The 115,343-nt window shown below is 38.2% G+C and carries 98 protein-coding genes (2 of these 98 running past the window's edge); 58 read left to right on the top strand and 40 right to left on the bottom strand.

Going from position 1 to position 115,343, the window contains the following annotated elements; genetic code table 11:
* From CHU_RS02270 to rplU, 3 genes are all read right to left on the bottom strand, one after another.
* Window positions 1-1,332, bottom strand: the 5' portion of a protein-coding gene (locus tag CHU_RS02270) for a right-handed parallel beta-helix repeat-containing protein (RefSeq protein WP_143143954.1). 282 nt of this gene lie to the left of the window's left edge; the window shows 1,332 of its 1,614 coding nt (coding positions 1-1,332); it begins with the start codon at window positions 1,330-1,332; the stop codon falls past the left edge of the window.
* A 234-nt stretch (window positions 1,333-1,566) separates the two neighbouring features.
* Window positions 1,567-1,836: a 50S ribosomal protein L27 gene (rpmA, locus tag CHU_RS02265; protein WP_011583859.1), complete on the bottom strand. Its 270-nt coding sequence runs from the start codon at window positions 1,834-1,836 to the stop codon at window positions 1,567-1,569.
* A 27-nt stretch (window positions 1,837-1,863) separates the two neighbouring features.
* Window positions 1,864-2,172, bottom strand: coding sequence for a 50S ribosomal protein L21 (gene rplU, locus CHU_RS02260; RefSeq protein WP_011583858.1), 309 nt, complete (start codon window positions 2,170-2,172; stop codon window positions 1,864-1,866).
* Between the two features lie 499 nt (window positions 2,173-2,671).
* Between rplU and CHU_RS02255 the strand changes: the two genes are divergently transcribed.
* Window positions 2,672-3,646 carry a ribonucleoside-diphosphate reductase small subunit gene (locus CHU_RS02255; RefSeq protein WP_011583857.1) on the top strand — a complete coding sequence of 325 codons (975 nt, stop codon included), beginning with the start codon at window positions 2,672-2,674 and terminating at the stop codon, window positions 3,644-3,646.
* A 59-nt stretch (window positions 3,647-3,705) separates the two neighbouring features.
* Window positions 3,706-6,090, top strand: coding sequence for a ribonucleoside-diphosphate reductase subunit alpha (locus tag CHU_RS02250; protein WP_011583856.1), 2,385 nt, complete (start codon window positions 3,706-3,708; stop codon window positions 6,088-6,090).
* 555 nt (window positions 6,091-6,645) lie between these two features.
* On the opposite strand, the gene CHU_RS02245 is transcribed toward CHU_RS02250, so the two are convergent.
* From CHU_RS02245 to CHU_RS02230, 4 genes are all read right to left on the bottom strand, one after another.
* On the bottom strand, window positions 6,646-7,131 hold the full coding sequence (locus CHU_RS02245; RefSeq protein ID WP_238379385.1) for an REP-associated tyrosine transposase: 486 nt from the start codon (window positions 7,129-7,131) through the stop codon (window positions 6,646-6,648).
* Window positions 7,132-7,663: 532 nt separating this feature from the next.
* Window positions 7,664-7,981 (bottom strand): hypothetical protein, encoded by a 318-nt coding sequence (locus tag CHU_RS02240; RefSeq protein WP_011583853.1) that lies wholly within the window; start codon window positions 7,979-7,981, stop codon window positions 7,664-7,666.
* Window positions 7,982-8,026: 45 nt separating this feature from the next.
* Window positions 8,027-8,839, bottom strand: a complete 813-nt coding sequence (locus tag CHU_RS02235) for an alpha/beta fold hydrolase (protein WP_238379329.1) — start codon at window positions 8,837-8,839, stop codon at window positions 8,027-8,029.
* Between the two features lie 602 nt (window positions 8,840-9,441).
* Window positions 9,442-9,870 carry a hypothetical protein gene (locus CHU_RS02230; protein ID WP_011583850.1) on the bottom strand — a complete coding sequence of 143 codons (429 nt, stop codon included), beginning with the start codon at window positions 9,868-9,870 and terminating at the stop codon, window positions 9,442-9,444.
* A 245-nt stretch (window positions 9,871-10,115) separates the two neighbouring features.
* Here CHU_RS02230 and CHU_RS02225 point away from each other — a divergent pair, with 245 nt between their 5' ends.
* Entirely contained in the window at window positions 10,116-14,300 is a 4,185-nt protein-coding gene (locus CHU_RS02225; protein ID WP_011583849.1) for a DUF7619 domain-containing protein, read from the top strand.
* A 198-nt stretch (window positions 14,301-14,498) separates the two neighbouring features.
* Here CHU_RS02225 and CHU_RS02220 read toward each other — a convergent pair whose 3' ends face one another.
* The gene (locus CHU_RS02220) at window positions 14,499-14,912 is read right to left on the bottom strand and encodes a hypothetical protein (RefSeq protein ID WP_011583848.1); all 414 of its coding nucleotides are present in this window, start codon (window positions 14,910-14,912) and stop codon (window positions 14,499-14,501) included.
* A gap of 451 nt (window positions 14,913-15,363) precedes the next feature.
* On the opposite strand from CHU_RS02220, the gene CHU_RS02215 reads away from it, so the two are divergent.
* Window positions 15,364-15,615: a hypothetical protein gene (locus CHU_RS02215; RefSeq protein ID WP_081428644.1), complete on the top strand. Its 252-nt coding sequence runs from the start codon at window positions 15,364-15,366 to the stop codon at window positions 15,613-15,615.
* A 105-nt stretch (window positions 15,616-15,720) separates the two neighbouring features.
* Here the strand turns inward: CHU_RS02215 and CHU_RS02210 are convergent, their stop codons facing one another.
* Entirely contained in the window at window positions 15,721-16,068 is a 348-nt protein-coding gene (locus CHU_RS02210) for a hypothetical protein (RefSeq protein ID WP_011583846.1), read from the bottom strand.
* 180 nt (window positions 16,069-16,248) lie between these two features.
* Between CHU_RS02210 and CHU_RS02205 the strand changes: the two genes are divergently transcribed.
* The 5 genes from CHU_RS02205 (at window position 16,249) to CHU_RS02180 (ending at window position 19,797) form a co-directional block, all read left to right on the top strand.
* Window positions 16,249-16,602, top strand: a complete 354-nt coding sequence (locus CHU_RS02205) for a nuclear transport factor 2 family protein (protein ID WP_011583845.1) — start codon at window positions 16,249-16,251, stop codon at window positions 16,600-16,602.
* A gap of 250 nt (window positions 16,603-16,852) precedes the next feature.
* The gene (locus CHU_RS02200; RefSeq protein WP_041932139.1) at window positions 16,853-17,536 is read left to right on the top strand and encodes a hypothetical protein; all 684 of its coding nucleotides are present in this window, start codon (window positions 16,853-16,855) and stop codon (window positions 17,534-17,536) included.
* A gap of 219 nt (window positions 17,537-17,755) precedes the next feature.
* The gene (locus tag CHU_RS02195; protein ID WP_041932138.1) at window positions 17,756-18,679 is read left to right on the top strand and encodes a hypothetical protein; all 924 of its coding nucleotides are present in this window, start codon (window positions 17,756-17,758) and stop codon (window positions 18,677-18,679) included.
* A gap of 98 nt (window positions 18,680-18,777) precedes the next feature.
* Window positions 18,778-19,131: a hypothetical protein gene (locus CHU_RS02190; protein ID WP_011583841.1), complete on the top strand. Its 354-nt coding sequence runs from the start codon at window positions 18,778-18,780 to the stop codon at window positions 19,129-19,131.
* Between the two features lie 291 nt (window positions 19,132-19,422).
* The gene (locus CHU_RS02180; protein ID WP_011583839.1) at window positions 19,423-19,797 is read left to right on the top strand and encodes a DoxX family protein; all 375 of its coding nucleotides are present in this window, start codon (window positions 19,423-19,425) and stop codon (window positions 19,795-19,797) included.
* Window positions 19,798-19,898: 101 nt separating this feature from the next.
* On the opposite strand, the gene CHU_RS18735 is transcribed toward CHU_RS02180, so the two are convergent.
* From CHU_RS18735 to CHU_RS02150, 5 genes are all read right to left on the bottom strand, one after another.
* Window positions 19,899-21,605, bottom strand: a complete 1,707-nt coding sequence (locus CHU_RS18735; RefSeq protein WP_011583838.1) for an ELWxxDGT repeat protein — start codon at window positions 21,603-21,605, stop codon at window positions 19,899-19,901.
* A 294-nt stretch (window positions 21,606-21,899) separates the two neighbouring features.
* A complete protein-coding gene (locus CHU_RS02170; protein ID WP_011583837.1) occupies window positions 21,900-22,304 on the bottom strand; it encodes a hypothetical protein in 405 nt (134 codons plus the stop codon).
* Between the two features lie 260 nt (window positions 22,305-22,564).
* Window positions 22,565-24,964, bottom strand: coding sequence for a T9SS type A sorting domain-containing protein (locus tag CHU_RS02160; protein WP_041932137.1), 2,400 nt, complete (start codon window positions 24,962-24,964; stop codon window positions 22,565-22,567).
* Between the two features lie 112 nt (window positions 24,965-25,076).
* Window positions 25,077-26,654 carry a hypothetical protein gene (locus CHU_RS02155; protein ID WP_011583834.1) on the bottom strand — a complete coding sequence of 526 codons (1,578 nt, stop codon included), beginning with the start codon at window positions 26,652-26,654 and terminating at the stop codon, window positions 25,077-25,079.
* 97 nt (window positions 26,655-26,751) lie between these two features.
* On the bottom strand, window positions 26,752-27,783 hold the full coding sequence (locus CHU_RS02150; protein ID WP_011583833.1) for an LLM class flavin-dependent oxidoreductase: 1,032 nt from the start codon (window positions 27,781-27,783) through the stop codon (window positions 26,752-26,754).
* A gap of 372 nt (window positions 27,784-28,155) precedes the next feature.
* Between CHU_RS02150 and CHU_RS02145 the strand changes: the two genes are divergently transcribed.
* Both CHU_RS02145 and CHU_RS02140 read left to right on the top strand, forming a co-directional pair.
* A complete protein-coding gene (locus CHU_RS02145; protein WP_011583832.1) occupies window positions 28,156-35,487 on the top strand; it encodes a T9SS type A sorting domain-containing protein in 7,332 nt (2,443 codons plus the stop codon).
* A gap of 117 nt (window positions 35,488-35,604) precedes the next feature.
* On the top strand, window positions 35,605-36,081 hold the full coding sequence (locus CHU_RS02140) for a hypothetical protein (RefSeq protein WP_011583831.1): 477 nt from the start codon (window positions 35,605-35,607) through the stop codon (window positions 36,079-36,081).
* 83 nt (window positions 36,082-36,164) lie between these two features.
* Here CHU_RS02140 and CHU_RS02135 read toward each other — a convergent pair whose 3' ends face one another.
* Entirely contained in the window at window positions 36,165-36,536 is a 372-nt protein-coding gene (locus CHU_RS02135) for a hypothetical protein (RefSeq protein ID WP_011583830.1), read from the bottom strand.
* Between the two features lie 332 nt (window positions 36,537-36,868).
* On the opposite strand from CHU_RS02135, the gene CHU_RS02130 reads away from it, so the two are divergent.
* Window positions 36,869-40,075, top strand: coding sequence for a 6-bladed beta-propeller (locus CHU_RS02130; RefSeq protein ID WP_011583828.1), 3,207 nt, complete (start codon window positions 36,869-36,871; stop codon window positions 40,073-40,075).
* Between the two features lie 140 nt (window positions 40,076-40,215).
* Window positions 40,216-41,604 carry a glycine-rich domain-containing protein gene (locus CHU_RS18730; protein ID WP_011583827.1) on the top strand — a complete coding sequence of 463 codons (1,389 nt, stop codon included), beginning with the start codon at window positions 40,216-40,218 and terminating at the stop codon, window positions 41,602-41,604.
* Between the two features lie 128 nt (window positions 41,605-41,732).
* Here CHU_RS18730 and CHU_RS02120 read toward each other — a convergent pair whose 3' ends face one another.
* The gene (locus CHU_RS02120; protein ID WP_011583826.1) at window positions 41,733-43,481 is read right to left on the bottom strand and encodes a T9SS type A sorting domain-containing protein; all 1,749 of its coding nucleotides are present in this window, start codon (window positions 43,479-43,481) and stop codon (window positions 41,733-41,735) included.
* A gap of 244 nt (window positions 43,482-43,725) precedes the next feature.
* On the opposite strand from CHU_RS02120, the gene CHU_RS02115 reads away from it, so the two are divergent.
* From CHU_RS02115 to CHU_RS02105, 3 genes are all read left to right on the top strand, one after another.
* Window positions 43,726-44,157: an energy transducer TonB gene (locus CHU_RS02115; RefSeq protein ID WP_011583825.1), complete on the top strand. Its 432-nt coding sequence runs from the start codon at window positions 43,726-43,728 to the stop codon at window positions 44,155-44,157.
* Window positions 44,158-44,350: 193 nt separating this feature from the next.
* A complete protein-coding gene (locus CHU_RS02110; RefSeq protein WP_187148216.1) occupies window positions 44,351-45,121 on the top strand; it encodes a hypothetical protein in 771 nt (256 codons plus the stop codon).
* A 294-nt stretch (window positions 45,122-45,415) separates the two neighbouring features.
* Window positions 45,416-45,910 (top strand): hypothetical protein, encoded by a 495-nt coding sequence (locus CHU_RS02105; RefSeq protein WP_011583823.1) that lies wholly within the window; start codon window positions 45,416-45,418, stop codon window positions 45,908-45,910.
* 22 nt (window positions 45,911-45,932) lie between these two features.
* Here the strand turns inward: CHU_RS02105 and CHU_RS02100 are convergent, their stop codons facing one another.
* The 4 genes from CHU_RS02100 to CHU_RS02085 all read right to left on the bottom strand — a co-directional run bounded on the left by CHU_RS02100 (window position 45,933) and on the right by CHU_RS02085 (window position 52,435).
* Window positions 45,933-49,868: a choice-of-anchor D domain-containing protein gene (locus tag CHU_RS02100; protein WP_041932136.1), complete on the bottom strand. Its 3,936-nt coding sequence runs from the start codon at window positions 49,866-49,868 to the stop codon at window positions 45,933-45,935.
* A gap of 106 nt (window positions 49,869-49,974) precedes the next feature.
* Window positions 49,975-51,090 carry a mechanosensitive ion channel family protein gene (locus tag CHU_RS02095; protein WP_011583821.1) on the bottom strand — a complete coding sequence of 372 codons (1,116 nt, stop codon included), beginning with the start codon at window positions 51,088-51,090 and terminating at the stop codon, window positions 49,975-49,977.
* A gap of 39 nt (window positions 51,091-51,129) precedes the next feature.
* Window positions 51,130-51,669 carry a lipocalin family protein gene (locus CHU_RS02090; RefSeq protein WP_011583820.1) on the bottom strand — a complete coding sequence of 180 codons (540 nt, stop codon included), beginning with the start codon at window positions 51,667-51,669 and terminating at the stop codon, window positions 51,130-51,132.
* A gap of 70 nt (window positions 51,670-51,739) precedes the next feature.
* The gene (locus CHU_RS02085; protein ID WP_011583819.1) at window positions 51,740-52,435 is read right to left on the bottom strand and encodes a YgaP-like transmembrane domain; all 696 of its coding nucleotides are present in this window, start codon (window positions 52,433-52,435) and stop codon (window positions 51,740-51,742) included.
* A 164-nt stretch (window positions 52,436-52,599) separates the two neighbouring features.
* Here CHU_RS02085 and CHU_RS02080 point away from each other — a divergent pair, with 164 nt between their 5' ends.
* Complete coding sequence (locus CHU_RS02080) at window positions 52,600-52,845, top strand: hypothetical protein (RefSeq protein ID WP_143143953.1); 246 nt, start codon at window positions 52,600-52,602, stop codon at window positions 52,843-52,845.
* Between the two features lie 76 nt (window positions 52,846-52,921).
* On the opposite strand, the gene CHU_RS02075 is transcribed toward CHU_RS02080, so the two are convergent.
* Together CHU_RS02075 and CHU_RS02070 are read right to left on the bottom strand one after the other, a co-directional pair.
* Window positions 52,922-53,122, bottom strand: a complete 201-nt coding sequence (locus CHU_RS02075) for a putative signal transducing protein (protein WP_041932135.1) — start codon at window positions 53,120-53,122, stop codon at window positions 52,922-52,924.
* Between the two features lie 171 nt (window positions 53,123-53,293).
* A complete protein-coding gene (locus CHU_RS02070; protein ID WP_011583816.1) occupies window positions 53,294-53,728 on the bottom strand; it encodes a hypothetical protein in 435 nt (144 codons plus the stop codon).
* 285 nt (window positions 53,729-54,013) lie between these two features.
* On the opposite strand from CHU_RS02070, the gene CHU_RS02065 reads away from it, so the two are divergent.
* The 8 genes from CHU_RS02065 (at window position 54,014) to CHU_RS02025 (ending at window position 61,329) form a co-directional block, all read left to right on the top strand.
* Window positions 54,014-56,569, top strand: a complete 2,556-nt coding sequence (locus CHU_RS02065; protein WP_011583815.1) for a CHAT domain-containing protein — start codon at window positions 54,014-54,016, stop codon at window positions 56,567-56,569.
* An 84-nt stretch (window positions 56,570-56,653) separates the two neighbouring features.
* Complete coding sequence (locus CHU_RS02060; protein ID WP_011583814.1) at window positions 56,654-57,103, top strand: c-type cytochrome; 450 nt, start codon at window positions 56,654-56,656, stop codon at window positions 57,101-57,103.
* 23 nt (window positions 57,104-57,126) lie between these two features.
* The gene (locus tag CHU_RS02055; protein WP_011583813.1) at window positions 57,127-57,618 is read left to right on the top strand and encodes a hypothetical protein; all 492 of its coding nucleotides are present in this window, start codon (window positions 57,127-57,129) and stop codon (window positions 57,616-57,618) included.
* Between the two features lie 492 nt (window positions 57,619-58,110).
* Window positions 58,111-58,827, top strand: a complete 717-nt coding sequence (locus CHU_RS02045) for a metallophosphoesterase (protein ID WP_011583811.1) — start codon at window positions 58,111-58,113, stop codon at window positions 58,825-58,827.
* Window positions 58,824-59,786 (top strand): hypothetical protein, encoded by a 963-nt coding sequence (locus tag CHU_RS02040; RefSeq protein WP_011583810.1) that lies wholly within the window; start codon window positions 58,824-58,826, stop codon window positions 59,784-59,786. The genes CHU_RS02045 and CHU_RS02040 overlap by 4 nt, the downstream gene beginning before the upstream one ends.
* A 13-nt stretch (window positions 59,787-59,799) precedes the next feature.
* Window positions 59,800-60,405 (top strand): hypothetical protein, encoded by a 606-nt coding sequence (locus tag CHU_RS02035; RefSeq protein ID WP_041932132.1) that lies wholly within the window; start codon window positions 59,800-59,802, stop codon window positions 60,403-60,405.
* 20 nt (window positions 60,406-60,425) lie between these two features.
* On the top strand, window positions 60,426-60,983 hold the full coding sequence (locus CHU_RS02030) for a dihydrofolate reductase family protein (RefSeq protein WP_011583808.1): 558 nt from the start codon (window positions 60,426-60,428) through the stop codon (window positions 60,981-60,983).
* A 25-nt stretch (window positions 60,984-61,008) separates the two neighbouring features.
* Window positions 61,009-61,329: a hypothetical protein gene (locus CHU_RS02025; protein ID WP_011583807.1), complete on the top strand. Its 321-nt coding sequence runs from the start codon at window positions 61,009-61,011 to the stop codon at window positions 61,327-61,329.
* A gap of 57 nt (window positions 61,330-61,386) precedes the next feature.
* On the opposite strand, the gene CHU_RS02020 is transcribed toward CHU_RS02025, so the two are convergent.
* Both CHU_RS02020 and CHU_RS02015 read right to left on the bottom strand, forming a co-directional pair.
* Window positions 61,387-63,588, bottom strand: a complete 2,202-nt coding sequence (locus CHU_RS02020) for a bifunctional alpha,alpha-trehalose-phosphate synthase (UDP-forming)/trehalose-phosphatase (protein ID WP_011583806.1) — start codon at window positions 63,586-63,588, stop codon at window positions 61,387-61,389.
* Between the two features lie 18 nt (window positions 63,589-63,606).
* Window positions 63,607-65,388 (bottom strand): glycoside hydrolase family 15 protein, encoded by a 1,782-nt coding sequence (locus tag CHU_RS02015; RefSeq protein WP_011583805.1) that lies wholly within the window; start codon window positions 65,386-65,388, stop codon window positions 63,607-63,609.
* Between the two features lie 418 nt (window positions 65,389-65,806).
* Here CHU_RS02015 and CHU_RS02010 point away from each other — a divergent pair, with 418 nt between their 5' ends.
* The 3 genes from CHU_RS02010 to CHU_RS02000 all read left to right on the top strand — a co-directional run bounded on the left by CHU_RS02010 (window position 65,807) and on the right by CHU_RS02000 (window position 67,393).
* Window positions 65,807-66,187 (top strand): hypothetical protein, encoded by a 381-nt coding sequence (locus tag CHU_RS02010; protein WP_011583804.1) that lies wholly within the window; start codon window positions 65,807-65,809, stop codon window positions 66,185-66,187.
* A complete protein-coding gene (locus tag CHU_RS02005; RefSeq protein WP_011583803.1) occupies window positions 66,184-66,741 on the top strand; it encodes a Crp/Fnr family transcriptional regulator in 558 nt (185 codons plus the stop codon). Before CHU_RS02010 ends, CHU_RS02005 begins: the two co-directional genes overlap by 4 nt.
* Before the next feature lie 73 nt (window positions 66,742-66,814).
* The gene (locus tag CHU_RS02000; RefSeq protein ID WP_011583802.1) at window positions 66,815-67,393 is read left to right on the top strand and encodes an NAD(P)H-dependent oxidoreductase; all 579 of its coding nucleotides are present in this window, start codon (window positions 66,815-66,817) and stop codon (window positions 67,391-67,393) included.
* Between the two features lie 27 nt (window positions 67,394-67,420).
* On the opposite strand, the gene CHU_RS01995 is transcribed toward CHU_RS02000, so the two are convergent.
* A complete protein-coding gene (locus tag CHU_RS01995; RefSeq protein ID WP_143143952.1) occupies window positions 67,421-68,746 on the bottom strand; it encodes an MFS transporter in 1,326 nt (441 codons plus the stop codon).
* Window positions 68,747-68,839: 93 nt separating this feature from the next.
* The gene (locus CHU_RS01990) at window positions 68,840-69,526 is read right to left on the bottom strand and encodes a hypothetical protein (protein WP_011583800.1); all 687 of its coding nucleotides are present in this window, start codon (window positions 69,524-69,526) and stop codon (window positions 68,840-68,842) included.
* 161 nt (window positions 69,527-69,687) lie between these two features.
* On the opposite strand from CHU_RS01990, the gene CHU_RS01985 reads away from it, so the two are divergent.
* The 11 genes from CHU_RS01985 (at window position 69,688) to CHU_RS01935 (ending at window position 79,584) form a co-directional block, all read left to right on the top strand.
* Window positions 69,688-70,917 (top strand): hypothetical protein, encoded by a 1,230-nt coding sequence (locus tag CHU_RS01985; RefSeq protein ID WP_011583799.1) that lies wholly within the window; start codon window positions 69,688-69,690, stop codon window positions 70,915-70,917.
* A gap of 131 nt (window positions 70,918-71,048) precedes the next feature.
* Entirely contained in the window at window positions 71,049-71,537 is a 489-nt protein-coding gene (locus CHU_RS01980; RefSeq protein WP_011583798.1) for a hypothetical protein, read from the top strand.
* Window positions 71,538-71,546: 9 nt separating this feature from the next.
* Window positions 71,547-72,446, top strand: a complete 900-nt coding sequence (locus CHU_RS01975; protein WP_011583797.1) for a hypothetical protein — start codon at window positions 71,547-71,549, stop codon at window positions 72,444-72,446.
* A gap of 5 nt (window positions 72,447-72,451) precedes the next feature.
* Window positions 72,452-73,597 (top strand): beta-ketoacyl-ACP synthase III, encoded by a 1,146-nt coding sequence (locus CHU_RS01970; RefSeq protein WP_011583796.1) that lies wholly within the window; start codon window positions 72,452-72,454, stop codon window positions 73,595-73,597.
* 39 nt (window positions 73,598-73,636) lie between these two features.
* Window positions 73,637-74,041: a hypothetical protein gene (locus CHU_RS01965; RefSeq protein ID WP_011583795.1), complete on the top strand. Its 405-nt coding sequence runs from the start codon at window positions 73,637-73,639 to the stop codon at window positions 74,039-74,041.
* Window positions 74,034-75,053 carry a BtrH N-terminal domain-containing protein gene (locus tag CHU_RS01960; protein WP_041932130.1) on the top strand — a complete coding sequence of 340 codons (1,020 nt, stop codon included), beginning with the start codon at window positions 74,034-74,036 and terminating at the stop codon, window positions 75,051-75,053. The genes CHU_RS01965 and CHU_RS01960 overlap by 8 nt, the downstream gene beginning before the upstream one ends.
* Window positions 75,041-75,790 carry an ABC transporter ATP-binding protein gene (locus tag CHU_RS01955; protein WP_011583793.1) on the top strand — a complete coding sequence of 250 codons (750 nt, stop codon included), beginning with the start codon at window positions 75,041-75,043 and terminating at the stop codon, window positions 75,788-75,790. Before CHU_RS01960 ends, CHU_RS01955 begins: the two co-directional genes overlap by 13 nt.
* 1 nt (window position 75,791) lies before the next feature.
* Window positions 75,792-77,078, top strand: coding sequence for an ABC transporter permease (locus CHU_RS01950; RefSeq protein ID WP_011583792.1), 1,287 nt, complete (start codon window positions 75,792-75,794; stop codon window positions 77,076-77,078).
* Window positions 77,079-77,091: 13 nt separating this feature from the next.
* Complete coding sequence (locus CHU_RS01945; protein WP_011583791.1) at window positions 77,092-77,355, top strand: phosphopantetheine-binding protein; 264 nt, start codon at window positions 77,092-77,094, stop codon at window positions 77,353-77,355.
* A 3-nt stretch (window positions 77,356-77,358) separates the two neighbouring features.
* Entirely contained in the window at window positions 77,359-78,546 is a 1,188-nt protein-coding gene (locus CHU_RS01940; protein WP_011583790.1) for a beta-ketoacyl-[acyl-carrier-protein] synthase family protein, read from the top strand.
* A gap of 3 nt (window positions 78,547-78,549) precedes the next feature.
* Window positions 78,550-79,584, top strand: a complete 1,035-nt coding sequence (locus CHU_RS01935) for a beta-ketoacyl synthase chain length factor (RefSeq protein ID WP_011583789.1) — start codon at window positions 78,550-78,552, stop codon at window positions 79,582-79,584.
* Here the strand turns inward: CHU_RS01935 and CHU_RS01930 are convergent, their stop codons facing one another.
* Complete coding sequence (locus CHU_RS01930) at window positions 79,585-80,127, bottom strand: YceI family protein (protein WP_011583788.1); 543 nt, start codon at window positions 80,125-80,127, stop codon at window positions 79,585-79,587.
* Between the two features lie 235 nt (window positions 80,128-80,362).
* On the opposite strand from CHU_RS01930, the gene CHU_RS01925 reads away from it, so the two are divergent.
* The 5 genes from CHU_RS01925 (at window position 80,363) to CHU_RS01905 (ending at window position 84,977) form a co-directional block, all read left to right on the top strand.
* Complete coding sequence (locus CHU_RS01925) at window positions 80,363-80,767, top strand: hypothetical protein (RefSeq protein WP_041932129.1); 405 nt, start codon at window positions 80,363-80,365, stop codon at window positions 80,765-80,767.
* 117 nt (window positions 80,768-80,884) lie between these two features.
* A complete protein-coding gene (locus tag CHU_RS01920) occupies window positions 80,885-81,340 on the top strand; it encodes a hypothetical protein (RefSeq protein WP_011583786.1) in 456 nt (151 codons plus the stop codon).
* 1,056 nt (window positions 81,341-82,396) lie between these two features.
* On the top strand, window positions 82,397-82,834 hold the full coding sequence (gene tnpA, locus CHU_RS01915; protein WP_011583785.1) for an IS200/IS605 family transposase: 438 nt from the start codon (window positions 82,397-82,399) through the stop codon (window positions 82,832-82,834).
* Window positions 82,835-83,749: 915 nt separating this feature from the next.
* Window positions 83,750-84,469, top strand: coding sequence for a YqjF family protein (locus tag CHU_RS01910; RefSeq protein WP_011583784.1), 720 nt, complete (start codon window positions 83,750-83,752; stop codon window positions 84,467-84,469).
* A 247-nt stretch (window positions 84,470-84,716) separates the two neighbouring features.
* Complete coding sequence (locus CHU_RS01905) at window positions 84,717-84,977, top strand: hypothetical protein (protein WP_011583782.1); 261 nt, start codon at window positions 84,717-84,719, stop codon at window positions 84,975-84,977.
* Window positions 84,978-84,986: 9 nt separating this feature from the next.
* On the opposite strand, the gene CHU_RS01900 is transcribed toward CHU_RS01905, so the two are convergent.
* Together CHU_RS01900 and CHU_RS01895 are read right to left on the bottom strand one after the other, a co-directional pair.
* On the bottom strand, window positions 84,987-85,724 hold the full coding sequence (locus tag CHU_RS01900) for a ZIP family metal transporter (RefSeq protein WP_011583781.1): 738 nt from the start codon (window positions 85,722-85,724) through the stop codon (window positions 84,987-84,989).
* A 5-nt stretch (window positions 85,725-85,729) separates the two neighbouring features.
* A complete protein-coding gene (locus CHU_RS01895) occupies window positions 85,730-86,467 on the bottom strand; it encodes a class I SAM-dependent methyltransferase (protein ID WP_011583780.1) in 738 nt (245 codons plus the stop codon).
* Between the two features lie 201 nt (window positions 86,468-86,668).
* Between CHU_RS01895 and ruvB the strand changes: the two genes are divergently transcribed.
* Both ruvB and queG read left to right on the top strand, forming a co-directional pair.
* A complete protein-coding gene (ruvB, locus tag CHU_RS01890; protein WP_011583779.1) occupies window positions 86,669-87,697 on the top strand; it encodes a Holliday junction branch migration DNA helicase RuvB in 1,029 nt (342 codons plus the stop codon).
* Window positions 87,698-87,700: 3 nt separating this feature from the next.
* The gene (queG, locus tag CHU_RS01885; RefSeq protein ID WP_011583778.1) at window positions 87,701-88,645 is read left to right on the top strand and encodes a tRNA epoxyqueuosine(34) reductase QueG; all 945 of its coding nucleotides are present in this window, start codon (window positions 87,701-87,703) and stop codon (window positions 88,643-88,645) included.
* Here queG and CHU_RS01880 read toward each other — a convergent pair.
* Entirely contained in the window at window positions 88,642-88,821 is a 180-nt protein-coding gene (locus CHU_RS01880) for a hypothetical protein (RefSeq protein ID WP_011583777.1), read from the bottom strand. The two genes, queG and CHU_RS01880, sit on opposite strands and share 4 nt — an antisense overlap.
* Window positions 88,822-89,164: 343 nt before the next feature.
* Here CHU_RS01880 and CHU_RS01875 point away from each other — a divergent pair, with 343 nt between their 5' ends.
* From CHU_RS01875 to CHU_RS01865, 3 genes are read left to right on the top strand one after another with little or no spacing between them, the layout of a single operon-like run.
* Window positions 89,165-90,373, top strand: a complete 1,209-nt coding sequence (locus tag CHU_RS01875) for a hypothetical protein (RefSeq protein WP_238379328.1) — start codon at window positions 89,165-89,167, stop codon at window positions 90,371-90,373.
* Entirely contained in the window at window positions 90,370-91,452 is a 1,083-nt protein-coding gene (gene aroC, locus CHU_RS01870; protein WP_011583775.1) for a chorismate synthase, read from the top strand. The genes CHU_RS01875 and aroC overlap by 4 nt, the downstream gene beginning before the upstream one ends.
* The gene (locus CHU_RS01865; RefSeq protein ID WP_011583774.1) at window positions 91,445-92,722 is read left to right on the top strand and encodes a dicarboxylate/amino acid:cation symporter; all 1,278 of its coding nucleotides are present in this window, start codon (window positions 91,445-91,447) and stop codon (window positions 92,720-92,722) included. Before aroC ends, CHU_RS01865 begins: the two co-directional genes overlap by 8 nt.
* Window positions 92,723-92,894: 172 nt before the next feature.
* On the opposite strand, the gene CHU_RS01860 is transcribed toward CHU_RS01865, so the two are convergent.
* Window positions 92,895-94,133, bottom strand: coding sequence for an MFS transporter (locus CHU_RS01860; protein ID WP_011583773.1), 1,239 nt, complete (start codon window positions 94,131-94,133; stop codon window positions 92,895-92,897).
* Between the two features lie 59 nt (window positions 94,134-94,192).
* Complete coding sequence (locus CHU_RS01855; protein WP_011583772.1) at window positions 94,193-94,861, bottom strand: FadR/GntR family transcriptional regulator; 669 nt, start codon at window positions 94,859-94,861, stop codon at window positions 94,193-94,195.
* 179 nt (window positions 94,862-95,040) lie between these two features.
* Between CHU_RS01855 and CHU_RS01850 the strand changes: the two genes are divergently transcribed.
* On the top strand, window positions 95,041-95,616 hold the full coding sequence (locus tag CHU_RS01850) for a NifU family protein (protein WP_011583771.1): 576 nt from the start codon (window positions 95,041-95,043) through the stop codon (window positions 95,614-95,616).
* A gap of 129 nt (window positions 95,617-95,745) precedes the next feature.
* On the opposite strand, the gene CHU_RS01845 is transcribed toward CHU_RS01850, so the two are convergent.
* Entirely contained in the window at window positions 95,746-96,318 is a 573-nt protein-coding gene (locus tag CHU_RS01845; RefSeq protein ID WP_041932128.1) for a hypothetical protein, read from the bottom strand.
* 206 nt (window positions 96,319-96,524) lie between these two features.
* Here CHU_RS01845 and CHU_RS01840 point away from each other — a divergent pair, with 206 nt between their 5' ends.
* A complete protein-coding gene (locus CHU_RS01840) occupies window positions 96,525-98,945 on the top strand; it encodes an ATP-binding protein (RefSeq protein ID WP_011583769.1) in 2,421 nt (806 codons plus the stop codon).
* Here CHU_RS01840 and CHU_RS01835 read toward each other — a convergent pair.
* The 3 genes from CHU_RS01835 to dusB form a co-directional block, all read right to left on the bottom strand.
* Window positions 98,933-100,243 carry a sigma-54-dependent transcriptional regulator gene (locus CHU_RS01835; RefSeq protein WP_011583768.1) on the bottom strand — a complete coding sequence of 437 codons (1,311 nt, stop codon included), beginning with the start codon at window positions 100,241-100,243 and terminating at the stop codon, window positions 98,933-98,935. The genes CHU_RS01840 and CHU_RS01835 overlap by 13 nt on opposite strands.
* 149 nt (window positions 100,244-100,392) lie before the next feature.
* The gene (locus tag CHU_RS01830) at window positions 100,393-102,966 is read right to left on the bottom strand and encodes a T9SS type A sorting domain-containing protein (RefSeq protein WP_011583767.1); all 2,574 of its coding nucleotides are present in this window, start codon (window positions 102,964-102,966) and stop codon (window positions 100,393-100,395) included.
* 41 nt (window positions 102,967-103,007) lie between these two features.
* Window positions 103,008-103,997, bottom strand: a complete 990-nt coding sequence (dusB, locus tag CHU_RS01825; RefSeq protein WP_011583766.1) for a tRNA dihydrouridine synthase DusB — start codon at window positions 103,995-103,997, stop codon at window positions 103,008-103,010.
* 68 nt (window positions 103,998-104,065) lie between these two features.
* Here dusB and CHU_RS01820 point away from each other — a divergent pair, with 68 nt between their 5' ends.
* The 6 genes from CHU_RS01820 (at window position 104,066) to CHU_RS01795 (ending at window position 109,286) form a co-directional block, all read left to right on the top strand.
* Window positions 104,066-104,986, top strand: a complete 921-nt coding sequence (locus CHU_RS01820; RefSeq protein WP_011583765.1) for a CPBP family intramembrane glutamic endopeptidase — start codon at window positions 104,066-104,068, stop codon at window positions 104,984-104,986.
* Window positions 104,979-105,827 carry a phosphatidate cytidylyltransferase gene (locus CHU_RS01815; protein WP_011583764.1) on the top strand — a complete coding sequence of 283 codons (849 nt, stop codon included), beginning with the start codon at window positions 104,979-104,981 and terminating at the stop codon, window positions 105,825-105,827. Before CHU_RS01820 ends, CHU_RS01815 begins: the two co-directional genes overlap by 8 nt.
* Window positions 105,828-105,924: 97 nt before the next feature.
* On the top strand, window positions 105,925-106,587 hold the full coding sequence (locus CHU_RS01810) for a phosphatidylserine decarboxylase family protein (RefSeq protein ID WP_011583763.1): 663 nt from the start codon (window positions 105,925-105,927) through the stop codon (window positions 106,585-106,587).
* Window positions 106,588-106,695: 108 nt separating this feature from the next.
* Window positions 106,696-107,052, top strand: a complete 357-nt coding sequence (locus CHU_RS19505; protein WP_011583762.1) for a hypothetical protein — start codon at window positions 106,696-106,698, stop codon at window positions 107,050-107,052.
* Window positions 107,053-107,162: 110 nt separating this feature from the next.
* Window positions 107,163-107,738 (top strand): D-sedoheptulose 7-phosphate isomerase, encoded by a 576-nt coding sequence (lpcA, locus tag CHU_RS01800; protein WP_011583761.1) that lies wholly within the window; start codon window positions 107,163-107,165, stop codon window positions 107,736-107,738.
* 9 nt (window positions 107,739-107,747) lie between these two features.
* The gene (locus CHU_RS01795; RefSeq protein WP_011583760.1) at window positions 107,748-109,286 is read left to right on the top strand and encodes a YifB family Mg chelatase-like AAA ATPase; all 1,539 of its coding nucleotides are present in this window, start codon (window positions 107,748-107,750) and stop codon (window positions 109,284-109,286) included.
* Between the two features lie 152 nt (window positions 109,287-109,438).
* On the opposite strand, the gene CHU_RS18725 is transcribed toward CHU_RS01795, so the two are convergent.
* Window positions 109,439-111,886 (bottom strand): glycosyl hydrolase, encoded by a 2,448-nt coding sequence (locus CHU_RS18725; protein ID WP_011583759.1) that lies wholly within the window; start codon window positions 111,884-111,886, stop codon window positions 109,439-109,441.
* A gap of 231 nt (window positions 111,887-112,117) precedes the next feature.
* Here CHU_RS18725 and CHU_RS01785 point away from each other — a divergent pair, with 231 nt between their 5' ends.
* Window positions 112,118-112,447: a T9SS type A sorting domain-containing protein gene (locus CHU_RS01785; RefSeq protein WP_011583758.1), complete on the top strand. Its 330-nt coding sequence runs from the start codon at window positions 112,118-112,120 to the stop codon at window positions 112,445-112,447.
* An 81-nt stretch (window positions 112,448-112,528) separates the two neighbouring features.
* Here the strand turns inward: CHU_RS01785 and CHU_RS01780 are convergent, their stop codons facing one another.
* From CHU_RS01780 to CHU_RS01770, 3 genes are all read right to left on the bottom strand, one after another.
* The gene (locus CHU_RS01780) at window positions 112,529-114,286 is read right to left on the bottom strand and encodes a hypothetical protein (protein ID WP_011583757.1); all 1,758 of its coding nucleotides are present in this window, start codon (window positions 114,284-114,286) and stop codon (window positions 112,529-112,531) included.
* Between the two features lie 131 nt (window positions 114,287-114,417).
* Window positions 114,418-115,323 carry a DUF5777 family beta-barrel protein gene (locus CHU_RS01775; protein WP_072355950.1) on the bottom strand — a complete coding sequence of 302 codons (906 nt, stop codon included), beginning with the start codon at window positions 115,321-115,323 and terminating at the stop codon, window positions 114,418-114,420.
* Window positions 115,310-115,343: the end of a YceI family protein gene (locus tag CHU_RS01770; protein WP_011583755.1), read on the bottom strand. The gene runs 524 nt beyond the window's last position; only the last 34 of its 558 coding nucleotides appear in the window; the start codon falls outside the window, past its right edge; the stop codon is at window positions 115,310-115,312. The genes CHU_RS01775 and CHU_RS01770 overlap by 14 nt, the downstream gene beginning before the upstream one ends.

The raw sequence follows: 115,343 nt of genomic DNA, 5'->3' as shown, positions 1-115,343 counted from the left end.
ATATGCCCCGATATCTGCAACATTTTCAGCCGGCCGCTGGTAATAATTAAAATCAAATGAAGGTGCATTGGTATTTATCCCGTGGTTGATCGCAGCACTTTCAGACGTCACATTCAGATCATCGTCTGCATTCCCCGAAATATTATCTGCGCCATTTACATCTCTAAACAGCGGATTACTTTCCACAGCATTTGTACCTTTTACTTCATTGGTCCAGTTATGGCCGCGGTAGCCATAGATAAGATTATTGGTTACAGATACTGTTGCCCGGCCTGATTTATCGGAGATCTGCATGGCATCGTTTTCCGAAACAATGTTATTAAAGACTGCCACATCAGACACATTCGCTGTCAGAATAATAATGCCGCCACCCCATCCGGTATTCGCATCACCAAAGCCATTATTATAAATTGTATTATTCATAATAGAGATATTTTTGCGCGGACCGTTCAGCACATAATCAGCAACAGTAATTCCGAAATGTGCGTTGCTGTACAGAATATTATTGAATACACGTACATCACTAACGGTACCGCCATCTTCAGAAGAAATTACGATCCCTTCTTTACATTGAAACACTTTATTGTTATAAATGTCAATATCATGCAGCGTCTTGTTCCAGCAATCAATGTAGATTCCCAAACGAATCAGATCGTGTACCATGTTGTTATATATTTTTCCGTTGGCACAATCTTCCTTCGCATCAATCCCTTCGCCACCGTTTGTTGAACCTCCGCTTTCATAGATTTCATTGTGATGGATTTCAAAATCCGACACACCGGAAAAAGTAATGCATTCCTGCGAACCCGTTGAAAGGCTCTGATAACAGGCTTTACGCACCGTATTGTGCGCGGCATATACATGCGATGAATGCCAGACACTGATGCCCGATGCACCTGTATTGTAGGTAGAATTATTTTCTACATAAATATGATCGCTGGATTCCACATAAATGCCAAACCAGTAAGCATTCTGAATGTTGAAATGCTGAATGCGGATATAGCTTTTATTAGTAACAGTAAACGTACCCGACCATACGGTTGTGTTTGCAGGCTCCTGTACCACTACAGAACCGACCCCAATAAATGTGATCAACGCGTCTTCGGTGCCGGAATGATTAAATGCTACTTTTTCAGCATACGTACCTGTCTGTACATATACTGTATCACCTGCCTGTGCGGTGGATGCCGCCTTTTGAATGGTTGCCCAGGGGGAGCCGATCAGGCCCGAATTACTGTTGGAGCCGCCATTGTTGGGATCGACGTAGTAAATAAAAGCTTTTGTGTAAAAACAGGTAGCGCAATATAGTAGCACAAGAAAGCGTGTTCTCATAGATGGTAACCGGACCGTATTAGTATTGAAACGAAAAATGTACCCGACCGTTTTAACAAACCAACATAATCTGTTCATTTCTTTTCAAAGCTGAAATGATCCCTCCGTATACGATGAGGCAAGAAGCCTTTAGCTTTCCGCATTTGTCTTTAAACTTGATATCAACAAAAAGAACTCCAATCCACAGATGTGGACAGGAGTTCTTTTTTTATACGTTTTAGTAAGAAACCTTACTTAAGCTTTTGCTTCAGCTACAGGAAGAACAGAAACGAATGAACGGTCCTGACGACCTTTTCTGAACGTTACTACACCGTCCGTTAAAGCGAATAATGTATGATCTTTTCCGATACCTACATTTTCACCCGGATGATGCTGTGTTCCGCGTTGTCTTACAATGATGTTACCGGCGATAGCTGCCTGTCCACCAAATAATTTTACACCTAGACGTTTGCTATGTGATTCACGACCGTTTCTTGAACTACCGACCCCTTTTTTGTGTGCCATGGTATTTAAATATTAAGCTTACTGAAATTAGTTAAGCGATGTGATCAAAACTTTAGTTAATGACTGACGGAAACCGACAGTTTTTCTAAATCCTTTTCTACGTTTCTTTTTGAAAGCCGTAACTTTGTCATCTTTAAGATGCTCAAGGATTTTTCCTGATACTGAAGCGCCTGCTACGCTTGGCGCACCTACCTGGTACTGGTTATTGTCGGCGAGTAAAAGAACGTTATCGAACGTTACAGCAGAGCCTTCAGCGCCTTCTAATCTGTAAACGTAGATAAAATGATCTTTTTCTACTTTGTACTGCTTGCCTCCAATTTCTACAATTGCGTACATGATCTTATTGGTTTATTTTTAATAAATAGGATTGCAAATGTACAGTTTCTCCGGCAAACAACCAACCATTATTCCGAATTAATTCAAAGTTGCACAGTGTGGAAAAGTTTCATTTATTTAAAAACGGTCAAAATAAGCTAAAAAAGGCCTGACAAATATTCACTTTTTTGTATTGAACTGTTTAACAGATGTTATCCATTTTGAGGCATTTTCTTACAAATCGAAATGTGGAAAACAGTATTCGGACCGACTTTGGTTTTGACTGCCAATTTTATCATTTTTGTATAGTGCCGATTGGGCTAGTCAAGTAATTCTTTTTTGATCTGTTCACATTACGAATGTTACAGCAATACCTAGCAAACACGCGCCGTGTCGCTATACTCTGTGATTTGTAAGTCTTGATTCAAATACGAAACTATTTACATAGAATACAGCAGTATAAGGGCTGTTATCTTTATACGCATTAATAATTGTTTGCACTGCAAAACGTACGCTACATATGAGTCTATTAGAAGAACCATTACTAAAAGAGAATAAGAACAGATTTGTTCTATTCCCTATTAAGCATGATGATATTTGGGCAATGTATAAGCAGGAAGAAGCGAGCTTCTGGACGGCTGAAGAAATTGACCTTTCTCAGGATCTTATTGACTGGGCTAATCTGAATGACGGTGAGCGTCACTTTATTTCGCATGTGCTTGCGTTTTTTGCTGCCAGTGATGGTATCGTAAACGAAAACCTGGCCGTTAATTTTCTTGAAAAGGTGCAGATCCCGGAAGCGAAGTGCTTCTACGGGTTCCAGATCATGATGGAAAACATCCACTCTGAGACCTATTCGCTGTTAATTGACACCTATATTAAAGATCCGAAAGAAAAAGACCGTTTATTCAACGCGATTGATACGGTTCCTTGTGTGAAGAAAAAGGCTGACTGGGCGCTTCGTTTCATCGACAATGGTTCTTTCATTGAAAATATTATCGCATTTGCAGCCGTTGAAGGTATTTTCTTCTCCGGTTCGTTCTGTTCGGTATTCTGGTTGAAAAAACGCGGTTTAATGCCAGGTTTGAGCTTTTCGAACGAACTAATCTCCAGAGACGAAGGTTTACATTGTGACTTCGCGTGTCTGTTGTATACGAAATACATCAACAATAAGCTTCCGGCGGAACGTGTGATCCAGATCATCCTGGAAGCCGTGGAGATCGAAAAAGAGTTCGTTACGGATTCCTTACCGGTTGACCTTATTGGTATGAACGCACGTCTGATGCAGCAATACATCGAATTTGTTGCAGACCGTTTACTGGTTGCGTTAGGTGTGCCGAAACAATTCAACGCAACCAACCCGTTTGACTTCATGGAGATGATCTCTCTGCAGGGAAAAACAAACTTCTTTGAAAAGAGAGTTTCTGAGTATCAGAAATCTGGTGTAATGGCAGAAAAAGATTCACAAAAATTCAGTCTGGACGAAGATTTTTAACCGTAAAATTCATTATATTTAATTATAAGATAACATTAAATCCTTTTTAGCTTTTGCTTATGTTAGTACTTAAACGAGACGGCAGACGAGAGTCTGTAAAATTCGACAAAATCACATCCCGCATCGAAAGACTTTGCTACGGGCTGGACATGAACTACGTTGACCCTACATCCGTTGCGAAACGAGTGATTGATGGGTTGTATGATGGTGTAACCACAGAGGAACTGGATCATTTAGCTGCAGAGACTGCTGCTTCTATGACTACCAAGCATCCCGATTACGCTACATTAGCTGCTCGTATTGCTGTTTCTAACCTGCATAAGAAAACAAGTAAATCGTTTGCAAACACGATGAAGCGCTTGTATACCTATGTAGATCCAAAGACGGGTGAAAACGCGTCTATGATCTCTAACGAGGTGTATGAATTCATCCGTAAGAATGCGGCGATCCTTGACTCTGCTATTATTTATGACCGCGATTACGGTTATGATTACTTCGGTTTCAAAACACTTGAAAAATCATACCTGCTGAAAGTGGATGGTAAAATCGTTGAGCGCCCGCAGCACATGCTGATGCGTGTATCCTGCGGTATTCACTCCGGTGATATCGACGCAGCGATTGAAACATACAACTTAATGTCTGAACGCTGGTTCACACATGCTACGCCTACCTTATTTAACTCAGGTACGCCAAAACCACAATTATCTTCTTGTTTCTTACTAACAACGCAGGATGATTCCATTGATGGTATTTACGAAACATTAAAACAATGTGCAAAGATCTCCCAGTCTGCGGGCGGAATCGGTCTTAGCATTCACAATATCCGCGCAACCGGTTCTTACATTAAAGGTACCAACGGTACGTCTAACGGTATTATCCCGATGCTGCGTGTATTTAACGATACAGCACGTTATGTAGATCAGGGCGGCGGAAAGCGTAAAGGGGCTTTTGCTATTTACCTTGAGCCATGGCATGCAGATGTATTTGAATTCCTTGACTTAAGAAAGAACCACGGTAAAGAAGAAATGCGCGCGCGTGATTTGTTCTACGCCATGTGGATCTCAGATTTATTCATGAAGCGTGTGGAAGAAAACGGCGACTGGTCCTTATTCTGTCCGCACGAAGCGCCAGGTTTGGCTGATTGCTATGGCAAAGACTTCGAAGCTTTGTATGAGAAATACGAAAAAGAAGGACGTGCACGTAAAACAATCAAAGCACAGGAACTTTGGTTTGCGATCTTAGAAGCACAGGTTGAAACAGGTACTCCGTACATGTTATACAAAGATGCTGCGAACCGTAAATCAAACCAGAAAAACTTAGGTACAATCAAGTCTTCGAACTTGTGTACAGAAATCATGGAATTTACATCGCCGGAAGAAGTTGCCGTTTGTAACCTGGCTTCTCTTGCCTTGCCTAAGTTCGTGATCAACGGAAAATTTGACCACCAGAAGTTATATGATGTAACGTATGTTGCTACGAAGAACTTAAATAAGATCATCGATGTAAACTACTACCCGGTACCGGAAGCAGAACGTTCCAACAAACGTCACCGTCCGATCGGTTTGGGTGTACAGGGCTTAGCAGATGCGTTCATTTTACTTCGTATGCCATTCGAATCCGATGAAGCAAAACAGCTGAACATCGATATTCACGAAACGATCTATTATGCTGCTATGACGGCTTCTAAAGATCTGGCTGAAAAACTTGGACCATACGAAACATTTAAAGGTTCTCCGGTATCAAAAGGAATCTTCCAGTTTGATATGTGGGGTGTAACACCTGCATCCGGCCGTTATGACTGGGAAGCGCTTAAACGTGAGGTGAAGAAACACGGTGTACGCAACTCATTATTAGTTGCGCCGATGCCTACTGCTTCTACGTCTCAGATCCTGGGTAACAACGAATGTTTCGAACCATATACATCCAACATTTACACACGCCGTGTATTATCGGGTGAATTTGTAGTGGTGAACAAACACTTATTAAAAGACCTGATTAAATTGAATCTTTGGGATGACAAGATGAAAAACAGACTGATCGAAATGAACGGTTCTGTACAAAACATCAACAACATTCCGCAGAACATAAAAGATCTGTACAAAACAGCGTGGGAGATCAAAGGTAAAACATTGATTGACATGTCTGCAGACCGCGGCGCGTATATCTGCCAGAGCCAGAGCTTAAACATCTTCATGCCGGAAGCAAACTTCGGTAAGCTTACATCGATGCACTTCTATGCATGGAACAAAGGCTTAAAAACAGGTATGTACTACTTAAGAACGAAATCTGCGGCAAACGCGATCCAGTTCACGGTAGAGAAACAGGCGGAAGTACAGTTAGCGCCTGGTACAACAGACCAGTCTATTGTAGACGCTGAGAAGAAAGCAAAAGACATGGCGTGTTCACTGGACAATCCGGAAGGCTGCGAAAGCTGCAGCGGATAGTTTCTTAGGAACAACGTATGAAATAATTAATAGGAACCCTGGCTTGAAAGAGCCGGGGTTTGTTTTTGGGAGGAGGGATTTAATTTTTAAATGATTGGACAATTATGGCATTAATACGAGCATCCTCTCTGGCGCCAGTCTTTAGCGCAGCGCGACTGGTGTCATTCATTCTGTAGTCTTTGACTACATTTCAATAACATTTTCTACAATATAAGATGTAGTCAAAGACTGCGAAATTATAGGCACTAGTGCCGCTTCGCTAAACACTAGCGCCAGGTTACTCCGGTACTTATTATAAATATTACTTGCAGCCTGCAATCTATGCATCACCTAGCGCCAGTCTTTAGCGCAGCGCGACTGGTGTCATTCATTCTGTAGTCTTTGACTACATTTCAATAACATTGACTGGTGTCTATTATTCCCCAGTCTTTGACTGCATTTCTATATATTACAAAATATAACGTAGTCAAAGACTACTAAATGGTCGGCACTAGTGACGCTGCGCTAAACACTAGCGCCAGGAGAAACACTGGCGGCAGGTTACTTCGGCACTTATTATAAAAACGTTACTTCCATCATACAATCTATCCCACCCGCATAATTACGCGCACTGCTGTATTTGTATTCTTCGGCAGATAATACAAAGCCTGCACGAACCGGATTATTGTGAATATATTCCAGGCGTTGTTCAACTAAAGCTACATTACTAAGTTCAACCGGATGATAGCCATTCTGCCAAAACTGGCACCTTTCGTTACTCGCATTTTTACTGCCTGCTCGTTCAAACATCCAGAGCATCCATTCTTTTTTACTTTCAAACGGATTATGCCGAATCGTATCCAGTAACTTATAGGATGTAAATTTTTTAATGTCACGAACAATAAAAGCAAGATTTACATGTGCATCTATTGCACTAATAATCAGATGCACGTGATTTGTCATAATGCAATATGCATGTACAATCAATCCTTTATGTTGCACGCAATAATTTAAACTATCGATAATAATGGAACGATATTCATCGCGCGTAAATACATCAATCCAGTTAACAACAGTAAATGTAACGAAATGCGCATATTGCCCATCTCCTATTATATTTTGAACTCATAACTGCTAATAGCTTGAAAAATAAAAAGTATTTTTCAAACTTAATAATAACATACATACAGTAGTGATTACAAAAGATAAATAAAATGATATAATGCAGTAAAAATTATCGAATCACAGATATAATCCTGAATCTGGCGTCAGTCTTTAGCGAAGCGTAACTGGTGTAATTTATTTGTAGTCTTGACTACTTTCCAATTATATATATTAAGAATGCAGTCAATCCGCCGCGGCGGACTGCGGAAATAAGGCACTAGTGCTGCTGCACTAAACACTAGCGCTAGAGAGGAAATAAAAAGTGATTTTTCGAAATTAATAATACAATAAACGCAGTCAAAGACTGTGGAATGCTAGACACCAGTCCCGCTTCGCTAAAGACTGGCGCCAGAATCCGTCAATCTGCCGCGGCGGACTGGCAAATCATAAACACCAGTGATGCTTCGCTAAACACTTCCACCAGCAGCATTCAGGTCGTTGTATTCTTGTCAGTAATACTAATACTTGCTCCTGAACAACACGCATTAAATATGGCAAGGGCTTTGATTGTTTTACAGCTTTTTTCATGGGCTATATCAATCAAAGACATTAAAGGGCTTCGCAGCGGAAAAGTCTCATTATTTGTATACGCGGATAAAAAAACCTTCTCCAATATTTTTTCTGCAATCTGGTCTTTATGAACAATACGTAAGACTTTGCTGTAAACCACCGGCGCATAAAAATCATAGAGCTCAGGCGTTAGTTTGCACTTATTTTTTTTGTTTTCTTGATTTTCAGCTGGTGACATACTATTTCAAATTAACATGTATAATTAAGATACAAAATATTCCGTTTAAACAACTTGTACGGGCTTACTGCAAAAACGCATAATAGCCTTAGCGGTTTCCGTTGGATGGCTCATATGAGGACAATGCCCATATGCTTCCAATACCACTAATGTATTATCAGGGGTATTTGCATGGATGTATTCCCCCACAGCCAATGGCGCGATCATATCGTCTGAACATTGTATGGTCAGGCTTTCAACAGGAATTAAGGGAAGGTCTTTTCTATTATCGGACAAAAAAGTAACCCTTGCAAATTGCTTTGCTATAATGGGATCAATCGAGCAAAAACTATCTGATAATTCACGTGTACGTTCATTCCCATTTTTTGAATCCATGATGGATGGTGCAATTGATCTGGCCCAGCTGATATAATCTTCTTCCATAACCTCGAATAGTGCGTCAATTGTTTCTTTGTCAAATCCTCCTATGTAATCTCCTATACTTATATAACATGGAGATGGACCTATGAAAACAAGTTTTTCAAAAATATCAGGTCTTTTTATTGAAGCTAAAGCTCCGATCATACAGCTAACGGAATGTCCGATAAATATTGCGTTGCTTAATTTTAATGCATCACATATTTCCATGATATCGGTTACATAGCCATCTAATGAGGCGTATTTTTCGGGATCATAGGATGATAAATCAGATTTTCCTGCTCCAACAAAATCAAGTAAAACAAGCTTGTAATTTTCGGTGAAAAAATTCTGGATGTATTTCCAGGCGTTCTGATCGCATCCAAATCCGTGAGCAAACAATAGTACTTTCTCTCCTTCACCTAAGATGGTTACATTGTTTCGTTTCAAGACATTCATCATATATGCATAAGCGTTTATTTTTATTACTTACATGTACAAAATCCTTTTATTAAAATGCTTTACTTCCACCCTGGTTCCAGTGTTTAGCAAAGAAGGGCTGGTGTATACATAGTGGGCCGCGGCGAATGACAATTACTCGCATTTTTACTTGCTGTTCGCTCAAACATCCAAATCATCCATGCTCTTTTGATTCAAACGGATTATGTCTGATCGTATCCAGTAATTTATACGATGTAAATTACTTTATGTCCCGAACACTAAAAACAAGGTTTACATCCTTGTCTGCTGTACGGACAATCAAATGTACATGATTGGTCATCCCGATAGCTTTCGGGAAAGGCATGTACAATCAATCCTTTATGCTTTATACAACAGTTTAAACTGTTGGTATAATTGTTCGGTATTCATCTCTTGTAAACACATCAATCCAGTTTACGCCAGTAAATGTACCGAAATGTGCATAGCACCTATCTCCTGTTTTACATTTGGAACTCATAGCATTCTCCGGTGGAAATGAAAAATAAAAAGTGATTTTCAAAATTAATAATAAAATACCTAAAATACTGATTACAAAAGATAAAAAATATATAATGCAGTAAAGATTATCGAATTACAGATATAATTTTGCATTTGGCGCCAGTCTTTCGATTACGCTTCCCCATTTTAAAAAAGATATACGGAGCCAATGTAAGCCAGACAGGAACCAGCAACCACAAATGTCCTCTAAACATATTATAATCATCCAGCAATTGAATCCAGGTATTTCCTCTGTAAAGACCAAATCCAAATTCAAAATCCAACGTTAAAAGCATCCAGAACAGGCCGAGCAGCAACGCTTTTGTAGATGATGCAGGCGGATATTTTTTAATAACAAAAAATATATACATGCCTATAAGTATAAGCAAGGTGAACGTAGAGAGCTGACGTGCTGCTATCTCGGAGAGATATTTTTTATATCCCAGATCCCTTGCTGTACCGTTAAGAATCGCGATAAAAAACATGGGAAACCAAAGTAAGAAGTATTTTATCATAGTAGTAATTGTTAAAGATGAGATCTATTCTAAAAAAACATAGCCTTTGTCTCAAACTTGAACATATTACGTTTAATAAATACTGATATATATCAATACTAAACATGCTGCTCGTCATTATTATAGCTGCCTGCGCCAGAAGGATAAAATCTCCATTCTGAATAGGTGCAGCGAGTTTGTCAATTTAAATTATATTGCTTTTTTTCATTATATTTATACAATTTAAATTTTAGCTTACTGTATATATGCTACGTTCTTTTCGCCTTTCCATTGCTGCTTTCGTATTCCTGTTATGTTCAAATTCGATCCATGCCCAGGTAGGTGCATTACAAACAGATTTTGGAAAGGATGGTTATCTGGACATCAATTTAGTTGATACCATATATACAGGTATTTTTTTCGATTCAAAAATTATCAGCGACAGCAAAGGGAACACCTATGTTTCGGGTATGTTCGATCAAACAAAACGGCTGATACTTAAATTAAACCCGGCAGGCAAACCGGATCTGTCGTTCGGAAACAAAGGCTATCTAACAATTCTTACTGCACTGCAGCAGACCAGCTTCGGAGATGTACTTTTCCTGCAGGTAGATTCAGACGAAAATATTTACTTGCTTGGTTCTATTGATAATGCGCTGTATGCCTTTAAATACAACCGCTATGGCCAGGCTGATCTTTCTTTCGGCGTTAAGGGCAAACTTGCTTTGCCGGTACCAAATGCCTATGCATTTTCAATTGACAAAAATAATAACCTGTATTTTTCCGGAGGCACGCAGGGGTATCCCTATGTTGTTAAGTTCAACCGGAATGGAATCCTGGACAATACATTCGGAGCCAACGGCATCTCAAACATTACGTTTCCTTCTCCTGCTATTGGCAATCCTACAGTGACGGATATACTGATTGATTCGGATGGCTATTTATATATGTCTGCTCAGTATTTTAATTCTGCCTCACTGGTCAAACTAAACCCCGCCGGTGCGTTTGTAAATGCTTTTGGAACGAATGGCATCGTAACACTTCCATATTTATGGTTATCCAGAAAAATTGCATTTGACAGCGAGGAAAGAATCTACATTTTACACAGCAATACAGACAGCAATACAAATGAGGTCTACAGATACTTTACTTCCGGACAGCCTGACCTTACCTTTGCACAGAACGGTATTTTTACGATCTCTTCAGCTGCACATACAAACATTACGTTGAACAATATGTGTGTAGATACGAACGACAACATCGTGCTTTCGGGAATTGCTACCGTAGCTCCTTTTTCATATGAATGCATACTTGTTAAAATCAATACAACAGCGATGAATTATGATCCATCATTTAACTCCGATGGAATTATGAGTTTTGTCTATAAAAACAACATTGTAGGTATTGGCAATCTGGCAGTGAATACCAGCGGACTGATTTTTGCGGTGGGCTCTCCGAACAGCAATGATGGTAATTCGTATGCTGAAACCATTATCATTGATGCGACAGGAACCATTAAAGGTTCAATTTCAAATCAAAAACAAAACCCCAACTCATCGGATAATATTGGCCGTATTCTTTTGCATGGTAGCAACCTATATGTATCCGGCGCTGTCTGGAAAAATTCCGCCAGTTATCCGGCTTTACTATCCGTTACTCCAAACGGTGCATTGAATGCAGGCTTTGGAAATAATGGCAAAAAAATATTTTCCCCTAATATAAATGAATACTATATAGCAATTGAAAATAGCGGAGCCATATACAGTGCAGGTGTAACTTATAACGATGACCCGGCGTTGTCACGAAGTTCGTTATCTAAAACAGATATTTCCGGAAACCGCATCAGTAGCTTTGGTACAAACGGCACGTTCACCTATCCATCCAATGGCAGCATTACGATTCCCTTTGATATTCTTTTTGATCAGGATTCTTCCCTGTTGGTTTTTTCAAATTATACGGATGGCACTTCTATGCTTATAACAAAAATTACCCGTTCCGGTGTCATAGATGTATCTTATGGTAATCAGGGCACACTGCTGATTACGACATCTGTCGCTCTTACAGGACAAAAAGCTGTTATAGACAACAATGGCGCTATTTATATTTCCGGTAAAGCAGGTACAAGTGATGTATTTACTACAAAAATTACAAATCAGTCCATCGATCCGCTTTTTGGCATCGATGGTTTTTTTATTAATACACTGCCTGTTTTTTACCCAACGTTTCCAACATGCTCTGCTGTTTCTTTTGATTCGAATAACAATCTTGTGCTGGCATGTTATTATGGAAGCGGACTTAATGGTCCATTTTCTGTGCTATACAAACTTACGTCCACAGGCGCATTTGTTCCTGAGTTTGGTGCCAGCGGACGCGTTAATCTGCCGTACAACAACTTTGCTGTACAGGATCTGATCGTAGATAAAAATGATAACATATTCTTATTTGGTACAACTGCACCTGATGCCATCACATATGCAGTTGTAAGGACAAATGCTTTGGGTACGGTAGATGCTTCTTACGGGAATAACGGACTTGCTATCATCGCTTCAGGAGGATTTGCGGACGTAGTATACGATAAAGAAAAAGGTGTAGCCTATATATGTGGCAATAATAAAGGTAATATTGGCTCCGTCAGGTTTGCGGATATCCGGATCATTTGTCTTCAAATTGAAAAAGCAAACTTCAATACCATTACCGGAACTGTTTTCACCGATGCAAATGCCTCTTGTACTAAGCAGCAAACAGAACCTGGTATTCAAACGATGAACATTGTTGCTCAACCGGGAAATAATTACAGCATCACCGATGCAAGTGGTGCTTATACAATCAATGTAGATACAGGTGCATACCAATATGCTGTTAAGCAATTGCTCAATCCGATCCAGCAACAGCGCTATGTAAATACATGTACGGATACATACAATATATCACTTACCGGATCAGAAAAAATAGTGGCGGATGTTGACTTTGCAGATAAATTAAATCCTGTTAGCTGTCCATTGTTATATGTTGACGTGCAGAATACTGTCAGAAGAAGATGTTATGGCGGATTAACAAAAATTAAATATGCGAATTACGGAACAGCAAGTGAATCCAATGTAACAGTTGTCGTTACCTATTCCGAACATAACATACCAAAAACCAGCATGCCGGTATGGCAATCAAAATCGAATAATACCTTAACCTATAACATAGGTGCATTGAATCCGGGACAGGAAGGATTTATCACGATTGGCGATTCTGTTTCTTGTTTAAGCGAATCGATACTGGGACTTACGCAATGTATTAAGGTTGAAATAACTCCTGTTAGAAACTGTATTGTACCACCGATGTGGGATCATTCAGAAATAAAAATTGAACAGTTGTGCCGTACGGATTCATCTGTCTTTTTTATAAAAAATATTGGCGCAGGTGATATGGATGCACCAAGAAATTTCAATGTTTTCGTAAACGATACCATTATTTATTCTTCTTCATTCTTACTGGAATCGAATACCGGTTTATCCATTTCCTATCCGGCAAACGGCAAATCAGTCAGAGTGTCTGCGGAGCAACACGCTGACTTCCCTTTCCCGAGCAATCCAAGCCTTGCAACGCAAAGCTGCAATGCTACTGCCACTGTAAATCCTGTACGTACAGCACTTACAAACCTTCCATTGGATGACCGGTCTTTTCATATTGCTTATTCGTGCCTGCCCATTATAGGAAGTTTTGATCCGAACCATAAATCTGTAATGCCTTCCGGCTATGGCACAGAAAACTATATCAATAAAAAAGAAAAACTTACCTACACAATCCAATTCCAGAATGTTGGTACCGATACAGCCTTTAAAGTAGTGATCATTGACACCTTAGATAACGATTTAAATATGGAAACCTTATTGGTAGAATCTTCCAGCCATCCGTTTACATACACGTTATCCGGAAGAGGAAATCCCGTTCTTACATTTTCTTTCGACCCGATTGTGTTAACCGATTCCACATCGAATCTGTTGAAAAGCCAGGGATTTGTATCGTATTCCATTTATCCGAAAGAAGATTTATCCGAAGGTACTACACTTTCAAACAAGGCTTATATCTTCTTTGACTATAACAGTCCGGTGCTTACCAATGAAACACTACTTACAATTAAAGATGCATACCTTCAGGATTTTTCAAAGGGTAATACAGTATCTGTGCGTACAAAAATTGTTACAGCAAACAAAACTACTGCAGCTAAAACGATTACCGTTTATCCAAATCCTGCAACAGATCAGCTTCATGTAAAGAGCGCATATTTAAATTTGAAAAGTATTCAATTTATCAGCATTACGGGATCAATTGTGTTTACTGAAAAATTATCGGGAAATGAATCCATAATAAAAATAAATACACTATCACCGGGTATTTATTTTTATACCATTACAGATGAATCCGGAAACAGCACGCAAGGAAAAGTTGTTGTTGAATAAATGCCTGCATACCTCCTCTTATACTCTCTGTCACCATCCCTGGCGGTCCGCCGCGGATGGTGACAGATAAATTGTCTGAACATTTATTTATTTGATTGTGCTGATTTTCTATGATAAGACGGCAAATCATTAATGCGCATTTATTCAGCTTTCATTTTTTTATGATATAAATCACCAGAATCTCCGCTCAGAAAATACTTAATCCCAAAATATTGTATAAACATTTTTTGATCTGTCATATTCTCCGGCATTAACCGGTTCACCATACATCCAGCCTTCATAAATATCGTCGGCATGTAACTGTTTAATATATTCTTTCAGCTGCTGTATAGTTAAGTCTCCGATTACATATACGGTATCCGTGAAGATCCATTCCTCGGGATCTTCTATATCAACAATTCTGATCCATACATTATCGGCAACTCCTTCCTTCAGCATCTTTTCAAAGGTGCCTCTGAATTCAACTACCGGTGGTTTATAAGGAACATTTACTGCAATAGATGTTTCATATGTATTACCTTCAAAGAATTCTTCAAAAGTAAGTATCAGCTCATTTTGAGGAAAACCAAGTACCTGAAGTTTCTGTATCAATTCGATTTTATTAAATGCCATATTTAACTAATCAGCAGGAATATGTGTACGCACCGCGACATGGGACGACGATGCATGAGAACAATATAAAATTTACATGTTAAAACAGAAAATAAGTGAACACCTTGGCGCCATCTTTAGCGCATCAGCAAGAGCCAGCAAATTGTCTGAATTAGAATTTTCAAGATTTATGGACAAAAAGGATGCTGTATGAATAATCCTTTCATCTAACAAATCCAATAAATCCTAATTCAGACAAAGGGAATGTTAATAATCAATTTCTTAAAATAAATAGATATCTATTCTTTCCTTGTCGAAGTTCCCAATACCAATGAGAATAAAAAGGAGCGAATAATAGTTGTCTTGGGTCTCTAACAACAAGCTTGCCACAACTCTTAGACATTTGTACTGTCAATGCCAGAAAAATCCGCCGGAACGAAATGTATTCTGTTTCCTATTCGTAACTTACAGCATGACCGATACCATGAGCACCTGGCCACATATCCGCACCTTAACAGACGGTGATTGGTTTGAACTTAACGGACTCAATATCTGGGACCATGACTGGATGAATACCGCAGAAAAAATACAGATCAAAGATCCCCTATACGCACAGGATTATACCTTTACGGTTTATGAAATAACGAACGGGCCGGTAGCCGTTGCATTTGCAGCAGGCGAATTTTCAAATGGTGTCTGGGGAATTTATTTAAAAAAGAATTGAAAAATAATTGCTGGCTGATCCCATTTAGCAGCCTTTATCTGAGTGTATAAAAAGCAACCCCTGACCAGTATAACTGGCCAGGGGTTACTTTTTATGTTTTTCTAATTATTTAGTCGTCGGCGACGTCGGGCTTGTGGTTGGTTGTGTCGCGTTGGATTTTTTGTTCGCTGGCGATGTAGTGTTGTTTGCCTTGTTCGGATCTGATTTAGAACCTGTGTTTGGATCCAGGCTGTTATGCGTATTGCCAGGAGTCTTGGTATTCGGCGTCGCTGTGTTATCGATTACGCCGCCGTTACTATTTGTACCGGTATTGTTTGGTGTACCCGTATTATTGGGTTCAATGGTTGTTGAAGGATTTTGTCCCGGTGCTGTTCCTGTTCCGGTATTGCTGTTTTGTGCATAGGCACCGGTAATGCCGGCAGACAGGAATAATGTAAGAATAAGTGCTTTCATACTTGTATGGATTTAGCTGGTTAAATGATTTGATACAGTAAAGATCTTTAGTTTACTTGTATGGTAATTTCAGAAAATCCGCAATGGCACCTGTTACATAATTTTGAATTAATGTTTAGTAATTTCACTATCTTGATTGCTGCAATACTTGATCAGAACCTGAAATTTACTCATTAAACAATGTCAACTCCATCCGAAGACCTGATTAAAAAAGCGTACACTGCTTTCAACGAAAGAGCTATTGAAACCGCACTCTCAACCATGCAGCCGGATGTGCAGTGGTCTAAAGCGTGGGAAGGCGGCTACATAATCGGACATGCTGAAATAAACGCATACTGGACCAGACAATGGAAAGAAATAAATCCCACTGTTGAACCTGTTGGCTTTACGGAAAGGCCAAACGGAAAGCTGGAAGTTCAGGTACTCCAAAAAGTAAAAGACCTGCAGGGTAATTCTATGTTTGATGGAATGGTGAAGCATGTTTATACGTTTGAAAATGGCTTGATAAAAACAATGGATATTGAACGCATGTAGTTATGCTGTTTTTAGCGTCATGTTCATCATGTTACACGTTTGAATTTGATCTGGAAGAAAGCCGGGAAAAGAAAAAAGAAAATAGCATCTGACTTTTTTCATCTGGCACCAGTGCCGCTTGCTAAAGACTTTGCTGGGCCAGAAGTATGCCTGCGCTTTCACCTACAGTGAAGCTGATAGTATGCTTGAACATGAATACTATCAGCTTTCTTTTTCCGTTATGAGGAGGCATTTCAGCTATACCCTTACTATGCGTTCATTCTATGTTCTGCTTTTAAGCTATGTCCTTTTTATGCATTACCAGTACAGCCACGCACAAAGCACTGCTTGCAGCATCGGTATAAAAGGCAGCGTTGGCGTTTCCGTGCCAGGCCCGCACAGCACGCTGGATATAGGTGCACAATCGTATGCGCTCCGTACGCATGCCTCCTATGCGGGAGGTATTCTGGGTCAATATGTTTTAGGCGGTGTTGTTGGTATAGAAACAGGCATACTGAACACCTATATATCTTATTCAAGAAAAGATCTGAGCGGCTCTTACCTGCTTCAATCGCTCGGTTGGGACGCCAACATCGGCATCAACAGCTATCTGGTTCCCATACAGCTTATGTATGTATTACGGCCGGGTATAAATCCTGACCTGCAGATAAAACTTACAGGCGGAATTGCGCTGGACTGGCTTACGCAAGGCTTTTTAAAGCGTCAGGAAAATCCCCTGTTTCTCTCCGGCATACTTTGCGGCGCCCGTATCAAAACCCGGGCTGGAAAATACGGGCGCATAGAATACGGGCTCGAATACCAGTATTCGCTGCAAGGCACATATACATTCGAAATACAGGCAGGTAAGGACATGGCTGTATTACATTCGCGCTATTCGGTACTTTCTTTCAATCTGTATTATTTCTTTTTTAACAAAGAGCACTACAAAGACTAAATGTATTTCAAGAAATTGATGTTGTGATCAGGAGGAAAACGTTCTTTAGTACAAAATCCAATATTATTTGTAAAAATACAGATACTGCCTATAGTCAATTTTGATTTAGAAACACATGGTTCACTTAGAGCAGCAGCACCAGCGTTTGCCTGAAATATCCATGTAGTTATTTCGTTACAGATACATCCAGAACTTAAATTCTTATTTTTGCATTACCTCATGTACATCGTCCGAGTAAAATATTTAAGCACATTTCTTCTGGCAGTATCTGCCGTATTTTTCACACATGGCCAGGGATGCAGCGATGCAGGTTTTTGTACCCTGAATGGTTTCAAGCCAGATGCAGCAGACTCAACATCCAGCACGTATAAAAATTCTATCGCTTCAGGTATATCGCACGGTGAAGCCGATCATGGTATTGCTATATGGAGTTATTATATAGAATACCACAGGCAATTATCAACGCGGGCGGGGCTGGATGTTAAAATCGGCGGCATAAATCAGACAGACGAGAATATTTCCGCAACAGGCTTTTCAGATCTTTACATCAACGCCAGTTATGGGTTTATAAAAAATACAACCGTTTTAGGAGGCATTAAAATTCCGCTGCAGAATGGTAACAGACAAAGCGATGAAGGTTTGTCTCTACCGATGGATTATCAATCCAGTCTCGGCACTATTGACCTGATTCTGGGACTGAAGTATGAAATTAAAAAATTCACGTTTACTACAGGCTTTCAGCAGCCTGTAGTTCAGAATAACAACGGGTATCTTTCCGAGTTGTATCCGGCAGATTCACCTTTCAGGAATTTCCAATCAACAAACAAGTACATCCGAAGCGGTGATGTATTGCTCCGTCTTACTTATGCTTTAAAGATTACAAAACGGCTAACGATATCACCCAGCGCCTTATCTATCTACCACTTAAAGGCAGACCGGTTTTCGGATATAACCGGCAGCCGCCAAGTGATTACAGGATCTCAGGGATTAACGTTCAACGGCGTTATGTATTTTGATTATGCACTCAGTAAAAAAAGCAGTATCAATGTAACTATCGGCAAGCCTTTTATAACCCGCAAGGTACGGCCGGATGGCTTAACCCGGGAATATATTATTACGTTTGAATATAAATTTAAATTTTAAACATACAGGTATTTTCGGCGCTTAAGAAATGTCCATTCATGTTGGGTTTCTTATCTCTGATCAATATCTTCATTTTCTAACCACATCAAATTACTTTTATGAAAAAAACAATCATGTTCAGCATCGTATCTTTACTGTTTTTAACAATCAGTACAACTGCATTGATGTCATTTAAATCTGTATCAAATGAGAATGTCTTTATTGTTGTCAGAACTCTGGAAGCTGTAAATCTAATTATACAATCTAAAATTACTGTATCTGATGGCACAACAATTTTAAAAACAATTCCTCTTAATCCAATGCGTTCTAAAAATGAAAATGAAAATATAATTAAAATTGTTATCGGGTTAAATGAATTAAAAAATAAAGGTTATACACTCGTATCTTCTAATGGCGGCGGCGGAAATAGTGATGGATTTGTAATAATGAATTATATTTTTGAGAAAAAATAAACAGGTTGTTTCACTGTCTCATTTCTATTTGGCATACAGCATCTAAAAATAAATAGGATAGTTACAAATACCTGGCACTACCTATAAAGGCGCGCACTTGCAACTCAACGGGTTTGATATCCTGGATGGTGACTGTACCAGACCAGACGATACGTTACGTTATGTATTAATGATCCGTTATACGGACAGACTTATATATTCCCTGTTTACGAGATATCAAACGAGCACGCAGCAGCTGTATTTGCTTCGGGGAATTTCAAATACTATCTGGGACATTTATTTTAAAAATACATGAAAACAATCACGCGCGTATTAACCTATCTCTTTGCCGGCATGATGATCCTTGCCGGCATCATGCATATCATTAAACCGTATGCATACGATGCTTTTATTCCGGATTTCATGCCGGAGGTATTGGTGAATTACGTTACCGGTATCCTGGAAATGTTGATTGGTATCGGCACGATAACAAAAAGATTCCGCCCGCGGGCTACATTTCTGTTATTCATATTGATGATTGCCTTCCTGCCTTTACATACACTTGATCTATTCAAAGAACAACCTGCGATTGGCTCACCCACGCTCGCGCTGATACGTTTCCCGCTTCAGTTTATATTGATTGCATGGGCATGGTTCATACACAGCAAAAGCAGGCAGGCGGTTTGATAATGTAAACGGTAGTCAACGTTTTCCGGCACAATATTAAATCATCAAATATTACATGCATGAAAAACTCAATCCCTATAATTTAAAAAAGATTGTACTGGCTATTTAACCAGTACAATCTTTTTTGTTAGTGTTTTTTCATCTGTATTTGTTTTGATTATATACATTCCGGCAGGCAATGCAGATACATCAAATGTGGCTGGGCCTAAGCGTGGCACTGCAATTTCACTGCCGGCTGCCGTTATAACCTTAATTTCTGAAATCTTATACGGCGTTAGTATCTCCAATTGAGCATCTTTTATGATATAATAATTTTCTTCTTCTTCCTTTTCTGAATGTGTAATTGCTGTAGTAATACCTTTACTCATCTCCCAAAAACTATACGTACGGTTTGTTGAACCGGCATTGAAATAGAATGTGTTATTAAAGCAAACACCGGCGTTAGCCGCATGTAAATATTTATCCTGGCTTGTTTTGTTCGTAACCGTATCTAAAACTGCCCCGTCATATTTCATTAAAATACTGCTGGCATTATATGCGTAATTGAAATATACTAAATCATTACAAACTCTTAAGGGATATGCGAAAGCGGGCGGAGAGCTCGATGTTACCTGAGTCGTTCCCGCACTTGTCCCATCCGATTCCCAAACCTGATATCCGGCAGCTTTCGCACCGGAAACTTCTTCCAGGCTATACGATGAACTATATGCATAAAAGTAGAATTTGTCTTTATAAATAGTCGGATAACAAGGTTTCCCGTGGCTCACGTTTTGATACTGAGCACTCTCAATACTCAGATCCTTTACCATCACGGTACCATTTTCTGTCCCATCTGTTTTCCATAATTCGATCCCATGCACACCATCGTTTGCTGCAAAATAAACTTCGCCTTTATATAAAATATATTGATTGTAGTGACTGTCTGACTCTGCCGGATTAGAGCTTCCGGCACCGGAATTAATATCTTTTACTAATACTGTACCTGCAGTTGTACCATCCGTTTTCCATAATTCTGTACCATGAATGCCATCATTGGCAGTAAACAAAATGATATTCCCGTAAGAGAAAAAATATTTTGGAAAAGAAGGTTGATTGGATGTTGAATTTTCAAACGGCACCGTATTAATATCTTTAATCAAAACTGTACCCGACTCTGTGCCATCTGTTTTATATAATTCTTCCGTAAACTTATTGTTGCTGCTGCGTCCACAAAAATAGATGGTATTCCCATGTGCATGTAAATCCCTGGTATTTGTTAAGCCTCCGTTAGAACCTTCATCCATATCTATGATAGGATATGTTCCGTTCGTTGTGCCATCTGTTCTCCACAGCTCCTGGCCATATTCAAAGCTGTAAGCAACAAAATAAACGATTCCATTCATCTCTGTTAAATAAGACGGGTAGCTTCCGCGGGAGCCTGAAGCAATTTCGCGGATCTTTTTTGTTCCTGCTTCTGTTGCATCCGTCATCCACAATTCCGCATTGTCCTGTCCGTCATCTTTAGCGGTAAAATAAAGCTTATTGCCAACAGGCAAAAAATTGCCGATATCTGCGCCCCAGCCTGCTCCCGTTGCATTTATCTGTTTTACCAATCGCAGTGGTTCTGTACCATCACTAACGTACAACTCAAAACCAGAGGAGTTGCAGCCCATGGCAACGTAGATATGTGTTGTTGTTTTTACAAACCCACTGCTGATACCGCAATTAGCCACCGAACTTATTAATGAATAATAATCCTGGGATTGCGCATAATTATTAAAAAAGAAAAAAGAGATCAAAAACAGATAATACGTTGTTATTTTTTTCATAAAATATATAATATACTCCCAAGTAGCGGAATTTATTTTATATAACAAAAATCACAGGTATAATGTCTGTAAAAATCTATCGTTTACTATGACTATTTATATAAACTGCTTTACCCACCCTTCTGTTTATCTTCAACAGTCGTTAAAAAATTACTGAAAGATTGAGGCTTATTTTGCTCTTCATGTATAAAAATAAATGGATAAAGCGATGCTTTTGTAAGCGTTGCTTTATCCATTATCTATTTGTACAGATTTCAAGAATCTGTTAGAAATTCTATACCTAACTATCTGCTGTTATTTTGTTGCAGGTTTGGTATTGTTGGGTTTAGCAGGCGTAGAACCCGGTTTTGCAGACTTATTATTATTCGGCGTTGTTGTCTTTTCCGGTGTTGTTGTTTTACCTGTTGGATCTGGCCGGTTTGGCGATTCATTTTCATTTCTCGGATCTGTCTGATATTCCGGATTGGTAACAGGATTTTTGCTTTGGGAACTATCGTAGGTATTTTTATTCTGCGAACCATTTTTAATTACGCCATCGTTGGCTGTTCCTCTATTATCCGGATTTGTAGGTGTGCCATTGTTCTCTGGCTTCATTGTCGGTGAGGAATTCTGGTTTGGGGTAGTTCCTGTATTATTTGTTTGTGCATATGCGCCTGCAATTCCGGCAGATAAGAAGCATGCAAGGATAATTGTTTTCATACGTGATTTGTTTTTAGCCTGGTTAAATAGTTTACTTGTTCAATACATCAGGATGTTAATTTCTAATGTACCAACAAGTTGTTAAAACATTCCCTGCTTTTGTTACACGATTTTGTTTTTATGTTTAATTTTTCCACTTGTATGTTGCACATTTCTGATAAATAAACACCAGCCTTTGCATAGCAAAGGCTGGTGTTTGATGCTTTTCATTCACATGTTTACCGGAAGCAGGATATCTCAATTGTATTTGTGCAGGTAAGTTATTGATGAACAATAAATGTTTGCCTGCTGCTATTTCCAGCTTCATCAACTACTATAATATAATAGATTCCTTGTATGAGGTCTATTTGAATCTGTTCTTTTAGATCAGACATAGTTGTGAATTTTTCAAGATGTCCTTCAATGTTGTAAATATATACATCTGAGTTTTTACTTCCTGATATAGTAAATGATCCATTATTGGGATTAGGATATACCATATACTTTTGTTCCGTTGCCTGTGTTGTTTTATCATTAGTAGAAGTTATTACAGGGTCCGTATCTTCTGCTATGATACATTCAATTTTCACAGGACCGTTGCTTCTATAATTCTGAGAACCTAACTGTGTGTATTCATTATCACCAACTGTATAAAGCGTACCATCGCCATGTATCGCGAAAGAATTATAAGGACCTGTTGCAATATGTTTCCAGTTTTGTTCAAGTAAGTTTCCATATAAATCGTATCCCAATCCAAGTTTGTTGTATGTATAACTTCCCCAACCGTTGATTGACCCATCGGTTTTAATTGCAAGTGTATGATATGGGCCGGCGACAACCGTTTTCCAATCTGTTGCTGTTCCAATCTGAGTGAGCGTATATATATCGGTAGTATTGCCGTTACCAAGCTGCCCATAATTATTTTGTCCGCAGGCCCATAACGTGCCGTCTGTTTTTATGGCCATTGTTGTAGACTCACCTACCGATACAAATTGCCAGCCGGTATCATTACCCATCTGTATTAGTGTGGGACTACCTGCAACAGCAATACCTGTTCCCATGGCGCCATACAGGGCACTTCCCCATATCCATAAAGATCCATCGTCACGTATGGCTGCTGCTGTTGTTGTAGAAGCAGATATGGATTGCCATTGCGTACCTGGATTTATTTCTTTAAGTAGAGGAATTACACCACCGGATGGTTCAGTATTATTGGTATAATTATCAATATCCCATCCCCATAAACTTCCATCTGTTTTTATTGCATACCCACGACTGCTGCTTGCTGCAACAGCTTTCCAGTCTTTAGAAGAACTAAGCAAAACAGGTACATTTCTTCCTCCTGATTGCCACAAGGTACCATCATCTTTTATTGCAAGTAATGCTCCTCCAGACGCATACGCTCTCCATTTATATGTACCAATGCGAGCAAAACCAGGATCATTCCGGGCATAGATATCAAGAGAATTTTCATTGCCCCATCCCCATTTCCAAAGTGTACTATCTGTACGCAAACCAAAGGAAGTGGATTGTACAATACTTGCTGCCTGCCAGCAAGAAGACGTAAGAACTTCCGGACAACTAACCATGTATGGTATATTTGTATTCCCGTATAACCCAAGGCCCAATTGCCCACGCGCGTTGCTTCCCCATGTCCAAAGCGAACCATCTGTTTTAAAAGCAACAGATTGCTGTTCACTAGGGTATATCATGCTCCAATCCGTATCACGACCAAACTGTGTTGGAATATTTTTACGTATATAGCTGCTATTATAATAGCCGTAACCTGAACCCCAGGTCCACAATGATCCGTTTGTTTTTATGGCAATGCTCCAATCCTGTATAGCATGACATGTTCCCCAATCAGTATCACTGCCTACCTGAACAGGCTCTGTTTGATAACTGTTTATTTCTCCATTTCCAATTTGTCCCTCTTTATTACTACCCCAGATCCATAAAGATCCATTTGTACGAATAGCCATCACGTGATCATCTCCACATGAAACACTTTTCCAATCGGTTTCACTACCTATCTGTGTAGGACTTAAAACATCAACAGTAGGCGTATAACCTATTTGGTTGTAATAATTATTACCCCAGCCCCAAAGTGTTCCATCTGTTTTTATTGCCAGTATATTAGACGATCCTATAGAAACTGACTTCCAGTTTTTACCTGAACCAACTTTTGAAGGAATTATATTTTTAACTTTTGTTCCATTCCCCAATTGCCCATTATAATTATCTCCCCATATCCATAATGATCCATCTTTTTTTATCGCAGCTGTAAAATTGAAATTTGTTTCAACAGATTGCCAATCAGTTGCAGTACCAACTTTAACCGGAGTTTTTCTCACTTGTTCCGTGCCGTCTCCCAATGTGCCCAATGAATTCATGCCCCATGCCCAAAGCGTACCATCTTTCATTATTGCAAATGAGTTATCATATTTTGCAAACACTTTATCCCACGTTGTCAGTGTTCCCACCTGTACAGGTATAATTGAACTGTATCCAGAACCATCTCCTAACTGTCCGTACATGTTTTGTCCCCAACTCCACAGTGTGCCGTCCTGGCGAACAGCGATGGTATGGTCAGAACCTTTAGCTACCATTTTCCAGCAATCTTGTGAAAAAGCTGAAAATACAGATATAAGAAAAATTGAAACAGAAAGAATAATTTTCATATAAAGGGGTTGAATAATGTGCATCAAATATACGCTTTCTTATTATACTTCTGCTGTGATAAAAAATGCCGGTCTTTCTAACCGGCATTTTTATACGTATACGAAACAAATATCAGCGTACCTGTAATTTCGCAAATGACAGCGTTTTTAATGTTTTTCCGCTAAAGGTAAATACATCGCTATACACTTCAGGCCCTTTATTGCAGGCGGAAAATGCCCGCATAGAGATCAATTGCTTAGAACCGTCTGTGCTTAATCCTCCTACAACACTTCTGCTTACAGCACCTTTATCATCTACATACAACATAGCGGCCTTCATTTTATCAGGGCTCAGCAAATAATACTCATTGGTATTGTTCTGGAGATTTTTTTCTGATTCGTTATACAGAATTACCAGACCATTCTGATACAGTGTTGCATCCTGCATCATCATACCATTACTTCCGAGCCTTTGCTGTGCTTTTTTATATATAGATGACCAGGTTACTTTGTTTGTTTTATCATACGAAAGTATGATCAGTTCATCGGAATGGTAAATCGTATTACTCATGCCTTCCGGAACCGTGTATGCGATCCCGCCGCGTACTGTTTCGTCTGTATAATAATGATCCAGCAATACATAATATCCGCCGTCATTTTTAGTTACTACTTTATCAATCGAAAGTCCGTAAATAGAAAGATCCTTTTCAGGTTTGCGATCCATTTTATCTGTAATGCTTGCCGGAAACACATACGTTTCAACTGTTCCCGCAGAAAGGGAAGTTGTATTAACAGTAAGTGCGAAACAACCATGAACACCCGTGGTTATTTTGCCTGCAGCCATCTTACTGTAGACACCATTTATACGCAACTCCGTTGGATTGCTCCATTTTAAAATATGGGTTTTGATGTAATATGGTACCGGTAAAGCAGCTTCTGTTACTTTAAAAGCATTTGCTGCATCTACCTTTGAAAGAATGTATCTGTATGAACCATCTGTTTGTTTTACATAACCCAAAATATAGGCTGCTTTATTTTTATCCAGCATGATGGATGAAAAACCGAATGCTTTGTCTTTATATGGCAGACTTACATCCTGTGCGGCAAGTATCTTTGCCTGCTCATCCAGCACCGTCATTCTGAAACTTTCATCCCCTGTTGTAACAGGTGTAAGCGGGATGCTGTATGCTGCCCAGCTTAAGCTGTCTGATGAAATAACAAAGGATTCACGCGAATCATAATAATTTGTTTCCGGAGAAACCGGCTGCATTTTGATTGCTTCTGCCGGCGCAAATGAATGTTCATTTACAGGCACAATAGCTGTAAGCGCGTTGCCCTTATAGTCAAACGCTTTAGCATAAAAACCATTTTTCTTATTTTTCCCTGTCGAGGAAAAAACTAAAACGATTGTATTTTTAAGTGCGAGTGTTTGATACGGTGTATAATACTTAACATCTTCTGCAGAAATTTCTTTGCCGTATATTTTTTTCTCTGAAAGAAGCTGCATGGTTTTTTCATCGTAAAAAGAAAGTGATTGGTTATCGCCGGAAGAATTCCCTACAATAATAACACCCTCTTTCTTGCCAAGCATCTGGCGGATGTTTGTATTCAATGGGACGTTAGCACCTAAAGTGGCTTCTACTACAGGTGCTGCTGTTTTAAAACTGTTGATACCCGTCCAGATCAACAACAGAAAAAGTAATTTTTTCATTTAAATTAAAAGTCAGATTTGAGGTTTAAATATACTTTTTTCGGAATAAAAACATATTACGTTAACATGCTTCGAAACATAAATTTTACCCGCATTTTTATTGCTTGATGGCTGCCCGCACCTTGGGTGCAATCTGTGTTCCAAAGATTTCAATAGATTTCATAAGAGAGGTATGTGAAGGGCCGCCAACATCCATATGTGCCGAAAACCGCGTAAGGCCGAACAACTCATGCATCTCAAGTATTTTATCGACAGCTGCATTGGCATCACCAATAATCAGGTGTCCGTTCGTGCCGCGGCCATAATCATACTGGCTTCTGGTATAAGGCTGCCAGCCGCGTGTACGGCCAATGCGGTTCATCTGCGACGCATATACCGGATAATATTCATCTGCTGCTTTTTCACTGTCTTCTCCAAAAAAACAATGCATGTGCACACCTACTTCAAATGCATTTATATCATGTTTGAATTGTTTATAAACTTCCTGATAATAATTGAACAATGGCTGAAACTGTGCCGGGTTGCCTCCGATGATAGCAAAAATAACCGGAAGTCCCAGTTTGCCTGCACGTACTACAGACTCAGGTGTACCGCCTACTGCTACCCATATTTTCAGTTTATCGTGTACGGCACGTGGCCATATTTCCTGATGATCAAGCGGAGCACGCAATTTTCCTTTCCATGTAACCGGATTTTGCTGATTGATTTTTACCAGCAGGTCTAGTTTTTCTTCAAAAAGCGTGTTGTACTCTTTCAGTTCATACCCATACAGCGGAAACGATTCGATAAAACTTCCGCGGCCGGCTGTAACCTCTGCACGTCCGTTCGTTAGCTGATCAATGGTTGCAAAGCTTTGATAAATGCGCACCGGATCAGAAGAACTCAATACAGTAACGGCGCTGCCTAATTTTATTTTTTTAGTTACCGTTGCAGCAGCAGCCAATACAATTTCAGGTACTGAAACGGCATAATCAGGACGGTGATGTTCTCCAATACCAAAAAAATCCAGGCCCACTTCATCCATCAGTTTTATTTCATCAATCAATTCTCTGAGTCGTTCACCGGAGTCCATTGGATTCCCCTGTAAATCGTAATGATTATCCCCAAACATTCCTATGCCTAATTCCATATATGTATTATTCTGTTTTAACTATAACTCAGCAGATATGACGTTATATAAATATATGTATTTTTTATTTATCTGAATCTGCTAAAACTAAAAATGCCACACTGCCATTTCCCCAACTGAGTCTTAGAGTTCACTGTTAAAGTTTTCCTGCAAAACGTTCCGCGCAGTTTCTCACTGACTTTAAACTGCCACCTATATGCCTATATTCCGTTTATAATTATAGTATCGGATTTAACCGGCATCCTGCTGTAAAATGTTTGAAAAATGCCAAAAATGCCGAATTAAAATCAACTATTTGTATAATTATATTTATACTCTGATTAATTTTCTTTTAAAAAATACCTACTTTTACAAGATACAAGACTGACTTTTATGAAAAATCTTTTCCTTTTGCCTTTATTGTTATTGACCCATTTAGTTTTTGCCCAAGCCCCGGCAAACGATGAATGTATTCAGGCAATAACCCTTACTCCCTCAGCTACGCGAACCTATTTGCCCGCAGACCTGGCTTCCGCTACACAGTCGTCTCCCAATGGCTGCGTAACCTATATGGATGTGTTTTATAAATATGTAGCAACCTCAGCCATCAACGTTATTTCTGTTACTCCGGGATCAGGATTAGATATAAGCCTGAGTTTATATTCAAGCTGCAGTGCTGCCACTCCCATAACATGTTCAAATGCATATTCCTATAACGGATCCGAAACAATAATTGCTACCAATCAGGTTATAGGTAATACCTATTATGTTAAAGTTGGAAGTGCAAATTCTACAAAACCAAATAATACAACATTTTCTATCTGTGTAGTTATTCCTCCTGTAAATACTACCTGCGATGGAGCTATAAATATTACACCTTCAACTACTGCGTGTAGCTATACGAACGGAAATCTGACAGAGGCTTTATACTCAAATTATTCATGTGGTATGAATCAAAGTGTGTTTTATAAATTCACGGCGACCTCTCCAAGTACCGAAATCACGTTGACCACAAGCGCTACATTTGATGTATCGGCTGCGTTGTATTCAAGCTGTAATGCATCTTCCCTGTTATACTGCATCAACTTGAATCCTGGCTCCGGAGAACGAATTTCTGCTGCTAACTTAACGGTAGGTAATACCTATTATGTGCAGGTTGGTGCCACCTATTCAAGTGCAACGAATACAGATTTTGCTATCTGCATTCAGTCGATGCCTGTAAAAGCTAATGATGAATGTGCGGGTGCAGCTACTATCACCCCTTCTCCGGTTTGCAATTTCATTAACGGTGATTTAGCCGGCGCTTCCAGATCTGCATCCTCTCAACCAGTCGGCTGTGTTTCGCAGCAGGATATCTTTTACAAATTTGTAGCTGCCTCTCCAAGTACAAGTATCTATCTTAACGGAAGCAGTGATCTGGATTTAAAGGCAACATTGTATGCCAGCTGCCCTACCAATACATCAACAATGTATTGTATTGACAATACAGGTGTCGGTGGTTCTGAAGTCATGCATGCCTATAATTTAGTTGTTGGCACCACGTATTATCTCAGCGTAGGCAGTGCACGCGGTAATCCGTCAACAACGAATTTTTCTGTATGTGTACAATCAAATACAGTACCTGCAAACGATGAGTGTGCAAATGCAACCGTTATAACACCATCTGCTGCCTGCAATTATATTAACGGAGACCTGAACGGAGCAACAACATCCGCTACCAATGGATGTCTGATGGATCGGGATATTTTTTATCAGTTTACTGCTACTACTACCAAAGCAAGCATTACGTTAACCAGCGGGGCCGGGTTAAATATTTCTGCCGGATTGTATGCCAGCTGTACAGCTACTACACCATTATATTGCAGCACAACTTCAAGTACTGTTTCTCCAAAAACTATTTCAGCGGCAAATTTAGTGATTGGCAATGTATACTATATCAAAGTGGGAAGTTACAAGTACCTAAATCCTACAAGTACAAGCTTTTCCCTATGCGTACAATTACCTCCAGTCAATGATGAATGTGCGGGTGCTATTGCTGTTACCCCATCTGCATCCTGCTCAACAATTACCGGTAATATACAGACTGCTACTCAATCTACGGCGAATGGCTGTACCATGTACCAGGATGTGTTTTATAAATTTGTTGCAACATCAGCAAGTACGGACATAACATTTGACAAGGCTGCCGGATTCAATCTGGTTGCTGCGTTATATGATAATTGCACGGCTACAACTCCGCTCTACTGCGCAACAGGATATTATACCAGCGCATGGGCTCAAAAAATCAGCGCTACAAATCTCACCGTTGGCAATACGTATTATATCCGGGTAGGAAGTGCTTACAGCACGGGTGCAACTGCCTATGATTTCTCTTTCTGTGTTCAGTCAATTGTCGTTCCGGTAAATGATAACTGTACAGGTGCAACTAACCTGCCTGTTTCGGCAACCTGTAATTATGTAGCAGGAAATTTAGCAGGAGCATCACAATCAGCAGCAAACGGCTGTACGATGTTCCAGGATATCTTTTACAAATTCACCGCTACGGCAACGAACACAATGGTTTCATTTAACAGCAGCAGCGATTTAAATTTACTCGCAAGTATCTATGCAGACTGTGCCGCAACAACTCCGCTTTATTGTCTGACTAATACCTATAAAACCGGCGAAACTAAAACCATTGCAGCTACCAATCTGATTATTGGCAATACCTATTACATTAAAGTAGGCAGTGCGGCTGCTTCGCCCATCTCTTCTGCTTTTGAAATCTGTGTTAAAAATTATGCACCTGCTTCAAACGACGAAATAATCAATGCGACCAGCATAACTCCATCTACCACATGCAACAATGTTTCGGGTGATTTGGCAAATGCTTCCCATTCTCCCGCAAATGGCTGCGATATGTTAACGGATGTGTTTTATAAATTTGTTGCAGCATCTCCTATTGCAAATATATCAACAACACCGAGTTCAGGATTGCAACTAACCATTGCTGTATACGAAAGCACAACAGCTACATCGCCTATGACTTGTGTGAATTCTACCGCACCTGGTGCAGCAAGGCAATTTGCAATTCAGAATTTAGTGCCCGGTAATACTTACTATATTAAACTAGGAAGCTATTTATATGGCGCGCCTGCTACCACTACGTTTGACGTATGTGTTCAGACAATGCAAATACCGGCAAACGATTTTTGTGCGGATGCAATTGAAATCACGCCGTCTGGTACCTGCTCGTATGTTAACGGCGACTTAGCATTTTCAAAAGCGTCTGCGCCAACTTCTTGCTCAAACAGCAATGTCCTGGATGTTTTTTATAAGTTTACCGCAACCGGACCTGGCGCAAGCATAAACGTTCAACCAAGTACCGGGCTTGACGTAGTATTAGCACTATTTGACAATTGTGCGGCAACCACATCACTCTATTGTACCAACAACGGAGGAACCGGCTCCGGTGAAGTTTTTACTGCAAGCAACTTAATTACCGGAAACACTTATTATATAAAAATATCTGGTGCTACTTCTTATTATACACCCACTACAACATTTTCAATCTGCATCCAGACGGCAATTTCATCGGCGAATGATTTATGTGCGGATGCGATTACACTTGTTTCAGGATCAAACTGCAATGCTGTTTCCGGTAATTTATCCGGATCAACAAGATCCGCAACTAATGGCTGCATTATGACTACAGATGTGTTTTACAAATTCATCGCAACGGCTGCCATTACTCAAATTGATTTAACAGCAAGTGCTTCTTTGAATATTACCGCGGCGTTATATTCAGGCTGTTCAGAAACAACTGCATTATATTGCGTACATGACAGTTATGCATATGGAAACACGGAAAAACTGGTTGCTTCGAATTTAACGGTAGGAAATACGTATTATATAAAAGTAGGAAGTTATACCACCAATCCTGCTACAACTGATTTCACAATTTGTGTAAAATCTTTAACGCCGCGTGTAAATGATGAATGTGTGAATGCAATATCTATTACGCCTTCATCGACATGCAATCCCATTACTGCTGATTTATTGGGCGCTACCCAATCAACACTTGCAGGCTGTACAGCATATTCTGATATTTTTTATAAATTTATTGCAGCATCTGAAGTAGCCAATATTACATTTACTACAAGCCCGAATCTAAATTTATCGATTGGTGTATACGCAAGCTGCAATGCAACAACGGCTCTGTATTGTGATAATGTTGGCCTGGGAAATACCAAAACAATTAATGCAACAGATCTGGTAATTGGTAATACGTATTACATTAAAGCCGGTTCAAGAAATGGCGGATTGCTTTCCTCTACGTTTTCAATTTGTGTACAAACAATACAAAAACCTGCCGCCGATGAATGTGCCGGTGCGATAACCATTGTTCCTGCACCGACCTGTACCTATACCAACGGAGATTTAGCAACAGCGTCTCAATCTCCAGCTAATGGATGTATTTCCTACAAAGATGTCTTTTATAAATTTGTAGCCCAGACTTCTAATACAGACATTGCTTTTAGCGCCAGTACCGGGTTATTCCTGGCTGTAAGTTTACAAACCGATTGTACCGGATCAGCATTATATTGTATAAACAATACCGTTGCAGGAGGTTCAAACATTATTTCAGCTACAAACTTAACGGTAGGCAATACTTACTTTATTAAAGTCGGAAGCACTATCGCAACACCAACCAGCACGGAATTTTCTATTTGCGTACGATCAGGCATGCCGGCTAATGATGATTTAACAAATGCGTTGTCTGTTACGCCTGCAACTTCTTGTATAACTACAGCCGGCAATCTGTTATATGCAACATCATCCGCAACGAATGGTTGTACCATGTATAAAGATGTGTTTTATAAATTTGTAGCCGGAGCGCCGCATTATAAATTATCTTTTACGCCCGATGCAAACCTGGATGTAACAGCAGCCTTATATTCAGGCAATAGTACGACTCCGTTAGTGTGTGTAAATAACGCAGGCAACGGCGGACTGGAAACTATCAGAGCGCTTGATTTAACAATAGGCAGTACGTACTATATTAAAGTAGGAAGCTATACAAATACGCCTGTTTCAAATACATTTTCTTTCTGCATCGAGAAAATTCAGGCTAGCAATGATGAATGCGCTACAGCGATTTCCGTTACGCCAGCCACAACATGTACGTATATAACAGGAGATTTAGCTATTGCTACTAAATCTTTATTAAATGGTTTTGATCAAGGGAAAGATGTATTTTATAAATTTGTTGCGAATTCTAATGCAGTTACCATAACTGCCGCTGTACAAGGTAATTCTCATGTTGGTATAAATTTATTATCCAGCTGTACTAAAAAAGTCTACAGTGATTCAGACACCATGTATGTTCATAACCTGGTTATCGGCAATACATATTATATCCAATTAACGACAAGTATTTACGATACAAATTCTGAATTTTCGTTATGTATCCAATCCATAACAAATCCTGAAAACGATGAATGTGCAAATGCTATTTTAATACCTGCATCTTTCATTCGAAAAAGCGTTGGCGAAACTATTTTTGCGGACTTATCTCTGGCGACAAAATCTGTTCAGACGAGTTGTTCGCAGGTTATATATAAAGACCGGTTTTATAAGTTTGTTGCAAAATCTGCAACACTTATCATGAATTACAACAATTCGTTTAACCTGTTTTCAGGACTTACCCTTGGTTGCGGTACCAACGCTGAACTTAAGCTTTGCGGCACAAACACCTATGGAGGAAATGCCTGGGGTATTTTCAATATGGTTGTTGGAGAAACGTATTATTTAAGACTCGGCACATTAGATAGTGCACCTTCCGAGAGCACATTTAGTTTCAGCCTTGGTTATATTCCGGACGAACCTCTTCCGGTAAATGATGAATGTGCCGGAGCACTAACACTTGTTCCGAATATGACACGTTCGTTTACTCAAGGCGATTTAAGAGGTGCGCTCAGATCTAACGTATTAAATGATGGCTGTTACGCAGGCATTAAAGATGCGTTTTATAAATTTGTAGCTACAGCATCCACTGCTAAAATCGTTTTCAAACAGAATTCTTCTGTAGACTTCCAGCTCTCTCTAAATGGTAGTTGTCCGGCAACTCCGGCAAACGCTTTATATTGCAAGTCTATTACTTCTACTTCAGATAGTATTATGGCCACGAATCTGACTGTTGGGAAAACATATTATATCAAACTGGGCTGTAACCAGGCACATGGTGATCTCAACAGTTTCTCTATACTGGTAGAAGCAGTTGCACCCTATGTGCCACCGGTTGCTAATGATGAATGTCCGGGAGCATTCACACTTACTCCAACAACGGTAAGAAATCTTACAAAGGGCAATTTTATAAACGCGCTTCAATCCGGATCAAGCACGGGCTGCTCTGCAGCGAGAGATGTATTTTATAAATTTGTGGCTAATACAAATGCTGCTAAAATATTTTTTACAAATCCTGCTGGTCATACATTATCTGTCGGACTATATTCAAATTGTCCGGCAACAACCAATTTATATTGTGAACTCGGGAGCATGTCAGACAGTATTATAGCTTCTAATCTTACCATAGGAAACACCTATTACATTAAGGTTGGTTCTAATGCATTAACATCTGACACCAACAGTTTCTACTTATTTGTGGAATCATTAGCACCAGCCGCTAACGATGAATGTGTGAATGCCCTTTCAATAATACCTTCATTCACCTGTAATACCATGTCAGGAGATTTAGCACGGGCAACGCAATCGGCTTCTAATGGCTGTACCAGCTATAGTGATGTGTTTTACAAGTTTGTTGCCAGCAGCGAAGAAGTGAAGATTTCATATACAGGAAGTACATTTTTACAGCTTGCCGTTGGGGTGTATCCTTCCTGCAATGCCTCTGCGCCTGCATTATTTTGTATTCCCAATACAATAAAAGGCGGATCGGATGTGCTTACAGCTTCCAGCCTGACTATTGGCAACACCTATTATATAAAGATGGGCAGCAGTGTACCCGGCAATCTATTATCTACAACATTTACGGTATGTGTACAAAACACTAAAGCGGTAAATGATGAATGTGCTAATGCACTTCCGTTAACTCCTTCTCCAAACATACAATTCGTTTCCGGAGACCTGATTAATGCCAGTAAGTCATTATTATTCTCATCTGCCTGCACACGTGAAACAGATCTCTTCTACAAATTCACAGCAAACAGCAGCAGTATGAAAATCATATTAGAAAGTTCTGCGGGATTAGATGCTGTTGTTTCCGTAGCCACTTCCTGTTCTGCTTCATCGGATATTACATGCCAGAATAATACTGGCGTTGGCGAATTAGAAGAAGTCGTGCTTTCATCCTTAACACCTGGTGTAACGTATTACGTTATGGTTGGCAATGCAGTATCAAACACAAGTACAGCCAGAACAAATGTATCTGCCACCTCTACCTTTAGAATTGCTCTCCAGGAAATGGGTATCACTACTGATGTTTCAACAAACCAGGCATTAAAGAATATTACTATTTATCCAAATCCCTCTTATGGAAATGTGCATTTTTCAAACATCACGGGATTTACACAAATAGAAGTAATGAGTATAGAAGGCAAAATACTGTTTACAAAAGAACTTTCTTCAGATGCTTCCATCAATATGGAAACACTGTCTTCAGGTATCTATATGCTGCGGCTTATATACAATGACATCTCTGAAATAAGACGTGTCGAAATTATTAAATAATCAGGTCAGAGATTAGCAACAAGAAAGCCATACTGCTTTATAACGGCATGGCTTTCTTGTTATAATGTCCCTTCAGATAAATTAAATGTTTGGGTTTTACTGAAATCAAGATCAACCATGCACTTTTCTTTCACCTTATTATCTTTACTGTTTGTGCTTTTTCACGCGCACGCGCAAATTGATACAGGCACAACCCGGCCGCTATGGCTTAATGCAAATTGTATTAAAAAAGATGACTCAAATATGTCGCTTAGAAAAAATGTATATGATCGTGAAGCATACGAAACTATTCAAGCCTGGAGTACATGTTCCAGCGATAGCTTTCCAACGGTAAATTTTAATAAATATCTTTTATTGAATGTTACTTATTCTTATTCTGGGTGCGAACAAAAAATTGATCGTAAAATGCTTTATTCGATTGATCATATAAACAAAAAATTAACCTTATATCTTATCGTATATGAAAAAGGTGTATGCAGACCTTCGTTTTACAAAAACGACATTTTCCCTATTCCTGTGATACCTGACTCTTACCGTATTGAAATACATAAGCCTGATAAGGCACCTGTAGAAATTATTCCTGCTGAAGAATAAAATTTCTACGACATCACGTTAAAATTAATTACCCTTGCCCAACGCCAAAGCAGTTGAACAAGGGTAAAACAAAACGATGTTCATTATTTTATCATAAGCGGATCATTGGGATCCGATGGTACCGGATTTGTTGACCCCGGGTTTAATGGCTGTACCGGATTCTGATTCGTTGGGGTCTTTTTATTCGGGTCCGTATTCGGAACAACAGGTGTATATGGAGGCGTATTATTATGATTCTCCGGTAAGCTGTTAGGAATAGTATTGTCCGGCAATGGCTTATTATTCGGAATACTGTTATTCTCGGGCACTACATTTGGCATGGTACTGTTAGGCACACCATTATCAGGTGCTGTAGATGGATTCGGTGTTGGTGTAGTTCCCGGTTGGGGATTGGTTTGTGCAAACGCACCAGCAATTCCTGCTGATAAGAAGATTGCAAGGGCGATGATTTTCATACCTGTTATTTCGTTAGCGTGATTAATAAGTGTGTGTAATTTCAAATAATCCTGCTGGCTTTTATTACAGGATTTTACGATTGTATTGTAACATTATAACATTATCCAGCTATTATTCCAAGCAAAAACAGCTGGTAAAATCATGGCTGCTAATAAAATGGAATAATTTCTTCCTGTCAAAATTTTATATGCGCTGTTATTTTCTATTCAGTAACAGCACCAACAATGCATTATTAAGATACCTTGTTATGACTTAAATTATTTACCTTTATTATATAGTTATTATCCTTATTTTTAAATACCTGAATCTAATTTAAAACTCCTGCATCTATATGAAAAAAATACTGTTTGCTGTGTATGTATGTTTAATAGTTTCTATATGTAACGGGCAAACTGTTACCGGCTTAGATTACACGTTTAATAATTCGGGGTATGTAGAAGATAAATCCGGCCCTGTATACATTAAACATGTTGTACTGACTGATGGATCAATTATTCAACTTGGCACCATTTTTCCCAATGCATCTCAACGTTTTGGATATGTAAATAAATTAAATGCAAATGGTTCTATAAATACAGATTTTAATTTACCTGTTTCCGCTTATCCCAATGCATTATCTTTTAGAAATAATGAAAACTCTTATTTAACATCCATCATAACACAAACGGACGGAAAAATTATTGTTGGAGGAATGTCTGAATATAACGAAACAATAGACGGCACAACCTATTCCTTTTCTGATATTGCTTTAGCCCGCCTCCTGCCTGACGGAAGTCTTGATCAAGCTTTTGGCATAAATGGTAAATTAGTTTTGCCTTTTGGTAAAGCGCAAAACAAACTGACAGATATTGCATTATCAACAACAGGAGAAATAATTATTGCAGGAGAATACTCAGACAATACGCCCATGCAAACGTATGTAATGCGTTTAACTGAAGATGGAAGTATGGATCAATCTTTTGGAACAAATGGTTTATGGACAAGTTCTTTTATGAGCAATACGTTCGGTACCCAAATTGAAATGGACATTTATGACGAAGTAATGGTCGCTTCAAATTCAGGTTTTGATACTGTTATTGTCGCACGTATACTTATCAATGGAACACTGGATGGAACGTATGGCACTAATGGATTTTCAACAATAAATATTTTAGAACCTATTGTTGGCAATCGTTCTCAGATGCGTGACATGCTCATTGATTCAAACGAAGATGTGTTCTTAGGTGTAGTAATGACAGGTTCAAATAATCTGCCTCCTAAAGCATCTGTTTTCAAACTCAATTATACGGGCTCACTTGTTTCTTCTTTTGGTTCTAATGGACATTTTGAGTTTGCAGAAGGATATCACTATGCTATGGCATTTACTCCGGAAAATAAAATTATTTCTGCTGTGATGCGTGTTGATGGTTTACCTTTTTTTTATACAACAACAAAAGACGGACAAATAGATTCTTCTCCTGAATATGATTATACATTAGCCAGTGAATTCTTTTCGGGTTTAAATGCGTATGTCCGTTTAGAAGACATAACCGTTTTAGCTGATGGAAAAATTGTTGCAACAGGATACACAGGTTCAAAAAGCAGTTCACTTGCCCAAACCGGCATTTCTATTCGATTAGAAAAAATAAATCCTGAATCAGCTACGTGTGCATACCAAAACAAACTTGTTGGTTTTTATCGTCAGCTTCAAGACGTTTGTTATGATGCGCAGGGAAATTTTTTTGCTACCGATCTTAACAGACATATTATTAAATTCAATGCAGCAGGTACAGTTGTTAAAACATGGATAAGGAACACAAAAAATGAATCGGAAAATTATCCTCGTATTGCAAGTGATAACGCCGGAAATATTTTTTCAATCGCAGGAAATTCTATAAATAAATTCAGCAATGACGGCATGCTGCTTATAAGTTGGGGAACCCTGGGTGCAGGCAATGGCCAATTAAACTATCCCGGAGATATTGCAATTGATTCAGATCAAAATGTATACGTTCTGGATGTGAACAATAATCGCATCCAGAAATTTGACAACAATGGAAATTATCTTCTTCAATGGAATTCAAGGGAAAGCAATACTCAACTCATGGCTATATGCATTGATTCTGATAACAATGTGTATGTTTCATCTGCCTATTCTCATGCACTTCATAAATTTAATTCTTCCGGCACGTTCATTCAATCCTTTGATTTAGGCACTAAGTATTGTGAATCCATTGATTACAATCCAATCAACAACTTACTCTATGTGATTAATTATGATTTAATGACCTTCTCTACTTCAGGTGTATTACAGAATACCATTGAAACGATAGCCAGTTATGATATACCTACGCATGCAATAATTAAAACTGTTGCAGTAAATAAAACCAATGGAAGTTTTGCAGTAACCTCTATAGGAGATTATAATATTCATCTTTTTAATTCTGCCAATACACTTGAAAAAATATTGGGGGGCTATAACAGACTTGAAGGAAATTTTGGCAATGCAACAGCTTTTACTGCTGACCTGAACGGCAATGTGTATGTAGCAAATGACAGACGTGAAATACAGAAGTTCTCTGCTGGAAATACGTATTTACTTAAGTGGGGCGGACAAGGATCTGCTGATGGAAAATTCAATGCAGTCACGGACATGGCTATTTCTAAAAACAATATTATTTACATTGTTGATTCAACCAATAATTCCATCCAATGTTTTGATCTGAATGGAAACTTTATAAGAAAATGGGGAACAAAAGGTACTTCAAGCGGGCAATTCAATCAGCCCTATCGTATTGTAATTGATCCGCAAGGTTTCGTTTATGTGTTTGACAAAGGCAACTGCAGATTACAAAAATTCACTTCTGATGGTACTTTTGTTTCAACATTAACAATTTGTGTCGCAAATGAAATGAATCCTTTTGAGTATGCATTTTATCTTATGGCAGATTCCCAATCTAACATTTATTTTTCTGTGCCGAATGCCGGTTCTGTTATCAGAAAAATAAATTCATCGGGCTTTCTTGTTGGTTCCTTTTCCCTGCTCAATGCATCCGGTGATTATCAGGATTTATATAATAAAATTTGCCTTGCAGGTGATCATTTTTATCAGATCAATACATCAAATCTTTTATTATCTAAATTCTCGTTAGACGGTAAATTTATTTCTGCCTGCGATTTTACTGCTGCCTACCCGGATGATGTAGAATTTCTAACAAATATGAACATAGGCATAAATGGAAAAGTTTACATACTGGCTCCTAACCAGGGATACATACTCAGTCTTAACAATAACATAAAACCGATTGTCACTTCTATCCACAATACATCTTTATCCGAGGAAGAAGCCGCCCCATGTCTTGTGTTCCCGAACCCAACAACAGGAACGTTTAAAATCAATATCACTGAGCCCATTGACTATGTACTGATCTATGACATTAACGGATTAAGTGAAAAGCATACAACCGCTGAAATTGATACGCAATTAAGAGGTTTGCTGCTGATAAAAATTGTTTTAAAAAATGGCACAACTCAAAACAGCAAAGTTATAAAAATGTAATGCAGCTCTTCATGTGTTTACATGTATTGAATTAAGTAAAAGCCGGAATAACCTAAAACAGTATTCCGGCTTTTGCTTTTAATTACATGTGTTCCATTGCTACTTTCTTTTGATTAATTTTAAAGTATTATGTTTACGATATGATTAACCAAACTCTTTGGGATTCAGTAAAATCATTCCCGCTTGATGAAAGGGATGATGCCTATAATTTTTCTGTCCGGCTGGCATTTGAAAATAACTGGCCGGATTATATTACCCAACAAGCCATTCTGGAATACAAAAAATTCATGTTCCTTGCAGCAACAAGCAACAACATGGTTTCACCTTCTGAAATCGTTGACATTGTCTGGCATCAGCACCTGCTCTTTACACAATCGTATAATGCTTTCTGTCAGCTGCTCGGCAAGCGGATAGATCACATACCTTCCACACATAACCCCGCCGAAAAATTAAAATTTGAACAGGCAAAGCAGCGTACACAAACATTGTACGAACAGCACTTTGGCAAACAGCCCGCAGTGATCTGGAATTATGCAACGGTCTATGATTCCATTCCAATAAAAAAATCCAGGTATGCAGAAGTTGATGCATTTAAAATTATAGCTGTACTGCTTTTTTCATCCTATTTTATTTATCTGCTAACCGAATCAAGCATACGTAAGATACCCAATCCTGCATTCCTCATTTGTTTTATAAGTACATGGAGCCTTGCCATGTTTCTTATTTTCCGGCAATATAAAAAAGGTGCATTGGCAATCATACGTCAATGGAAGTCAAACAGTATTATTACACATTTATCTCCGCTTGAACTGACAAGCATTAAATTTCAGAATACATCTTATGTAATTCACTATTATGTAAGCCGGATGGTGAAACAAAAACATGTTCGCATTACTGCTGAAAATACTCTCAAACTGAATCGCGAACCTGACGTTCAGGATTCCATTGAAAAAGTTTTATATAATGAGATCAAGAAAAATGGCCGCCCTATTTTTTATGCCCAGCTACTGAAGGCTGTTAATGCCATTCCGTTGATTGTTAAAATACATCAGGTGAAGGGTGAGCTGAATAAAAAAATCATATCATCGGTTGTGTATGTACAAATGATCCTGTTATCTACAGCTACTTTAGGTGTTCTGCTGATGCTGCTTTTGATCCGGTTGGCAACAGGATTCATGTACAATAAACCTGTCGGATTTCTGATTGTAACACTTGTTTTGTGTATACTGTCTGCCGCGATTTATATAACTATTATCCGGAAATATTTCTGGCATAGTGTATTCCCGAATGAATTTGACAACATTTTTATTCCGGAGAATATTACTCAAACAGCATATCCATCCTGGCAATGGAAATACGTGCTTGGAGGTACAATTATTGCATCAGGCTTAAAGCCCATGGTTGATTATACATCCAGACACAACGGAAACAGTTGTGGTACTTCCTGCGGATCAAGCTGTGGCAGCAGTTGCGGGAGCAGCGGCGGCAGTTGCGGAGGAGGAGGCTGTGGCGGATGCGGCGGTGACTGATAACGTATAACCAGCCATGCGCGTTAATTAATAAATCATACACACGTATCCGGATTATAAACCGGAGTGTATCTTATAAAAAATATAAAAACCATACTGACTAAATAATAGTCAGTATGGTTTTTATATTATCGGATTATTTTTACGGAGTGACCATCCATGGTTATAAAATATACTCCTTTCGCTAACCCATTCAAGTCTATTGTAAGTTTTTCCTGATCTTGTGTATACGCCAGCGAAATAGTACGTCCATCCAGCGAAGTAAGTACAGGTCTGGAGTTAAGTATATCTTCCGGCACATTGGTAATGTAAAGTACGTCTCCGGTCACAGGATTGGGATATGCTGTAAACGATGCTGTTTGTTGATTTAAGATTGATGTAGTTATCGGAGTTGTGTTCAAATTGTATACCGACAGATATTCTCTGGGACCTGAATCTGATGGAAATGTATGAACAAGTACTTCATTTGAAGAAGGATCAACATCTGTAGGATTATATGCAATAGCACCTATCATAAAATCATCAGATGCTTTTATGATCATACCCGGACTCATAACCATATTGCTGGGTGAAAATGCTAATTGTTTAGCGTTTATATATTGCTTATCAAGCGTATACGATGCAGCATATACCGATGCGCCTGCAGGATTTACAAGTGTTTGGTAACTTGAAAGCACCGGATCAAAATCAACCTCTCCGGTAAAAAGACCTACAATAAGTAAATTATTTTTACTGTCTATTTCTATGCCATTGCAAGAATCCCAGTCTGTATTTCCTATTGAGAAATACCATACAACTTCTGCCTGAGCATTATATTTTACTACAAAACCATCTGTTTCATAGGAGCTTTTCGCCACAATTACCTGCCCCTCAGTTGTACGTCCATTAAAATCAACGGAGCCTGAAAAATCTCCAACCACATACATATTACCGTCACGATCTGTTGTTACATCACTAATATCTCCAATATAATTTTCAATATAAATTGCATTGGCACAAATAAATGTGCCGTCTGTTTTATACTTAGCAACATATCCGCCATTTGTTCCAACATAAAAATATGCAGCTGTGCCGCCTGGATTGAAATTGGCACCAATCAAATTGCCTGCAAAAACAAATTCTGAATTATTTATCATTTTCATAGCTGTAATACCAACACCATCATTTGTGCTCATAAGGATTTTGGCAAAAATCAAGTCTCCTGTTGGATTGTATTTGGCAAGAAAAATAGTGTTTGTCTGACTGCTTCCATATAGTGAAGTAATACCAGCGCCAAAATCAAAATCCTGTGTGTAATAATAGCCACCAACAAGATAAATGCTTCCGTCAACGGCATCTGTTTCAATAAAATTCGGGTATAATCCTCTGTCTGCCTGGAATTTTTTGGCCCAGATAAAATTTCCATTCCCATCATATTTGGCTAAATAGGCTGCTTCCGTATCGTTGTATGCACTTTGCAATTTGTATTCACCTGCATCGGAAGGATCAAAGTCAACGGTATGATCCGATCTCATGCCCAGAATAATATTATCATCCTTATCAATGTTAATGGTCGGATTTGAAGATTCATAAAATCCCCTGGTTCCTTTTAATAATTTAACCCAGATAAAGCTTCCTGTTGAAGAATAGCGGGCAATAAAAACATTTTTTCGATCTGATGTTAGATTTTTAACACCCGAACTAAAATCAAAATCTACTGTACCATATAAAATCCCTGTAACAATGTAGTCGCCATTGCCGGCAACTTTGGTGATAAGGGAGTTCACATAGTTTTGATCATTGCTACCGAAATCGCCCGCCCATTTTAGATCCTGGCTTTGTACTAAAGCGAATTGCATCGCAAACACAAGTGTAAAAATAAGTTTCAGATATTTCATAATGAGTATTTTTATATATTTAAAAGTACGATATATAATTCCATTTGTATAATCTTACTAAAGAATTATATGTAAAACTGACTTGCCAATATCTTTTATATACAGGCTGCTATGATCTGCTCCAAATATACCGTTAGAAAAACACAAGAATAGCTATTTATTTGTTTTATTGAAGATCATTTCGAACATTTATATACATCATTTGCTTACACATGTCAGGTATCTTTTTATGAAACACATCCCTATGCGAGCACTGTTTTCTTTCTTTTTTTTACTTGGAATCGTCTTTACCGCGTCCGCCCAAACAATGGCTGACTCTGTTGCCGCAGCAGACAGAGATATTCCTTCTGCACCAGATACACTCCCTAAATTCCCCGGCGGCGACCAGGCTTTTGCAGAGTTTATTTCTTCTCATTTAGTATATCCCAAAGATGCCCGCAAGCAAGGAATTGAAGGAAAAACATACACACAATTTACAGTAGAGAAAGATGGCTCGATTTCTGCAATTAAAACGGTTAACGGAAAAGGGTTGAGTCCTTCCTGTGACCAGGCTGTAATTGATGTATTACTCCAATCTCCACGTTGGCAGCCGGCCATGAAAGATGGCTTACCCATACGCTGTAAAATGATTGTACCGGTTAAATTCACATTAGACCAATCTGTCAGAAAAAAATAATTGCAAAGACACTATATATAAATGATCAGGTAAAAAGCCTGCTCTCAAAGAAGCCGTCAATGCTTGTATATACCATATACTCCCTAATACAAACAACATTTTATTAACTGAGCCTGTCATTGATTTCTTCATTCTGTAGTAACAAATTATGTTCTTTCGCAACATTCTATCCATCTTGTTTATTTTTATCAGCATGCATAACAGCATTGCTCAAGGAGATTTAAATACTTCCAAACAAGAACTAAAGAAAGGAAAAGAAGAAAATGTACCGCAGCAGGATATACGTAAATCTCCGAACCATAATTCCGGCGAACGCTTAACAGGTACTATTCTGGGAAGTTTTATTGTGTATACTATTTATGGTATGATAGGAAATTATGAAAATGAAGGGCACTTACATAACCGCTTAAGTAAATATCCATACTGCGCACCATTGAATGGTAATTATGCAAAATCACGCTCCGATATACACCGCAACATACGATTTGATATTGAAGATCATTTTATGTACAGCAATCAAAATTTATATGGAAATCACCTGAAAGCAAAACTTCGCCCGTTTCATTATTTTTATTTTCAATCCGAAATGTTTCAATTGTTTGAATACAATACGTCGCTTAAAAAACACGACAACCTGTTGCTATACAACCTTGATTTTTGCTACGATCGTATTCGGTTAGAACGATTCAATCTCGGCTTTACAATAGGCGCAAACTATGTGGCAAACAATGTAAAGAAAGGCGGTCTTGCGTTTGGATTTAATACAGAGATTTTTATTGCAAAGCCAATCAGTTTATACAGTTCGATAAAATGGAGTGGCATCAACGGGCTGCCCGTTAATACGTTTGAGGTACAAGGTAAATACCATCAAAATATTTTTTTTATCTCAATTGGCTACCAGCGTTTGAAAATTGCAACGCCGAAATATCATTTTGCTGCTATTGGTTTAGGCGCTTATTTTTAGTACTTAGTATGGATCTATTTTTCTAAAAACGATCCAAAATTTCATAGAAATAAGCATACAATAAAACATAAATGACTAAATATTAAATATTTATATAAAATAAAACTTTTTTATACAACAGATTCACGTCAACTTAAATATGTGATTATTTCGTATATTTGATTTATGTTAGAACACATGTTTTCCTTAAAACGTGACAGTATCTATTAACCTTGCGCCAATGCAATAGATATCAAAACAATCTAACATCCGGATTGATTAACAGATAGTGGAATAACACACATCCTTACACCCATGTTAAAATCTTATTATTGCGTTAGCTACAATTTTAAAACAAAAGATGATGGCAGGATTATATATTTAAGACTGTTACTGTTTACTGAAAACGAAAATATTCATAAATGTAATTCCAGAATCATTACTGCAATCAGTAAGACCTATGATTTTATTGAATATACAATGGATTACCTCAGTTATTCTCATCTGGATAAATGCGGTGCTGAAGATAAGATTCACCGCTATGGATATAAGTATGCAATAAAAAGCAATCCAATAAAAATTGATCTGCACCATTATGCAATGGATTCAAAAACAGCTCACCCGCATTTCAGTTTTGTAAATGACACCTTCAATACATTGGAGGAATATGAAATACTTGCCACAAATGCACGCCCGAATGTTGAATGTGTAAAAGCAATTGAAGTGGTACATAAATATTCTGAAAGCAGAGATTACTATCCTCCGATCTGTATTGATAATCTTGAACAATACATTACTTCTGCTCAATAACAGCCTGCAGTCGGCACCGTTCCTACTTACTTACAATTTTAAATTCAACCCGCCGGTTTAACTGCCGCGTCTCTTCTGTAGCGTTGCTGGCAATCGGGTTTGCACCGCCGTATCCTTTACCGCCAATTCGTGTTTCTGCGATGCCCTTCCCTACCAGATAATCTTTGATAGCCGCTACACGCTGTTCAGACAAAAGTACATTCAGCTTTGCATCGCCCTGGTTGTCGGTATAACCCAATAACTCTATGCGCATCGTAGGATTATCTGTTAATAAGGTATACAGCTGATCAAGCGATTCATAGCTGCTTTCCAGCAGCGTTGTACCTCCCCGTGCAAAATACACATGCGGCAGGCGAATTGTTTCCCCAACTTTGATTGGTGTTAATTCAAAATTTTTAACCTGATCGTTCGTTCCATTACTGATTTCCAGTGTCGTGTTCTCATTTACATATCCTTCTTTTTCTACCTGTACAGCATACGTACCAATCGGTAATGTAATGTTATACGTACCATCGGGTTCACTTTCAATTTTTTTAATCAGTGTTTTATTTACTGAACTGTAAAAAGAAATATGCGACCAAAGCGGCGACTGCGTACCTTTAATAAAAACATGTCCGGAAAGCACCCGTGTAACAGGTGTTGACGGGCCATCCGGAATTAATATAATTTCTTTTGTTAGTATATTATCTGTAATTGTCTTTAATAAATTCACGCTGTCAACAACGGTTTTATATCCTGCTTTTGTGACCGTAAAAACATATATGCGGTCAGCATATACAGCCGTTGTTGAACTTTTACCAGCATTGATTACAGCAGACTCCATGCTTTTTTTAGATTGCCGATCAATACAGGTCACTGCTGCTGCTGTAGCCGTGTTTGTCGAAGCATCTATATAATTAAGCTGAACCGTATATTTACGCGGAAGATAGGCTTCTGCGTACACAGGTACTGTAAGTGTATTCACGGCATCTTTAATATCAATAGTAAGCTGTGTGGATGTTCTTCCTCGTTGAGTAGGTGAAAAATTCAGTTTGATCTCTGCCGATGCACCAGATGCAAGTGTTGCAGTGGTTGAAGATACAATTTTGAATTGTGTTTTATCCGGCCCTGCCAACCGCATAGACGTGATATATAGCGTGCCTGCACTGGTATTGGTAAGGAGGCGGGTGAATGTCGTATCTTTTGATTTACCTACTTCTACTGTACCCATATTGAGTTCAGCCAGCTGCAGCTTATATGGTTTTATAATTCCTGTTCCGGATATTTGAACACGAACAGTATCATACAATGTAATAACGGTTAATATTGCCTGGTGCATGCCTGCAGTAACAGGCGCAAAACGGATTTCAATATCCTGACTGGATTTTGGATGTATCGTAAATCCGGTGATTGGATTCAGCAGCTTAAACGATGCTGCGTTTGTTCCTTCAATAGAGATTTTCTTAACCGTTATATCTACAGCAGTATTATTCTTAATACAGGCTGCAACAACTGTATCTTTTTTATTGCCGTTATAAACAGCCGGAAACACTATGTTAGTTGCAAGAGGTTTTATTGAAAGAATGGTAAATACAGCATCCGATTGATCCTGTGCAGGTGCATCTTTCGAGCCATCGATACCAGACGTCAGCATATATACATTACTGGAAGATGTGCCTGTCAATAAAATATATTTTCCGTTACTGAAAGGCACAAACCAGCCAAATTTAACCGGCTCAGATAACATATAGCTTAATACGATTTTACCCGTATTCATTTCAATCAATGCCGGTTTATCTGCTACAGAACATAATGCATAGTTCTGATAGGTATCCAATGACATGAATGCTTTATCGGTATTTTTATAGGTGTATAGTTGTTTGCCGGTTAAATCGTATGCGGTAAAGTTCTGATTTTTTCCATCGTTCCCCCAGGTATGAATAATCAGCACATTTTCATCTGCATTAAATTCAGCATTAACAATACGTTCCAGCGGAGCAGCGATTTCCAGCACGCGTATTCCTTTTTTATGATCCCATACCCAAACCTTATGATCGCCTTCTTCCAGAGAAACAATATAGCTGGAAGTAAAGTCTGTTATTTCTTTTCCTTTAACAAAATCAACGGACTTCATTTTAACCCCAGTCTTAAAATTGAAAATGCCCAGGCTGCCATCTGTATCTCTTGCCACATACTGGCTGAGATCGTTACTCATATAGGGCTCAATATAATTGCTTAAGGTATTTTTAAATATCCCCCACTCTTCTATAAATTCAAACGTATGTCCATCGTATACGCGTATTGGCTGGTTTTCATCATACATAAACAGATACTTTCCATCCGGTGAAAAAATAAAGTATCCTTTTTTGATCGTATTTTTTGTTTTATTTATAATGGCATTGGTATAGGTATCATGCAGCAGCAATTCTGTTCCGGTCTGCGATATGTACCTTGAACCATCCGGGCTCAGATTATATGCATTCATCATATCCGTAAAGCCATCGTACACCACTTTTGAAACGGGCTTTACGTTATTTTTTGCTGCTGCGGCTTCTACTTTTATTAAATTATCGGTACCAGGCGTATTCGGAATTTTCCAGTTGAACTGCCCCGTTGTAATGCTGTCGGCTATTATCATCCATTTTTTTCCTGCGTTGCTGCTGAAAGAAATTTTTACAGGAGCTGTTGTATGCTGCACACTCCACCGGATCAGCGTATCCTGGCCGACGTAAAATGTTTCTTTCCCATTTGGCGCAACCAGATTTAATACAGGCTGGCTGGAAGGCGGCTGACACTGAAAATAAATATACGTTGATTGGCAGCCCGCAGAAGTCAATTCAATTCTTCCTGAAACAAATTCTGTTATAGATCCTGTATTCGTTACAATAACATTTACAGTTTCATCTTTTTTTATTGTACGGGGAAATGCAGGTGCAGCTAATGAAAAAAAAGGATGAGATGAATTGAACGCTGTAACAGAAAAATCTCCATTAACCGCTTTTAAAGCAACCGGTATTTCTTTGGTTTCCGTATTGAAGGTGATTGTATTTACATCTGCGCGCAAACGCACGGTATGCCTGACGGGAGCATTGTACTGAGCGGGTGCTTGCTTTAATGTATTCCTTTTTTCACTGAACGCAACATCTTTTGAATATCCGCAACCTGCAGTGCTGATCCATTCTACAGAAGATGGAGTAAGCCCCTGGCTCCGGTACAATATACTCATATAAACAGCATTGATTTCCTGTTCAGAAATAACGTTTTCATAATAACTGCCGTTGGTTGCTGTTACAATGCGCTTTAGTTCTTCGGGAGCGCTCATGCCTAAGGTAATCACATATACTTTGGCGCCTATACTTTTTGCCTGTTGAATAATTTCTGTCGGGTTTACATCCCCATACCCATCGGTTAAAAAAATGAGAACCTTTTCATGTAGTCCTTTTTTCAATATATCCAATCCCCCGGCATTCGACTTAATAAATCCTTTGTTGTAGTCCGTACCGCCGGCAGGAACTAATGTCTGTATGGATTGCAGCAGCTTAAACCGGTCCCGTGTAAAATCGGTATTGATAAAACTTACATCATTAAAGCTTGTTACCGCACATTCTGAAATATCCAATGGCAACTTATTTACAATAGCTGCTGCTGCATTTTTAGCCAGCGGCATATATTGCTTTTGCATGGATTCTGAAATATCAATGGTGAGTACAAGCGAAATTGATTTTGGTTTAACGGCTGCCGGATTAACCACCTTCACAACCTGTTGTTCAATTCCATTTTCATGAATGGAAACCGATTCCCGCGTCAGTGTGGTTATCTGGTTTTCAAGTTTATCCAGCGCAAAAAAATCCGCCTTTACTACCGGATATTTCGTTGTATCAATATTAAATAATGTAAGCTGCTGTGCCTTTACCGTATTACTGTTCATCAGACAACTGATGAGAATAACAAACAGCAAGTTTTTTTGAATCAAACGCATATACAAGCCAATTTACCTAAATATGCTTTTGATTCAAATAAAAACACCGGGTAAAATACTGTATTATGAGTTCAATCTTATACCACAACCTGTCGCTTACAGTTACTTATACTCCCTGATTTCCAACGGATACAATACCTGACGACGGGTTTGTAATAGGGTCGGAAAGAATCCGTCTGACAGGTAAACAGTGCGGATAATTTTGTATAATAAACTGCATCATTTTTTCGCGTATCAGACAGCGCAGATCAAATAGCAATCCGGAATTAAATGCACTTACTAAAATCCGAACCTGCATAGATTGTTCATTCAAATCTGTAAGCTGCACAACGGCAACTTTACCATTCCAGAGAATTTTACCTTCATTATCCAGCAATCTTTTTAATTCTTCGCGCATAGGCTCCAGCGGCATTGCAAAATCTGTATACAGTACAACCGCTCCTAACATTTCTGAAGAAGTACGCGTCCAGTTTTCAAATGCATTATCAATAAAGTACGATATAGGTAATATCAATCTTCTTTCGTCCCATAGTTTAACAACTACATATGTGAGCGTAATCTCTTCCACACGCCCATATTGACCTTGTACAATCACTACATCATCATACCGCATCGGCTGCGTAAACGCAATCTGAAAACCTGCCAACAGATTCCCTAATGACTTTTGTGCTGCAAAACCTATAATGATACCTGCAATGCCGGCAGAAGCCAGCAGGCTTGTACCCAATTCACGAACTCGTTCAAAACTCATCAGTACAATTGCGATGGAAATGAAAATCACAAATGCGGTACCAAGCTTCTGTAAAAAATCAACCTGAGTGCGCGCTCTGCGTTCATTGATATTACCGGTAATGTTAACATCAAATTTTAAATACAGAATATCTTTAATAAACTGAAGAATCCGAATCAGAATATATGCAAGCGAAATAACAATCAGGATAAACAGAATTTTACCAACGGTACGTTCTGTTTTATCATGAAAATTGGTAAATGCCAGACCAATGTTTAACAATAAAACTGTTGTGAAAAAACGCAGTGAAAATTTAAAATTCCGACTGATAGCTTTATAGTTTGTTCCGGAAAGGCGAATCAATACATATTCAATGGCTTTATAAAAAACCACACCCATTACATACCCGACTAATGCGAATGTAATTAAAATGAATACGCTTTGAAATTTTCCAAAAAGCTCACCTGACCAATAAAAGATAAATTTTTCCATAGAAGCTGCGTATCCTTATGCGCATTAATTATTAATCTTTTAATCCTTGTTATGCGTTACCCAAATAAGTGCTGCTGTGTCATACCCCAGTGATTGTGCTTTTTTCAGGTATGCTTCTTTTACATTTTCCGGAATTGTTTTTTTCCGGGAAAGAATCCACAGGTATTTGGTATTTTCACCTGCAACAAGCGCATACGTATACGCATCATCAATGGCTACAACATTATAACCAGCATAAAACGGACCGAAAAACGAAACTTTTAGCCTGCCTTCTGCCGGGTCTGCAACGGGAGCAGCTTTGCCGACACTCTCCTCCCATTTTTCTTTTTTTACATTATAGCCTTTGTTATCTACTTTTATTTTTCCGTCTTCACGCAACGAATATGTAGCGGTTACGTTATTCAGATTCTTTTCCCAGGAATAATCCAGGCGCGCAATCTCATACCATTTACCCAGGTATTTTCTCTGATCAAAGGGCTTAACAACATCAACATTTTTCTTTTTAAATGTTAAGGAAGAAAAAAGTAATACTAAGGCAGAGGCTGCCAATGCAGACACTATAATGGTTCTCTTTTTCATAGCTGATGAATTAAATTTAAAAATGCTGTGTGTTGCCTTCGATAATTATCCGCAGGCAACACACAGCATTTTATTCAAATTGTGATTTGCCGTTTTCTGCATATTCTTTATCTGTTGGCAATTTGCCTGTTTCAATATACTGTTTGAAATTAACAATATCTTTTCGGATCATTTTTTCAAACGTAGGCGTAAGTAATGCCAATACTTTTTCACCTGCAACACCCAGTGGTGCCTGATAACTGATTACAACATTTATAACGGTACCTAATTCACCAATATCTTCAAACATAACTTTGCCTGCATTATGTATGGTAGAATTTTCAAGTGAGCTCCACGCGATTACTTTGCCTGGTTTATCTTTTACAATTTTCGCTTCCCAGTGAATACTTCCGATGCCGCCGGGCAAATAAGCTTCCCAATCCGATTTATTATGATCTTTCTGCTTTACACTTTTTAAATGTGTCATAAACAAGGGTAGATTTTCCAATCTCCTCCAGAAAGAATAAACGGTATCCACCGGACGGTTAACGATAACCGATGTTTCGATATCTATATTGTGAACCGGAGCGGGCAACGTCTTCTTCCCTGCAGCCGAATAACCCGGACAATGACCTGTTACACCTCTGAATAATAAAAGGCCTGCAGATGCGATTGCTGCATAGTTTTTAGGCTGACGTTTCAAAGAACGGTACATAAAATAAGATCCGGCTAATACCGAAGCAATACGCTCCGTATCAGATACATTAACAGTTAATTTCTTTTCCATGGTTTGTGGTTGTTTAGTTAGCTTGATGTATTACTATCAAGTTAACGTCTGAAAAAGTTAATATCAACTCCTTGTGGCGAACATACAACGATTTCCCAAAATCATGTAAACGACTCAAGTCAAAAAAACCGGTAATTTATATTTATAATCAAAAACTATACGTTATGGAACCGATTACAACAAACGCTAAAATTTTAAAGATTAACCATGCTATCCTCACAGAAGCAGCAATGTTTAATCATTCATTATTTGACAGTCTTGTGCTTAGTATGTATGAGCATATTAAAGAACGGAACAGTGAAGTAGAAATATATACAGAAGAATTTAACGGAGAGGAAACCGAACATTTATTTGATGCTCCGGATATGCTTGATACCTGGTTAAAAACAACCTATCCCAATAATATTTAATATACAGTTACTGCCTGCGATAGATTTTAATATAGTATTAAAATCTATCGCAGGCAGTAACTGTCAACTGAATTAATTACTCTTCAACGATTAATCTTGCAGAACGTTCATCCTGCGCCAATACTTTTAACTCAACGCCTCCGGAAGGATTAAGCCCCATAACGTTTTCATTTTCTATAAAAGATTCAATACCTTCATTTGCTAATTTGTTCTGAATAATCGATGCCTCAGCAAGGTTATTGAATGTACGTATGGTAATTATGCTATCGTGTGCCATATAGGTCTGCATTTAAATTAGTTATTTCTTTTCAGGATCCCTGCCAAAAGGCTGTGGTTCATACGTAAGTGAATACTTCCATATTCCTCAAACGCATCCGAGCCTACGTGTGCATCCTTTCTAATGATCTTTTATTTTTATCTTTATCTAATTCATCTAACCGGAGTGTGATTAATCAGATAATCCTGCAATTGGTATCGGTAAAATAAAATTCACCAATATACTGTGATGTGCTTTTGAAACATGTTCTTTAAAAGCTTCCATACTTTTATTCATGGCATTACTATATTTTTCATCCAGCTTTGACAAGACATTTGAAATGTATATTAATTCAGTCTTTATCACAGACTCTCTTTTCTCTTTTTCTTTTGGAAGCCTCTTGTCAATTTCCAATAGATTTTTTTCAAAAACTACATCTTGTTCTGAATAAAATTCTTCCAGCAATTCGTCGCTCGCAAATGTTTTTGTCCTGTACAATTCAACTGCCGCTTTTCTTTCTGCATCATCCAGCACACCATCTTTATTAGCTGCTAATAAAGAAATATAAGCCGGATAGTTTAACAAGGCATTTTTTTCGTATTCGGAAATGTTTTGAAAGATACTCATAGTGGTACTGTTTTAATGGATATTGATTGATAACTCCAAATTTCTTTTTTTTACTCTAATATGGATTACATGCGTTTTTTAAAACGTTGTAAAAATCACATGTGCTTTTTAGCTAATAAGCCACCTTTTGCATACCACTTTTTGTATCACCTCTAAACAATACTATCAACAAGATTACCATACACTTACAGATCTATTACATAAACAAAACTTTAATATGCAGACATCGCATAATTCATACAATTATTTTTATCTTGTTGCCACGTATACCTCATATTACACCCCATGAAATCTCCTTTTATTTCACGGATTATACTCTTTCTATTTATCAGTATCAACCTGCTTACACATCAGCTACGTGCCCAGGATACTACAAGCTGCTTTACACATTCGATGAATGTATACAAAACAGGAAATTATCCGGATGCGTATAAAAATTTTTCTGCTTGTTTAAAAAATATAGAAGATAAAAAATCTGAAGCATACACCAGCTGCATTTTATATATGGGTATATGTGCGTTGGAAAATGCTGCATACAAAAATGCATCCACTCTTTTACATCTTGCGGAACAGTCTTTTACTCCATCTTCAGAATATTATGCAATCTGCCAGCAAAATTTAGCAGCCTTAAGTAAACGACAGGGAAAATATAATGAAGCTGAAGCTATCCTCATTAAGCTTCTTGAAATACAGGAAAATTCAGCGAGTATCCCTTGCGCATCAAAAGCAATAACACTAAATGATCTCGGTGTTATCTACAAAAGACTTGGTCAATATGAGCGGTCCATTATGTATTTTTCTGAAAGCCTCCGACTCAAACAATCCTGTTTAGACCCCGAAGACCCTTCTATTACCATTAGTCTGAATAACCTGGCTGGGGTGTACATGAAACAAAAAGACTACATGCGGGCCGACAGCTTATACACCGCAGCTATAAAAATTAAAATTAAACGATACGGACCAAATCACCCGAGCACGTTACTTGCCCGGAATAATTTAGCCGAACTTTACAGGCAGCAAAATAATTATGCAGCTGCACTAAATATTCTCCAGGACGTACGTGAGCGGAAAGCTTCAAGTATTGGTAAGCGGACCTTGTCTTATGCCACAACGCTGCATACAATAGCGAATGTTTATTTTGCTTCCGGAAATTTTTCTGAAGCCTTAACCTATTGTAATGCATCTATTACGATTAAAGAAAAACTTCTTGGAAAAACCGGCTTAAGTACGTTGCATGGTTACCTGCTGCTTGCAAAAATAAATCATGCTACAGGTAAAAACCAGGAAGCAAGATCCATGTATGATTTTATTTTAAACACAAAAAAAGAAGAAATTGATGCGTACTTTAAATATCTGGGAGAAGAAGAAAAAATTCAATACGTAAAAGCCCACACAGCTTACTGGAAAGAGTTTACAACCTTTGTATTTGATATGATGCACGCGGATTCTTCCAGCCATTCTGAATCAAACAAAATATTATTCAACCAATGGATTGAGAACCGTTGGTATGTATCTGAACTTATACTGGAAGAAACACAACGGCAGCACAGGATTTGGGAAAACATACATGACAGCGCGCAGGCAAGTATGGTAGAGGAATTAAAAGAATTAAAAGACGCCATTGCAAAAATATATTTATTAAAATCGAAAGATGATACAGAAACATCCGCAGAATTAAATACACTAACGGATCGTGCTACCCGCATTGAAAAAAAACTCACGAGCATATCTTCCGTTGAAAAACGCAAATATCATTCAGTAGCTGACATTACTGCCGCATTGGAAGCAACCGAATGCATTGTCGAAATCATAAAACCACTACAGCCAACGGGCAACTATCTGGCATTAGTATACCTGAAAGAAGCTGATACACCTCATAAAATATGGCTACCAGCAGCAAGTATGTTAGATGGTAAAGCATATGCGTATTACAAAAATGCGATCCAGTTTAAAATTCAGGATACAAAAAATTTAGTCCTGTATTGGCAGCCGATTGAAAACTTTATATCTCAACATAGCGCTATCCGAACCGTGTATCTGGTACGTGACGGTATCTACGAATGTATGAATATACATACTCTTTTAGCGGATGCGGATAAAAAAACAACTTCACTTATTTACCTGAATAAGACAGAGAATATTCTTTCCTATAAACAGCGTGCTTCGACTATTTTATTACATACATCTGTATTTATTTATCATCCGCTTTACGGTGCAACGGATACAGATTGTGTCTATTCAGATTTGCCCGGAACGAAAAAAGAAGTTGATGCCATTGAACCATTATTCAGGAAAAAAGCTCTTGAAACAATTCGTTATAGCGAAAAAACGGCAACCGAAACAACTATAAAAAATGACACCGCTGTTTATTCTATTATGCATATTGCCACGCACGGATATTTAGAAATAACTCCGGAAGATGATTACCTGGAATCCATGATTCATTCCGGATTAGTGCTCAGCGGGGTGTGTGATATTTCGTTCTTGGATGCTTCAATGAATGATGATGGCATATTAACGTCGTATGAAATTGCTCAGTTAAATTTAAGTGCTACAGAACTGGTTGTGTTGTCAGCGTGTCAAAGCGGTTTAGGTACACTTGATAACCAGGAAGGCATACTTGGCTTGCAAAGAGGCTTGCTGGTAGCCGGAGCCAAAAAAGTACTGGTTTCGCTTTGGAAAATTGATGATGCCATTACTGCCGAGTGGATGTATCATTTTTACTCGGATTTACTTGAACACAAATCCTGTTCGGAAGCCTATCTGTTTGCTCAGCAACGAATAAAAGCACGTTATCCTGAGCCGTATTATTGGGGTGCTTTTGTCTTACTGGAACAATAACATATTTTGCATACAAAAAATGAGCTGTTTACCTGAGGTTATTTCCGGTTTATTTTTTACCTTTTCCAACTTTTAAAAACCCCGATGAAATACATTTCCAAACTGAATATTTTGTTTTTGATTCTCGTACTTTTACTGGCAGGGATGTTGGTGCTGAACTTTTATAATCCACCCCTGAAAACAGGCTTTTATTGCGGTGTAGTATCTGTTCCTTATGACCAACCCATTTTAATATCCGCGAATAGTACAGGTGAAATGCTGTATAAAGACAATTGCAAATCCTGTCATAAACTCCACGCAGAATCTGTTGGGCCTGCATTGTCTGGCATTACAGAAAGAAGATCTAAAAAATGGATCTACGCTTTTGTTCAGAACTCGCGTGGCCTGATAAATAAAGGAGATACCATGGCCATTAATGTATACAACAAATACAACAAAGCTGAGATGACATCCTTCCCCACATTTACAAAGGCTGAGATTGATTCCATTTTAATGTATATTGAACACAGTTTACTCTATATTCCCGAAAAATAACGCGGCATTGCTCTTATTGATTTATGCGAAATTATTTATCCCTGCTACTATTATTTTTGCCTGCATTAGGTTTTATATTTTGTCTGTATATTTTCCGAAACCATGCGTCTCTTCATATAATTTCTGTATTTCCTTTTTTACCCTGGCAATTTTTCATTATTGGTATCTTCGGAATTATTGCAACCATAGGAGGTGTACTGGATTGGTCATTTCACCGGGATCCGTTAAAACTTAAAATTTCAAAAAAAGAACGTGACGCAGAAGCCGCAGCACTTGGTTTAGGCGGCATCCCCATGTTTATGCTTATGTGGCTGGCAATGATCAGTGCAACACCGATATTTTATTTAATACCTATTATTTTATTTTTAATCTATACTGTAGTTACTATTTGTTATGATGAATTTGTATTTCATATAAAAAGATGCTCTAAACGTGAAAATATATATCATAGAATGCTTGTTTACGGAAATGGAGTTGCCTGGATTACATGGTTTCATTTTATCTATTGCAAATGAATGCTAAAAAACTCATTCAGGAAAGCACCTTATTATATAATGCTGCCCCGACACAATGTAAGCAGGTACGATCCATTCATTTATTTTCAAATGGCGCCATCTGGATGCATAGTCATATGAATCAATCAGAAAATAATTTTCCGCATTCCGTCCCTTTTACTTTATATGGCCTTTTAAAATACGGCATAAGTTTGAGCCTTTTTTTTATTTCACTCGTCTTATTATACCCTATACATATTTTATTACTACCGCTATCAATTTTTTTCTTTTATATTGCTGAAGTACACTTCTTGTTTTTATTTCCGCTATTAATTGACAACGTAGAAAATCCCATTTGGCAAAGCATAAAACAAACATATAGACTTGGAATAGTTAAAACAGTTTTCACAGTCATCCTGATAGCTTTTTTCATGCTATATGGATTAATAAATTATACTGATCCGCTCCGCAACTGGCATATCGGTTGCCTTGCACTACTAATCTGGTACAAAAATGAAGTTAGAGATTGGATACAACCATCCGTTTGAAATTCGAAAAGAGCGGTACGAAAGTGACCATGTATGCAACTTTAGTGTTTTGTACATTTCAGATTTACATCTCACTGTTTTTTCAAAAGATATCTGCACACGTTTATCAAAGTGCATTCAGGAGTTAAACCCGACTATTATTATATTAGGAGGTGATTATATAGATTGCAGAAACGGCTGGGATTATTTAAGCACCTTTTTCAAGTTCTTATCTGCACGAAAAAATGTTTTTTCCATTGCAGGAAATCATGATTATTTCTATGGAATTGATGAAATAAAAAAACTAATTGAAAGCAATAATATACACTGGCTGGAAAATCAGTCTGCCGTTGTCAACATTCAGGAGTACAACATTCTATTAACCGGAAACAATGAAACCCAGTCAAGCATACCTGCCGACTTTAATATTTTATGTCTGCATAAACCCGTATCGCTGGATGCATTTAAAATTCCATACCACATTGCATTCGCAGGGCATCTACACGGATGCCAATGCGTTTTCTGGCAGAATGAAAATGGCTTGTACCCGGGAAGATTTTTTTATACATTCAATTTTTTACGTAGACAGGTAAAGAATTGTCTTTATCTTATCAGTAAAGGTTTAGGAGATACGCTGCCTATCCGCTTTAATTGTAAAAAGGATATTATATTCGTTGAAATTAAAAATAACAGTAACAAATGAAAGGTTTATTCGCTATTACCATCGCAACTATATACGGGCTCTGCATACGTTTATCATTTGGGCTTCTTCATGGTTTTCTGGAGATCATGAGTATTACTTTTTTATTTTTAATCCCGTTTGTAATTGGTTACCTGACAATCATTTTAATACCGGCTGAAAAAACAAAAACGAACTGGAGCGCTTTTTTAAAGCCATGGATTACGTGTTTTGTTATTCTTATTATAACCCTTATAACAAAAATAGAAGGAACAATCTGCTGGATTATGATCTTCCCCATTTTTTCGGTATTAGCAGGATTAGGTGGAATACTTGCACATAAAACACGTAAAAGAAAAAATGTTTCAGAAGATGATTGGAAAAACCGACCAACATTAGACGCTTCTATGATCCTGTTAATTCCGATTCTGATCGGATTGATCGAAGGTGAACGAACATCTTCAGGACAAATTCTTACTGTAACAAAGGAGATCTCCTTACAAGCTTCTCCAACAGAAATATGGTCGGAATTAATTCATATTAACGAAGTAGATTCGATAGAGAAAAAATCAATTATTTCCAGCACACTTGGATTTCCAAGACACATACGTACGCATTTAGACACTGCCCGTGTTGGCGGTAAACGGACTGCCTATTATGAAAAAGGATTAACCTTCGAAGAAACAATCACAGCTTATGAACCTGAACGGCTCATGATTCTTGACATAAAAACAGATCCGGATAAAATTTCCGCACAGGTTATGGATGAACACATTCTCATCGGTGGTAAACATTTAGACATCTTAGAAGATACATATGAATTGCAGGCACTTTCTAATGGCTGCAGTAAATTAAAACTGACAAGTAAGTTTTATATCAATACTCCGTTTAATTGGTATGCAGGATTATGGGGAAATTATCTTATGTCAGATATTCTAAAAAATGAATTGGAATTAATTAAAAACCGTGCGGAAGCCAAATAAAAAATATTCCCGGATGAAACAGCTACACTTCTTTTATTTACTACTACTTTGCTCAAGCTGCACACTTTTTGAATCAGAAAAAGAACCGGCTGCGGGCCAGGAAGAACAAGTATATACGGATACACTCAATAGTTTATCCAATCAATCAGACCGTTTACTTGCCGATACAAATAAAGTTTTAAAATTGCGCACCTACGCTGCAGGTTGGGATAATACCTGTTTGCCCATACCGACCGGAAAGGTGCTGTTACGAAACATTCAGGGAGATGCAGGTTATATGTACCTGACAGCAAACTTTGATTCTGTTACATCAAAAACATCTCTTGAAAAAGAACGAAGTGCCGGAGCACCTTGTATCTGGAAACAAAAATTCCGATCCGGCATAATCTATAGCATCAATAGCTGTAAAGCCAGCGGGGCGAATTATAAAATTGAAACGCCCTGTACCGATAAGAAAACACTCATCGCTCTTGTGGATGTTATTTTTCAGCAAACCCTTAATATGTGGGATGCTGATTCAAGTAACTACAAACCCATTCTGGAAGGTCCGGGAAATTATTATTCCATTCAGAAGAATACGAAAGGAACATACGACCTTCTCTATACAACCGATCTGTAAACACAACATACCTGCTGACTATGAAAAAGCTACGCATGTTTAATTTTATAACCTTAAATGGTTTTTACAAAGATATAGCAAATGATATCGGCTGGCACACACATGGCGGAGAAGAACGTGATTTTTCAAACGAAATGTTAAAACAAAATAACATTCTTCTGTTTGGACGTGTTACGTATCAAATGATGGCTGCCTTCTGGCCTACGGATATGGCTATAAATTCAATGCCAGAGGTTGCTCACAGAATGAATGCTGCTGAAAAGATTGTATTTTCAAACACATTAAAAAAGGCAGACTGGAACAATACAACAATTATTGAAGAAGATATCATTGAAAAGGTTAAGCGCATAAAACAAACAGCGCATAAAGACCTGACCATCTTAGGTAGCGGCAGCATTATCAATCAATTTACCGAAGCAGGTTTGATTGATACGTATCAACTGCTGCTAGATCCTATCGCTATTGGAAAAGGAACACCTTTATTCCATGATATAAAACAGCAGTTCAATCTTAATCTTGTTGATACAAGGGTATTTAAAAGCGGCAGTGTATTACTTACGTATGAATCAACAAACTGATTTTTGAAATCAAGCAGTTTATCTCATGGAATTTCCATATGACTTTATTATTGGTATTCTTAAAGTAATCAGCGGTTCGGTGCTGATTATTTATCCGGTTATGTTTATTGCAAATATCATGAGCATTGCCGGATTTAAAAATAAAAATACAAGCAGGAAACGATCGTTTCGGGAAACAATCTTCCGCTTTTTCATTTATTATAATACGGCTTACCCAATCACCTATGGGCTTTGTTACTGGATGTGCGATACATTTGCAGAACAAGGAAACTATGCATGGGCAATAGGCATTATTTCATTGCCGGTACTTATACTGGCAGCATTATTTAAATACAGTACAAAATAAAAAAGAAACACCAGCGCACAGTTTCTATTCTTTTTTTATTTTGTACTACCATGTATTTTATAAAAACGTATTCAGAATGGTCATTACTTCTTCCTGCGTTTTAATTGTAAACTTGGCAGAACTATTTTTAACGCCAACTTTAATTGTAAGCGCATTATCCGGAAGCGCTTTAAACATGTCTTCATCAGTCCGGTCATCTCCAATAGATAAAATAAAATCCGGCTGATACAGATCACATATTTTCCGCGCAGCAATCCCCTTATCTACATCAGAAGGTTTCATTTCAATTACTTTATCACCATCAATAATGGCGAGATTTGATTTTATCCCAACTTTGTTTTCCAGTTCTTCAATAAATTCTCTGGAACGGATATGAGCATATTCTTTTTCTGTATTTCTGTAATGCCAGGCAAGTGATGTTGATTTATTTTCAATAAAAGATCCGGCGCAACGATCGGTATACTTCTGAAACACCGGCAATACAGAACGCTTCCACTGATCATTGTAATCATATTGCAGCTCCCAATCCTGACCCGGAATACGTAAGAACGCGCCATGCTCTGCAGACAGAATTGTATTTGGATCAAAGATATAATTCAAAAACTCTTTATCTCTTCCGCTTATGATAGCAACATTTACATTAAAATCACTGCTGAGTTTTTTTAATACATCAACAATACCTACACTTGGCTTAGAACTGGAGGGGTCAGGAACAATGGGAGATAAGGTTCCGTCATAATCCAATAAAAACAAGCGCCGGCTTGATTCATCAAAAATCTGTTTGAAACTTTTTAACACATCCTGGTTTATAATTTTCTCTTCGAATTCCATTTGTTTCAATTTTATAATATCTAATTGATCCATGTAGTCTTCTGTCCATTTAAATATATCATACACACGGATCCGGTCCTGCATCATCTGCATACGTTGTGTCTGCTCCTGCTCGTCCATGGTTAATGCCTGAATAATGGCTGCGGCCAGTGTCCTCTTGTCTGTTGGGTTGATCAGTATTGCACCATTCAATTCCAGCGACGCACCTGCCATTTCACTTAAAATCAATACGCCTTTTTTATCGGTACGCGTAGCAACAAATTCTTTTGCAACTAAATTCATCCCGTCACGGATGGGCGTGATGAGTGCCACATCGGCCAGTGTATATAACGCGCCTAATTCTTCAAAGCTTAACGAACGGTACAGATATATAACCGGACGCCAGCCTAAGGTACCGTACTTACCGTTAATGCGGCCTACCGCTTCTTCCAGTTCGTGTTTCATCTCAGCATACTTCAGGATTGTTTCACGCGAAGGAACTACAATCATTGTAAGTACAACACGTGTATGCCATTGCGGATACTGATCCAGAAAATATTCAAACCCATTTAACCGATGGATCAATCCTTTTGAATAATCTAGCCGGTCAACGGAAAAAATATTTTTCTCTGCACTGAGGTCTTTTAAAAACTCTTTCCTTTTTTCAATTACGCCCGGATCATTATACAATTCCTGAAATTTATTATAATCAATGCTGATGGGAAATGTGTCTACCCGCACGATCCTGTTTGGAATACTTATGTCGCGGGCAGTAGTATCATAGCCTAATACACGCTGCACACTTCTCAAAAAATACTGGCTGTAATCATTGGTATGAAAACCAACCAGATCTGCGCCGATCATACCTTTTAACAATTCTGTTTGCCATTGTTTCGGAAGCAAACGAAAAATTTCAAACGTTGCAAAAGGGATGTGATGGAAATAACCGATAGAAGCATCCGGATTTTCTGAACGGAGCATGCCAGGCAATAACATCAGCTGATAATCCTGTATCCAGACCATATCTCCCGGACGGATAAAGGCATTAATCTGATCTGCAAATATTTTATTTGCTTTTACATACGCTTCATAATCCTCTTCATTAAAGCTGGTGAGATAGGGATAATAATGCGAAATGGGCCAAATCGTACTGTTACAAAATCCTTCGTAATACGCATCATTTAGTGCATCTTCAATTAAGACAGGATGTACAATAAAATTTTCATTTTCAACCTGCGTTTCTCCCTCCTGTAAAATATCTGGTGTGGAATAACCAAACCAATGAATTTTTTGATTTTTACCAAACACATCTCCTTTTTCTGCCAATGATAGGATAGCGGAAACAAGCCCTCCTGAATTTTGTTGTAATACGCGCTCTCCGCTTTCTTTAAACGTAACTTTAAAAGGTATTCTATATGCTACAATAATTAATCTTTTTTCGTCATTCATCTTTTACTCCTTTCGTTCTTATATATATGATGGACGATCTAATTTTTTTGCAATCCGGTAAGCAGAGTTCATAAGACCTACATGACTGTATGTTTGCGGAAAATTGCCCCATTGGCTGCCATCCAGCCCTACATCTTCACTCAACAAACCAACATGGTTTGTATATGTAAGTAACGATTCAAATGCCTTTATCGCGTCATCAATGCGACCCACAGACGCCAGTGCATCTACATACCAGAATGCACACACTAAAAAGGTTACTTCCGGTTTTCCAAAATCATCTTCGTGTTTATACCGGAATAACAAGCCATCTTTAACCATCAGATCCTCTTCGATTGCTTTTAAATGCAGGCGCGCTTTTTCAGACGAAGGATCTAAGTAATGCATACTGATCAGCTGAATACAGCTTGCATCCAGATAGGTTGAACCAACTGCTTGTGTATACACCTTGCGAACGGGATCATAACAGCGCTCAATCATTTCAGCGGCTTTGTCAATTGTTGCAGTAGATTTTCTAATCAATTCATGATCGCCATACAGCTGTCCGATCTTTAAGGCAGACTTCGCTCCTACCCAATGGAATAAAAAGGTATAGCAATGCAGTTGCTTCAAATGCCTGAACTCCCAGAGGCCTGCATCTTTTTCATTCATTGTTTTATCAATAAAAGCAAGAAGCTTATAAACGATATCCGTTGAGAACTGATTACCGTGCAGCAAGCGCCTGTCTGTAAACAGGGGTGTAATACTTGCCAGTATCTGTCCGTATACATCATTCTGAATATGTGTATATGCATCGTTACCAACGCGCACAGGCTTATTTCCTTTATATCCTTCCAGGTCTAATTCTATTTCTTCTATTTTTTTCGAACAATCAAGGGTGTACAAGGGTTGGATACGATCCAATTCATTCGCTACAATATTTTCTATGTAGTGAAAATATTTTTCTGACTCTTCAAAGTGTCCGATGGTATTGAATGCCTGTAAGGTATAATACGTATCCCGCATCCAGCAATATCTGTAATCCCAATTTCGTGTTGCTCCGTCACTTTCCGGCAGGCTCGTTGTTCCGGCAGCAATAATACCGCCTGTATCTTCATACTGATGCAGCTTAAGTGCCAGCGCAGAACGGATAATCTGTTCCTGATAAAAACTTACAATATAAGTTGTCTTTACCCAATTGTTCCAGTATTGGCGCGTCTTCTGAAGAAACTCTTCAGCCGTATAATCAATGGCAGCTTCAAGAGGCGGACCATAAGTAAAAAACATATACTTGGTTTCTGTTAGCGAAAATTCCTTTTGATCAATAATGTATGTGATCGGAATATTCGTACTCAACCGAACATCTGCATCGAGGTGCAGATAGCGGATGTGATTGCTTCCGTATGAAGTTTCCGGCTGCTGCCTGCCCCGCATGTTTCCAGGCATACATGTTACAATTACGCGCGGCTTTCCTGTCAGCACTTCAATTTTACGAACCAGCATTAACGGCCTGAAGTTCCGGTTATGCTGCACAAATCGCGGTGCAAAATCGGTTACTTTGTAGCTGCCGGAAGCGGTATGACATATGGTGACCAGTATGTTTGTATTTTCTAAATAACGTTGTTCATATGTTGTTGTATTTTCTTCGGCCGGCTTAATCGAAAACTCTCCGCCCTTTTCTTTATCAAGCAATGCGCCAAACATAAAATCTGAATCAAATCTTGGCAGACACATCCAGTCAATATTCGTATTTTTATTTACATACGCGATAAATGAGCAATTCCCTACGACTCCCATGTCGTATTTATGTGGCACCTTCATACTGTTTTTTTTTACGTTGAAAGATAAATTCTAAAAATGCGATATTATTAATATAGGAAAATATGCGCAGGATAAAAAAATATAAGAACATTAACTTGTTACTTTTATGTATATGAAAAAAATATGAATTACTGCAAACACTGATGATAAAGGGATTCAGAAGATATAATCCATATTTAATAAATTAAATAATAAAACGACTATATATATTATTATTCTGAAAATATTTATATAATACATACAATCAAAATATTTTTTTTTGTAAACAGGCATATGCATATCGTATTATCTGTTGCTTTTTCAGCTAAATCCATTTATATATACCGTGAGATTTGAATAATCGTAATTGTATTATTATTTGTTTTTATATATTAGCATAGAATTAATAAGCAACCCACAACCGTTTCAATAAAAATATATGAATATCATTCTATTACTATATGGCTTGTTTTTAATAAGCTGCGGTATCATCTCAGTAATATTTATCGGTCCTAAAGCTAAGACAGCATTAATTTCAGGCGGCACTTCAGGGCTGGTTGCTATTCTGACCGGATATTTTTATTCGTACCAGAATTCTTTTCTGTCTATAGCAGCCATCCTGATCCCCTTTGCACTATTCATCGTATTTGCCTGGCGTTCAACAAAAACTTTTTTAAGGCTTATTGAATTGATCTGGACAAAAGACGCGAATACAAATGCTAAAGCAATTGCCTTTTTAATTATCAGCTTAATGGCTATTGTTTCTATCTTCACGTTTGCTGTACAGCTCACACAATATGTGAATCTGCTTGTATTATGAAACAGTTTTTCAATGCATTCGGATTAATCAATGAAAAAGAATTAGATCTTGTCGATTCGCTTTCCAGGAAACGTTTATTAAAAAAAGGTGAATACCTAACGGTAGAAGGCAACGTATCAAACGAAATTGCGCTGATTAAATCCGGCATCCTCCGGTTGTTTTATACAAATGCCAGCGGCGAGGAAATTACCGGATGCCTGGCCTTCGACAATGAGCTCTTATCCGCTTATTCCAGTTTTATTACGCAGCAACCTTCTGAAGAAAACATCCAGGCTGTTTGCGACACAGAAATCATTACGTTAACCAAAGAAAATCTGGATTTATTGTATAGCCGTGATGCAGGCTGGCAAATGATCGGCAGAATCCTTGCGGAAATGCATTATGTAGAGCTAACAAAAAAGATCATATCCTTTCAAAAAGATACCGCCAAAGAGCGCTACAACAAACTCATCACGCAACAACCTCAATACATTCAGGCAATACCTCAATACCAGCTCGCTTCTTTTCTGGGCATTACACCAAGACATTTAAGCCGGCTGCGGAAAGAATTCTGATTTATAGACAAATGTCTGTATCTTTTTTTTTCTGAATCTTTATTTTTGAGCATATCTTTTTAACCCTTCATACATGAAAAATATTCTCATAATAAAAGGACACCCGAATAAAAACAGTTTTAATACTGCCCTTGCAGAGGCCTATAAAACCGGCGCTTCCACGCAGCAGGTAGAAATCAAAGAAATTTCCATTGCAGATCTGAACTTTGATCCCAATCTGGCATTTGGCTATGAAAAAAGAATGCCGCACGAACCAGATTTACTAGACGCCTGGGAGAAGATCAAATGGGCAGATCACCTGGTATGGGTTCACCCGGTATGGTGGGGAAGTATGCCGGCAAAATTAAAAGGTTTTATAGACCGGTTGTTTTTACCCGGACTGGCATTTAAATACAGAGAAAATTCTGTTTGGTGGGATAAGCTTCTTACCGGCAAAACAGCGCACATCATTACCACACTCGATCAGCCGGGTTGGTATTATGCATTGGTTTATGGAAAACCAAGTATCAATCAATTAAAAAAATCTACGCTGCACTTCTGCGGTATTAAGCCTGTAAACGTTACGTATATTGGTATCATAAAAGATGCAACCGAGAAACAGCGGAACAAATGGCTGCAACGCGTAGAGTCGCTTGGCAAAAAATTAAAGTAACCTGTATCATAAAAAGAATGTATCGGTTTATAAAACCGATACATTCTTTTTATAGCCATGATATTTTTCAATAATCCTGTTTTTAAATAAAAATACAGTCAGTCCGGCAACAAGTACAATGGCTGCGCCGGCTCGCAACGCAAGCGGTACACCCCAGTATTCAGAAATCAACCCGATTTGAAAATTCCCTAGTGGTGTCAATCCAATAAACATCAACACATAAATACTCATCACCCGCCCTCTGAATTCGCTCTTAACCAAGGTCTGAATCGTAGTGTTTGATTGCGATGCAAAAGAAAGCAATCCAAATCCGCTGAAGAATAATAAGATGGATGCTGTATTAATATCTGTTGAAAAACTGAATAAAAAGATGCTGATTGAAAACACAAGGGTTCCGCCGATAATAAAATACAGCGGTGATATTTTTTTAGAATACAAAGCGATCAATACCGTTGCCAATAAGGAACCTAAACCAGAAGCGGCATACAAATAGCCAAGTCCGGCGGCCCCCACATGAAAATCGTTTTTTGCAATAACGGGCAGCACTGTAGTGTACGACCACCCAAAGATTGAGACAATTGCGATGATGATAAACAAGGTACGTATGATAGGGTGCGTAAACGAATAGGTAATACCTTCTTTAATTGCATCTAATGGTTTCGTGGTATTCTTTACGAATACTTCATGTATGGTAATTTTTCGCAAAGCCAGTATTACTGCCACATAGCTCAGGGCATTTAACATAAAAGCTCCTCCCGTACCGATAACCGCAATCAGTACGCCTGCAATACTTGGCCCGATAACTCTGGCTGTATTAAACACACCCGAATTCAATGCAATGGCTGAAGGCAATTGATCCCGATCCACCAGTTCGGTTACAAATGCCTGCCGCGCGGGAGCATCCACTGCATTAACCATTCCCAGCAGAAACGCAATCACACATATTTCCCAGATTGCAATCCAATCAAATACAGTAAGAATCCCCAGCGTTAGCGCAAGAATCATTGCCGCAAACTGCGTATAAAACAATATTTCCTTTTTGGGAAAACGATCTACGATAACGCCTCCAAACAACGTAAACAATAACGTAGGTAAGGTTGAAAGTGCCATCACCAGGCCAATTAAAAACACAGACTCAGTGAGCTGAAGTACCAGCCAGCTTTGAGCTACAATCTGCATCCAGGTTCCGATCATAGAAACCAATTGACCGGAAAAATACAATTTGTAGTTTTTGCTTTGAAATGCCGGAAATGCCCCATAGATCTTTTGCACCCACGCACCGCTTTGAACAACCGGTAATTCCGGATTCGGATTCAGCATTTGCCCCTCTTCTGCAACACGTTTATCTGGCATCTGTTTTTCTATAGCTTTTATATAAGTTACTTAAAATTAGAAAAACATTTTGTGTTAATTTTGTTTCCTTAGAGAATCATATTTAAAATTAAATCAATAGACTTCTTCCTTCAGAATTAAAAAATCATACACCTTGTCTTGTATAGAAATATGCAAAACAGCTTTGATACAGTTATTGGGTTTGAAATAAATATTCTGCTCAACAAAACTCAGCGGATAAACTGTGTTGGCCCGCAGTGCCTGTGTTTCCCAGAACGCTTTTGTTTCTTTTGCATCCAGAAGTTTATTTTGCGCAGACGTTAACTTTTCCTGGTAAATGGCTTTGCTGGCCTGTGTATTGGTATTGATTTTATTTGATCCGGGAATAGAACGTATAATGCCAATGGTTGCATTTTCTGTATTGTTGGTTTTTACGATGATGTTGATTTCCTTTTCACAGGTTTTAATATCTCTATTGGCACGGTCAATGTAAAATTCTGGATTTTCAATACTGATAGAATCTGTTCTGCCATTTTCATACACCCGTGTCACCTGCATATTCCGGGGCGTAACATGCAGGGTATCTGAAGAAATACTCTGCACCTTTAATCTGAATGTACAGAATTCTTCCTGCTCCGGCTCATCGTGTATGGTCAAAAAAACGGCTGTATCATAAATACTGCAGCTTTTTACACCATTTATCCATTGTGCCTCCTGCCCGCAATCTGCCTGATATTTATATACTTTTGACGGTAAATAGCTGATTTGAAACAGTAAAATAGTTAAACCGATAATTTTCATCTAGTTATTTTCTCTATACTCTATACTGTGTTACTTATACGACTACAAACAGTCTGTGTTCTGTTTTTTCAATTTATACGCGATTTAAAAACCCGTATTACTTGATATTAAATGAATAAAAAGCAATATTTATAGAATAGTAAAATATTTTTTTAATATTAATGGACGATTTTTACAGACAAGAAACAATACGAAGGGAAAAACGGATTAAACAATATTCCATTGTTGCCCTCTTTACCATTATAATTGCAGTAATTCCGGATCTTACATTAGGAATTTATCAGGTTGCTTTTTTTATATTGGGCATCACTCCTATATTACTTTTTTCTTTTTTTGTTCGCAAAAGAAACCTCAATCTTGCAGGCACGTTGTTATTGTTCTACATTACCTGTATCATCTTTATCTCTAATACCTTCTACGGCATAGAAGCCAATACCGCTTTTTTCTACATTGCAGAATATATTATACTGTTACTGGTAATTGACCCACGCAATAAGTTTTTTCTGATCCTGAATCACGTACACATTGGTTTGTCGATTCTTTTATCACAAATTTTCACCCTGAATGAATTTAAAATTCTCAATGTAGAAGAAAAGTCACTGCTGCTGATCAGTAATGTTAACATCATCTTAGCTATACTCAGCAGTTTGTATTTATTTTACACCTATGTAGAAGAAAATATCGCAAAGGAAAATTATTTAATTGTTATGCATAAACGCATCAATACTAAAAATAAGGTAATTGAAAATGCACAGTTAAATTTAGAAACATTCATTTACCGTTCTTCACACAACCTCCAAGGCCCGATCCGCTCCATCATGGGCTTGTACAACATCAGCCAGTTAGAAAAAGATCCTGAAAAATTAAAAGCCTTGATTCAATTAACCAATGAAAGTGCAAAATTACTGGATGAAGAATTAGCAATTACCGCTCAGGTATTTAAAATCAATCAACATATTTTAAATCTTACTCATGTAAATCTGCATCAATTCATTGTAGATTATTACAATAATCCGGATATTGAAACGACCATTACTGATATCAGTAAATTCAATGCATTAGTAGATAATGAAATGCTTACAGAAGGCATGCATAATCTACATACCATTTTTTTAAAACTGAGAAAAAACGCAACTGTTTTCCCTTCATTTAAATTAGAGATTAACGGAAATATTTTTTTATTTTCATACACATTTGAATCAAAATTTATTGATGACAAATATCTGAATGTATTTTTCTCTCCTTTCCACAAAGATATTGCCTACTTATATGACCTGAAAAGTGAACCGTATCTGTGCCGCCGCATCATGGACAAACTCCATGGAGACATTGCCATTCACAAAATCAGCGATTCCATCATATCCTTTACAATTGCATCCAAATTATTGTAATTTTCCGCGCTAAATAACACTGCAAATCCTTCCCGGTCTATTTAAGTGTATTCTATTTCACAGGCTTAATTTCAAATTCTGTTGTAGAACGTCTGTGTATTCTTTATATTTGATATTGAATTAATGTACTTATGGGCATACTTTCATCCGTTGGAGCGCTTTTCTTTCACTTTTGTATTAGCCTGGCATGTACAAACCATACCGCTATTGACAAAGAAAAGTACTATAACGTATTTGCTTCTAATGATTTAAATTCCATCAACAAAGAATTGGCTCATATTCAATCTCAAACTTTCACTGAAAAACCAGCATTTGAAGGTGCATTACTGATGAAAAAAGCTGCAGTAATCGGCAATCCTAAAGATAAATTGGCTGTTTTTAAAGATGGAAATCAAAAATTAGAATCTTCTATTAAAAATACACCTAACAACGTTGAATTTCGTTTTCTGAGATTTATGATTCAAGAAAATGCACCCGGCTTTTTAGGTTATAAAAGCAATATGGACGCAGACAAATCCATGCTTGTTACGCATTTCAAAACATTGTCTCCGGAAGTTCAAAAAGCCATCCGCGATTATAGTAAAACTTCAAAAAGTCTTTCGCCTGCATTATTTCAATAATTTTCTTGAATGGAAAAAAACATCCTGATCATATACTTTAGCCAATCCGGGCAACTCACAGAGATCGTTGATAATTTCGCACAACCGTTCGAATCAGCAGGTGTATACATTGAAAAAATTGCACTAAAGCTTAAAAAGCCATTTCCATTCCCATGGACTTCAGATACTTTTTTTGATGCGATGCCGGAAAGTGTATTAGGCATACCTGTTGAATTAGAACCTATTGAATATAAAAGACCTTCGTACGACCTGGTTGTATTAGCTTATCAGCCGTGGTTTCTATCGCCCAGTATTCCTACCAGCAGCATTTTAAAAGATACACACTTCAGAAACATTCTTCAGCAAACACCTGTTGTAACATTAATTGGGGCGCGCAATATGTGGCTGAATGCGCAGGAAAAAATGAAGAAACAGCTTGCTGAAACCGGTGCGGAACTTGTCGGAAATATTGCACTTATTGATCAGCATAACAACCATTTAAGTGCTGTCAGCATCTTGTACTGGATGCTAACGGGTAAAAAAGAACGCTATCTGAATATCTTCCCTAAGCCGGGTGTTTCAGACACCGACATCAAACATGTATCTGTTTTCGGGGAAACCGTTCTCTCTCATCTGCAGGCAGGAAATTGGATAGGTTTACAGGATAGCTTAATTTTGCAAAAAGCCGTTGAGATAAAATCCAACCTCATGTTTATTGAACAACGTGCTGGGAAATTATTCTCAATTTGGGCAAATTTGATATACGGTAAAAAGAACCGGAAACCATGGGTTACAGGCTTTAAATATTATTTATTGATTGCGTTATTCATTGTTGCCCCCATTGTTGTAAGTATCAATGAAGTTCTTTTCAAACCGTTTTTGAAAAAGCAAATCAACAAAAAGAAAAAATATTATCAAGGATTGAATTAACTGGGATGTCAGCAAAAAACGTATACATTACAAAAACAGCAAGTTTTTTTCCAAATGATCCGATTTCTAACGATGAAATGGAAGAATATCTTGGTTTAATAAATGAAAAAAATTCCAAGTCGAAACGTATCGTTCTACGCAACAACGGTATAAAAAGACGTTTTTACGCAATACAAAAAGACGGCACGCCAACGCATACAAATGCTCAAATGGCTTCTTTAGCCATTCGTAAATTATTCTCTAACCGGGAAGAGTTAAAGAATATTGAGTTGTTAAGCTGCGGAACTTCCAGTCCCGACCAGATGATGCCTTCTCATGCCGTAATGGTTCATGGCTGGCTTCCGGAAACCAATGCAATCGAAGTTGTTTCCCCATCAGGCGTATGTTGTGCAGGCATGCACGCATTAAAATATGCGTTTCTTTCCATTCGTTCAGGTGATGTTTCAACAGCTGTTGCTTCAGCATCCGAACGTCTGTCAAAAGTATTACGTTCTGAAACGTTTGAAGATGAAGTTCAGAAATTATTAGAACTGGAAGAAAATCCTTCTATCAGTTTTGAAAAAGAATTCCTGCGTTGGATGTTATCTGATGGTGCCGGAGCTTTTTTGCTTTCTGACAAACCAAATACGGAGGGCATCAGCCTCCGGATTGACTGGATGGAAGCTGTTTCATATGCTAACCAGGTAGAACCGTGTATGTATATGGCCAGTGAAAAACTGGAAGACGGCACCCTTAAGAGCTATATGGATTATACACCTGAAGAAGTTGTAAACCAGTCTATCTTAAGTATCAAACAGGATGTAAAACTTCTTAGCAAATACATTATTGAATACGGTTACGATAAGTTAAAAGCTTCGTTAGAAAAACACGGTCAGTCGGTAAAAGACGTAGATTATTTCTTACCACATATGTCCAGTGATTTTTTCAAAAATAAAATATCTGAAAAACTTATTGAGAACGGGATGGAAATTCCATTTGAAAAATGGTTTACCAACTTATATACGGTAGGCAATGTTGGAGCCGGCTCTATGTATTTAATGATCGACGAATTATTCAACAGCGGCAAATTGAAAAAAGGTGAAAAGATTTTATTGCTCGTTCCTGAAAGTTCGCGATTCTCTTATGTGTTCAGCATGTTAACTGTTTGCTAGTTATATTTCATTTCATTTTTCACGAACGCAATACATACTATGAAAAAAGACGAAATTCCCCAGGACCCCAGTGTTTTGGATAAGTTTACAAAAGAAGTATGTTATGCCGTTGACGAGTCGGGCAAGTACACAACACACCTCAGCCGCGGCTGGGAAGTAAAGGCCGATGCCTTAGGTGTTACCTGGGAAGACATTGAACGTAAAGTTGCTGCAGCAAAAAAAGAAGTACTTGATGGAAAGCTAAGCCCTATCGCTTATTACGTAGAACTTCGTGTCATGGACCTGAGCATTGTCTCAGCGTATACAGGTTTTTGGCAGTGGACAATCAAAAGACATTTAAAGCCTTCCGTATTTAAAAATCTTTCAGATTCAAAACTTCAGAAATACGCTGATCTTTTTGAAGTAACTATTGATCAACTTAAAAACATTTCCGTACATGCCTAATACCTTCGAACATTTACAGGCTGCGCACTGCGAAAATGGTGTAACAACAAATCTATTGCGCAATGTCGGCGTTTCAAAAATGACCGAACCGCTTGCCTTTGGTATTGGCTCCGGATTATTTTTTATTTACATCCCTTTAATGAAAATTAACGGCGGACCAGCTATTGCATATCGCACCATGCCTGGTTTAATTTTTAAACGAACAGCACAATCATTAGGCATTGATGTTGTACGTAAAACATTCCGTTCAACTATAAAAGCACAGGAGTTTCTCGATGCATGCATCAAAGCCGGTCAGCCGGTAGGCTGCCAGGTTGGGGTATACTTTCTGAGTTACTTCCCGAAAGAATATCGCTTTCATTTTAATGCACATAATTTAATTGTGTACGGAAAAGAAGGCGACAATTACCTGGTGAGTGATCCGGTAATGGAAACGACAAATATATTAAGCACCTACGAGCTGGAACGTGTACGGTTTGCAAAAGGTGCATTGGCCCCGAAAGGTCAGATCTATTTCCCAAAACCAAATCATGAACCTGTTTCTGATGATAAGATCCGGAAGGCAATCGTTACCGGCGTTAAAAGAAACATTCGTGACATGCTGCATATCCCGGGTCCTATTGCAGGCGTAAGTGGTATCAAATACACCGGAAATAAAATAAAAAACTGGCGCGATAAATTAGGCATTGAAAAAGCAGGTTTATACCTGGCTCAACTGGTGCGTATGCAGGAAGAAATCGGTACGGGCGGTGGCGGATTCCGCTTCATCTATGGGGCATTTCTTCAGCAGGCACATGCCTTTCATAACGACGACCAATTGCTTGAAATCTCTAAATCATTTACACAGTCGGGAGATTTATGGAGAAGTGCTGCGATTCAGGCAGCAGGTATTTATAAAGGCCGTATTACTTCTCAGGCAGATTTTAATGTGATGGGCGATTACCTGCTTGAAATTTCTGAGCTGGAAAAAAAGGCATTTAAAGAATTAACTAAAATCAAATGGCAGAAATAACGAATCCTGCTATTACCATATCTAACCTGTCTTTTCACTACACTGAAAATTCAGGCGTTTATTTCAATGATTTTAATTTAACTGTTTTTGAAGGCGAACGCTTTGGTTTATTTGGACCAAATGGTGCCGGCAAATCCACCCTAATAAGCCTTATGACAGGCTTGTTAAAACCCGTAAGTGGCGTGGTGACTTTGTTCAATGAAGATATCCATGCAAAGTGTACGCGGAAATTATTCGGGTTTGTGCCGCAGGATTTCTCTCTGTATGATGAATTAAGCCCGATCGAAAATTTACAGTTCTTCGGTGCATGGGCAGGCTTGTCTAAAAAAGAAATAACAAACCGAACAACAGAGCTTCTGGATATATTAGGATTGACAGATGTTAAACATAAAGCAGTCAAAACTTTTTCAGGAGGAATGAAACGCAGGGTAAATCTGGCTATTGGTGTAATACACCAGCCCCGTATTTTATTTTTAGATGAGCCAACCGTTGGTGTAGATATTCAGACACGCCATGCGATTATTGAATATTTAAAACAATTGAATAAAGCAGGTATGACCCTTGTCTATACCTCACATCAGTTAGCCGAAGCAGAAAGTCTGTGTAACAGAATTGCATTGATAGACAATGGTCAACTGATTGCATGCAATGACATTCCGGATCTGTTAGCCTCACATCATGAAGAAGACCTCGAATCCCTTTTCTTACACTTAACCGGTAAAGCATTTAGAGATTAATATGTTTAAACTTTGGGCTACCATACGTAAAGATACGCTCCTTTTATTTCGTGATAAGGTAGGTTTACTGCTCATGTTTGTAATGCCCATTATTCTGGTATTGGTTATAACAAGTATTCAGAACAGCACGTTCGAACTGGTAAATGAAAATAAAATACCCCTGTTGGTTTGCAATAAAGATACGGCCTACACAAGTATTGAATTTATTGAAGCACTTGATCAGATCGGCATGTTCGAGATCAAACAAGTTTCAAAAGATCTTACAAACGAATCATTGAATACATTGATGCACGAAAATGATGTACTTATATCTATCATCATTCCGCCAACATTTTCGTCTTCCATTTCTCAAAAATCAACGAATGTCTCTTCAAAGGCATTACATGAATTTGGCCTGGCAGAAAACACATTAACTAAAAAAGAATTTCCTGAAAAACCCTTGCCAATCACTTTTATTTACAATCCGGTGTTACAGCAGTCCTTTCTTCAATCAATCAATGGTGCGCTTACAAGTGCCATACAAATCATAGAAGGAAAAAAATTAGTGCAGCAATTATATGTTACGCTGAATGAAAAACCTATGCCTGAAAATCTGCAAATGGAAATTCTGCAGAAAAATATTTCCATTGAAGAGATTGCAGCAGCAAAAGATGGAAGCAAAACCATTCCAAACGCTACACAGCATAATGTACCGGCATGGACAATCTTTGCCATGTTCTTTATTGTAATTTCATTAGGCGGTAGTGTAGTGAAAGAGAAATTAAGCGGAAGTTTTGTTCGCTTAAAAACACTTCCTACAAATTATCTCACTGCACTACTTTCCAAACAACTTACCTACTTAGGCGTTACGTTGCTTCAGGTATTTGTGATTTTCTCTTTAGGCATCTGGATCTTCCCGTACATTGGCTTGCCTGCGTTAAATCTTCCGGCTGATTTATTCGGATTACTTATTGTATCTTTATTATGTGGCTGGTGTGCTATAAGCTATGCCATATGCATCGGCACCTATTCACAGACGCAGGAACAGGCAAACGGGTTTGGAGCAGTATCTATAGTTATACTGGCTGCGATAAGCGGCATCCTTGTCCCCTCTTTCGCTATGCCGCAATCCTTTGCTGTAATTATGAAACTATCGCCGCTATACTGGTGCCTCGAATCGTATTACGGATTATTTCTGGAACGCGGTTCCTTAGCTGACATTCTTGAAACGACATTACCTTTATTAGGTTTTATTGTCATCATACAAGGCATAACACTTATTGGCCTTAAAAAGAAAAATTTGATTTGAACAAACATATACCATGGAAACGGCTGAATTAAAACACCAATTAAAAGAACAGATAATTAAATTTTTGAACCTGATCTCCGTAACGCCGGAAGATATTAAAGACGATGAGCCATTGTTTGGGGAAGGTCTCGGGCTGGATTCCATTGATTCATTGGAGTTGATCGTATTATTAGACAGAGAATACGGCATCAAAATTACTGACCCGAAAGATGGGCGTAAAGTATTGGTAGATATCAATACAATGGTTGCTTACATTGAACAACACAGAACGAAGTAATTTGTGAGCAGAATTGTTGTTACAGGGATCGGTATTATAAGCGCCATCGGCGATTCGCTTGAAAGCAACCGGTCATCGTTGCAAAAAAAAGTATGCGGCATCAGTACGGTTGAACTTTTTCAAACGCGTTATGCAGCCATACTTCCTTTTGGTGAAATAAAATACACGAACGAATCTCTGAAACAACAGCTGAACGTAAATACCCTTAATGTAACGCGTACAAGCCTGCTTGCGCAGCATGCCTTTGAACAAGCTATACGCGATAGTGCATTAACCGCTGCAGAAGTTTCTTCTTTTGATACTGCCTTTATAAATGCTACAACGGTTGGCGGCATGTGCCTGACCGATGAATTATACCGGGACGCGAACAATCAATCCGATCATTCGCCCTATGTTACCTCGTATGATCTTGCATCTGTTGCTATTTATTTACAGGAGCTTCATAACATACAGGGCATCTGCAATACAATTAATACAGCCTGCTCTTCGTCTGCGAACGCAATCATGTACGGAGCCCGCTTAATTAAACAGGGGAAAGCTAAACGCGCTATTGTTGGTGGTACAGACAGCCTGGCAAAATTTACCATTAATGGTTTTAATGCGCTGCATATCCTATCACCTGAAAAATGTAAACCATTTGATCAGAACAGATCGGGTTTAAATTTAGGTGAAGCTGCCGCATTTTTAGTATTAGAAACAGAAGAAAACTGTAAAGGTAAAAAAGCGTATGCCGTATTAAGCGGGTATGCAAATGCAAACGATGCCTACCATGCTTCAGCCCTCTCCGATACAGGTGATGGCCCTTACGAAGCAATGAAGCAGGCGCTGAATGTAGCGAACCTAAAAGCATCTGATATCAGCTTTGTCAATGCACATGGGACAGGTACAGAAAATAACGACAAGGCTGAAAGTTTTGCCATGCAGCGGATCTTCCATACTCCTCCCCCATTTGCTTCCTCTAAATCAAATACGGGGCATACACTTGGTGCAGCTGCCGCAATAGAAGCGGTGTACAGCATATTGTCCATCACACATCAGGAATTATATCCTGAAATAAATTTTGAGGTGCCAATCGAAGAAACCGGATTGATACCCCTACAGACATTCCGGCAAGCACCTGTAAAACATGTAATGTCAAATTCATTTGGCTTTGCCGGAAATTGCAGTTCACTTATTTTCTCTTCCCTGTAAGCAATGTTCTACATTCATCAAACTGCCTGTATTTCTGCTCAGCCAGCCTTTGCTGATCCGGCAAGTGATCATGTTGCAGCTGCAGTTGACAATAAACTCTATGCCATTGACAGCAATTACGACAGCATTCCCCCCAACGTATTAAGACGTTTAGGGAAAGCTGTTAAAATGGGTATTGCTACCGGACATTCGCTTATTTCAAAACACCCGGTAGATGGTATTGTACTGGGTACTGCAAACGGTGGCCTGGAAGATTGTATTAAATTTTTAAATCAGATCATTGAGTTTGAAGAAGGCCGGTTAACGCCGACAAATTTTGTACAAAGTACAACCAATGCCATAGCTGGTCAATTAGGAATTATGTCTTCAAACAAAGGATATAATATTACACACGTGCACCGTGGATTGGCGTTTGAAAATGCGCTGATCGATATTGAGATGTTGTTAAATGAATACCCGTCAAATACCTATTTGCTTGGCGGTGTTGACGAAATATCTGCATACAATTACACCATTGAAAAATTAGCCGGTACCTATAAAAGCGAAACTATTTCAAGTGCCCAATTGTTTTCTTCTCAAACAACAGGCACTATTGCGGGTGAAGGCGCTGCGATGTTCCTTGTAAATACGAACAGATTAAATGCTGCTGCTGCAATTAAAGGTATTAAAACATATAACAATCCTTCTCCTGAAGCAATAAAGAAACACCTGGAAGATTTTCTTGCAAAACATCTTCCTCAAAATGAAAAAATAGATGTACTCTTCTCTGGTAAAAATGGGGATGTATGTTTAAATTCTTTTTATGAAGTATGTGCACAGCAGCTGGGAAAAGAAACAACGGTATGTTATTACAAACAATTAACAGGAGATTTCCCGACAGTAACAGCGCTTGCCTTGTGGTTCGCGACCAGATTCATTGAAGATTCCAATAACTTACCTGTTCTGAACATAAAAAAAACAGGTGCTGTAAAAAACATTCTTTTATACAACACCTATAAAGGTTATCAGCACAGCTTTATCCTTGTTTCAGCGCCCTGATTATTTTGCTGCTGTTACTTTTAATTTCACGTCAACGTCGTCTCCCATAGTCATGCTCTTGCCGCCAACGCCATAATCCAGGCGATTCAATGTAACAGCACCTTCAAAAACTCCTCCCTGAGCATTTCCTGCATATGTAAACGGAATTGTAATATCTTTTGTCACTCCTTTGATTGTAAGCTTACCTTCTGCTGTAAATCCATTTGTTACTTTAAATATTTTTGTGCTTTCAAATGTTATTTTCGGATATTTTTCCGCATCAAAAAAATCATCCTTTCTTAAATGTTTATCTCTTGCTTCAATACCTGTATTGATGGATTCTACCGTAATGGTTGCTTTTATGGAGCTTGGAGCTGCAGCAGCTTCATTATAATCAATACTTGTTTCAAACGTTTTGAAACTCCCGTCTACTCCAATGCCTGCATTTTTAATTTTAAATTCTACAGCACTTTTTGAATAATCCGGCTTTAATAAAAACGACATGCTTGCCAGTACAAATACGGATAACAGTAAACTTCCTGAAATTTTGGTTATGGTTTTCATATACTTATTGATTAAAATTCTCTTTATGTTAACTATTAAATACCGATACCTAATTTACCGATTAAACAGTGAATTGCGAAACATAGTTTCAATCAATTTTTCGTACCTGACCTTTCCCCCACGGGCTCATTAGTACGCTGTTTTATTTGATTAAACTGAAACTACTTATTTAAAATATGACTACATTTAAAGAATGTATTTTGTTTTATACATTGATCTATAATTGAATCATACAATGTTTAAACCGGTATTCTATTTACCTTTATTATTTCTGTGTGCCGCCTGTGGCACATCTGATATGCCCGTTGCAAATAAGCTGTTAAAACATAATTACCATTTGTCTAATGACAGCCTGGAGCAATCTCTTGAGTTGTTTACCATGGATGATTCAACTGCACAGTTCACGCTTCGGGTAGAAAACAAATATGCAGATACGCTGGATAGTTATATGAGCAATGCGAAATCTACAGACGGCATACATTTTGTTCACAATCGCAATAACTGTACCATTGCATTTGAGTTGAAAGGAAATAAAAAAGATACTGTACTACTTACCCAATGTGCCTGCCCGGAACTCACTGTTCAGAGTTTAAATGCGCAAATGGTTACAGACACATCCTACATCATTGTATACAGATAGCGATAAAACAGCAGCAGTTCCGCCAAGTTATTCACATTGAATATTAAATTCAAATAAAGGAATTGCTTCTCTTCTGCAATTCCTTTATCTTCATAAACGAACTGAAATCAATTACCTATGAAAAAACAAATATCTTTAATCGTATTTATTTTATTGGCATTTATTTTTCAATCTCAATCACCGGTACAACCCGATCCATTAAAAACAAAAAATATGTTATTGAAGACAAACCGTTTGTTGGGCATGACCCACATGGCTGTTAAAAACGGCAAAACATATACCGGAGATTTTGGTAAAGGCGTACAATACGAACGTTATGCGAAACAACTTTATCTGGCAAAAGAATATAAAAAAGCAGCTCAGTATACGTATCGTGCAAGAGAATTTGCAAACGCCTCTTTAACAGCAAACAAAGCGAAACCTACAAGTGATGGTACTTTTACAACGGAAGAAAAAATGATTGTATCTCCTCTGCCTGAAATTGCAGATCTGGATAAAGAATTGAAAGAACAGAATATACCGTTGCCAACTGACCAGGACTTACTCGCAGGTAATTTAGATATTACCCTTTAACGATGTCCACTTTAGTCAAGTGATTATATATTTTTTATGAGTCCCGCCATTGAGCGGGACTTTTTATTTTCTGTAAAATCCAATTTTGATTCAGATAATACTTTTATTCTGTTGGATGGAGCCCAACGGCAATGAAGCAAAGCCTTTCAATCATTTCCATTGGCTGAAGCCAAACGGCAATGAAACGGAATCTTTCTCATTTTTGAATGCTTAACGCTTATAGCAATCATTGCTGTCATATTTATGTGACAGTAACAGATTATTTTTTTATCAAATGTATATCCATTTCATCTGTTGGCTGAAGCCAAACGGCAATGAAGCGGAATCTTTCTCATTTTTGAATGCTTTTCGCGTATAGCAATGCGCTTTAAATTATAGACAAAAGCTGGTTAAAGAGCTGCCGCTTCATTGCTGTCATATTTATGTGACAGTAACAGATTATTTTTTTATCAAATGTATATCCATTTCATCTGTTAGCTGAAGCCAAACGGCAATGAAGCGGAATCTTTCTCATTTTTGAATCCTTAACGCTTATAGCAATCCGCTTTTAATTATAGACAAAAGCTGGTTAAAGAGCTGCCGCGCTTCATTGCTGTTGCATTTATGTGACAGTAACAGATTATTTTTTTATCAAATGTATATCCATTTCATCTGTTAGCTGAAGCCAAACGGCAATGAAGCGGAATCTTTCTCATTTTTGAATCCTTTTCGCGTATAGCAATGCGCTTTTAATTATAGACAAAAGTTGGTTAAAGAGCTGCCGCGCTTCATTGCTGTTGCATTTATGTGACAGTAACAGATTATTTTTTTATCAAATGTATATCCATTTCATCTGTTGGCTGAAGCCAAACGGCAATGAAACGGAATCTTTCTCATTTTTGAATCCTTTTCGCGTATAGCAATGCGCTTTTAATTATAGACAAAAGTTGGTTAAAGAGCTGCCGCGCTTCATTGCTGTCATATTTATCTGACAGTAACAGATTATTTTTTATCAAATGTATATCTATAAATTATTTCAGTATAGCTAAGTTTAATTTTATTTAAATCAACACAGCTATGTCATTTGCCAGAATCTGGGTACATCTTGTTTTTGCCACAAAAAACAGAACGCCTTTTTTAACAAGAGAAATCAGATATCAAGTTAAAAAGAGGATTATGCAAAATTGTAAAGAACATGGAATATTTTTACAATCAGTAAATGGTTATAGAGATCATTTACATTGCCTTATTTCGCTTGGTAAAGAACAATCAATTTCTTTGGTAGCCCAGCATATCAAAGGAGAATCCTCTCATTGGCTAAATCAAAACTATTTCATAAATAAAGAATTTATGTGGCAAGATGATTATTTTGCCATTTCTGTAAGCGAATCTCAGGTAAAAAATGTGATTCGTTATATTAAAAATCAAGAGCAACATCATGCATCAAAAACTTTTAGTGAGGAAGCTTATGAATACAATAAAATTTTTGGAATAAAAGCCATATCTGATAACTGATTCCCATTCCGTTGGCTGAAGCCAAACGGCAATGAAACGGAATCTTTCTCATTTTTGAATCCTTAACGCTTATAGCAATCATCTTTTAGTTATAGACAAAAGCTGGTTAAAGAGCTGACGCGCTTCATTGCTGTCATATTTATGTGACAGCAACAGATTATTTTTATCAAATGTATATCCATTTCATCTGTTGGCTGGAGCCAAACGCCAATGAAACGGAATCTTTCTCATTTTTGAATGCTTAACGCTTATAGCAATCCGCTTTAATTATAGACAAAAGCTGGTTAAAGAGCTGCCGCGCTTCATTGCTGTCATATTTATGTGACAGCAACAGATTATTTTTTATCAAATGTATATCCATTTAATCTGTTGGCTGGAGCCAAACGCCAATGAAACGGAATCTTTCTCATTTTTGAATGCTTAACGCTTATAGCAATCCGCTTTTAATTATAGACAAAAGCTGGTTAAAGAGCTGCCGCGCTTCATTGCTGTCATATTTATGTGACAGTAACAGATTATTTTTTATCAAATGTATATCCATTTAATCTGTTGGCTGAAGCCAAACGGCAATGAAGCGGAATCTCTCTCATTTTTGAATGCTTAACGCTTATAGCAATCCGCTTTTAATTATAGACAAAAGCTGGTTAAAGAGCTGCCGCGCTTCATTGCTGTCATATTTATGTGACAGTAACAGATTATTTTTATCAAATGTATATCCATTTCATCTGTTAGCTGAAGCCAAACGGCAATGAAACGGAATCTTTCTCATTTTTGAATCCTTAACGCTTATAGCAATCATCTTTTAATTATAGACAAAAGCTGGTTAAAGAGCTGCCGCGCTTCATTGCTGTCATATTTATGTGACAGTAACAGATTATTTTTTATATTTAACATACAAACCCGCAACCCAATCTTATGCCGTCACCATTCCTTACAGCCCAATGGAGAAAATTGATTTTAGCGAACTATGCAGTAGATCCTGAAATTTTAAAACCCTATTTACCTGAGCATACCGAACTTGATTTATGGAATAATACCTGTTATGTATCGGTTGTAGGTTTTTTATTTGATGCCGTAAAGATTAAAGGGTTTACCATACCAAACCACCATTCTTTTCCGGAGGTTAATCTGCGCTTTTATGTGCGTTATGAAGACAATAAAGAATGGAAGCGTGGTGTGGTTTTCATCAAAGAAATTGTACCTAAAACCATGGTAACATTTATTGCCAACACGGTATACGGCGAAAATTATCAGACACTTCCGATGCGCCATCAATGGGACATGCTGGAGAACGAGCAGCGGATTGAATACGAATGGAAAGTAAATAATAAATGGAATTATTTACGCGTGAAAGCAGGTATTGAACCTGTAGATATTAAAGAAGGCAGTGAAGCTGAATTTATTACCGAACATTACTGGGGGTATACAAAGCTTTCTGATAAAAAAACTTCTGCATATGAAGTAATTCACCCGCGCTGGAAAGTATACCGCATGCACAATCTGAATTTTTCATTCAGCACAAAAGAATTATTCGGCGAAGCTTTTGTACCGTTTCTTGAAACAAAACCAACGTCTATCTTTCTGGCAGAAGGTTCCGAAGTACAGGTTATGGGGGGCGGGAAAGTAATTAAATAGATATTGTAATGATGAAACTAAAACTGAATCTTTTCCAGATAATCATTTCAATTATTATTCTGGTTTTATCTTACTCGACCTCATCGCTATATATATTAAAAATCAGTATTCTTAATTTATTGCAATATGAAAGTTTCGATTCGATAAGGATATCAATCAGAGATATTCTGTTTTTATTATTACCAGTCACAACGCTGCTGCTTTTTATTTTTCAGAAAAGGCCGGATGGATTTTAACCGTTGTAATTATGCTGATTCAAAGCATTCGATTATTCAATAATTTCATTGAGTATTTAAATAATCCATGTGCATCGACTTCTAACAACAATGTAATCGATGCATTACATAATTTAGGCTGTATTCCTTTATATACCTTATTGTTTGATCTGCTTCTTATCGTTTGTGCATTGGTATTGTTGTTTATGCCAAAAATCAAAAAGATCTATGATATCAATATGAAAGATTTATGGATACCTTTTGCTCTCACACTAATTGTTTTGTGTATCTGATAATATCCCTTATCCCAGCACATATTCCACAAGTACCGCCGTTACTGCGCCCAGCAGCGACATAACCAAACGGTTTGCTTTAAACTTGTGTTGCGGGTTTGATTCAAAAAATATGGTCGTGGATATATATAAGAAATTACCGGCTAACAACGCAAACAATAATCCCATTCCTTCTGCATCCAGAATGCCTTGATCAGATAAATAATCACTTACAAATAAACCAAGCGGCGAGGCCAGTGCAAATACCAGCTGCCAGCCAAAGATAGAGGTACGGGTTTTCAACAAGCCAATCAGAACGGTTGCTAATGCAAATGCTTCCGGAAGTTTGTGTAAGACCAACCCGATCAGCAACGTATTGTGCTCGCCTTCTGCATGCATGTGTGATGGGTGCATTAATAAGCTTCCCTCTAACAAACCATGCACACACATCGCCAGCATAATAAAATATTTTTGTGTGCCTTTATGATCATCATGTAAATGAATATGCCCGTGTTCTACACCCGTGGAGAAATATTCAATCAGCATCTGAAGGAAATAACCAAGCAGTACAAAAATTCCCGCAAGCTTGAAGTTCCCTGATTCGGTAACCGCTTCCGGTAAAATATGAATAACTGTTATAGAAAATAAATACGCACCGCTAAACGATAAAATAAATTTAAAATTTTCTGTTCCTCTGGCAGAAGTAAAGTAAACAAACAATGCGGGAACAAACGCAACTAAAAATAAAATTAAAGCACTCAGTAACATGTTGATTATTTTTTAGCAATCATGATTAATCGGTCAGACTCTGCGGCATCATATGCATCTAATTGATAGCTGCCAAAGGTATCGACCAATGTTAGTCCTGCAAAGGTAAAGAATTCTTTGAAATCATCCAGCGTTAGTGCTTTCACACGTTCTGTAAAGAAAAACGGCGTATTGTCTGCTTCAAAACGGATCTCTTTATGAATATAGCCATCTTTCACATAACGTTTTAACTGAAACTCGATACCTTCCATTACCTTGGTTTCTTCTTCCTTCAATAAATTTACCGCCCGGGTTACATTCATAAAATCAATAACCAACGAACCGCCACTCTTCAGTGCCTTTGAAAGTGTTGTAAATGCTGCCCGGTCTTCAGCTTCTGTTTCAAAATAACCGAAACTGGTAAATAAATTCAACACATAATCAAACGATTCATTCCATGCCGGTTTCCGGAGATCATGCACGAGAAAGGTAACACCTGCCGGTGCATGTGATTGAGCCAGTGCAATACTGGCAACAGAAAGATCTGCCCCTGTTAACGTATACCCCTTTTCTGCCAGAAACAACGTATGCCTTCCTTTTCCGCAAGGTAAATCAAGGATACTTGCACCTTTCGGAACAGCCATGTGGTTCATCAGATTCGTTAAAAACACTTCCGCTTCAGATTCATCGCGGTTGCTATACAAAATATGGTAATATGGTGTATCAAACCAGGTATCAAACCATTCTTTCTGTAACTGAGGCATATTCGTATGTTTAAAACAGGGGGTATTAGAAATAATATACAATATTAATCAAAAGGAAGTTCATTTGAGGAAAAAGTGTAGAGTGTAAAAAGTAAAAAGTGTAAGTATTCTCTCTTTAATTAAGAGATTAGGTTTATAACTAAGAAACGACTGCACTTTACACTCTTCACTTTACACTTTCAATTGACTATCTTTGTACCAATGCGTGAAGACTATTTAAAATCAGACGACGAACAATTCACTTCCGGTGAGAAGGAGATAGAAAGAGCATTACGCCCGCTATCTTTTGATGATTTTGCCGGTCAGGATAAAATACTCGAAAACCTGAAAATTTTTGTGGGAGCTGCCAAACAGCGCGGCGAACCGTTGGATCACGTATTGTTGCACGGCCCTCCGGGCCTGGGTAAAACAACGCTTTCCAACATTATTTCGAATGAATTAAATTCAAATATTAAGATCACATCCGGTCCTGTATTGGAAAAGCCCGGCGATCTGGCGGGTTTGCTCACCAACCTGCAGACGAATGATGTATTATTTATTGATGAAATTCACCGCTTAAATTCCGTAGTTGAAGAGTATCTGTACTCTGCTATGGAAGATTATAAAATTGATATCATGCTGGATTCGGGTGCCAATGCCCGGAGTATACAGATCGGTTTAAATCCGTTTACACTGATTGGTGCCACTACACGTGCCGGTTTGCTTACCTCTCCGTTGCGTGCACGTTTTGGTATCAATGCCCGTTTGGAATATTACGATGCGAAATTGCTTACCCGCATTGTGCAGCGTTCTTCCGACCTGTTGAATACACCGATCCTGGAAACAGCAGCCTTTGAAATTGCACGCCGCAGCAGAGGTACACCGCGTATCGCCAATAATTTATTAAGACGTACACGGGATTTTGCTCAGATAAAAGGCGATGGTACCATTACGCTGGAGATTGCGCGTATAGCACTTCAGGCCTTAAATGTGGATCACAACGGATTGGATGATATGGATAACAGAATCCTTACAACCATTATCGATAAATTTAAAGGCGGCCCGGTAGGCTTGTCAACTATTGCTACAGCTGTAAGCGAAGAAGCAGAAACCATTGAAGAAGTGTATGAACCATTCTTAATTCAGGAAGGGTATTTAAAACGTACATCCCGCGGACGGGAAGTAACTCCGCTGGCCTACAAACATCTGCAGCGCACGCCACCGGCTCAATCAGGTACTTTATTTGAATAACATATGGCTTCTTTACAAATAGCGCACAACACGCGTATTGTTAAAGAAGCTGCACGTATAGCGGGCTTTGATTATTGCGGTATTTCAGCAGCACGATTTTTAGAAGAAGAAGCCCCGCGCCTCGAATCCTGGCTGAACCGCAACCAGCACGGCACCATGTCGTGGATGGAGAATTATTTCGATAAACGCCTTGATCCCCGAAAGCTGGTTGACGGCGCAAAATCCGTTGTTTCTGTTTTACTTAATTATACGCCTGCTCCGGAAGATGAAATACTTTCAACAGGTGAAACCAAGATTTCCCGGTACGCTTACGGGAAAGATTACCACTATGTACTAAAAGATAAGTTTAAACAAATGTTGCAGCACATTACCGAACAGATCGGTGAAGTGAACGGCAGGGCCTTTGTTGACTCAGCTCCCGTAATGGATAAAGCCTGGGCCAAACAAGGCGGTTTAGGCTGGGTGGGAAAACACAGCAACATTATTACAAAAGACTCCGGAAGTTATTTCTTCATCGGCGAGTTGATTATTGATCTGGAACTGGATGCGGACGGGCCAATCAAAGATTATTGCGGAACCTGTACCCGCTGCATCGACGCCTGCCCAACCAATGCTATTACTGAACCTTACCAGGTAGACGGCAGCAAATGCATCTCTTATTTAACAATTGAATTAAAAGAACAAATTCCGTCTGAATTTAAAGAGCAGATGCAAGGCTGGGCGTTTGGCTGTGATATCTGTCAGGAAGTTTGTCCCTGGAATAGATTTGCACAGCCTATAAATAAAAATGAGTTCTCCCCTTCGGAAGAACTCAAAAAATATTTTGAAATGCCATTAAAAGAAATTACTAAAGAAGTATTCAATATTCTTTTTAAAGACTCTACTATAAAAAGAACCAAAATCGAAGGGCTCTCCAGAAACCTGACATTTATAAAAAAAGAGACTTAAGCAAAACAGCGGTTCAAAACCATCGCATGTTTTTGCCCAAAATTTTCATAACACCAGTTTTTTAGCTCTATAACTTCTTCAACAATTAATTCACTTAAATGCTTTAATAATTCTTTCTCAAATAATTGAGGGTCAAAACTCACTTTTTCAAGAATAAATTTTGCATAATTTAACATATAGCTTTGTAATGATTTAAGTTGAAAACTTTAATTTTAAACGGGAATATTACATGAAAGGTTGTACCAAGCTGACTATTTATCGAGTATTTTTATCATTTTTGTATAAAATATCCCTTAACTATCCATTAAATTGAATTTAGTTGCACTATATCGAGGAATAATCACATTAATCTTAGGGGTTCTATTTCAGATTTCTTCGAATAGTCAAACTATTTCTTTTAAATGTAACAACACTACTTTACATAAAAATGATTTTTTAAGTATATCTATTACATTCTCAAAGGATGGTAAAAAAGAATTTAACGCCTATAAAAATTACCAGTTTCCGGATATAGCCGACATGGTGAAATCTCATACTTATTTTAATGAGAAAGAAGGCAGTGAGAAGACATATTCCATTGTTCAATGGTATGAACCTATAAAAGTAGGGCCCAAATCTATTCCTGCAATTTCTGTCCAGACAAAAAACAAAACGTTTACCAATCCGCCTTTTACAGTAACAATCCTTTCAACAGATTCAGATACCCCCATTGAACCGCCGGTTGAAGCCTGGCTGGGTAAAACCAAACTTCAACTGGAAGTCCCGGAGATTGAATGGCATCTTGAAAGTAATGTAACCACTAGCTACATTCTTCAACCCATTCACATTACAGGTTATATCCTTACTCCTTTCGAAAAAAACATTCCGTTTACATTTATTGAAAGCCATCTTCAAAAAGAAGTATTAAAGAAGAAAATTAAAAACAACAACTGCCTGGTTCAGGAACGCAGTGTATCCGGTGAATTCAAGATGGATACGCTCCGGATAGATGGACGCAAATATTTAAAAATGATTGTTTTAGATCAGTTTATTTTCCCTCAAAAACCCATTGATATTGATATCCCCGCTACAGAGTGGTATGTATATGCCTATAAAAAAGGTACCAACGATGAAGGAATTGTTCGCCTGGCGGAGAAATATACGATCAAAGATAATGGCATGTCTATTCAGGTAAAGGAATTACCATCCTTCCCAGCAAAAAAAATAATTCCTGCCGGTTCGTTTTACATAAAAGATTACCTGACTGAAAAAAGAATCCGCAACGGACAGGCGACGTTTTTAACCATTGTTCTGGAAACCAACGCTGATCCTTCTTCTATTGGCACCTTTGAATTTATTTCTTCAGATATTGAATTAATGAGTGAAGAATTTGTTTCACAAAAGATCATTGAAGGCGAACAATGGCGGGTACGTAAAGAACTTAAGTTCCAGATCAATCCGTTACGCAGCGGACAATATTTAATGCGCGATGCGTTCATGTATATATACTTCAATACCGGAACAAAAAAATACGACACGCTGTATCCGAAATCTATTCTGAATGTGTATGGTGAACGGGTACATGAAAGCAATGCCATGTTAACCAACGATGAGTTTTACAATCGTTATACCCACCAAACCAATAATAAACTCTATATAGCCAAAGAGAATGATTTATTCAACCACTTGGCGAACCTGATTATTTTAGTTATGTTAGTAGTTACTGCAATCCTTGTTATTAAAAAATGAGCAATACATACGGCACAATATTTCGCATTACAACCTTTGGAGAATCACATGGTAATGCTGTTGGAGTTATAGTGGATGGTTGTCCGCCTAATATCGAAATCGACGAAGCGTTTATTCAATCTGAAATGGCCCGCAGAAAACCCGGTCAGTCCAAGATCGTTACACAGCGTCAGGAAGACGATGAGATAGAAATTTTATCCGGTGTATTTGAAGGAAAATCTACCGGTACGCCTATTGCTATGATGGTGCGTAACGCCGATCAGCGCAGTAAAGATTATTCACACATTGCAGATCGTTTCCGCCCGTCTCATGCAGATTACACCTATCAGGAAAAATATGGCTTCCGTGATTACCGCGGCGGCGGCAGAAGTTCTGCCCGGGAAACGCTGGCACGCGTAGCTGCTGGCGCACTGGCTAAAATGATTCTGGCTAAAGTAAATATTAAGATTCAGGCATATGTTTCACAGGTTGGTCCGTTGAAACTTACGACCGATTATAAAGCACTGAATATTCCGAACGCGGAAACCAATATCATCCGTTGTCCGGATGATGCTGTAGCAGCAAAAATGATTGAATTTATTGATGAAACACGTAAAAATAAAGATACCATTGGTGGTGTTGTAAGCTGCGTAATTGAAGGTGTTCCGGTTGGTTTAGGCGAACCGGTATTTGATAAACTGCATGCAGAACTTGGCAAAGCCATGTTAAGCATCAATGCCGTAAAAGGGTTTGAATACGGAAGCGGGTTTGAAGGTGTAGAACAGTTCGGGTCACAGCACAACGATAAATTTTATGCGGATGAACAGGGCAATGTACGTACACAAACCAACAATTCAGGCGGTATTCAGGGCGGTATCAGCAACGGAGAAGATATTTATTTCCGCGTGGCATTTAAACCTGTAGCTACAATTATGATTGACCAGGAAAGCATCAACGACAAAGGTGAAACGGTTACTGTAAGCGGTAAAGGCCGCCATGACCCATGCGTGGTTCCCAGAGCCGTACCGATTGTTGAAGCAATGGCGGCAATTGTTATGGTGGATTTCTACTTAAGAAATAAAGCAATACGTCTTGACTGAAAAAAACAATAAAGAAATTCCCCTGCACATAAAAATTTTAGCAGGTATGGTAATTGGTGTTGCCTGGAGTATTGCTGCGGGAAATATCAACGGTGGTTCAGAATGGACACTCAGTTACATCAAACCATTGGGGACCATCTTCATCAAACTGCTTCAAATGCTTGCGATCCCGCTAATCATCACATCGATCATTAGCGGGATCGCAGGTTTACGGGATATCAATAAACTTGGCCGCATTGGCGGCCGCACGCTTGTTCTGTTTACCATTACCTGCTTCACGTCCACAATTCTGGGCGTTATACTGGCAAGTGCATTTACACCAGGCAATGCCATTCCGGAAAAAACAAAAAGCGAATTATTTGCATCGTATCAGGATAAAACAACCGGACTGATAGATAAAGCGCAGCAAGGCACCGGCAGTGCTATGGATATGATCACGGAAATGTTTCCGAATAATATTTTTTATGCGATGAGCAATAATGGTATGATGCTGCAGGTAGTTATTTTTTCTATTTTATTCGGCATAGCATTATCAAAAGTTGATGTTTCAAAATCAGAGATTGTTATTCAGTTTGTCGAAGGGTTAAATGAAACCTTTATGAAACTGGTTATGCTGATTATGGGGATCGCTCCGGTTGGTGTATTCGCCCTGATCGCATCGATTAGTTTTGATGCCAAAGTTTTTTTATCTCTGCTGTATTATATGCTTACAGTCATTGCAGGACTGGCTGTTATATTATTTATTCTGTATCCGCTTATTATCCGGTTGTTTTCAAAAATTTCCTATGGAAAGTTTTTTAAAACTATGCAGCCGGTTTTCTTAATGGCTTTTTCTACCAGCTCAAGCGCGGCAACATTACCTGTTACGATGGAACGTGTTTCAAATGGTTTTAGTATCAAAAAAGAAATTTCTGATTTTGTCCTTTCACTGGGTACAACCATAAATATGGATGGCACTGCATTGTATCAAAGCATTGCAGCTGTATTTATTGCACAGGCAACAGGAATCGATCTTACACTCGGACAAATGGTTATCATTGCATTAACAGCAACGCTTTCAGCAGTTGGTGCGGCAGGCATTCCGGGTGCAGGCATGATCACACTGATCATTGTATTAGACGCCATTCATGTACCAATTGAAGCAATTGCTTTTATAATGGCTCCGGATCGTTTACTGGACATGTTCCGTACCGTTATTAATGTGGCAGGTGATGCCTGCGGTGCGATTGCGGTTTCAGGGATGGAAGAAAAAGTGGACAGTAGACAGTAGGCAGTTTGTAAAAAATATATAGTCAGAGTACTTAGTATTAAGACAATGAAATTTTTATCAATTTGTTCAGTATGTTTCTTTTCGCCCTTTGCGAAAAACGTTGCGGTGAATTTAAAAAAGCGTTCACCCTATAACCAAGAATGAACGCTCTCACTTGCTTCAATTAATTTACTTACATTGATTTTACTGCTTCTATCTCCTTTTTAAGATTCGGTAAAAAACCTGCAACCAGCCCAAGTAAAGGCAATACAGAAGCAATCCGGAATGCAACATCAATCGACGTTTGATCGGCAACGTATCCTAAAATAGCGGAACCGATTCCGCCCATGCCAAAAGCAAGTCCGAAGAACAGGCCTGATACCATGCCGATTTTCCCCGGCATCAGTTCCTGTGCATATACCAGTATTACTGAGAACGCAGATGACAGGATTAAGCCAATCATTACACATAATATTCCCGACCAGAATAAATTTGCATAGGGTAATAATAACGCAAACGGAGCTGTACCTAAAATAGAAAACCAGATCACGTGTTTTCTATTGAACCGGTCGCTTAACGGCCCGCCGAGGAACGTCCCAATAGCCATCGATACAAGAAACATGAACAAATAGAATTGAGATTGCTCTACCGTTAATCCAAATGTTTTGTCCAGATAAAAGGTATAATAACTTGTAATGCTTGATACATACACAAACTTAGAGAATATTAACACTACCAGAATGGTTAACGCGCTGATCACTTTGTTTCTGGACAGGTTATGTGTGTCGCCTATTGATGTCGTCTTTTTACTTCTGCTGGATAAATAATTTTTATACCATACAGATACACGTGATTGAATGATAATTGCAAACAGAGCAAAGGCCGTTAAATAAATAATACCCTGCTGCCCTTTCGGTGCTATGAGCCACGCAACTACCAGTGGTGCTATCGCACTCCCGGTGTTCCCGCCGATCTGAAAGATGGATTGCGCCAATCCTCTTTTCTTTGAGCCGCCGGATGCCATGTATGCCACACGGGAAGATTCCGGGTGAAGAATAGCAGAACCGATACCCACCACACATACAGATGCAAGAATCAGATAGAAGTTTGTAGCAACAGACAAAAAGATAATACCCACCAAGGTAAAACACATGCCAATCGGCAGCGAATAGGGTTTTGGTTTCACATCTGTATACAAGCCAATGGCAGGCTGAAGCAACGATGCGGTGAAGTTTAACACAAATGTAATCAACCCGATTTCTGTAAAGCTAAGATTAAGTGATTGCTTAAAGACCGGATACATCAATGGTATTGACTGCTGTATAAGATCATTCAATAAATGTGCGCCACTGATTGCAAAGAGAATCGGGTATACCGTTGTCTGGATGGTTTGACTAACCTGCCGCTCTGCTACTTCTTGTTCATTTTCCATAATTTATTTCTTTTAATCACTTAATTCATCCTATCATCTGATGAATAAAAGTAAATTTTTTAATCCAGACTTAATATCTGAGACATGTATTCAGCTGCTTTTTTAGATTCTTTGGTTGCAATTGCATCACATAATTTTTCGTGAAGAGCCTGTGAACGTTTATACGCTTTTGTGTCGGGATATTCGGTTTGAAAATACTCACTGATCACTTTTGAAAACGTTTTGTATAAGTCAATCAATACCTGATTTTTTGACGCTTCCGCTATCACTACATGAAAGGCGATATCGGCATTGAGGCATTCATCCTGCAACTGTTCTTCAATTGCTCTCCTTCGCTGATTCAGCAATGTCCGCATTTGTTTCACTTCTTTTTCAGTCCTGTTTTCAGCAGCTTTTTGAACCATGGTTATCTCAAGCATGTGACGTACCTCATTCAGCTCTTTATTATTGGCCCTGCGGAGGCGCTGGTGCAAAGGTTCGGCTACAACAGTAGTGTCCTGTACAAAAGTTCCTTTGCCTTGTAAAACTGATAGCAGACCGGCATTCGCCAGTATACGTACAGACTCCCGTACTGTTGAACGGCCCACACCAAATCGGGCCATTAGTTCGGGCTCAGTAGGAATCTTATCCCCTTTTTTATATTCACCCGAACCAATAAGCTGCTGTAATTTAGCAGCTACCTGATCTGCTAATTTTACCACTTCTATTTTTTCGGAATAATAATTCATAATATCATCTGATGAATTTCAAAGGTAAAATTTAATTTTAATATCTACAATTACAATATTGCTCTTTTGAGCGCCTTTTTGTCTGATAGCTGGAAACTAGCAACTCGAAAGTAAAATTTGTACCTTTACAGAACCTCTTTAGGAAAACAGGTGTTTGTACATAAAAGCATTGAATCCCCATGGAAACTAAAAAAATAGAAGTTTATACAGAAGCTACACCCAACCCAAACACATTAAAATTCATTACAGATAAAACGTTAGTCGAAGAAGGCAGCGTAGATTTTCCTATGGCATCTTCTGCAGAATCCTGTCCGTTGGTATTAGACCTGTTCCGTTTTGATTTTGTAAAACGTGTATTTATGGCTGCTAATTTTATTACTGTTACCAAGTCTGAGGGCATGGAATGGGAAGAAGTAAGCGGAATGATCAAATCCTTGATCAAAGGATATATTGAAGAAGGAAAACCTTTATTTAAAGAAACACATAAACCACTATCCAATACAGCACCTGTTGAAGGGGAGCCGGAAGTGGTAACAAAAATAAAAGTTGTGCTGGATGAATATATCCGTCCGGCTGTTGAACAGGATGGCGGTGCTATTAACTTTGAATCCTTTGTGGATGGTGTCGTAAAAGTTCAGTTACAGGGCTCTTGCAGCGGATGCCCGTCTTCAACGGTTACATTAAAATCCGGCATTGAAAATTTATTAAAGCGCATGGTACCTGAAGTAACAGAAGTTGTTGCAGAAGGTGTTTAAAGAAAGTTGCTTATAACATCATAAAAAAAGCCTTCCCGGAGAGATCTCAGGAAGGCTTTTTCATACAAAAAATTACCCCATTTATTATATACACCCCTATATATAATAACCAGTAGCGTTGGCGCAGACTTAAATGATAGAACCTGTTTTTCTATCAAAATACATAGCACCTGTTTTTTTATCTGCACCAGGTTTTGTTGTTGAATCTGGTTTAACAACTGTTCCAGGCTTAGTTTTTAACGAATCGGTTTGAGGACCATCAATCGGATTAAAAGCAAGAATAGTATGGACATCTAACACACCTGCATACTTTGTTCCGGTCTTAACTGTATCCACCGCTTTAGGCTTGGCTTTGCTTGAGTCTGTTTGCGGACTGTACACAACATATGAATATGCATATTTTGAACCCGTCTTAACCGTATCGGCTGCTTTTGGTTTTGCTTTAACCGAATCTGTTTGCGGGCCATAAATAACATATGCCGATGTATACTTAGTACCGGTTTTAACAGTATCTACCGTTTTAGGCTTTGCTTTTGAGCTGTCTGTCTGCGGACCAAACGTTAACAATGTTCCGTGAAATATCAATGAACCTGTTTCTTTTGATTTAACAGTATCTCTTTTAATCGTAGTAGAATCATTTTGTGCCATAACACTCATGCTTAATCCCGCTGCTGCAATTGTTGTTAATAATGTCTGTATCATAATTATCATTGGTTTGGTTAATTAATGATATGTCTTTAAGAATAATGGTGCCAGCTATTCAAAAATATAATAATCAATGTTTTACAAAATCAGCACCTGATAAATATGCTGAAAAGTTCCACACATTTGTGGAAGCAAACAGCAAGTGAGGGATAAAACATAAAAAACGAAATTCGAATCCGGTTTTATTTTTTTATTTTAATAGTATGAAGTGGAGAGAAAATCAAGTTCAAATAAAATTAACCTTATTATTAACGATCGGTATCATAGGGATTTTTTCTATTTGTTTATTTGCACACCGTGCGTTTTCATCCCTTCGGGAAACGGTAAAAGAATTTCAATATCCGGACCAAAAAATCAAACACCTTAGCAGTCTTTCCGATCAGACAAATAACGCAGATCAGTTTTTACGTTTATACACCATTACGAAAAAAAATATCTACATAGATAAATACAACAAGTCTGTTGACAGCATTAATCAGCTATTTGAAACATATAGAAAATATATTGAAGGAGATACTTTTAGAATACACCAGATAGATACTATACAAATGTGGTGGAACAAAAAAGTACTTGAGAACACAGAAATACTAAAACTAAATAATGACAAACCGGATATCTTAGTAATCGGCACACTGGTAGATAAGTCAAAGGATACAACCCTTTATTCTACCCAAATTTATAATGAGAAAACGATTCATGATTCACTGGTTATCATAAAAAAAATACTCGTCAATAATGAGCAGCGAACCGGACTGCTTCGAAAAGTAAAAAGAGTATTTGAAAAAAAAGAAGATATAGATGTTGATGTTGTTGCTGATAGTGCAGACAATTTAAATGTTCAATTGTACTCTTATACCTACAAAGAACAGGATACCATATTTACAGATACACTGGTAAAGCTTGAATCCTTCAACAAATCAGACAAGGCGGCTGTAAAGAATGTGCTGCAGGAAAAAATGGAATATGATACAATTGTTAATTTAAAGCGGCTTGCAATCATAGAAAAAGATTTTATTATCCGAAACCGGATTGCAAAACAGATCAAAAGCATTCAAAAACAAGAACAGGAAGATGCCGTCAGTAATATCGCTGCCATTCAAAACATCAGCACCAAAACAATCAATAAAATCTTCTGGATCTTCCTGTTCATATTGTTTACATGTGTGTGCCTATACTTATTATTGGTTTTGGACACATACCGTATAAAGCGTTATGAGGAAAAGCTGATTCTTGAAAAACAAAATTATCAGAACTTAGCAAATAACCGCTCTCAATTTTTATCCATGATGGCGCACGAATTAAGAACACCGCTGCAATCAATCATTGGTTTTTCTGATTTACTACACGAGCAGAATAAATCTGCTGCCGATAAATCTTTTCATTATAGTGAAATTATAAAAAATTCTTCCTCCCATTTATTACAAACAATAAACCTGCTACTAGACAGAAGCAAAATTGATGCAGGGAAATTAGAACTTGAAAATATTCCTTTTAATGTTACAGAATGTCTGCACAGTGTATTTGAAAGTTTAAGCCTGCAGGCACAGGATAAAAAAATTAATTATCTATATCAATCAGATATTCCCAATGACCTTATTGTTATTTCAGATGCGTTTCGCTTAAAACAGGTATTGTATAATTTATTAAGCAATGCAATCAAATTTACTTCAGAAGGCACTGTTCAGTTACGTACATCTACCTTTTTAGATAGCGAAAAATACACGCAGATACGTTTCGAAATATCAGATACAGGTATCGGTATTCCATCAAATAAAATAGATCAACTGTTTGATGAATACAACCAGCTTAATAATTCAATCGGCAGATTGTTTGGAGGAACAGGCTTAGGCCTTGTCATCACAAAAAAAATATTAGGTCTGTTCTCAAGTGAGATAACGGTCCATTCAGAAGAAAAAAAAGGGACACAATTTTCATTTGATATATTGTTTGAAAAGTCTGCGCAAAGCGTTCAGCAATTAAATCAGATTCATAAACACATTGATGCGTCCGTGCTACTGATCGATGATGATAACTACAATTTACTTTACACGCACCAGCTATTGTCTAAGTATGCAGCACAGGTATATGTTGCAGGGTCTATAGAAGAGGCAAAACTGATTTTAGAAAAAGAATCGCCGGACATTGTTTTATGTGATTTATATATTGATCAATCGCTGGGTACAGACATCATTCCATTTATTAAACCTGCTGCAAAAATAATTTTCATGAGCGCCGATCATGAACGGTTATTAAAGATCAAAGAAGCAAACCAGCTAACATTACCTAAGCCTTATTCTATTGAAATTTTATTAAATACCATTTCAAACCTGCCATTACAAACTGACAAAGTTTTATCTCCAGATCCATCTCTGGATTATATACATATAGATTCTTTTAAAGAAAAAATAACATTAATCGGCCAAGCTATTGAACAGAATGATGTCAAGATGATGGAGTCGGTATTACATCAGATAAAAACAACGTTTGGGTATTTACAACAATGGGAGGAAATTAAACATATTCAAAAAATAGAAAATATGTATTTGTTATATAAAGACGATGCAATTTTCCAAAGCAGTGTTGCGGAATTATACGCTCAATGGAATAAATTTTATTCTAACTGATAAAGCTTTAATTTATTATAAAGTGTTTTGCGGTCAATATTCAGAATCCGTGCAGCTTCGCTTTTATTATTACCTGTCTTTTTTAAGGCTTTGATAATCGCATCTCTCTCCTGCTGCTCCTGTAAGGATTTTAAATCTACGGTATCAACAGCAAGTGTGCGTGTATTAAATATTTCCTGAGGCAATTGATCCTTTTCTATTGTTTCAGATGTAGCAAGAAGTACAGCCCTTCTGACAATATTTTTTAATTCCCTGATATTACCAGGGAATGCATATTGAGCCAATACGGCTAAGCCACTTTCAGAAAGCTGTTTTACATGTTTGCCAAACTCACTGTTTGATTTTGCTATAAAATGATTGATTAGCTCGTTTAAATCTTCAGGGCGTTCTCTTAGTGCGGGTACATGAATTTTAAATTCATTTAACCGATGATATAAATCTTCCCGGAATTTTTCTTTTTGTACAGACAGCACAATTTCTTCATTGGTTGCTGCTATCAGCCTTATATCAAGATCTATTTCTTTATTAGAACCAATACGTTTCACTTTTTTTTCCTGTAACACGCGCAGAAGCTTGATCTGATTTTCATAGGTGAGATTACCTAGCTCATCTAAAAAAAGTGTCCCCCCGTTTGCAGATTCCAACAACCCTGGTTTATCATATACAGCACCTGTAAACGATCCTTTCATGTGTCCGAAAAATTCGCTTCCGAATAATTCTTCTGAAATAGAACCGCAATCAACCGTTATAAAATCTTTCTGTTTCCGTTGACTATTTGTATGAATGTATTTAGCCAACTCTTCTTTGCCCGTACCGCTTTCACCTGTTATCAATACAGAAAGCATGGTAGGTGCAACCAGTCTTGCATGCTCTAAAACTCCGGCAAATTTTTCATTTTTACCTTGTACAAACTCACTCTTATTGATTTCAACTGCCTTTTTTACTGCCTGAATGGGTTTTAACAGGCTTAATAATTCTTCCGGGTTGATCGGTTTTGTAAGGTAATCACGCGCACCTGATTTAATAGCTGTTACAGCCGAACGTACATCATCATAAAATGTCATCATGATAACAGAAACGTGCGAATGAAGTTTTTTAATCGACTGCAGAATTTCTATTCCATTACTATCCGGCAACCTCAGATCCAGCAATACAAAATCTATGTGCTGCGAAGTAATTATTTCTAATCCGGCTTTGCCCCTATCCGTTGAAATTACTTCAAATCCATTTTTCTGGAGAAATTTTTCAAGAATGGTGCGTAATGAAATATCGTCTTCTATAATCAGTACCTTTTCCAAAATAACAGGGGGGATTGTTATATACTTAGTTAATACAATATATTCAAGAATTCCTAAAAAAACTAGTACCTGCGGAATCGTTCTACATATAACAAAAAATATACATAGCATACCTGTTCGAAAGGAACATGTATGCTATGCTTCATGCATTAATTTTTCACTATTTTAACGACTTTGACATTTTGCCCTTCACTCATGTATTTAATGAAGTAAACACCCGAATTCATCTGTGGCATATCAATGCTTGTGTTTGTTTGATATAACCCAGCATAAATTTCTACACCGTTGATATTAAAAATGTGCAGCTCGCCTTTAGAGTTTTCACTGTCAACTAATAGCACTTCATCCGCATTGCTTACAAAATAAATTGTATTTGCTTTTTGGAAGTTATTGATTCCTGTTGTTATAGGAGGCTCTACTCCACCGGGAGCAGTTGCAACGCCTTTGTATTTTACAATAAAATTTGCTTCTCTTGCTTCATATGAGTTACCGATACTATATGTTGGTGTTCCGAATACATATAACTCCGTTCCGGCTACCGAAAATTTAACATGTTTAAGATAATAATCTGAACTGTCATCAGACATCTTTGGCCCATAAAAAAGATCTCCATAAAAAATTCCTTTAGGATTTGTTAAGTACTGATCTCCTATATCAAAGGAAGTTGCATGAAACGTTGAACTCAAAAAGGATTCATTTCCTGAATCCATTAACGTTGATCTGCATCCTGTATAAATAAGTGCATTGGAAAATATTCCAACATTCATGCCCGGGCTAAGCGCTCCTCCATTATAAGTTGGATCGTAAAATGATGTTTCCATTGTTCCGTCTAAATTCAACTTAGCGATTGAATTTCTGGATTGACTGTTGAACATAGTAAAGTTACCTACAACATACAGTTTATTATTATATTCTACAGCATCATTTAAACTTCCATTATCTCCCTGCCCTGGATTGAATGTTTCATCATATGTACCATCTATATTTAACCGCACAATGTGTTTGCTCATGTTTCCATTGTAAAAATTAAAGTCACCTATTAAATAAATGTTAGCATCTGTAGCATACATTTTTCTGATTCTTCCATTTGTACCTGTACCTGCATTTGAGTTAAATGCAGTATTTGCAGAACCATCCATATTTAAACAAACGATATTTGAAACCTCTATGCCCTGATACTGCCCAAACACTCCCGCAACTAGTATCTTATCCGTATCAATGATCTGAATGTCATATACTGGGTAATCAACACCAGAACCAATATTGAATTCAGGATCAATGCTTCCATCAGGCATCAGTCGTACAATATGGGGTGCAGGCTGATTGTTATAGGAAGAAAAATCTCCGCCAACAAGTATTTTTCCGTCTGTTTGAATTGCCAGACAGAGAGCAGGCCCGTTAAACCCACTTCCAGGATTAAACATCGGATCAACAACACACGTACTATCGACCATTGCTATCGTCCTGATTTTTGCTGAACCGATACGTGTAAAGCCTCCAATTAAAATATATTTATTAAGAGAGTGCTTTGCCACATCTGTTATTGAATAATTTGGACCACCTCTCGGTAAAAAGTGAAAATCAATTTCATTTGTATCTGTCAATCGCACAAGACGCCTTGCTGAAGGCGTATAGGTTTCATAATAATTACAACCCATGTATGTAATGCCATCAATTGAAAATAATTTGCTGGGTATATCATAACTGAAATCATACGTCAGATACCAGCCCGTTGTATTATATTTCTTTACAACATTTCCTGCAGGAGTATACTCAATAGGAAATGTACCGCCACCTGTGTTGTAGGTGCTGCTTGTTAAAAAATTCCCGTCAGGTAATAATACTGAGGCTTCATTCAATTCAAAGGAATACGTGTATAATAAACCTCCATTCGCGTCATAACGTTTAGCCTCCATCGGATATAAATCTCTTCGCGGAATTGTGATTTCATCATTTGCATGTATAAAAACAGTTTGAAGAGTAATCACGTTATTACCATTCAAAGGGAGTACACAGGAAAATGTATTATCTATTTCTCCTGTGCTTAATAACCGCACAATGCCCGAAACATTTTTGGATAAGTGTTTTGTGAACTCTCCTGCCAGAATGATTTTATCTGTAGATTGCAAAAGCACTTTGTTAAATACACCATTATTTACATCGCCGGAATTGAACGATACGTCCAGACTTCCATTCGTTTTTAAACGCACAATATTTTTACGTGTATATCCGCTGTATTTGTTAAACTGTCCAATAACAACAAGCATTCCATCTGATTGTACTGCAAAATCTTTCAGTACACTTCCAACATCAAAATTTGGCACAAATGTCAAATCCGGCGTGCCATTAGGATTTAACCGCATTAAATAATTGATATTTACATTTGAATACGAAGTAAATGCGCCCATGACATACATTTTATCAGAAGGGAGCACAACGATTTTTTTAACTTCATTGTTAAATCCTGTTCCTGTAATAAAAGTCGGATCCACTACAGAATCATTCAGGAGCCTGCAGATATTGTTGCATTGAACCCCTCCTATCTTATTAAATAAACCCGCAACAACCAATTTGTTTGATTGTTTGACAAGTGCATTAACATACGTAATGTTATTGTTATCAAATGTATTAAAACTTGTATCTAGTTTGATTGCACTGGTTTGTCCGTACACATTCAAAATAATTAGCAAATAACTAATTGAAAGGATTAATTTCAACTTCATAAAACCTGTTTAACGTTTGATTTAATTTAAATGATCACTTCTTAAAATACATATTCAGACAGCTGCTCTGCTACTTCATCTAAAATAGCAAATGTGTCCTCGTATGAGCCCGCTTCAACAAGACGCTGGCGGTAAGGCTTAAAATTCTGTATGCCTCTGAAATAATTTGTGTAATGCATACGCATTTCAAAAATCCCTTCCTTGGGCCCCTTCCATTCAACTGAAAAGGCCAAATGTTTTTTACATACTTCTACACGTTCACGAATCGTTGGCGGACCAAGTTTTTCACCTGTTGCAAAAAAATGTTTTACTTCTTTGAATATCCATGGATACCCGATAGCTGCACGGCCAATCATGATACCATCAACACCGTATCTGTTTTTATATTCCAATGCTTTTTCAGGAGAGTCAATGTCTCCATTACCAAAAATCGGTATATGAATATCCTGCTGTTCCTTTACTTTGGCAATCCAGGACCAGTCGGCTTCGCCTTTATACATTTGCTGACGTGTACGCCCATGAATGGTTAATGCCTTAATACCCACATCCTGCAAGCGCCTGGCAATATCAACAATATGTATGGAATCATGATCCCAGCCTAAACGGGTTTTAACCGTTACAGGTAATGTACAGCGCTTTACAATCTCTTCCGTCATTTTTACCATTTTCGGAATGTCCAGCAATGCGCCTGAGCCGGCACCTTTGCAGGCAACCTTTTTAACCGGGCAGCCAAAGTTAATATCCACCAATTCCGGCCCGGCTTCTTCAGCGATTGCAGCGGCGTCACACATGACATCTATTTTATCGCCAAAAATCTGAATACCCATAGGGCGCTCATAATCAAATATATCAAGCTTGTGAACACTTTTTGCGGCATCACGGATCAAACCTTCTGCTGCGATAAATTCGGTGTACATCATATCGGCCCCCTGCTGCTTGCAAAGCGCCCGGAACGGCGGATCACTAACATCCTCCATCGGAGCTAAAAGCAACGGAAACGCACCTAATTCAATATCACCTATTTTTACCACCTTGCTATCTGATAATTTTCCATAAATTTACATCTTTATTGCAAAGAAAACTATTTGATGTAAGGGGAATGCAGGCAATTCAATCATTGGGATCCATTTTAAGACTATTCGCATATTTCACGTTAGCAGGAGTTACGACAACTTTTTTCTTAACTGTAATCGGCGATGCTCCGCTAACAACCTACTCAAGCGTTTCATCCCTGCAAAACACTCCGGGTCTGTTCCACACCATTGCCTACAGCGATATGCTTGGCAAATTAACCGGCTTTGTTGTTTTACCCATTCTATATCTGGTTCTTTCAAAACAAAAAAATGCAAACCCGTTCAGACAGGAAAAAGGAATTGCTTTTGAAGGTATTTCCATTGTTGCGGGAATTGCTGTGTTACTACTAAGTCTTCCTGCAATTAATGTTATTGCCGAATTAAATAAAAATATTTTCTTCCCGGAGCCGTTGAAATCGCTGCAGGAATTTATTGTTAAATCCGAAGAGCTGGCGGAAGCAACAATAGGACTATTTCTACATGTTCAAACGCTACCGGATATTCTCTTAAGTTTTCTGGCGCTGGCTGTAATGCCTGCCATTGGCGAAGAAATAATATTCAGAGGTTTTTTTCAACGGGAATTGATCCAGCAAACCAAAAATATTCACCTGTCAGTTTGGATTGCAGCATTCCTATTCAGCTTTATCCATTTTCAGTTTTTAGGTTTTTTCCCAAGAGTATTATTAGGCGCACTGCTGGGTTACATGTATGTATGGTCAGGTTCATTGCTTGTGCCTATCCTGATGCATTTTACCAATAATGCATTAACCTTATTCTTACTGATCATTTATAAACAGGGCCACACAACTTTCAACCCTGAATCAAGCGAGCAGATACCTTATGTATTTGTGCTTGTTTCATTCACCGCCTGTTTAGCCATTTTATATAATAGAAAAAAAGCATACGACAATCAGTTGTCTTCATACCCAACACATACACATGAGTAATTTACTACAACGTATCATTACAGGCGTTCTTGGTGCCGCATTTATGCTGACAGCTATCTGGTTTAGCTTTTACAGTTTTGCTGCCATCTTTTTTTTAGTTACTGTACTTAGCAGCTATGAATACCACCAACTGCTTACAAAAACAGGAATACCAAACAATGCAGGTGCCGGCATAGCGGGCAGCATTTTAGTATATGTGCTTTTTACAATGCAGGCATTGCATTTTAATATGAGCGCTATTCTGATTGCACTACCTTGTTTATTATTCATGGTTTACATGCTGATTGAACTTTTCTCCCAAAAAGATCAACCCATTACACGTGTAGCTTATACCATTGCCGGAATTTTATATATAGCAGTGCCATTTGGATTGCTTACGCTTATTCCGTGGAGCTATCCGTCTGGCGGATGTATACGATGGGAGCATGATGCACGTGCCTATCAGTTTGAAATTATATTCGCACTGTTGTTTTTAATCTGGGCAAATGATGTAGGCGCTTATTTTGTTGGAAAAACGATTGGAAAACATAAATTATTTGAACGTATTTCACCTAAAAAAACATGGGAAGGTTCCATCGGAGGTTTAGCAACAGCTATGCTTTTCTCCTATTTATTGTATTATTTCTACGGGATTTTCAGTATTCCTGTATGGATGGGATTATGTGTAATTGTTGTTATTTCAGGAAGTCTGGGAGATTTAGTAGAATCGATGATTAAAAGGACGCTTCAGGTGAAAGATTCAGGTACTTTATTGCCCGGGCACGGCGGTTTTTTAGACCGGTTTGACGCGCTGATTTTTGCAATTCCGTTTGTTTACACCTACTTAACACTTACGCAATAGTTATTTTAAAAAATCTTGATGAAACTGGTTTCCGGCATTCGTTCAGATTATATAGTTTTTATTATATTTGCAGTTGGTTTAAACTCTTAAAATTAACATGACCATACACAAAGAAGGATATAGATCTTTATTTTACGTTTCAGCTTTTTTATTCCTTTTGAATTTTCTTATCTATTATTTTTTCCCTGAAGCCTCTATTCTTCAAAAAACGGTTTTGGTGATTTCACTTTTAATTTTCCTGGTTGTATTGCAATTCTTCCGCAATCCAAGCAGAACAATTGAGATCAACGACAATCAGATCATTGCACCGGCCGATGGAAAAGTAGTCGTAATTGAAGAAGTAATTGAAACGGAATATTTCAATGAAAAAAGAAGACAGATTTCAATTTTCATGTCGCCATTCAACGTGCACAGCAATAGAAATGCGGTATCTGGAATTGTAAAATTCTTTAAATATCACCCTGGAAAGTTTTTAGTTGCATGGCACCCGAAATCAAGTACAGAAAATGAACGTACCACAACGGTTGTTCAGACAAAAAACAACGAACAGATTTTAATGCGCCAGATTGCAGGAGCATTGGCCCGCAGAATTGTTTGGTACATTGACGAAAATTCAAAGGTTACACAAGGCGAAGAATTCGGTTTCATAAAATTCGGTTCACGTGTAGATCTATTCATTCCGCTTGATGCAAAAGTAAAAGTATCGCTAAATCAAACAACGGTTGGAGGTAAAACTGTAATAGCTGAATTTTATTCATAAACAAGCGTTTTAACCTTTATTCGAAAAAAGAAAAAAATATTTCGAAAGACACTATAAAATTTCTTTTTCGATTTATAGATTTGAGAAAAATTAAGAATCGCAGCACATATGAAAACAACTCTAGATGCTCTACAAACTGACACTTCAATTGAAGAAAAAATTTCTTTAGCGAAATTATTATCAGGCATTGAAGGTATTGCATTAAATGACGTATTGGCCAAAGCTAAAGGCTCAATCAAAGATGAAGACCTTGACGATGAAGAGGAGGACGAAGAAGAGGATGAGGATGATTTTGATAGTGACTTTGATGATGACGATTTCAATGAGGATGAAATTGAGGACTGGGATAAAATAGAAGAAATCGATCCTGATGATCTGGAAGAAGCAGAAGAAGAAGAAGATTTCGAAGATGATGATCTTGATGTAGATGCTGATGACGATGGTGGTTGGGATGATAATTTCTAATCAAATATCTTAACATATGATAAGTATAAAAATGTCGGGTTGAATCCTGACATTTTTTTTTTATACTTGTACTATTATTAATTCTTCAACCAGCAGAAAAAGAAAGAATAATGATTGAATCAACCATAATATCCCAACTTGAAGAAGCTTCGGCTGTATTAAGCAATTTTATTGAACAGGAGAAAAAACAGAACAGTATTGCCAAAGCTGCCGATGTTATTACTTCAAGTTTAAAACAAGGTGGCAAAATTATTTCTTGTGGAAATGGTGGTTCTTCCTGTGATGCCATGCACTTTGCAGAGGAGTTGACCGGGCGGTACAGAGAAAACAGAAAAGCAATTCCGGCTATTTCAATCAGCGATCCAAGCCATATGTCTTGCGTTGCGAATGACTACGGCTATAAATTCGTTTTTTCACGTTATCTGGAAGCCTTAGGTAATAAGGGAGATGTGTTGCTTGCCATCAGCACATCCGGCAATTCCGAAAATGTACTGGAAGCCGTTAAAGAAGCGAAAAACAAAGGTATGTTTGTCGTTGCGTTAACAGGAAAAGATGGGGGTAAACTTTTACCACTTGCGGATGTTTGCATAAATGTTCCGCATGTAGGTTATGCCGATCGTATACAGGAAGTTCATATTAAAATCATTCACACTTTAATTCTGCTGATTGAGCAATCTTTGCTTTAACAATCAGCTATGCTCGCAAAAACTTTTGGTAGCGCCGTACACGGCGTGAATGCTTTTACTGTTACCATTGAAACTGTCGTAAATCAAGGTAAAAATTTTTACATGGTTGGCCTGCCGGATAGTGCCATCAAAGAAAGTGAACAGCGTGTTGACGCTGCACTTAAAAACTTCGGATATTTTATGCCCAGGCAAAAAGTTGTGGTTAACCTTGCTCCTGCTGATATTAAGAAAGAGGGGTCAGCCTATGACCTGCCTATCGCTTTAGGCATTTTGGCTGCATCAGATCAAATAGACGGCGATCGGCTAAGCGAATACATGATTATGGGAGAACTTTCCCTGGACGGCGATATTAAACCCATTAAAGGCGTGTTGCCAATCGCTATTGAAGCACGCAAACAAGGCTTCAAAGGATTTATTCTCCCGAAAGAAAATGAGCAGGAAGCCGCTATCGTCAACAACCTGGATGTTATCGGTGTTTCCAATATTATGGAAGCGATAGATTTTTTTGAGAACCGGCTTCATATTGAACCGTTAACCATTGATACCCGAAGCCAGTTCTTTCAGCAGGTTGCCATTTATGAAGCTGATTTTGCACATGTTCAAGGACAGGAAAATATCAAACGTGCGTTAGAAATCGCAGCTGCCGGCGGGCATAATGTAATTATGATCGGTCCTCCCGGCGCAGGTAAAACAATGTTAGCGAAACGGCTCTCTTCGATCCTTCCTCCTCTTTCCCTCCACGAAGCATTAGAAACTACCAAAATACATTCGGTAGCAGGAAAGCTTGGTTCCAAGACGTCTTTAATTACCCGTCGCCCGTTTCGGGCGCCGCACCATACCATCAGCGACGTAGCGCTTGTAGGCGGTGGCAGCTATCCGCAGCCCGGGGAAATTTCGCTAGCGCACAATGGCGTGTTATTTCTGGATGAACTTCCGGAATTCAAACGCACGGTGCTTGAAGTCATGCGCCAGCCGCTGGAAGAGCGCACCGTAACCATTAGCCGTGCCAAAATTGCCATCGACTTCCCCGCTAATTTTATGCTCATTGCGAGTATGAATCCCTGCCCCTGCGGCTATTACAACCATCCGGAAAAGGAATGTGTATGCGCGCCCGGAGTGGTACAGCGGTATTTAAATAAAGTAAGCGGACCGCTGTTAGACCGTATTGATCTCCATGTTGAAGTTACGCCTGTAAAATTTGATGAAATGGTCGCAAATACACGAACGGAAACCAGTGAACAAATAAGAGAACGTGTAATACGTGCACGCGAAGTACAAAGCAAACGGTTTGAAAAATTTGACAATGTACATTGTAATGCCATGATGCCTTCTCAAATGGTCAAGGATATTTGTGTTGTAGGAACAGCCGGCAACACACTGCTTAAAACAGCTATGGAACGTTTAGGTTTATCAGCCCGCGCCTACGACCGCATTTTAAAAGTATCCAGAACGATCGCTGATCTGCAAAATTCCGACGAAATATTAACCGAGCACTTAGCAGAAGCCATTCAATACAGAAGCCTGGACCGTGAAAACTGGGCGGGATGATACGTTGCCAGTTACCAGGTTCTGTGTATTAGACAATAAAAAACCGTAGAGAAATATCACTACAAACGTTTTTTATGCTTATTGGCTTTTAATTTTATTAAGCTAATACTCTTATCATTCTTTTTCTGGTACCCAGAACCTGGTAACGTAACCTACTCTTTAATCAGTTTCTTAAGTTCTATATTTCCATCCTGTTCAATCCGCACCAGGTATATACCTTGAGGTAACTCTGCTCCAACAACAGCTTCGTTTTCAAACGTCTTATTGAAAACTGCTGTGCCGGCTCCATTATAAATAACAACGTTGAATGCATTACCAGGCAACTGAATATGGCAGTCAACTGCTGTAGGATTCGGATACATTTTTATAGTTGAAGCAAATGCAGCTACAGCAGAAGTAGTTGTACACTGTGAAATGTTTGTTTTAGGTGTAATATCTGAAGTTCCACCTGCACATTGGTTACACACATCCAGTGCAGCAGTGCCGTTTGGCACACCCATACAATCCAGGCAGCTGGCTTCTGTTTTGTTACAGCCGCAATTGCCCGCAGCGGTTTTATTTGCATCATTCGGGCAGGCATCACCGGCTGTTGCCACATAGTTTGCAGGTTTTGCGCAAGCAGTTTTTGTAACCGCCGGATCTCCTGCACCATCTCCATCTGTATCTGCATACCAGATAGAAGGCGATGTTACCACAACATCTGTACCAGGCGATGTATCCTTGCAGCCTGCTCCACTTGTTACTTCTACCGTGTAAGAACCGCCGGAAGTTGCTGTATAGGAAGAAGACGTACTTCCGGCAACCGCCACGCCACCAATCTTCCATTGATACGTATATCCGGCACCTGTTGATGCATTTAATTTCACATTTTCTCCCTGGCAGAAGGTGGTAGCTGAAGCAGGTGTTATAAGAACTGCTGGCATAGCGGAAGTAACGGCTAACGGCGCTGAAGTTGTTGTACACGCACCTGTTGCGGTAACCGTTACTGTATAAGAGCCTGCGGTTGTTGCTGTATATGCAGAACTTGTTGATCCCGTAATCAGGTTTGTACCGTTATACCATTTGTATGTATACCCTTTTGCAGTATTTGCTTTTAATAAAACACTTCCGCCTGTACAGATGGCAGCAGGGCCGGCAGCCGTTAACTGAGCCGTATTCGTAGCGGTTGTTACTTCATCGAGCGTCAGCACCTTTGCGTGATTGTATACTAAATTTAACTGAGCACTTGAATTTTGTTGCGTAACCAAATCACTCCACGACATAACGTACGCCCATTTGGCATCACTGCTAAAACACAGATCCGGATCCGGTATGGGTCCGTTCTCTGTCATCGCCAGAATTTTTTGTCCATTTACGATTGTATACAACTGATCAAAAATTAATTTCTGCGTTCCGTAATTATATGCACCCGGATACGAATCATATCCCAACATATCCACCTTACTATTGCCCGGATACCAGTTGGCTTCTGGTGTGGACCATTGCCAGATCAGATTATGAATGTTGTGATAATTAACAATGCGGTTGTAAACCATATCATATAAGGCTAATGCTGCAGCCGGTCCTTTGGCTCCCCACCAGAACCATGCACCTCCGGCTTCGTGCAAAGGACGCCATAATACGGGTACACCTGCCGCCTGCAGGCGCTTCAGTTGTGTTGCAATGGAATCAATATCACGTATTACTGCCGTATATTCAGGGGTTCCCTGCGTAACTGCTTTGGTTACATCAAAAGCTGTTGAATTCGTGTAAAACGTGTTCGTACCTGCTTGCCCTCCGGATGGAGAGTGCCAGTGCCAATGAAAGGCAACCATTCCCTTCTGGCAAGTACTGTTATACCAATCAATGGCAGCCTGCGTGGTACCGTCATCTTCCCAGCCAAATGTATGGCTTGCCGTTGCGTTATTCCATAAATACGAATACCCTACTGTATAATGCTGAAAATCGTATGCTCTTATTACCGGCTTTTTGGCAGCATTTGGAGATACCGTATTGTAATAATCTGACGTCTGTCCGGAAATGATCCGGGTGCCATATCCGGCTTTGATATAGTTATATAAAGCCTTTGCTTCGGGTGTTGCATTCGCATCAATTAAGTTGGGGGCTACCGTTGAATAATCATGAAGCGGAACCGTAAACAAACTGATTTTATCAAAATCTGTATATCCCCAATTCTTATAAATGCCTATTGTGTTTGCACCTGCATTTAATGTTAAACTTCCAGCTGTTAAATCTGTATATCCGGTTGTTTCAGGGAAATGTAAAGAGGAAACGAATACACCATTAACGTATATATCCTGATCTTTTGGGCCATATGGACCATTGTATCGAATCACCAATTGGTAATTGCCTGCACTCGGTACGGTAACGGGGATAGTTAATTTATCCGCGGCAGAAGTCATGTTCGTTATATACCCTGTACCCGAATATCCTGCATTTGCAGTTGCTATGGTAAGTCCGCCGGCTCGTGTACCACTTTCTGCTTCAACGGTCGTTACCAACGTCTGAGCAAGCGAGAATCGGTTATGGAATAACATCATGCAGCTTGCCGCAATCAGGAAAATATTTTTATAGATTTTTGGAGGTAAAACTACAAGCATAGATTTTCAGATTATTTATATTACTAATATAATATAAAATTGAACATTGCCAACAATGTTTTATACAATCATTTGAATAACTGACAATTATACTTAAATACGCTTAAACAAAGCTCATTGGTACGTAAGATTTTATTATTGCTCAAAAAACATCCTAATTTCTTCTATAAGTAAGTTTTTTGGCACGATTCTTAACATATTCGTGTTATTATCGTATATTTGAAAAGAGCTATGAAAAAGTTTACGTTAGTTTTTATGTTATTAATGGGTATCGGTTTTGCCTCTTTGGCACAATCTGATACAGCTACGACCTTTCATATTTCTCCTAATCCGGTTGAGAACGATGTAACACTTCGTATCAACTATACAAATAAGGATATTAAAGGTGTTCGTATTTACGATTTGATCGGTAAAGAAGTAGCCTATATCGATTTGACTGGAAAAACAGGTTACACAACAGTTACTATAGATATCAGCTCCCTTCGTGCCGGTATTTATTTCTGCAACCTGTACAGCGATAAAGGAATTGTTGAATCCAGAAAAATGATTAAAAATAAGTAAGCAATTACAGTTTTCCAGATATTAAAAAAGCTTGTTGAAATCAACAAGCTTTTTTTTGCTTTCATTCTTTCCTTTTTTAAATTATCTGGGAAAATAATTCCGGGTAAAGTTATATGTATTCAATCCGAATAATTTTTCAAGACATATATCGATCGTATACGGTTCAAAAAAAGTTTCGGCTTCTTTACTTAAATGCTTCTTAAGCAAATCATGAAATTGCTCAAAACAAATCGCTGACGGACATTCGTCTATGGGGTCTATAAAACCATCAAAGTCTGATGCAATTGCTACACTATCCCAGATAGAGTTATTAATTTCTTCAGAAACAAACCCGTGCTGTTTCGCTTCCGAAATAATATACTGCAAATTGCGCGCAAAATCTTCTGTACCAGATTTTCCACCGGGGTTACCAAGAATCCGTTGATCCAATGATAATGCGATTATACCGCCGGATTGCACAATAACTTTAATGTCTTCCAGGCACATGTTTATTCCCCAACTGGTGAAGTTAAATTTTGTCACATCCTGTTTAATAACATCTTTAATTAAACAGTTTAAGTCTTGTTCTTTTAGCGTTTCGAGTGTTTCATATCCCGGACCAACAACACCTGCATGCGTAGCTACTACAGGAATTTTATTTTCAGGATGCTTCGTATTATGCGGGATGATGTAATCCCTGTAATATATTGCACGTGCAGCAGGGCTCATATGTTTTACATCAATTAAAATCCGGTTACCCTGAAAACCTTCTTCAATCAAAATATCATTCCCATTTTTTACACACTTAATATTTAAACAACATTCAATTACTTGCCTGCCGGTTTTTGAAATAGCATCCTCTTCAAACATACCTTCAGATTGATCCATCAGTAACCGTAATTTATCCGGCAAGCTGCGTGCATGGCAGGCAAGGTAATTATTAAAATGATGTGAAAGATTAAGTATAAAAATTGGATTGTGCAGATACGTACCTGTTGCCTGATCCATCCATTCTTTCAGTGCATGTATATTGTTTAAATCTTTTTTTTCAGCATCAGTTTCTGATATTTTTCTTCCCCAGTTTTTTAATTCCAGAAGACGTTTATGAATAGCAGGCCATGATAATAATTTATCTGAACTATCTGTACTGAATACGTGCCCCCCTTCTATAGTTAATACTACAGCAATGCAGTTATTTGTTTTTTCAATATCAGAAATCAATGTTTCCAGGTGCTCCTTTGATTGTACAATTTCATACCGGTGATTTAATTGAAATGCATGAATCTGATGTGTTGTATTTGCATGCCTATCTGAATTGCAGGTATCTGAAAAATACTTAAATGTTTGTTCCTGCTGTACACCATCATGGGCCGCTAAAAAATAATATTCTGCTTTTGTTTCTTCCCAATAATTAAAAGGTTCAGAAGTTTTACCTTGAAAAAACCGGATACGTTTAGCTGGATAGCGCATCTGCAATGATTGAACCAACGCGCGGAGTGTGTTATTTTCTGAAAGAAATGAAAACGGTTTTAATAGTGCGTGGAGCAATTGCCCAAAACCTGTTGATACCTTTCCTGTTACAAAACCTTTTTCAAGTGGATATAACGATGCAAATACCAGGCGTACATTTCCTGCAGCCAGTCTGTTAAAGTCTGCTTGAGAAAAATGGCCCGGACGTTTTCCTTTTAATTGTTTCGACCAATTTTCAATGGATCCATCTGCATCCGGCAATACCCAAGGCGACCATTGTTTGGGTAAATTTTGAGATGCTTTTGTTATTGCTGAAGGATTATTCCTAAAATAATTAAACGACCGGCCTTGCGGATGGCAGTGCATATCTGCATAAAAAGATGATTTCATATTCTTAGTGAGTACCTCTGTTTACCAACAAACGCCTGCACAAAAAAAATGTTTAAAATATAAAAAGAATTTAACAAATGTTTAAGATTGATCTATCTTATGATAAAAATATAAAACATCAGTCTTAAATATCATTCTGTTTTCTTTTTCTTTTTATTAAAGGCAAAATCTCTTGAAATAGTAAAACCTATTTTAAATTCTCCTTTACCCCATGAAGAACGGGTATTTGCGATATAATTGTTTTCTATAATACCTGCATTATTTGTAACAAACATCTGAAAGACATGTCCGCCTGTTTCAATTTCTACTCCAACACCCATAGGTGCATAAAAAGAATTTGTCGTTGTTAAGTAATCAGAAAATGTATAATAATAATCTGCAATGATTGCGAAACGTTTTGTCAATTTAAGTCTGCCACCTACACCTAATGAAAATACGTCGTTGTGGTCATTGGGATTGGCTGCGTAATTGCGGTGTAAAAATAAAGGCATCACTTGAAGCGTAAACCGTTCGTTGAATTTACGTGCAATCAACAATTCGTATACATACGACATTCTGTTTTCAAATTTAGCGTATGCACTTGCATTCTCTTGTGGTGTAAGCACCATATCAGCAAACAGTGTTACCGAAACAGGCATGCTGTTATCCTGCGTTTGCTGCAGCAATCTGTACTTTAAGAAAAAATCTAAATTCTCTGCTACTTTGCTTCTTCCAAAACCTGCTGTTAAGCGGTCCGTTATTCCATATTCAAAACCAAACCGTATATCCGATGCATTATCAAAACCATACAACGTATGTACACCTCCGCTGTTACCTGCAACATCGCCAAAATGGTGTGTGATTCTAAAATCGAGAATTCCTTTTCGTACCGTTTCAATAGAATGCGCATTTACAATCCGTGTAGCTTTGAAACTTGCAATTACTTTGGCAGGTTTTGCATCTGCTATTAAAAAACTATCGAGATCGGATTGTGCAAAAACACCCAGCTGCATCAACAGAAATAAGCAACCAGAAAACAAATAGTTATTTTTTAACATAAGGAATACAATCAGCTTGA

Source organism: Cytophaga hutchinsonii ATCC 33406, from assembly GCF_000014145.1.
GTDB lineage: Bacteria > Bacteroidota > Bacteroidia > Cytophagales > Cytophagaceae > Cytophaga > Cytophaga hutchinsonii.
The sequence above is the reverse complement of the archived record's forward strand: the minus strand, read 5'-3'. Positions and strand labels throughout refer to the sequence as shown.

Bases quoted from the DNA above. Each gene is read 5' to 3' on its own strand.
- rpmA (WP_011583859.1), bottom strand. From the start codon at position 1,836: ATGGCACACAAAAAAGGGGTCGGTAGTTCAAGAAACGGTCGTGAATCA.
- rplU (WP_011583858.1), bottom strand. From the start codon at position 2,172: ATGTACGCAATTGTAGAAATTGGAGGCAAGCAGTACAAAGTAGAAAAA.
- CHU_RS02255 (WP_011583857.1), top strand. From the start codon at position 2,672: ATGAGTCTATTAGAAGAACCATTACTAAAAGAGAATAAGAACAGATTT.
- CHU_RS02250 (WP_011583856.1), top strand. From the start codon at position 3,706: ATGTTAGTACTTAAACGAGACGGCAGACGAGAGTCTGTAAAATTCGAC.
- CHU_RS02240 (WP_011583853.1), bottom strand. From the start codon at position 7,981: ATGTCACCAGCTGAAAATCAAGAAAACAAAAAAAATAAGTGCAAACTA.
- CHU_RS02235 (WP_238379329.1), bottom strand. From the start codon at position 8,839: ATGATGAATGTCTTGAAACGAAACAATGTAACCATCTTAGGTGAAGGA.
- CHU_RS02230 (WP_011583850.1), bottom strand. From the start codon at position 9,870: ATGATAAAATACTTCTTACTTTGGTTTCCCATGTTTTTTATCGCGATT.
- CHU_RS02225 (WP_011583849.1), top strand. From the start codon at position 10,116: ATGCTACGTTCTTTTCGCCTTTCCATTGCTGCTTTCGTATTCCTGTTA.
- CHU_RS02220 (WP_011583848.1), bottom strand. From the start codon at position 14,912: ATGGCATTTAATAAAATCGAATTGATACAGAAACTTCAGGTACTTGGT.
- CHU_RS02215 (WP_081428644.1), top strand. From the start codon at position 15,364: ATGACCGATACCATGAGCACCTGGCCACATATCCGCACCTTAACAGAC.
- CHU_RS02210 (WP_011583846.1), bottom strand. From the start codon at position 16,068: ATGAAAGCACTTATTCTTACATTATTCCTGTCTGCCGGCATTACCGGT.
- CHU_RS02205 (WP_011583845.1), top strand. From the start codon at position 16,249: ATGTCAACTCCATCCGAAGACCTGATTAAAAAAGCGTACACTGCTTTC.
- CHU_RS02200 (WP_041932139.1), top strand. From the start codon at position 16,853: ATGCGTTCATTCTATGTTCTGCTTTTAAGCTATGTCCTTTTTATGCAT.
- CHU_RS02195 (WP_041932138.1), top strand. From the start codon at position 17,756: ATGTACATCGTCCGAGTAAAATATTTAAGCACATTTCTTCTGGCAGTA.
- CHU_RS02190 (WP_011583841.1), top strand. From the start codon at position 18,778: ATGAAAAAAACAATCATGTTCAGCATCGTATCTTTACTGTTTTTAACA.
- CHU_RS02180 (WP_011583839.1), top strand. From the start codon at position 19,423: ATGAAAACAATCACGCGCGTATTAACCTATCTCTTTGCCGGCATGATG.
- CHU_RS18735 (WP_011583838.1), bottom strand. From the start codon at position 21,605: ATGAAAAAAATAACAACGTATTATCTGTTTTTGATCTCTTTTTTCTTT.
- CHU_RS02170 (WP_011583837.1), bottom strand. From the start codon at position 22,304: ATGAAAACAATTATCCTTGCATGCTTCTTATCTGCCGGAATTGCAGGC.
- CHU_RS02160 (WP_041932137.1), bottom strand. From the start codon at position 24,964: ATGAAAATTATTCTTTCTGTTTCAATTTTTCTTATATCTGTATTTTCA.
- CHU_RS02155 (WP_011583834.1), bottom strand. From the start codon at position 26,654: ATGAAAAAATTACTTTTTCTGTTGTTGATCTGGACGGGTATCAACAGT.
- CHU_RS02150 (WP_011583833.1), bottom strand. From the start codon at position 27,783: ATGGAATTAGGCATAGGAATGTTTGGGGATAATCATTACGATTTACAG.
- CHU_RS02145 (WP_011583832.1), top strand. From the start codon at position 28,156: ATGAAAAATCTTTTCCTTTTGCCTTTATTGTTATTGACCCATTTAGTT.
- CHU_RS02140 (WP_011583831.1), top strand. From the start codon at position 35,605: ATGCACTTTTCTTTCACCTTATTATCTTTACTGTTTGTGCTTTTTCAC.
- CHU_RS02135 (WP_011583830.1), bottom strand. From the start codon at position 36,536: ATGAAAATCATCGCCCTTGCAATCTTCTTATCAGCAGGAATTGCTGGT.
- CHU_RS02130 (WP_011583828.1), top strand. From the start codon at position 36,869: ATGAAAAAAATACTGTTTGCTGTGTATGTATGTTTAATAGTTTCTATA.
- CHU_RS18730 (WP_011583827.1), top strand. From the start codon at position 40,216: ATGATTAACCAAACTCTTTGGGATTCAGTAAAATCATTCCCGCTTGAT.
- CHU_RS02120 (WP_011583826.1), bottom strand. From the start codon at position 43,481: ATGAAATATCTGAAACTTATTTTTACACTTGTGTTTGCGATGCAATTC.
- CHU_RS02115 (WP_011583825.1), top strand. From the start codon at position 43,726: ATGCGAGCACTGTTTTCTTTCTTTTTTTTACTTGGAATCGTCTTTACC.
- CHU_RS02110 (WP_187148216.1), top strand. From the start codon at position 44,351: ATGCATAACAGCATTGCTCAAGGAGATTTAAATACTTCCAAACAAGAA.
- CHU_RS02105 (WP_011583823.1), top strand. From the start codon at position 45,416: ATGTTAAAATCTTATTATTGCGTTAGCTACAATTTTAAAACAAAAGAT.
- CHU_RS02100 (WP_041932136.1), bottom strand. From the start codon at position 49,868: ATGCGTTTGATTCAAAAAAACTTGCTGTTTGTTATTCTCATCAGTTGT.
- CHU_RS02095 (WP_011583821.1), bottom strand. From the start codon at position 51,090: ATGGAAAAATTTATCTTTTATTGGTCAGGTGAGCTTTTTGGAAAATTT.
- CHU_RS02090 (WP_011583820.1), bottom strand. From the start codon at position 51,669: ATGAAAAAGAGAACCATTATAGTGTCTGCATTGGCAGCCTCTGCCTTA.
- CHU_RS02085 (WP_011583819.1), bottom strand. From the start codon at position 52,435: ATGGAAAAGAAATTAACTGTTAATGTATCTGATACGGAGCGTATTGCT.
- CHU_RS02080 (WP_143143953.1), top strand. From the start codon at position 52,600: ATGGAACCGATTACAACAAACGCTAAAATTTTAAAGATTAACCATGCT.
- CHU_RS02075 (WP_041932135.1), bottom strand. From the start codon at position 53,122: ATGGCACACGATAGCATAATTACCATACGTACATTCAATAACCTTGCT.
- CHU_RS02070 (WP_011583816.1), bottom strand. From the start codon at position 53,728: ATGAGTATCTTTCAAAACATTTCCGAATACGAAAAAAATGCCTTGTTA.
- CHU_RS02065 (WP_011583815.1), top strand. From the start codon at position 54,014: ATGAAATCTCCTTTTATTTCACGGATTATACTCTTTCTATTTATCAGT.
- CHU_RS02060 (WP_011583814.1), top strand. From the start codon at position 56,654: ATGAAATACATTTCCAAACTGAATATTTTGTTTTTGATTCTCGTACTT.
- CHU_RS02055 (WP_011583813.1), top strand. From the start codon at position 57,127: ATGCGAAATTATTTATCCCTGCTACTATTATTTTTGCCTGCATTAGGT.
- CHU_RS02045 (WP_011583811.1), top strand. From the start codon at position 58,111: ATGAAGTTAGAGATTGGATACAACCATCCGTTTGAAATTCGAAAAGAG.
- CHU_RS02040 (WP_011583810.1), top strand. From the start codon at position 58,824: ATGAAAGGTTTATTCGCTATTACCATCGCAACTATATACGGGCTCTGC.
- CHU_RS02035 (WP_041932132.1), top strand. From the start codon at position 59,800: ATGAAACAGCTACACTTCTTTTATTTACTACTACTTTGCTCAAGCTGC.
- CHU_RS02030 (WP_011583808.1), top strand. From the start codon at position 60,426: ATGAAAAAGCTACGCATGTTTAATTTTATAACCTTAAATGGTTTTTAC.
- CHU_RS02025 (WP_011583807.1), top strand. From the start codon at position 61,009: ATGGAATTTCCATATGACTTTATTATTGGTATTCTTAAAGTAATCAGC.
- CHU_RS02020 (WP_011583806.1), bottom strand. From the start codon at position 63,588: ATGAATGACGAAAAAAGATTAATTATTGTAGCATATAGAATACCTTTT.
- CHU_RS02015 (WP_011583805.1), bottom strand. From the start codon at position 65,388: ATGAAGGTGCCACATAAATACGACATGGGAGTCGTAGGGAATTGCTCA.
- CHU_RS02010 (WP_011583804.1), top strand. From the start codon at position 65,807: ATGAATATCATTCTATTACTATATGGCTTGTTTTTAATAAGCTGCGGT.
- CHU_RS02005 (WP_011583803.1), top strand. From the start codon at position 66,184: ATGAAACAGTTTTTCAATGCATTCGGATTAATCAATGAAAAAGAATTA.
- CHU_RS02000 (WP_011583802.1), top strand. From the start codon at position 66,815: ATGAAAAATATTCTCATAATAAAAGGACACCCGAATAAAAACAGTTTT.
- CHU_RS01995 (WP_143143952.1), bottom strand. From the start codon at position 68,746: ATGCCAGATAAACGTGTTGCAGAAGAGGGGCAAATGCTGAATCCGAAT.
- CHU_RS01990 (WP_011583800.1), bottom strand. From the start codon at position 69,526: ATGAAAATTATCGGTTTAACTATTTTACTGTTTCAAATCAGCTATTTA.
- CHU_RS01985 (WP_011583799.1), top strand. From the start codon at position 69,688: ATGGACGATTTTTACAGACAAGAAACAATACGAAGGGAAAAACGGATT.
- CHU_RS01980 (WP_011583798.1), top strand. From the start codon at position 71,049: ATGGGCATACTTTCATCCGTTGGAGCGCTTTTCTTTCACTTTTGTATT.
- CHU_RS01975 (WP_011583797.1), top strand. From the start codon at position 71,547: ATGGAAAAAAACATCCTGATCATATACTTTAGCCAATCCGGGCAACTC.
- CHU_RS01970 (WP_011583796.1), top strand. From the start codon at position 72,452: ATGTCAGCAAAAAACGTATACATTACAAAAACAGCAAGTTTTTTTCCA.
- CHU_RS01965 (WP_011583795.1), top strand. From the start codon at position 73,637: ATGAAAAAAGACGAAATTCCCCAGGACCCCAGTGTTTTGGATAAGTTT.
- CHU_RS01960 (WP_041932130.1), top strand. From the start codon at position 74,034: ATGCCTAATACCTTCGAACATTTACAGGCTGCGCACTGCGAAAATGGT.
- CHU_RS01955 (WP_011583793.1), top strand. From the start codon at position 75,041: ATGGCAGAAATAACGAATCCTGCTATTACCATATCTAACCTGTCTTTT.
- CHU_RS01950 (WP_011583792.1), top strand. From the start codon at position 75,792: ATGTTTAAACTTTGGGCTACCATACGTAAAGATACGCTCCTTTTATTT.
- CHU_RS01945 (WP_011583791.1), top strand. From the start codon at position 77,092: ATGGAAACGGCTGAATTAAAACACCAATTAAAAGAACAGATAATTAAA.
- CHU_RS01935 (WP_011583789.1), top strand. From the start codon at position 78,550: ATGTTCTACATTCATCAAACTGCCTGTATTTCTGCTCAGCCAGCCTTT.
- CHU_RS01930 (WP_011583788.1), bottom strand. From the start codon at position 80,127: ATGAAAACCATAACCAAAATTTCAGGAAGTTTACTGTTATCCGTATTT.
- CHU_RS01925 (WP_041932129.1), top strand. From the start codon at position 80,363: ATGTTTAAACCGGTATTCTATTTACCTTTATTATTTCTGTGTGCCGCC.
- CHU_RS01920 (WP_011583786.1), top strand. From the start codon at position 80,885: ATGAAAAAACAAATATCTTTAATCGTATTTATTTTATTGGCATTTATT.
- tnpA (WP_011583785.1), top strand. From the start codon at position 82,397: ATGTCATTTGCCAGAATCTGGGTACATCTTGTTTTTGCCACAAAAAAC.
- CHU_RS01910 (WP_011583784.1), top strand. From the start codon at position 83,750: ATGCCGTCACCATTCCTTACAGCCCAATGGAGAAAATTGATTTTAGCG.
- CHU_RS01905 (WP_011583782.1), top strand. From the start codon at position 84,717: ATGCTGATTCAAAGCATTCGATTATTCAATAATTTCATTGAGTATTTA.
- CHU_RS01900 (WP_011583781.1), bottom strand. From the start codon at position 85,724: ATGTTACTGAGTGCTTTAATTTTATTTTTAGTTGCGTTTGTTCCCGCA.
- CHU_RS01895 (WP_011583780.1), bottom strand. From the start codon at position 86,467: ATGCCTCAGTTACAGAAAGAATGGTTTGATACCTGGTTTGATACACCA.
- ruvB (WP_011583779.1), top strand. From the start codon at position 86,669: ATGCGTGAAGACTATTTAAAATCAGACGACGAACAATTCACTTCCGGT.
- queG (WP_011583778.1), top strand. From the start codon at position 87,701: ATGGCTTCTTTACAAATAGCGCACAACACGCGTATTGTTAAAGAAGCT.
- CHU_RS01880 (WP_011583777.1), bottom strand. From the start codon at position 88,821: ATGTTAAATTATGCAAAATTTATTCTTGAAAAAGTGAGTTTTGACCCT.
- CHU_RS01875 (WP_238379328.1), top strand. From the start codon at position 89,165: ATGGTGAAATCTCATACTTATTTTAATGAGAAAGAAGGCAGTGAGAAG.
- aroC (WP_011583775.1), top strand. From the start codon at position 90,370: ATGAGCAATACATACGGCACAATATTTCGCATTACAACCTTTGGAGAA.
- CHU_RS01860 (WP_011583773.1), bottom strand. From the start codon at position 94,133: ATGGAAAATGAACAAGAAGTAGCAGAGCGGCAGGTTAGTCAAACCATC.
- CHU_RS01855 (WP_011583772.1), bottom strand. From the start codon at position 94,861: ATGAATTATTATTCCGAAAAAATAGAAGTGGTAAAATTAGCAGATCAG.
- CHU_RS01850 (WP_011583771.1), top strand. From the start codon at position 95,041: ATGGAAACTAAAAAAATAGAAGTTTATACAGAAGCTACACCCAACCCA.
- CHU_RS01845 (WP_041932128.1), bottom strand. From the start codon at position 96,318: ATGATACAGACATTATTAACAACAATTGCAGCAGCGGGATTAAGCATG.
- CHU_RS01840 (WP_011583769.1), top strand. From the start codon at position 96,525: ATGAAGTGGAGAGAAAATCAAGTTCAAATAAAATTAACCTTATTATTA.
- CHU_RS01830 (WP_011583767.1), bottom strand. From the start codon at position 102,966: ATGAAGTTGAAATTAATCCTTTCAATTAGTTATTTGCTAATTATTTTG.
- CHU_RS01820 (WP_011583765.1), top strand. From the start codon at position 104,066: ATGCAGGCAATTCAATCATTGGGATCCATTTTAAGACTATTCGCATAT.
- CHU_RS01815 (WP_011583764.1), top strand. From the start codon at position 104,979: ATGAGTAATTTACTACAACGTATCATTACAGGCGTTCTTGGTGCCGCA.
- CHU_RS01810 (WP_011583763.1), top strand. From the start codon at position 105,925: ATGACCATACACAAAGAAGGATATAGATCTTTATTTTACGTTTCAGCT.
- CHU_RS19505 (WP_011583762.1), top strand. From the start codon at position 106,696: ATGAAAACAACTCTAGATGCTCTACAAACTGACACTTCAATTGAAGAA.
- lpcA (WP_011583761.1), top strand. From the start codon at position 107,163: ATGATTGAATCAACCATAATATCCCAACTTGAAGAAGCTTCGGCTGTA.
- CHU_RS01795 (WP_011583760.1), top strand. From the start codon at position 107,748: ATGCTCGCAAAAACTTTTGGTAGCGCCGTACACGGCGTGAATGCTTTT.
- CHU_RS18725 (WP_011583759.1), bottom strand. From the start codon at position 111,886: ATGCTTGTAGTTTTACCTCCAAAAATCTATAAAAATATTTTCCTGATT.
- CHU_RS01785 (WP_011583758.1), top strand. From the start codon at position 112,118: ATGAAAAAGTTTACGTTAGTTTTTATGTTATTAATGGGTATCGGTTTT.
- CHU_RS01780 (WP_011583757.1), bottom strand. From the start codon at position 114,286: ATGAAATCATCTTTTTATGCAGATATGCACTGCCATCCGCAAGGCCGG.
- CHU_RS01775 (WP_072355950.1), bottom strand. From the start codon at position 115,323: ATGTTAAAAAATAACTATTTGTTTTCTGGTTGCTTATTTCTGTTGATG.